This is a genomic window from Nitratireductor sp. StC3, assembly GCF_003015025.1.
In the GTDB taxonomy this organism is placed as follows: Bacteria; Pseudomonadota; Alphaproteobacteria; order Rhizobiales; family Rhizobiaceae; genus Mangrovimarina; species Mangrovimarina alexandrii.
Genome location: NZ_PYBP01000003.1, coordinates 395,444 through 479,008, shown reverse-complemented (window position 1 = coordinate 479,008; position 83,565 = coordinate 395,444). Strand labels below are relative to the sequence as shown.

77 protein-coding genes and 1 tRNA gene (1 of these 78 running past the window's edge) are annotated in these 83,565 nt (G+C 66.4%); 29 read left to right on the top strand and 49 right to left on the bottom strand.

Going from position 1 to position 83,565, the window contains the following annotated elements; translation table 11 throughout:
- Positions 1 to 142, top strand: a 142-nt coding sequence (locus C7T96_RS09390) for a transposase (protein ID WP_146149156.1), incomplete at its 5' end; no start/stop codon positions are given.
- Between the two features lie 387 nt (positions 143 to 529).
- Here the strand turns inward: C7T96_RS09390 and C7T96_RS09385 are convergent.
- A tRNA-Val gene (locus C7T96_RS09385) sits at positions 530 to 604 on the bottom strand.
- A 75-nt stretch (positions 605 to 679) separates the two neighbouring features.
- Entirely contained in the window at positions 680 to 1,042 is a 363-nt protein-coding gene (locus tag C7T96_RS09380) for a response regulator (RefSeq protein WP_106570922.1), read from the bottom strand.
- A gap of 191 nt (positions 1,043 to 1,233) precedes the next feature.
- Between C7T96_RS09380 and C7T96_RS09375 the strand changes: the two genes are divergently transcribed.
- Both C7T96_RS09375 and hisN read left to right on the top strand, forming a co-directional pair.
- Complete coding sequence (locus C7T96_RS09375) at positions 1,234 to 2,175, top strand: N-formylglutamate amidohydrolase (RefSeq protein WP_106570921.1); 942 nt, start codon at positions 1,234 to 1,236, stop codon at positions 2,173 to 2,175.
- 219 nt (positions 2,176 to 2,394) lie between these two features.
- Positions 2,395 to 3,165 carry a histidinol-phosphatase gene (gene hisN / locus C7T96_RS09370; RefSeq protein ID WP_238719942.1) on the top strand — a complete coding sequence of 257 codons (771 nt, stop codon included), beginning with the start codon at positions 2,395 to 2,397 and terminating at the stop codon, positions 3,163 to 3,165.
- Between the two features lie 27 nt (positions 3,166 to 3,192).
- On the opposite strand, the gene C7T96_RS09365 is transcribed toward hisN, so the two are convergent.
- Positions 3,193 to 4,188: an alpha/beta hydrolase gene (locus tag C7T96_RS09365; protein ID WP_238719943.1), complete on the bottom strand. Its 996-nt coding sequence runs from the start codon at positions 4,186 to 4,188 to the stop codon at positions 3,193 to 3,195.
- Between the two features lie 410 nt (positions 4,189 to 4,598).
- On the opposite strand from C7T96_RS09365, the gene C7T96_RS09360 reads away from it, so the two are divergent.
- Positions 4,599 to 5,069: an Hsp20 family protein gene (locus C7T96_RS09360; RefSeq protein ID WP_106570920.1), complete on the top strand. Its 471-nt coding sequence runs from the start codon at positions 4,599 to 4,601 to the stop codon at positions 5,067 to 5,069.
- Positions 5,070 to 5,144: 75 nt separating this feature from the next.
- Here C7T96_RS09360 and C7T96_RS09355 read toward each other — a convergent pair whose 3' ends face one another.
- The 5 genes from C7T96_RS09355 to C7T96_RS09335 all read right to left on the bottom strand — a co-directional run bounded on the left by C7T96_RS09355 (position 5,145) and on the right by C7T96_RS09335 (position 9,092).
- The gene (locus C7T96_RS09355; RefSeq protein ID WP_245414106.1) at positions 5,145 to 5,744 is read right to left on the bottom strand and encodes a DoxX family protein; all 600 of its coding nucleotides are present in this window, start codon (positions 5,742 to 5,744) and stop codon (positions 5,145 to 5,147) included.
- 32 nt (positions 5,745 to 5,776) lie between these two features.
- Entirely contained in the window at positions 5,777 to 6,565 is a 789-nt protein-coding gene (locus C7T96_RS09350) for a DNA-binding domain-containing protein (protein WP_106570919.1), read from the bottom strand.
- Positions 6,549 to 7,457 carry a DUF692 domain-containing protein gene (locus C7T96_RS09345; protein ID WP_106570975.1) on the bottom strand — a complete coding sequence of 303 codons (909 nt, stop codon included), beginning with the start codon at positions 7,455 to 7,457 and terminating at the stop codon, positions 6,549 to 6,551. Before C7T96_RS09345 ends, C7T96_RS09350 begins: the two co-directional genes overlap by 17 nt.
- 123 nt (positions 7,458 to 7,580) lie before the next feature.
- Positions 7,581 to 7,883 (bottom strand): DUF2282 domain-containing protein, encoded by a 303-nt coding sequence (locus C7T96_RS09340; RefSeq protein ID WP_106570918.1) that lies wholly within the window; start codon positions 7,881 to 7,883, stop codon positions 7,581 to 7,583.
- A 159-nt stretch (positions 7,884 to 8,042) separates the two neighbouring features.
- Positions 8,043 to 9,092 (bottom strand): low specificity L-threonine aldolase, encoded by a 1,050-nt coding sequence (locus C7T96_RS09335; RefSeq protein ID WP_106570917.1) that lies wholly within the window; start codon positions 9,090 to 9,092, stop codon positions 8,043 to 8,045.
- 504 nt (positions 9,093 to 9,596) lie between these two features.
- On the opposite strand from C7T96_RS09335, the gene gltB reads away from it, so the two are divergent.
- Both gltB and C7T96_RS09325 read left to right on the top strand, forming a co-directional pair.
- Entirely contained in the window at positions 9,597 to 14,330 is a 4,734-nt protein-coding gene (gene gltB, locus C7T96_RS09330) for a glutamate synthase large subunit (RefSeq protein WP_106570916.1), read from the top strand.
- A gap of 69 nt (positions 14,331 to 14,399) precedes the next feature.
- Complete coding sequence (locus C7T96_RS09325) at positions 14,400 to 15,854, top strand: glutamate synthase subunit beta (RefSeq protein WP_106570915.1); 1,455 nt, start codon at positions 14,400 to 14,402, stop codon at positions 15,852 to 15,854.
- Between the two features lie 203 nt (positions 15,855 to 16,057).
- Here C7T96_RS09325 and C7T96_RS09320 read toward each other — a convergent pair whose 3' ends face one another.
- Both C7T96_RS09320 and C7T96_RS09315 read right to left on the bottom strand, forming a co-directional pair.
- Complete coding sequence (locus C7T96_RS09320) at positions 16,058 to 17,290, bottom strand: DUF459 domain-containing protein (protein WP_106570914.1); 1,233 nt, start codon at positions 17,288 to 17,290, stop codon at positions 16,058 to 16,060.
- Positions 17,291 to 17,305: 15 nt separating this feature from the next.
- The gene (locus C7T96_RS09315) at positions 17,306 to 18,523 is read right to left on the bottom strand and encodes a lytic murein transglycosylase (RefSeq protein ID WP_106570974.1); all 1,218 of its coding nucleotides are present in this window, start codon (positions 18,521 to 18,523) and stop codon (positions 17,306 to 17,308) included.
- A 181-nt stretch (positions 18,524 to 18,704) separates the two neighbouring features.
- On the opposite strand from C7T96_RS09315, the gene galU reads away from it, so the two are divergent.
- Positions 18,705 to 19,610 (top strand): UTP--glucose-1-phosphate uridylyltransferase GalU, encoded by a 906-nt coding sequence (gene galU / locus C7T96_RS09310; RefSeq protein ID WP_106570913.1) that lies wholly within the window; start codon positions 18,705 to 18,707, stop codon positions 19,608 to 19,610.
- Between the two features lie 25 nt (positions 19,611 to 19,635).
- Here the strand turns inward: galU and C7T96_RS09305 are convergent, their stop codons facing one another.
- The gene (locus C7T96_RS09305) at positions 19,636 to 21,375 is read right to left on the bottom strand and encodes an outer membrane beta-barrel protein (RefSeq protein ID WP_106570912.1); all 1,740 of its coding nucleotides are present in this window, start codon (positions 21,373 to 21,375) and stop codon (positions 19,636 to 19,638) included.
- A 178-nt stretch (positions 21,376 to 21,553) separates the two neighbouring features.
- Here C7T96_RS09305 and C7T96_RS09300 point away from each other — a divergent pair, with 178 nt between their 5' ends.
- Positions 21,554 to 22,552, top strand: coding sequence for a KpsF/GutQ family sugar-phosphate isomerase (locus C7T96_RS09300; protein ID WP_106570911.1), 999 nt, complete (start codon positions 21,554 to 21,556; stop codon positions 22,550 to 22,552).
- Positions 22,553 to 22,588: 36 nt separating this feature from the next.
- Here the strand turns inward: C7T96_RS09300 and C7T96_RS09295 are convergent, their stop codons facing one another.
- From C7T96_RS09295 to C7T96_RS09260, 8 genes are all read right to left on the bottom strand, one after another.
- On the bottom strand, positions 22,589 to 23,047 hold the full coding sequence (locus C7T96_RS09295; RefSeq protein WP_106570910.1) for an NfeD family protein: 459 nt from the start codon (positions 23,045 to 23,047) through the stop codon (positions 22,589 to 22,591).
- Between the two features lie 22 nt (positions 23,048 to 23,069).
- Complete coding sequence (locus C7T96_RS09290; RefSeq protein ID WP_106570909.1) at positions 23,070 to 24,020, bottom strand: SPFH domain-containing protein; 951 nt, start codon at positions 24,018 to 24,020, stop codon at positions 23,070 to 23,072.
- A 118-nt stretch (positions 24,021 to 24,138) separates the two neighbouring features.
- The gene (locus tag C7T96_RS09285) at positions 24,139 to 25,161 is read right to left on the bottom strand and encodes an alpha/beta fold hydrolase (protein ID WP_106570908.1); all 1,023 of its coding nucleotides are present in this window, start codon (positions 25,159 to 25,161) and stop codon (positions 24,139 to 24,141) included.
- 20 nt (positions 25,162 to 25,181) lie between these two features.
- Complete coding sequence (gene hemH, locus C7T96_RS09280) at positions 25,182 to 26,246, bottom strand: ferrochelatase (protein WP_106570907.1); 1,065 nt, start codon at positions 26,244 to 26,246, stop codon at positions 25,182 to 25,184.
- A 155-nt stretch (positions 26,247 to 26,401) separates the two neighbouring features.
- Positions 26,402 to 28,552 carry a 5'-nucleotidase C-terminal domain-containing protein gene (locus C7T96_RS09275; RefSeq protein WP_106570906.1) on the bottom strand — a complete coding sequence of 717 codons (2,151 nt, stop codon included), beginning with the start codon at positions 28,550 to 28,552 and terminating at the stop codon, positions 26,402 to 26,404.
- Between the two features lie 157 nt (positions 28,553 to 28,709).
- Complete coding sequence (locus tag C7T96_RS09270; RefSeq protein ID WP_106570905.1) at positions 28,710 to 29,963, bottom strand: AMP-binding protein; 1,254 nt, start codon at positions 29,961 to 29,963, stop codon at positions 28,710 to 28,712.
- A 143-nt stretch (positions 29,964 to 30,106) separates the two neighbouring features.
- Entirely contained in the window at positions 30,107 to 30,490 is a 384-nt protein-coding gene (locus C7T96_RS09265) for a hypothetical protein (RefSeq protein ID WP_106570904.1), read from the bottom strand.
- A 107-nt stretch (positions 30,491 to 30,597) separates the two neighbouring features.
- Entirely contained in the window at positions 30,598 to 32,043 is a 1,446-nt protein-coding gene (locus C7T96_RS09260; RefSeq protein ID WP_106570903.1) for a homospermidine synthase, read from the bottom strand.
- 210 nt (positions 32,044 to 32,253) lie between these two features.
- Here C7T96_RS09260 and ilvD point away from each other — a divergent pair, with 210 nt between their 5' ends.
- Positions 32,254 to 34,098 (top strand): dihydroxy-acid dehydratase, encoded by a 1,845-nt coding sequence (gene ilvD, locus C7T96_RS09255; RefSeq protein WP_106570902.1) that lies wholly within the window; start codon positions 32,254 to 32,256, stop codon positions 34,096 to 34,098.
- Positions 34,099 to 34,200: 102 nt separating this feature from the next.
- Here the strand turns inward: ilvD and C7T96_RS09250 are convergent, their stop codons facing one another.
- Together C7T96_RS09250 and C7T96_RS09245 are read right to left on the bottom strand one after the other, a co-directional pair.
- A complete protein-coding gene (locus C7T96_RS09250) occupies positions 34,201 to 35,127 on the bottom strand; it encodes a DUF3445 domain-containing protein (RefSeq protein WP_106570901.1) in 927 nt (308 codons plus the stop codon).
- Between the two features lie 4 nt (positions 35,128 to 35,131).
- Positions 35,132 to 36,973 carry a M3 family oligoendopeptidase gene (locus tag C7T96_RS09245; protein WP_106570900.1) on the bottom strand — a complete coding sequence of 614 codons (1,842 nt, stop codon included), beginning with the start codon at positions 36,971 to 36,973 and terminating at the stop codon, positions 35,132 to 35,134.
- 143 nt (positions 36,974 to 37,116) lie between these two features.
- On the opposite strand from C7T96_RS09245, the gene C7T96_RS09240 reads away from it, so the two are divergent.
- Positions 37,117 to 38,631, top strand: a complete 1,515-nt coding sequence (locus C7T96_RS09240) for a sigma-54 dependent transcriptional regulator (RefSeq protein WP_106570899.1) — start codon at positions 37,117 to 37,119, stop codon at positions 38,629 to 38,631.
- Positions 38,632 to 38,924: 293 nt separating this feature from the next.
- Complete coding sequence (locus C7T96_RS09235) at positions 38,925 to 40,667, top strand: DUF882 domain-containing protein (protein ID WP_106570973.1); 1,743 nt, start codon at positions 38,925 to 38,927, stop codon at positions 40,665 to 40,667.
- Positions 40,668 to 40,869: 202 nt separating this feature from the next.
- Here the strand turns inward: C7T96_RS09235 and C7T96_RS09230 are convergent, their stop codons facing one another.
- Both C7T96_RS09230 and C7T96_RS09225 read right to left on the bottom strand, forming a co-directional pair.
- Positions 40,870 to 41,511, bottom strand: a complete 642-nt coding sequence (locus C7T96_RS09230; RefSeq protein ID WP_106570898.1) for a 2-dehydro-3-deoxy-phosphogluconate aldolase — start codon at positions 41,509 to 41,511, stop codon at positions 40,870 to 40,872.
- Between the two features lie 84 nt (positions 41,512 to 41,595).
- A complete protein-coding gene (locus tag C7T96_RS09225) occupies positions 41,596 to 42,504 on the bottom strand; it encodes an N-acetylmuramidase domain-containing protein (protein ID WP_106570897.1) in 909 nt (302 codons plus the stop codon).
- A 176-nt stretch (positions 42,505 to 42,680) separates the two neighbouring features.
- Between C7T96_RS09225 and C7T96_RS09220 the strand changes: the two genes are divergently transcribed.
- From C7T96_RS09220 to C7T96_RS09205, 4 genes are all read left to right on the top strand, one after another.
- The gene (locus tag C7T96_RS09220) at positions 42,681 to 43,628 is read left to right on the top strand and encodes a rhodanese-related sulfurtransferase (protein WP_106570896.1); all 948 of its coding nucleotides are present in this window, start codon (positions 42,681 to 42,683) and stop codon (positions 43,626 to 43,628) included.
- Between the two features lie 71 nt (positions 43,629 to 43,699).
- Complete coding sequence (locus tag C7T96_RS09215; protein WP_106570895.1) at positions 43,700 to 44,455, top strand: tellurite resistance TerB family protein; 756 nt, start codon at positions 43,700 to 43,702, stop codon at positions 44,453 to 44,455.
- A 232-nt stretch (positions 44,456 to 44,687) separates the two neighbouring features.
- Positions 44,688 to 45,443 carry an SDR family oxidoreductase gene (locus tag C7T96_RS09210; RefSeq protein WP_106570894.1) on the top strand — a complete coding sequence of 252 codons (756 nt, stop codon included), beginning with the start codon at positions 44,688 to 44,690 and terminating at the stop codon, positions 45,441 to 45,443.
- A gap of 161 nt (positions 45,444 to 45,604) precedes the next feature.
- Positions 45,605 to 47,383 carry an SLC13 family permease gene (locus C7T96_RS09205; protein WP_106570893.1) on the top strand — a complete coding sequence of 593 codons (1,779 nt, stop codon included), beginning with the start codon at positions 45,605 to 45,607 and terminating at the stop codon, positions 47,381 to 47,383.
- 19 nt (positions 47,384 to 47,402) lie between these two features.
- Here the strand turns inward: C7T96_RS09205 and C7T96_RS09200 are convergent, their stop codons facing one another.
- Together C7T96_RS09200 and C7T96_RS09195 are read right to left on the bottom strand one after the other, a co-directional pair.
- A complete protein-coding gene (locus tag C7T96_RS09200) occupies positions 47,403 to 47,777 on the bottom strand; it encodes a YciI family protein (RefSeq protein WP_106570892.1) in 375 nt (124 codons plus the stop codon).
- 63 nt (positions 47,778 to 47,840) lie between these two features.
- On the bottom strand, positions 47,841 to 49,010 hold the full coding sequence (locus tag C7T96_RS09195; RefSeq protein WP_106570891.1) for a pyridoxal phosphate-dependent aminotransferase: 1,170 nt from the start codon (positions 49,008 to 49,010) through the stop codon (positions 47,841 to 47,843).
- An 83-nt stretch (positions 49,011 to 49,093) separates the two neighbouring features.
- Here C7T96_RS09195 and C7T96_RS09190 point away from each other — a divergent pair, with 83 nt between their 5' ends.
- From C7T96_RS09190 to denD, 5 genes are read left to right on the top strand one after another with little or no spacing between them, the layout of a single operon-like run.
- The gene (locus C7T96_RS09190) at positions 49,094 to 49,780 is read left to right on the top strand and encodes a GNAT family protein (protein WP_106570890.1); all 687 of its coding nucleotides are present in this window, start codon (positions 49,094 to 49,096) and stop codon (positions 49,778 to 49,780) included.
- A gap of 10 nt (positions 49,781 to 49,790) precedes the next feature.
- Complete coding sequence (locus C7T96_RS09185; RefSeq protein ID WP_106570889.1) at positions 49,791 to 50,735, top strand: cation diffusion facilitator family transporter; 945 nt, start codon at positions 49,791 to 49,793, stop codon at positions 50,733 to 50,735.
- A gap of 12 nt (positions 50,736 to 50,747) precedes the next feature.
- Positions 50,748 to 51,506: an SDR family oxidoreductase gene (locus C7T96_RS09180; RefSeq protein ID WP_106570888.1), complete on the top strand. Its 759-nt coding sequence runs from the start codon at positions 50,748 to 50,750 to the stop codon at positions 51,504 to 51,506.
- Positions 51,506 to 51,706: a hypothetical protein gene (locus C7T96_RS09175; protein WP_106570887.1), complete on the top strand. Its 201-nt coding sequence runs from the start codon at positions 51,506 to 51,508 to the stop codon at positions 51,704 to 51,706. The genes C7T96_RS09180 and C7T96_RS09175 overlap by 1 nt, the downstream gene beginning before the upstream one ends.
- Positions 51,707 to 51,708: 2 nt before the next feature.
- Positions 51,709 to 52,680: a D-erythronate dehydrogenase gene (gene denD / locus C7T96_RS09170; protein ID WP_106570886.1), complete on the top strand. Its 972-nt coding sequence runs from the start codon at positions 51,709 to 51,711 to the stop codon at positions 52,678 to 52,680.
- Between the two features lie 9 nt (positions 52,681 to 52,689).
- Here the strand turns inward: denD and C7T96_RS09165 are convergent, their stop codons facing one another.
- The 4 genes from C7T96_RS09165 to C7T96_RS09150 form a co-directional block, all read right to left on the bottom strand.
- A complete protein-coding gene (locus C7T96_RS09165; protein ID WP_106570885.1) occupies positions 52,690 to 53,769 on the bottom strand; it encodes a nickel/cobalt transporter in 1,080 nt (359 codons plus the stop codon).
- Positions 53,770 to 53,777: 8 nt separating this feature from the next.
- On the bottom strand, positions 53,778 to 54,431 hold the full coding sequence (locus C7T96_RS09160) for a DUF1007 family protein (protein ID WP_238719945.1): 654 nt from the start codon (positions 54,429 to 54,431) through the stop codon (positions 53,778 to 53,780).
- 89 nt (positions 54,432 to 54,520) lie between these two features.
- A complete protein-coding gene (locus C7T96_RS09155; RefSeq protein WP_106570883.1) occupies positions 54,521 to 55,420 on the bottom strand; it encodes a LysR family transcriptional regulator in 900 nt (299 codons plus the stop codon).
- Between the two features lie 3 nt (positions 55,421 to 55,423).
- Positions 55,424 to 56,629, bottom strand: a complete 1,206-nt coding sequence (locus C7T96_RS09150; protein ID WP_106570882.1) for an amidase — start codon at positions 56,627 to 56,629, stop codon at positions 55,424 to 55,426.
- A 548-nt stretch (positions 56,630 to 57,177) separates the two neighbouring features.
- Here C7T96_RS09150 and odc2 point away from each other — a divergent pair.
- Both odc2 and C7T96_RS09140 read left to right on the top strand, forming a co-directional pair.
- Positions 57,178 to 58,311, top strand: a complete 1,134-nt coding sequence (gene odc2 / locus C7T96_RS09145) for an ornithine/lysine decarboxylase (RefSeq protein ID WP_106570881.1) — start codon at positions 57,178 to 57,180, stop codon at positions 58,309 to 58,311.
- 95 nt (positions 58,312 to 58,406) lie between these two features.
- Complete coding sequence (locus C7T96_RS09140) at positions 58,407 to 59,024, top strand: N-acetyltransferase (protein ID WP_245414105.1); 618 nt, start codon at positions 58,407 to 58,409, stop codon at positions 59,022 to 59,024.
- Between the two features lie 103 nt (positions 59,025 to 59,127).
- Here the strand turns inward: C7T96_RS09140 and C7T96_RS09135 are convergent, their stop codons facing one another.
- Positions 59,128 to 59,409 (bottom strand): SCP2 sterol-binding domain-containing protein, encoded by a 282-nt coding sequence (locus C7T96_RS09135; RefSeq protein ID WP_106570880.1) that lies wholly within the window; start codon positions 59,407 to 59,409, stop codon positions 59,128 to 59,130.
- A gap of 143 nt (positions 59,410 to 59,552) precedes the next feature.
- Between C7T96_RS09135 and C7T96_RS09130 the strand changes: the two genes are divergently transcribed.
- The 6 genes from C7T96_RS09130 (at position 59,553) to C7T96_RS09105 (ending at position 67,099) form a co-directional block, all read left to right on the top strand.
- A complete protein-coding gene (locus tag C7T96_RS09130; RefSeq protein WP_106570879.1) occupies positions 59,553 to 60,428 on the top strand; it encodes an SDR family oxidoreductase in 876 nt (291 codons plus the stop codon).
- Positions 60,428 to 62,038, top strand: a complete 1,611-nt coding sequence (locus C7T96_RS09125) for a carboxyl transferase domain-containing protein (RefSeq protein ID WP_106570878.1) — start codon at positions 60,428 to 60,430, stop codon at positions 62,036 to 62,038. Before C7T96_RS09130 ends, C7T96_RS09125 begins: the two co-directional genes overlap by 1 nt.
- Positions 62,039 to 62,069: 31 nt before the next feature.
- Entirely contained in the window at positions 62,070 to 63,236 is a 1,167-nt protein-coding gene (locus tag C7T96_RS09120) for an acyl-CoA dehydrogenase family protein (RefSeq protein WP_106570877.1), read from the top strand.
- An 81-nt stretch (positions 63,237 to 63,317) separates the two neighbouring features.
- A complete protein-coding gene (locus tag C7T96_RS09115) occupies positions 63,318 to 65,303 on the top strand; it encodes a biotin carboxylase N-terminal domain-containing protein (protein WP_106570971.1) in 1,986 nt (661 codons plus the stop codon).
- A 115-nt stretch (positions 65,304 to 65,418) separates the two neighbouring features.
- Positions 65,419 to 66,663: a thiolase family protein gene (locus tag C7T96_RS09110; protein ID WP_106570876.1), complete on the top strand. Its 1,245-nt coding sequence runs from the start codon at positions 65,419 to 65,421 to the stop codon at positions 66,661 to 66,663.
- 13 nt (positions 66,664 to 66,676) lie between these two features.
- Positions 66,677 to 67,099 (top strand): thioesterase family protein, encoded by a 423-nt coding sequence (locus C7T96_RS09105; RefSeq protein ID WP_106570875.1) that lies wholly within the window; start codon positions 66,677 to 66,679, stop codon positions 67,097 to 67,099.
- Between the two features lie 23 nt (positions 67,100 to 67,122).
- Here C7T96_RS09105 and C7T96_RS09100 read toward each other — a convergent pair whose 3' ends face one another.
- Positions 67,123 to 67,638: a MarR family winged helix-turn-helix transcriptional regulator gene (locus C7T96_RS09100; protein ID WP_238719947.1), complete on the bottom strand. Its 516-nt coding sequence runs from the start codon at positions 67,636 to 67,638 to the stop codon at positions 67,123 to 67,125.
- A gap of 246 nt (positions 67,639 to 67,884) precedes the next feature.
- Here C7T96_RS09100 and C7T96_RS09095 point away from each other — a divergent pair, with 246 nt between their 5' ends.
- Positions 67,885 to 68,688, top strand: a complete 804-nt coding sequence (locus C7T96_RS09095; RefSeq protein WP_245414104.1) for a crotonase/enoyl-CoA hydratase family protein — start codon at positions 67,885 to 67,887, stop codon at positions 68,686 to 68,688.
- A gap of 30 nt (positions 68,689 to 68,718) precedes the next feature.
- Here the strand turns inward: C7T96_RS09095 and C7T96_RS09090 are convergent, their stop codons facing one another.
- The 18 genes from C7T96_RS09090 to C7T96_RS09005 form a co-directional block, all read right to left on the bottom strand.
- Positions 68,719 to 69,687, bottom strand: coding sequence for a fumarylacetoacetate hydrolase family protein (locus C7T96_RS09090; RefSeq protein WP_106570874.1), 969 nt, complete (start codon positions 69,685 to 69,687; stop codon positions 68,719 to 68,721).
- A 52-nt stretch (positions 69,688 to 69,739) separates the two neighbouring features.
- Positions 69,740 to 70,243: a hypothetical protein gene (locus C7T96_RS09085; protein WP_106570873.1), complete on the bottom strand. Its 504-nt coding sequence runs from the start codon at positions 70,241 to 70,243 to the stop codon at positions 69,740 to 69,742.
- Positions 70,240 to 70,644, bottom strand: coding sequence for a hypothetical protein (locus C7T96_RS09080; RefSeq protein ID WP_106570968.1), 405 nt, complete (start codon positions 70,642 to 70,644; stop codon positions 70,240 to 70,242). Before C7T96_RS09080 ends, C7T96_RS09085 begins: the two co-directional genes overlap by 4 nt.
- A gap of 35 nt (positions 70,645 to 70,679) precedes the next feature.
- On the bottom strand, positions 70,680 to 71,237 hold the full coding sequence (locus C7T96_RS09075) for a rod-binding protein (protein WP_106570967.1): 558 nt from the start codon (positions 71,235 to 71,237) through the stop codon (positions 70,680 to 70,682).
- A 60-nt stretch (positions 71,238 to 71,297) separates the two neighbouring features.
- On the bottom strand, positions 71,298 to 71,690 hold the full coding sequence (locus tag C7T96_RS09070) for a hypothetical protein (protein WP_106570872.1): 393 nt from the start codon (positions 71,688 to 71,690) through the stop codon (positions 71,298 to 71,300).
- Between the two features lie 2 nt (positions 71,691 to 71,692).
- Positions 71,693 to 72,436, bottom strand: a complete 744-nt coding sequence (fliR, locus tag C7T96_RS09065; RefSeq protein WP_106570966.1) for a flagellar biosynthetic protein FliR — start codon at positions 72,434 to 72,436, stop codon at positions 71,693 to 71,695.
- Entirely contained in the window at positions 72,436 to 74,532 is a 2,097-nt protein-coding gene (gene flhA / locus C7T96_RS09060) for a flagellar biosynthesis protein FlhA (RefSeq protein WP_106570871.1), read from the bottom strand. The genes fliR and flhA overlap by 1 nt, the downstream gene beginning before the upstream one ends.
- A gap of 116 nt (positions 74,533 to 74,648) precedes the next feature.
- A complete protein-coding gene (locus C7T96_RS09055) occupies positions 74,649 to 76,253 on the bottom strand; it encodes a serine hydrolase (protein WP_106570870.1) in 1,605 nt (534 codons plus the stop codon).
- A 121-nt stretch (positions 76,254 to 76,374) separates the two neighbouring features.
- On the bottom strand, positions 76,375 to 76,641 hold the full coding sequence (gene fliQ / locus C7T96_RS09050; RefSeq protein WP_106570869.1) for a flagellar biosynthesis protein FliQ: 267 nt from the start codon (positions 76,639 to 76,641) through the stop codon (positions 76,375 to 76,377).
- Positions 76,642 to 76,691: 50 nt separating this feature from the next.
- Positions 76,692 to 77,090 (bottom strand): flagellar hook assembly protein FlgD, encoded by a 399-nt coding sequence (flgD, locus tag C7T96_RS09045; RefSeq protein ID WP_106570868.1) that lies wholly within the window; start codon positions 77,088 to 77,090, stop codon positions 76,692 to 76,694.
- Positions 77,087 to 77,533: a flagellar biosynthesis repressor FlbT gene (gene flbT / locus C7T96_RS09040; RefSeq protein ID WP_106570867.1), complete on the bottom strand. Its 447-nt coding sequence runs from the start codon at positions 77,531 to 77,533 to the stop codon at positions 77,087 to 77,089. Before flbT ends, flgD begins: the two co-directional genes overlap by 4 nt.
- Entirely contained in the window at positions 77,530 to 77,877 is a 348-nt protein-coding gene (gene flaF, locus C7T96_RS09035) for a flagellar biosynthesis regulator FlaF (RefSeq protein WP_106570866.1), read from the bottom strand. Before flaF ends, flbT begins: the two co-directional genes overlap by 4 nt.
- A gap of 39 nt (positions 77,878 to 77,916) precedes the next feature.
- A complete protein-coding gene (locus C7T96_RS09030; RefSeq protein WP_106570865.1) occupies positions 77,917 to 78,969 on the bottom strand; it encodes a flagellar hook-associated family protein in 1,053 nt (350 codons plus the stop codon).
- 7 nt (positions 78,970 to 78,976) lie between these two features.
- The gene (gene flgK, locus C7T96_RS09025) at positions 78,977 to 80,428 is read right to left on the bottom strand and encodes a flagellar hook-associated protein FlgK (protein WP_106570864.1); all 1,452 of its coding nucleotides are present in this window, start codon (positions 80,426 to 80,428) and stop codon (positions 78,977 to 78,979) included.
- 32 nt (positions 80,429 to 80,460) lie between these two features.
- On the bottom strand, positions 80,461 to 81,720 hold the full coding sequence (locus tag C7T96_RS09020; RefSeq protein ID WP_106570863.1) for a flagellar hook protein FlgE: 1,260 nt from the start codon (positions 81,718 to 81,720) through the stop codon (positions 80,461 to 80,463).
- Positions 81,721 to 81,863: 143 nt separating this feature from the next.
- Positions 81,864 to 82,532: a response regulator transcription factor gene (locus C7T96_RS09015; RefSeq protein WP_106570862.1), complete on the bottom strand. Its 669-nt coding sequence runs from the start codon at positions 82,530 to 82,532 to the stop codon at positions 81,864 to 81,866.
- A 190-nt stretch (positions 82,533 to 82,722) separates the two neighbouring features.
- A complete protein-coding gene (locus C7T96_RS09010; RefSeq protein WP_238719949.1) occupies positions 82,723 to 83,280 on the bottom strand; it encodes a lytic transglycosylase domain-containing protein in 558 nt (185 codons plus the stop codon).
- Positions 83,225 to 83,565, bottom strand: partial view of a flagellar hook-length control protein FliK gene (locus C7T96_RS09005; protein WP_106570860.1) — the 3' end only. Its footprint extends 904 nt past the window's final position; only the last 341 of its 1,245 coding nucleotides appear in the window; its start codon lies off the right edge, out of view; the stop codon is at positions 83,225 to 83,227. The genes C7T96_RS09010 and C7T96_RS09005 overlap by 56 nt, the downstream gene beginning before the upstream one ends.

Here is an 83,565-nt window from a genome sequence, read left to right as displayed (position 1 = left end):
CCTCTACCGCCAACGGCACAAAGTCGAAAACCTCTTTGCCAAACTCAAGGACTGGCGGCGTATCGCAACACGCTATGACCGGTGTGCCCACACCTTCTTCTCCGCCATCTGCATCGCAGCCACTGTCATCTTCTGGCTTTGATCAATGAGTCCTGAGCCTAGCTGCGAGATTTCAAAAAAGGTTGTCCACGCGGACATTGGCCCGGCCAGTGGGGATAAAGGCGCCGCCGATCCTGCCAAGCGACTAGTGTTAAGCCGTCGGTCGGCGGAGGGTTCGTGACGGTCATTGGCGGGGCGTGGCCAGATCGCGCGGCGGGCAGGGGCTCGGTTTGGATCTGGGGGTGAGACGGCGGTTTTTCGAGCGTCGTCGGTTGCGCGGCCCCGGACGGGCGGTGGCGCCCCGCGCAGGCGCGGTCGGGTGGCCGTGGATGTTGGACCCGCCGTCCCCTGTTTTCCTGCAAGTGAGGGTCTTCGGGTGATAGAGGGAGGAAGGAAGACGGCTGTAAACTGTTGATTTTCTTGAGGCTGATGGTGGGCGTGACAGGGATTGAACCTGTGACCCCTACGATGTCAACGTAGTGCTCTCCCGCTGAGCTACACGCCCATCAGCGCCGCGCATAGACCACACAAATCATGCCGGCGTCAATGCCGAAAATCCACCGTCCGGCGGCGGCCCTTGTCAGGCCGCTTTCAGCATCTTTTCGACCTCGCTGACGAGCTCGCGCAGATGGAACGGCTTCGACAAAACCTTGGCGTCCTTGGGGGCTTTCGAATCGGGATTGAGCGCGACCGCGGCGAAGCCGGTGATGAACATCACCTTCAGGTCGGGATCGATCTCGGTGGCGCGGCGCGCGAGTTCGATGCCGTCCATCTCCGGCATGACGATGTCGGTCAGCAAAAGCGAGAACGGCTCCTCGCGCAGCCGTTCATAGGCGCTGGCGCCATTGTCGAAATCGATGACGTCGTAACCGGCCCGTTCCAGCGCCTTGACCAGGAAGCGGCGCATGTCGTTGTCGTCTTCGGCAAGTAGGATTCTCGTCATGGATTCCCGTCCGCATTCCAGAACAGAGTCGGCCGCCGTGCCGCCCGTTAACCAAATCAGATATATGCGTAGGGTAAGGTAAACATCAAGTGAACCGTGGTCGCGTCCGGCCGCCCGCGCGCCATTTCGCCTTGCCGCCGGGGTCGCAGGGCATCCGGCATGCGATTGGTTCTGGACAGGCCGGAGATCGGATGGCACTTTCGCGGCATGACCAGAGCCTGCCCGCGGTGGATCCGTCCTTGATGAGCGTCGCCGACGATTTCGCCGGCGCCGCGCCCTTCCAGACGCGGCGTCCCTCTCACCAGAGCGTCCCCTTCATCTTCAATTCGCCGCATAGCGGGCGCAGCTATCCCGAACGGTTCCTGGCGCTGTCCAGGCTCGACCGTCAGGCGATCCGCCGCTCGGAGGATTGTTATGTCGATGAGCTGTTCGCCGCCGCGGTCAGCTTCGGCGCGCCGCTGCTTTGCGCCAATTTCCCGCGCGCCTATCTCGACGTCAACCGCGAACCGTGGGAACTCGACCCGCGGATGTTTTCGGAAACCCTGCCGGCCTATGCCAATATCCGCTCGCCGCGCGTGGCGGGCGGGCTCGGCACGGTGCCCAGGATCGTCGGCGAGGGCCAGGAGATCTATGCCGGCAAATTGCCCTTTGGCGAGGCGCGGCAGCGGGTCGAGACGTTCTACAAACCCTACCATGCCTGTCTTGGGCGGCTGCTCAGCGAGACGCAGGCCGCCTTCGGGCTCGCCGTGCTGATCGACTGCCACTCCATGCCGGCCAGCATCCGGGTCGGCGAGGCCGGGCTGCGGCCCGACTTCATCATCGGCGATCGCTTCAACACCTCCGCTTCCGCGGCACTCAGCGAGGCGGCGATCGGCATCCTGGTTTCGCTCGGCTACACCGTCGCCCACAACAAGCCTTACGCGGGCGGTTTCATCACCGAACATTACGGCCGGCCGGCGCGAGGGCTGCATGCCTTGCAGATCGAGGTCAATCGCGGGCTTTACATGAACGAGCGCAGCTATCGCAAATCGAGCGGTTTTCTGCCGCTGGCCGACGATATGGCCCGGTTCGTGGAGCGTTTGATCGCGGCGGCCGGCTTCGGCAGGCCGCCAATGCCCCTGGCGGCGGAATAAGGCCGGATAGACACAAAAAAAGACCGCATCGCGAAGACGACACGGTCCAAGTCTAGGGAGGAAACGCCCAAAGGGCATGAACGGACAAACCGTTCATCAAAATCGTATTGTGCAATGCACAAAAGTCAAGTGTCGACGGTGGAAAACCCGAATTTCACCGTTTGGCAGACCGAGAATGCCATTTATATGTGGCAAATCTGCAACAAAATGAGGTTCCACATGGCAACGGCGGAGTTATTGCGCCGAATCGCGGCTGCGGCCGCCGAGCAAACGCTGCCGCGGTTTCGCGGCGCGGGCGCGGTCGCCAACAAGCAGGCGGCCGGCTTCGATCCGGTCACGGAAGCCGACCGCGAGGCCGAGCGTGCGATCCGCGACATCATCCGGGCGGAATTTCCCGATGACGGCATTGTCGGCGAGGAACACGGGGTGGAGAACCCCGACGCGCGCCGTGTGTGGGTGATCGACCCGATCGACGGCACGCGCGCCTTCATTTCCGGCGTTCCGCTGTGGGGAACGCTGGTCGGCCTGCTGGAGGACGGCAAGGCAGTGGCCGGGTTGATGTCGCAGCCCTTCATCGGCGAGCTTTATTACGCGACCGGGCAGGGGGCGTTCTACGAGGGCCCGGGTGGCGCGCGGCCGCTGGCCACGCGTGCGACGACGTCGCTTGCCGAGGCAAGCTTGTTCACGACCACGCCGGCGCTGTTTCAGGGCGCGCTGCGCGCCCGCTACGATCGCCTGGAGGCCGCCGTGCGGCTGCCGCGCTACGGCACGGATTGCTATGCCTTCGCGATGGTGGCGGCCGGCCATGCCGACATCGCGGTGGAGGCCGGGCTGCAATCCTACGATATTGCCGGCCTGGTGGCGCTGATCGAACGGGCGGGCGGGGTGGTGAGCACCTGGCAGGGCGAACGGCCGGAAGCCGGTGGCGACATCGTCGCGGCGGCGACGCCGGCGCTGCATCGCGCGGTGCTCGATCTCGTCGGCGATTGACCCGGCGGGACCGGCCGCGCGCGGCCGTCAGCTGAGCGCGGCGTCGGTGCCGGGCACGAAGGCGGAAAAGGCGGCCAGGAACTGTTCGCGATAAATGTCGGCTTCCTGCAGCAATTCGTGGCGCGCGCCGTCGATCGTCAACAGCGAGGCCGCCCGCAGCCCGGTCGCGTAGTGCTCGATGGCGCGGGTCGACACCACCCTGTCCGCACCGGCGGCGACGAACAGCGTCGGCACCTGGATACGGGCGGCGAAGGCGGGGTCCGTCACCTTTTCGATGGCGCGGCAGGCCGCGCGCACCCAGCCGGCGGTCGGCCCGCCGAGCGCCAGATGCGGGAAATGCTGGTAAAGCGCGATGTTGCGCTGGTAGCGGGCGAAATCCGTGGTCAGCTTGTTGGTGGCGAACGGTGGCGGGACCGCGGGTCGACGGCCCCAGCCCAGATAGATCGTGCCCAGACCGAGCGCGTAAAGCAGCGAGCTGATCCGGCGCAGGCCGGTCACCGAGGCGTTTTGACCCTCGAAGGCGAGGAGCGGCGCCGACAGCACCATGCGCCGGACCCGGTTGGTCAGGGTCGGTGCGGCGAGCAGCGCCACCAGCGCGCCGGTCGAATGGGCGAGAATGTAGAACGGGCCGCGACAGTCGGGCAGCGCGATGTCGGTGAAGAACTGGTCTAGATCGGCCGCGTAGTCGTCGAAACTATCGACATGGCCGCGCTGCGGATCGCGCGTGAGGCGTTCGGAACCGCCCTGGCCGCGCCAGTCCATGACCGCGGAGCCGAGCCCGAGCTTGGCCAGATCGCCGATGGTCTCGAAATATTTTTCGATACATTCGTTGCGGCCCGACAGAATGATCACCGTGCCCTTCAGGGGACGGGCCTGCGCAGGAAAGAGCGCGTAGCGCAGTCGTTTGCCGTCCCGGCTGTCGAAATAGCCCGCGCGCGCCCGTTCCGGGACGGGGTTGTCCGGGATTTCGTGAAGCACGGCCGTGTCTTTGTCTTCGACCGGCATGTCGGCGCGCAGGTTCATGGTTCGGTGATACGGAGCGACTTGGGCAAAAGCAAAGAAAATCAGAAGTCGTCGCGGGCAAGGGACTGTCGAAAGGTCAAGGCCGGAGGCGCTGGCAGCGACCTCCGGCCTCTGTCGATCCGGGAGGAAGGGACGTTACACCCGGACCGAGCTGGTGCGAGGCGGCGTTGCGCCCCGATCTGTTGAGAAAACACTAGCGCGGCGAAGATGAACTCGGGCCGAAACCACGGTTCATGTCCGGTTCAGGAAGAAAACCGGGCGCCGGCGTCCCTCTTGAACAGCGTTTTTGCCCTTCCCAAATAAGGTCTGCGGCCGCCGCACGATCGGGGTCGCTGGCTTCACGGAAATGCCGGTTCGGATTTTCGGAAAACGCCAAACGCAAACCTTGTTGCTCAACAGGAGAACACACCATGCGTCACGTTGATTTTTCGCCGCTCTATCGCTCGACCGTCGGTTTCGACCGTCTCTTCACGATGCTCGATTCGCTGGCCCAGCCCGACAACGGCCAGACCTATCCCCCCTACAATATCGAGCGCACCGGTGAGGACGCCTACCGGATCTCGATGGCGGTGGCCGGTTTCGCCGACACCGACATTGCGATCGAGGCGCACCGCAACGTCCTGACCGTCAAGGGCGAAAAGACCGAGAGCGATGGCGAGCAGGATGCCGAACTGCTTTATCGCGGCATCGCCTCGCGCGCCTTCGAGCGCCGCTTCCAGCTTGCCGACCATGTCGAGGTGACCGGCGCCGAACTCAAGAACGGCCTGCTGCATATCGACCTGAAGCGCAATATTCCCGAGGAGATGAAACCGCGCAAGATCGCGATCTCCGCGGCCAATGGCGCCGGCTCGAAGCAGATCGAGGCCGACGTCGCCCGATAAGGCGCGTCGTTCGACGCGTGTCGAAACGATCCGTGGCGGCGCCGCCTGCGCCGCCACTTTTTTGCATGGGCCTGGCTAACCCTCTCGGTGGCGCGTGAACAGGTGGTCCAGCGACAGCCTGCCCGCGCCGTGGACGACGATGATGGCGAGAACGAACACCCATAAAAGCCGCTGATCCCAGATGATCGCGTCGGGCATGCGGTCGAACATCGCGCCGACCGATCTGGTGTCGAGCCCGTGCTGGGTGACGTCGACATAACTCTGCACGATGACGAAAAAAATCATGCCGAGGGCGGCAAGCCTGCTGAACAAGCCAACGACGATCAAAAGCGGCAGGACGAATTCCGTCCAGGTGCCGAGATACACGATGACGTCATAAGGCCAGGCGAGCGCGGTTTCGTCATAGCCGCGGGCTTCCATCACCTTGGGCAGGATCGACACATAGGCTCCCGACGAGGGGCTGAGAAAGCCGAAAATCCCGTCGGAGAACTTTCCCCAGGACGAATTGAGGTAATAAAGCAAAAGCACGCTGGCGAAGACGACGCGGGCCGCAAGGCCCGTGAACCATCCGGCCAGTGCCGCTTGGAGGCCGGAAAAGAACGTGTCATGCAGGCGCATCGCCGCGCCGAGCGGCCCGACCGGCTTGCTTGTACGCTCATCGCTGTCGTCATCCATGATGCCGTTCCATTTGCTGGCTCCGGGCGATGTCATGCGGCGGGAACAAAGATATCGGCGAACGCGCCAGCTTCCATCATGCCGGCAATATTGGCGCCGAGGTCGAAACGTGGCTCGGCCTCGCTCGCCTTTGCGGCCGCCTCGCCGAGCGGCTTTCCGGCACAAAGCAGCGTCAGGAACGCCGCGCCGCCGGGCGGCAGCCTGCGCACGAAAACCTCCAGCGCCGGTCGGGTGACGAGCGCGTCCTCGCCGTCGCGCTCCAGGATCTTGCCGACCGGACCGCTGGCCCGGTTGGCGGCAAAGATCGTCACGGCCGGATAGGCGGAGCGCACAATCCGCATGGCGGGGTGCGGTTCGAAGCGCAGTGCCGGCAGGGCATCGTGTGGAACGCTCGCCAGCTTTGCGGGCGCCAGCGGGGCGCGGTCGGCGGCATGGTAGGCGTCGAGCCAGGCCCGTTCGATGCGGGCGACGTCGCCCAGCCAGGGTAGAGGGCGCGTATGGTCGAAACCGTCTATGAAGGCGGCGAAGCTGTGGCCGTAATCGAACAGCAGCGGCGAGCGGGGCGGTTCGCGGCGCACGTAGAGGCGCGCCATGTCGCGAAAGAAGGCCTCCCCGACAATGCGCTTTACGGCGGGAAACGTGTCGGCGAGCGCGTCGATGAGGGAGACGGTGACGTTGTTGCGATAGACGTTGTAGCGGACATCGCCGGCCTTGGCGCCCGGTCCGGCGACGCCGGGCGGCGTCGGCCTGTCGGGGTCGAGAAGCGGTGCCGCGAACGGGCCGGCGAAGGCCGCGCCGGAGGGATTATTCGGCTGCGGCATGGTGGACGTCCCGCGCGCTGGCGGCGGCATGGCGATCGAGAACGGCCTGGGCGGCGTCGGCCTCGGCCTTGAGCACGGGCCAGTCGGGAATGTCGCCGTCCCATTCGACCAGCGTCGGGATCGTTCCGGCGCGTTCGACGACGATGTCATAGAGCTTCCAGACCGCGTCTGAGACGGGGCCGTCATGGCTGTCGATCAGCAGCGGCTCGCCCTCGTCGTCGCTCTGCTCGCGATGGCCGGCGAGATGGATCTCGCCGACATGCTCGAGCGGGAAGTCGGCCAGATAGTCGAGCGCCGAAAACCCGTGATTGGTTGCGGACACGAAAACGTTGTTGATGTCGAGCAGCAGGCCGCAACCGGTGCGCTTGACGATTTCGCGGATGAACCCGGTCTCGTCGTAGTCGGAGGCCGCGAACGCCAGATAGGTCGAGGGATTTTCCAGCAGCAGCCGGCGCCCGATCGCGGCCTGCACCTGGTCGATGTGCTCGCACACATGGCGCAGCGTGTTGTCGGTATAGGGCAGCGGCAGGAGGTCGTTGTAGAAAACATCGTCGTGGGTCGACCAGGCGAGATGTTCCGACACGATCGCCGGCTCGTAGCGCTCGACCAGCGCTTTGAAGCGGGCGAGGTGGGCCGCGTCGAGCGGTTGCGGCGCGCCGATCGACATGCACACGCCATGCAGCAGGACCGGATAGTCTTGCCTGATGCGGGCCAGAGCCGCATGCGGCGGGCCGCCGGCGCCCATGTAGTTTTCCGCGTGGACCTCGAAAAAGCCGACCTGGTCGCGCCCGGCAAGGATCGCGTCGAGATGGGTGTGTTTCAGGCTGGCGCCGGCGCGGCCGGACACGGGGCGCGCCGGAAAGCGACCGTTTGCGTTGTCGGCATGCGGCATGGCGGAGCCTTTCAAAACGGCGGGGATGCGAACACGATGGCGTTTCGGCGACGCGCCATCGTGTTCGAAATGCGGGTCCGGCAAACCTTCTTTGGGCTGCCGGAACCTGTCACTGGCCGGTTCTTAGGACGGCAGGTCGCGCTCGAGCGGCTCAAGCGAGCCCATGCGGTCGCCCGGCAGTTCCATCGTCGCGCAGGTGCCGGCATCGACCAGCTTCCAGGAATTGCCCTGATAGTCGACGCTCGAGGTGCCCTTGCAGGTGGTGCCGGGGCCGGCGGCGCAATCGTTCTGGCCGGCCATGGCGACGCCGTAGCATTTTTCCTTCTCCTGGGCCTGGGCCGCGGTGGTGGTCATGGCACCGGCGGCAACGGCGCCCGCCACGGCGCTGGCCAGATAAGCGGCGCCGATCATGGTTTTGGTCGACATGGTGTTCTCCTCTCGGTTTCAAGAATTCCGGCCGGCTCAAGCCGGCAAGACACCATTTCAAATGCGCCGCTCACATGGAAATAAAGCCGGCGAGAGCGATCATCACGCCGCACTGACGAGAGTGTTACCGATCGGTAATGTCGAAATCGTCGTGCCGGTTCATGCGATCAGGCCCGCGAAACGGTCGACTTCTTCGGCGGTTGTGGCAAAACCGGTGACGAAGCGGCAAATCCGCTCGTCCGCGGCCATGCTGCCCTGGAACCCCTCGGGCGCGTTCCAGTCGTAAAAGGCGACGCCGGCGCCCGTCAGTTGCTCGGCGGTGGCACCGGCCATGATGACGAAGACCTCGTTGGCCTGCGGCTCCCAGGCGAGCCGGGCCGTGCTGGAGCGTTTGACGCTTGCGGCCAGGCGGGCGGCCATGGCGTTGGCGTGGCGGGCATTGTCCAGCCATAGATCATCATCGAAATAGGCCTGGAACTGGGCCGCCACGAACCGCGATTTCGACAGCAATTGCGCGGCGCGCTTGTGCAGGAAGGCAAATTCGCCGGCCTGTGCGGGATCGAACAGCACCACCGCTTCCGCGCACCAGCAGCCGTTCTTGGTGCCGCCGAAGGACAACAGGTCGACGCCGCGCTTCCAGGTCATCTCGGCCGGTGACAGGTCGAGCGACACCAGCGCGTTGGTGAAGCGGGCGCCGTCCATATGCACGGCCAGCCCGTGCCGCCTGGCGATCGCCGCGATGGCGTCGAGCTCGTCGGGCGTGTGGACGGTGCCGATCTCGCTCGCCTGGGTCACGGACACCGCGACCGGTCGCCCGGCATGCAGGAATTCCGGCGGGTAGCGCCGGATCGCGTCTTCCAGCGCCTGTGGGTCGATGCGGCCGAGCGGGCCGCCGACCCGGGCAAGGCGGGTGCCGCCGGTCAGATATTCGGTGGCGCCGGCCTCGTCCTCGACCAGATGCGCCTCGGCATGGCAGAAGGCGACGCCGCCGGGGCGGGAAACGCTGGCCAGCGACAGCGCGTTGGCCGCCGTTCCGGTGGAGACGAAGAAGACGGCCACGTCCCTGTCGAAAATCTCGCAGAAGCGGCGGCGGACCTGGCGGTCGAGGTCGCTGTCGCCATAGGCGCGTGCGTGGCCGCCGGCGTGGTCGGCGAGCGCCTGGGCGATGGCCGGATGGGCGCCGGCCCAGTTGTCAGAAGCAAAGATCATCGCTGTGTCCGAAATGAGCTGAAGGAAGGCCGGACTGTGCCCGTTTTCGTCACCGGGCTTCAAGAGGCTTGACGAGGCTCGCGCGCCAGGCCGACGGCTGGCCGGCTCTGCGCGGCGGCGCGCCCGGTCGATGCGGCGCGATCAGACACGATCGACAGCTTTTTGAAACTAAATTTTCCCATAAGCTCTCCGGGGATAATTTTGTTGCGATTTCATGCGAAAAAGATCGCGATCCGGTCTTGTGTGCGGTATTCAATTCTGCCATTGTGGAATTAGGACAGTACTGCTGTCTTATTTATCCGGGAAATTCGGGCCGGGGCTGGCGTGGGACGCCGGCTCTGGCGTGTGCGCCGGACAACAGCGACCTGGGATGCTCGCGGTCTGTGAAGCCGAGCCCGACAGGTCACCCTCGTGGAGCGATGTGCACGAGGTGGACGTGCTGATAAAATGGGCGTCCGCGATATCAAGGCACCCCGCAATCAGGGGGTATATGGAGGAAGGACGATGACGGATTCGACGCCATCAGCGACGACGCAGCCCTGCCTGGCCGCCGGGCGCGATGCGCGTGCCGCCAAACGTGCCGTTTTGCCGATTCCCGGCGGGTTGCCGGACGCGCGCGGGCTTTACGATCCGCGCAACGAACACGATTCGTGCGGCGTCGGCTTCATCGCCGACATGAAGAACCGCAAGTCGCACCAGATCGTGCTCGACGGGCTCGCCATGCTCGAAAACCTGACCCATCGCGGCGCGGTCGGCGCCGATCCGCTGATGGGCGACGGCGCGGGCGTGCTGGTCCAGATTCCGGACCGGTTCTTCCGTGAGGAGATGGCCGAAAAGGGCATCGAGCTGCCGCCGCCGGGCCATTATGCGGTCGGCCACATCTTCATGCCGCGCGACCGCGACCTGCGCGCCCATATCGAGCAGGTGTTCGCCGAGGTGACGCAGGCCGAGGGCCAGCCGCTGATCGGCTTCCGCGACGTGCCGGTGGACAATTCCTCGCTGTCGAAGGCGCCGCATATCGCGGCCTCGGAGCCGGTGCATCTGCAGGTCTTCATCGGCCGCAATCCGGCGATCGAATCCGACGAGGACTACGAGCGGCGCCTCTATATCCTGCGCAAGGTGGTGTCGGCGCGCATTTTCGAGGAAACCGGCGGGCGCGACAACGGCTCCTACACCGTGTCGCTGTCCTCGCGCACGATCGTCTACAAGGGCATGTTCCTCGCCTACCAGGTCGGCGCCTACTACAAGGACCTGCTCGACCCGCGCTTCGAATCGGCGCTGATCCTGGTGCACCAGCGCTTTTCGACCAACACGTTCCCGTCGTGGAAGCTGGCCCATCCCTACCGGATGGTCGCTCATAATGGCGAGATCAACACGCTGCGCGGCAATGTCAACTGGATGGCGGCGCGCCAGGCCTCGGTCGATTCGGAGCTGTTCGGCAACGACATCTCCAAGCTGTGGCCGATCTCCTACGAGGGCCAATCCGACACGGCCTGTTTCGACAATGCGCTCGAATTCCTGTGGCAGGGCGGCTATTCGCTCGCCCACGCCATGATGATGCTGATCCCGGAAGCCTGGGCCGGCAACAAGCTGATGGGCGAGGACCGCAAGGCGTTCTACGAATACCACGCCGCGCTGATGGAGCCGTGGGACGGTCCGGCCGCGGTCGCCTTCACCGACGGGCGCCAGATCGGCGCCACGCTCGACCGCAACGGCCTGCGCCCGGCGCGCTATATCGTCACCGACGACGAGCGCGTGATCATGGCCTCGGAGGCCGGCGTGCTGCCGGTGGACGAGGCCAAGATCGTCAAGAAATGGCGTTTGCAACCCGGCCGGATGCTGCTGATCGACCTGGAAAAGGGGCGCATCGTCTCCGATGAGGAGATCAAGTCGGAGATCGCCGGCAAGCATCCTTATCGCCAATGGCTCGATTCCACCCAGCTCATCCTGGAAGAGCTGAAGCCAGTGGAACCGCGCGAACTGCGCCGCGACGTGTCGCTGCTCGATCGCCAGCAGGCGTTCGGCTACACGCAGGAAGATCTCAAGCTGCTGATGGCGCCGATGGCCACCACCGGTCAGGAGGCGATCGGGTCGATGGGCACCGACACGCCGATCGCCGCCATGTCGGGCCGCACCAAACTGCTTTACGAATATTTCAAGCAGAATTTCGCGCAGGTCACCAATCCGCCGATCGACCCGATCCGCGAGGAACTGGTGATGAGCCTGGTCTCCTTCATCGGACCGCGCCCGAACATTTTCGATCTGGTCGGCTCGTCGCGCAAGAAGCGCCTTGAGGTGCGCCAGCCGATCCTGACCAATGCCGATCTCGAAAAAATCCGCTCCATCGGCCACACAGAGGATCGCTTCGACACAAAGACGATCGACATCACCTATTCCGCCACCGAGGGCGCGGAGGGCATGGAGGCGGCGGTCGAGCGCCTGTGCGAGCGCGCGGAGGCGGCCGTAGCCGGCGGCTACAACATCATCGTGCTTTCCGACCGCCAGATCGGCCCGGACAGGATCGACATTCCCACGCTGCTGGCAACCGCGGCGGTGCATCATCACCTCATCCGCAAGGGTCTGCGCACGGCCGTGGGGCTGGTGGTCGAATCGGGCGAGCCGCGCGAGGTGCATCATTTCTGCTGCCTGGCGGGCTACGGCGCCGAGGCGATCAACCCCTATCTCGCCTTCGACACGCTGGTGGAAATGCACCGACGCGGCGAGTTCCCGCCCGAGGTCGACGCGCAGGAAATCGTCACGCGCTACATCAAGTCGATCGGCAAGGGCATTTTGAAGGTCATGTCCAAGATGGGCATCTCGACCTACCAGTCCTATTGCGGCGCGCAGATCTTCGACGCGGTCGGGCTGAAGAACGCGTTCGTGGAGCGCTATTTCACCGGCACGGCGACCACGATCGAGGGTGTCGGGCTCGAGGAGGTGGCGGCCGAGACGGTCAAGCGCCACGTCGCCGCCTTCAGCGACGACCCGGTGCTGCGCAACGCGCTCGATGTCGGCGGCGAATATATGTACCGCATCCGCGGCGAGGAGCATGTGTGGACGCCGGACGCGGTGGCGAGCCTGCAGCATGCGGTGCGCAAGGGCTCGTTCGACACCTACAAGGACTTCGCCGAGCAGATCGACGCGGCTTCCGGGCGCTCCAAGACCATTCGCGGGCTGTTTCACATCCGCACTGCGGCGGAGATGGGACGCAAGCCCGTGCCGCTCGAAGAGGTCGAGCCGGTCGCCGAGATCGTGAAGCGGTTTTCGACCGGGGCGATGTCTTTCGGATCGATCAGCCGCGAGGCGCATACGACGCTGGCGCGGGCGATGAACGCGCTCGGCGGCAAGTCGAACACCGGCGAGGGCGGCGAGGAGCCGGACCGCTACATGCCGCTGCCCGACGGCGCCGCCAACCCCGAACGCTCGGCGATCAAGCAGGTCGCGTCCGGCCGCTTCGGCGTGACGACCGAATATCTGGTCAATGCCGACATGGTTCAGATCAAGGTCGCCCAGGGCGCCAAGCCCGGCGAGGGCGGACAATTGCCCGGCCACAAGGTCGACGCCACCATCGCCAAGGTGCGCCATTCGACGCCAGGCGTCGGGCTGATCTCGCCACCGCCGCACCACGACATCTATTCGATCGAGGATTTGGCCCAGCTGATCTTCGATTTGAAGAACGTCAATCCGGCCGCCGATATCTCGGTCAAGCTGGTGTCGGAGGTCGGGGTCGGCACGGTGGCGGCCGGCGTGGCCAAGGCGCGCGCCGACCACATCACCATTGCCGGCTATGACGGCGGCACGGGCGCCTCGCCGCTGACCTCGCTGAAACATGCCGGCAGCCCATGGGAGATGGGGCTGGCCGAAACCCACCAGACGCTGGTGCTGAACGGATTGCGCTCGCGCATCGCGCTTCAGGTCGACGGCGGCCTGCGCACCGGGCGCGACGTGATCGTCGGCGCGCTTCTGGGGGCGGACGAGTTCGGCTTTTCGACCGCGCCGCTGATCGCGGCCGGCTGCATCATGATGCGCAAGTGCCATCTCAATACCTGCCCGGTCGGCGTGGCGACCCAGGACCCGGTGCTGCGCAAGCGCTTCAAGGGCACGCCGGAACATGTCATCAACTATTTCTTCTACGTGGCCGAGGAAGTGCGGACCCTGTTGGCGGCGATGGGCTACCGCGCGCTCAACGAGATCATCGGCGACACCGACCTGATCGAGAAGCGGCCGCTGATCGAGCACTGGAAGGCGCGCGGCCTCGATTTCAGCCGCGTCTTCCACAAGCCGGCGGCGCCGAAGGAGGCGACCTACTGGACCCAGCGCCAGCAGCATCCGATCGACGACATCGTCGACCGCAAGCTGATCGCCGAGGCCGCGCCGGCGCTCGAGCGCAAGGAGAAGGTGTCGATCGAGATGCCGATCCGCAATGTCGACCGCTCGGCCGGCGCCATGCTGTCGGGCGAGGTCGCCAAGCGCCACGGCCACAAAGGGCTGAAGCACGACACGATTTCGGTGCGCTTCACCGGCACGGCCGGGCAGTCCTTCGGTGCGTTCCTGGCCCGCGGCGTGGCGTTCGAACTCAACGGCGACGGCAACGATTATGTCGGCAAGGGCCTGTCGGGCGGCCGCATCGTCATCCGCCCGCCGGAGGGCGCGCGGATCGTGCCGGAAAACTCGATCATCGTCGGCAATACGGTGCTTTACGGCGCGATCGAGGGCGAATGCTATTTCCGCGGCGTCGCCGGCGAACGGTTCGCGGTGCGCAATTCGGGGGCTGCGGCGGTGGTCGAGGGTGTCGGCGACCATGGCTGCGAATACATGACCGGCGGCGTCGTCGTCGTCATTGGCCAGACCGGGCGCAATTTCGCGGCCGGCATGTCGGGGGGCGTCGCCTATGTGCTCGACGAGGTCGGCGATTTCGCCGAACGCTGCAACATGGCCATGGTCGAGCTCGAGCCGGTGCCGGAAGAAGACGACATGCTGGAGAAACTGCACCACCATGGCGGCGATCTCGCCCACAAGGGCCGTGTCGACGTCTCCGGCGACATGACCCGGCACGACGAGGAGCGGCTGGTGCAGCTGATTTCCAATCATATGCACTACACCGGCTCGACGCGGGCCAAGGAGATCCTCGACAATTGGGCCGACTACCGGCCGAAATTCCGCAAGGTGATGCCGGTCGAGTATCGCCGCGCGCTCATCGAGATGGAGCGCATGCGCATGGGACTCGCGGCGGAGTAGGCAGGAACACGGACACCGTGCCGGCGCCGGGGCTTAAGCTCCGCGCCGCGGTGCCTTGGAGAGCGACATATGGGCAAGGTAACAGGTTTTCTCGAGATCGACCGGCAGGTGCACAAATACCAGCCGGCTTCCGACCGCATCCGGCATTTCCGCGAGTTCACGCTGCCGATGTCGGAAAAGGAAGTCGAGAAACAGGCCGCGCGCTGCATGGACTGCGGCATTCCCTATTGCCACGGGCCGACGGGCTGTCCGGTTCACAACCAGATCCCGGACTGGAACGACCTCGTCTATAATGGCGACTGGGACACGGCGATCCGCAATCTGCACTCGACCAACAATTTTCCCGAATGGACCGGGCGTATCTGCCCGGCGCCGTGCGAGGAAGCGTGCACGCTCAATCTCGAGGACATTCCCGTCGCCATCAAGACGATCGAGCACGCGATTGCCGACAAGGCCTGGGAGACGGGCTATATGCGGCCCTATCCGGCCGAGCACAAGACCGGCAAGAAAGTCGCCATCATCGGTTCGGGCCCGGCCGGTATGGCGGCAGCCCAGCAACTCGGCCGGGTGGGCCACGACGTGCATGTTTATGAGCGCGAGAGCCGGCCGGGCGGCCTGATGCGCTATGGCATTCCGGACTTCAAGATCGAAAAACACCATGTCGACCGGCGCGTCAGCCAGATGGAGGGCGAGGGGGTGACGTTCTTCTGCGGCGTCAATGTCGGCGTCGACAAGACCGTCGACGAACTGCTGGCGACCTACGACGCCGTGCTTTATTGCGGCGGATCGGAAAAGCCGCGCCCGGCCGGTATTCCCGGCAGCGAACTGGGCGGCGTGCACGACGCCATGCCCTATCTGGTTCAGCAGAACCGGCGCGTGGCGGGCGAGGACATCCAGTCGTCGGCCTGGCCGTCGGCGCCGATCCTGGCCGGGGGCAAGCACGTCGTCGTCGTCGGCGGCGGCGACACGGCGTCGGACTGCGTGGGCACGGCGTTTCGCCAGGGTGCGGTGCGCGTGACCCAGCTCGACATCCGTCCGCAGCCGCCGGAGAGGGAAGACAAGCTGGCGGTGTGGCCTTATTGGGCGACCAAGATGCGCACCTCGTCCAGCCAGGCCGAAGGGGCCGAGCGCGAGTTCCAGGTCGCGACGCTGGAGTTCGTCGGCGAGGACGGGGTTCTGACCGGGGTCAAATGCGCCGCGGTCGATGAGGCGCGCAAGCCGATCGCCGGGACGGAGTTCCTGATCCGCGCCGATCTGGCCTTCGTCGCAATCGGCTTTTCCGGCCCGATCGAGGGCGGCATCATGCAGGAACTGGCGGGCAAGGTGGCGACCGTTGTGGACGGCCGCCGCTCGACGAATGTCGAAGCCAACGACCGCGACTATCGCACCAGTCTCGACCGCTTCTTCGCCGCCGGCGACGTGCGGCGCGGGCAGTCGCTGGTCGTGTGGGCTATTCGTGAGGGTCGCCAGGCCGCGCATGCGATCGACGCCTTCCTGATGGGATCGACGGTGCTGCCGCGGTAATCCGTCAAAATTCAAGCCGGCCTGCGGAAACGGCACCTGCTGGGTGGTTTTGGCCGGTCCGGCGGCAACGGTTCGGAGCCGTCAGAGCCTTTCGGGGCGGGCCAAAGCGTTTCCTGGCGAAGTGGACGCCGGTTCGCCGTTCGCAAACGCGTTAAAACAATAAGGTAGAGCCGGTCTGCGATGCCGTGAAGAGCAGAGCGACTCTAACGGGCCGGCACGATCGCCGACGTTTCGTTGCGGTCCGCGCCGGGAGCGGGCGCAACGGCTGCCGCCGGCTGGACGCGGATCGAAAAATCGTCGACCCGTCCGGGACGGGGCTCGGGCGTCTTTCCCTCGATGGCAAGCTTTTCGGACAGGGTCACGGCCTCGCCTTCCTTAGGGTCGAGGCTGGCGCCCATCAGGTCGTCGGCGCCGTCCAGTTCGGGATCGCCGAGCGCGATTGGGGGCGTGCGTTCGACCGTGGGCTGGCCCGCCGCCGGCGGGCCGATCAGTTCGGGCACGCCGAGTTCGGGAAAGACGGTGGAGCGGCCGTCACCCAATATGCGCTGCAACGGCTTTTCGGCGTAAAAGGCGATCTTGCGGCGTCCGGCCCGGGTGAAATTGATCCCGTCGTTGGCGCGCAGCCTGACCGCCTGTCCGTTAATGTCCGGGCCGGTGGCGGCATAGGCGCCGTTTTCGTCGACGAAACCTTCCCAGATATCGACAAAGGTGCCGCCGATGGTTTCCACCGCGTTGCGCTGCAGGTCGTTGAAGGCCAGCATGTCGGAGCTCATCGAGGAGAATTTGAACGCCGGCAGGCCGACCCAGACCAAGGGGATGTTGCGCTCGGCGAAACTCTGCGCCAAGGCTGCGGCGCGGGCGGCGTATTCCGCCGTCCATTTTTCTGAGCGCACGCTTTCGCGGCTTCCATCGACGCGCATTTGCTGGCGATCGTTCGAGCCGATCATGACAACGCCGACGGCCGGTTTCGCGTCGTCCAGGATCGGACCGATCTCGACGGGCCAGTTGTAGAAATCGTCGCGCACGAAACCCGACGAGCCGTTCGACTTGTCGACGATGCGTACGGTCGGATCCTCGGCGAAGACGGTTGTCAGCCCTTCCGCCAGACCGCCGGCGAGAAAGTCGCCGACAACGATGACGACACGGGCGTTTTCGGCCTTTTCAACCACCTCGACGGCCGGCCGCGACGGCGCGGCGGAGTGTCGTGGCGCCGTGGTGCGCCGGGGCGCGCTGCGCTTTTTAACCTGCGGAACCTGCCGACGTTCGGGCTGGCGGGCGCGTTCGCGTCCGCCGCGAAACAGGAATTCCAGCAGCGAGCGTGGCCGCTCCTGCGCATAGGCCACGCCGGCGACGTCGACGACGACGGTCGCCAGGGCAAGCAGCACGATCGCCAGGAGACGTGTGCCGCGCAGTCGTGTCGAAGCCCGCTGGTGCATCAAGCTTCCTTCGCCTCAGCGCCGCAGCCGGTTGAGCACTTCCATGCTCGGATGGCCGTCGACCGGCATCCCGACCCGCTTCTGATAGGTTTCGATGGCGCCGCGCGACCCGGAGCCGATCTTGCCGTCGATCGGACCGTCGTAGAGCCCGACCGCACCGAGGCGCTTCTGCAGTTCCTGTTTTTCGGCGAAACTCAATTTGGTGAAGGGCCGGTTCCAGTCGCGTTCCAACCCGCCATAACCGGCGATCTCGTCGGCGAGCAGACCGACGGCGAGCGCGTATTTGTCGGCATTGTTGTAGCGCTTCAGGATGAAGAAATTGCGCGTCATCAGGAAGGCCGGCCCGGCGCGGCCGTCGAGTACTTTCAGCTCGGCCTTCTCGGACGGGCGCGGGAAGGGTTTGCCGTTGGTGCGCGTTACGCCGATCGACTGCCATTGCGCCAGCGACATCGATCCGGCGGGAAATTTCCGGCCCGGCGGCAGGCTGACCTCGTACCCCCAGGTCTTGCCGCTCTGCCAGCCGTTCTTGCGCAAGAGATTCGCCGCCGTCGCCAAGGCATCGGGGATGGAGTTCCAGATGTCGCGACGGCCGTTGCCGTCAATGTCGACCGCATAGGCCTGGTAGCTGGTTGGGATGAACTGGGTGTGGCCCATCGCGCCGGCCCAGGACCCGGTCAGGTGGGAGACGTCGATGTCGCCCGATTGCAGGATCTTCAGGGCGGCGAGGAGCTGTGTGCGCGCGAATTTGGCGCGCCGCTTGTCCGCATAGGCCAATGTCGACAGCGAGCGCACCACATTGCGCATCACGCGGTCGTTTTTGAGGATCTCGCCGTAATTCGATTCCATCGACCAGATCGCCAGAAGGATATGGCGGTCGACGCCGAAGCGCGATTCGATGCGGTCGAGCCAGTTCTTCCATTTGCGCGCCATCTGGCGGCCCTCGGAGATGGAATGCTCGTGGACGCGGTTGTCGAAATAGTCCCACACCGGGGCGGTGAATTCCGGCTGATAGCGCGCCTTCTCCAGCACTTCGGGGTCGGGCGCGGTCACGCCGCGGAAGGCGCGGTCGAGCGTGGATTTGGAAATGCCGTTCTTCTGGGCGGTGCTGCGGAAGCCCGCCACCCAGCGCTCGAACTTGGCATCGGCCAGAGCCGGGGCGGTCAGCAGGGCGAACGCGACCGCGGCACCGGCGAAAAGGCTGGTCGCGCGTGCGACGACTGATTTTGCAAACATCATCTGATCCGTTTGTTGTCTCGGGATGATCTTTCGCGGGTTGCGGTTAGAAAAGGGTTTACCATAGTGTGAATCAACGAGACATAGGGCGGTGCAACCGCACCGACCGCCTCTCCTGTTGGATATTTTTTAATTCCGGCGTGAAGATGTCAGGGCCGGAAGCGAAAGTGTGGTTGCAGCGATGAAGAAAGTCAGAAAAGCGGTTTTTCCGGTCGCCGGGCTCGGCACCCGGTTCCTGCCGGCGACCAAGGCGGTGCCCAAGGAGATGCTGACCGTCGTCGACAAGCCCGTCATCCAATACGTCGTCGACGAGGCGCGCGAGGCCGGCATCGAACACCTGGTTTTCGTCACCGGGCGCAACAAGGGCGTGATCGAGGATCATTTCGATATCCAGGTCGAGCTCTACGATACGCTTGCCCAGCGCGGCAAGGACGCCCAGCTTGCGCGGCTGCAGCGCATGCAGCCCGGACCCGGCGAAACCAGCTTCACGCGTCAGCAGGAGCCGCTGGGGCTGGGCCATGCGGTGTGGTGCGCCCGCTCGATCATCGGCGACGAGCCGTTCGCGCTTCTCCTGCCCGACATGATCATGCAGTCGAAGCGGTCGTGCCTGACCGAAATGGTCGATCTCTACGCCCGCACCGGCCAGAACGTTGTGGCGGTTCAGGAATGCGACCCGGCCGAGACGCATAAATACGGCATCGTTGAAAAGGGTGAGGCGGCCGGCACCGGTTTCGAGATCACCGGCATGGTGGAAAAGCCGGCCCCGGGCACGGCGCCGTCCAATTTCTACATCAACGGGCGCTACATCCTGCAACCGGAGATATTCGACATTCTGGCCGAACAGAAGCAGGGCGCCGGCGGCGAGATCCAGTTGACCGATGCCATGCTGACGCTGATGGAGCGCCAGTCCTTCTATGGCTACCACTATAGGGGCCGGACCTTCGATTGCGGCTCGCCGGAAGGGTTTGTGGCGGCCAATGTCGCCTTCGCGCTGTGGCGTCCCGATATCCAGCCGGTCGTCTCGGAGGAACTGTCGCGGCTGATGGCGGAAATCGAGCCGGTCGAGCGCCGGGCCAGCAAGCGCTGACGCGCCCGCCTTCGGCAGGCATGGTTCAGCGCTGCAGCCGAAGGCCCAGATAGACGCTGCTTGCCTGCCAGTCGCGATTGGGCAGCGTGCTGGTGAAGGTTTCGTGGCGCAGGCGCCCATTGATACCGGCATAGCGGTTGAACCACCAGGTCGCGCCGGCTTCCGCGCGCAGCGCGCGCTCGGTGTCGCTGGTGCCGACATAATCGCGCCAGTCGGCGCCGATCGAGGCTTCCAGAAGCAGGTTGGCGCGTGCCTCGCGCGACAGGGCAAGCCCGCCCGAGTACAGGATCGAGCCGCTCTCGCCGGCGCTGGTCGTGCCTTCGACGGTCGTCGAGCCGGTGAGCGTGACGGTGGTGCCGCGCACCGGCGACCAGGCGAGGCGGGCATCGACGGCGGGACCGGCAACGGGTGCCAGGCGCGTGTCGTCGAAGGTCTCGCGCAGCCAGCCGGCGGAGATTTCGCCGGACAGCTTTTCGCCGAAGTCGAAGGCCGCGCCGCCGCGCACGGCCAGGCGATCGGCGGACCGGGCAAAGCCGCTCGAGTCAATTTCAAGATCGTAGAAACGACGCCCGATCTCGGTCTCCACGAATGGCACGAGCGCGGGCGCGATCTCGTAACCGACCCGCAAGGCCACCGAGGCCAGGGTCGCGTTGCGTTCTTCCTGCGACAGGGTCCCGCCGCCCGACAATTCGGCGTCGGAATAGAATTCGCGGTCGAGGAGCCCGGTCGCCGACAGGCGCAGCTTGCCGATATCCTTGCGCAGGCCGAGCGTTCCGGTCAGGCCGTGCTGGAGCGGCTGCGAGGCGGTGCCGACGATCACCACCGGCGAGGACGCGGTCTCCGGGCGCAGCGTGTAGGCAAAGCCCGCCGTCGCCGCGTAGCCGCTGCCGAGATCGAGATCGAGCGCGGCGTCGAGGCCGCCCTGGGCCTGGGAATAGTCCGCGCCGGACACCGATTTCAGGAATGTGCCGTAGAGGCTGGCGCGGGCGGCGTGGCGCGACCAGTCGGACACGGCGTTGAGGCGAAGCTGGGTCTCCGAGAGCCAGCCTTCCTCGCCGCCGGGGCTGGAATCGACATTGCTTGTCCAGCGCACGCCCTGATCGAGCGTGGCGGTGACGTCGAACGTGCCGAGCCGCAGGCCGAGCGGCGCATAGGGCGCCTCCTCGGTTTCCAGGTCGCGGGTCTCGATCGCCTCGACACGGCCGTTGAGGACCTCGGCCGAAGTGTTGGCGTCCTGATCGAGACTGTCGAGGGTCGGCGCGCGTACCGAAGCGGTGGTTTCGACGATGTCTTCGTCCGCCGCCTCGTTCGCGCCTCGTGCGGCCGTGCCAGTTGCCCGGTCTTGCGTGCGCTCGGCCGCGCCGTCCGGTTGCGCCTGGCGCCGGTTCTGGCGCGCCATGGATGGCCGTCCGGCGGGCCGCGGCGCGTCGGCGAAGGGATCGTCGTCCTCGTTTGAATCGGCGAAAATGCTGCGCCCGCGCCCGTCCGGGTCCGCGTCGTCTTCGGTGTCGCCGGGAAGCGCGCCTTCGCTGACGGGAACATAGGTTTGTGGCGCCGTGTCGCTCTCGCCCGGGCGGGCCTCGTCGCCTGGACGGATGCCGCCTGACGACAGCAGGCTGCGGTTGACGGTTTCCTCCGACACCTCGCCACGCAGCCCGCTCTCCTGACCGAGAACGGAGACTGTCGAGACGCCGGTGCTGAGGATGACGGCGAGAATGCCGGTGGCTGCCCCTCGCAAGAGCGGGACGCCGGTTTTTTCCCGCATGCTTTTCGGCGTCCTCGTCATGTCCTGGTGCGTGCGCGCGTGGTGGAACTTTACCGAACCGTAAATCGGGATGGTTAACGCTTGGTTGAGAGGTGCTTTCCGGTGCCGTCCGCGCCGCGTGTCGCGGGGCGTCAAATGGCGTTGGACACGGCATGGCGAAGCGGCTAAACGAAGCGCCATGCAGGGCATTCCAGAAAAGAAGCAGCCGGATCGCGTGGCTGCGATCGCGTCCGCGGTGCGCACGGTGTCGACCGGTCAGTCCGGTATGGCCGCGCTGGCCGAGGCGCTCGACAACGGGCTTTCGGAACCGTTCGCGGATGCGGTGGCGCTGCTGTCGGCGATTCGCGGCCGCGTGATCGCGACAGGCGTCGGCAAAAGCCATCATATCGGCTCGAAACTGGCCGCGACGCTGTCATCCACGGGAACGCCGGCCTTCTTCGTCCATCCGGCGGAGGCCAATCACGGCGATCTCGGCATGATCACCCGCGACGACGCCGTCATCGCCATGTCCTGGTCGGGCGAGAGTTCCGAACTGAAGGGGATCGTCTCCTATTCGAAACGCTTCGCGATTCCGCTGATCGCGATCACGTCCGGCGAGGATTCCACCCTGGCGCGGGAGGCCGACATCGTTTTGTGCCTGCCCAAGGCGGCGGAAGCCTGCCCGCACGGGCTGGCGCCGACGACGTCGACATTGCTGCAACTGGCGATCGGCGACGCGCTGGCGGTGGCGTTGCTGGAAGCGCGCGGTTTCACGCCGGACAATTTCAAGACCTTCCATCCCGGCGGCAAGCTCGGCGCCAACCTGACCCAGGTGCGCGAGATCATGCATGGCGGCGACGAACTGCCGCTGGTGGGACCGGGAACCCGCATGCCCGAAGCGGTGATGATGCTGGCGCAAAAACGCTTCGGCTGCGTGTGCGTCATCGATGCCGGCGGCCGGCTGGCGGGCATCTTCACCGACGGCGACCTGGCGCGCAGCCTCGACCGCAACCTCGCCGATCTCGCGGTCGAGGACCTGATGACCCGCGAGCCCAAGACGATCGGTCCATCCACGCTCGCCGGCGCGGCCATGGCCGTGCTCAACGAGCATCACATCAGCGCCCTGGTCGTTGTCGACGAGGGCAGGCCGGTCGGGATCGTCCATTTCCACGATTTGCTGGCGCTCGGCGCGGCGTGAAGCGCCGGCACGGTTGCGGCGACAGCCTCTGCGCTGTCAGATAATTTCGACGACCAGATCGCCGTTGTCGACCGCGATCACGCGTACGCGTGTTCCCGCCGCCGCGTCCGGACCCGTCACGCGCCAATAGGTGTCGCCGATGCGGATACGGCCGCGGCTGTCGCGAATCGCCTCGTCCAGCGTGGCGGTGCGTCCGACGAGTTGCTGGGCGCGCTGGTTGAGGAGCGGCTGGTCGCTTGGCGTCTGACGGTTGTGGACGAAGCGATAGCCGCCATAGGCGGCGACCAGTGACAGGGCGAGGAACACCAGCGTCTGTAGCTGCCAGTCCCAGAACCGGGCGTCCCACAAGGCGATCGACAACAGGCCGGTGGCGAGCGCCGCCAGGCCGATCCAGACAAGAAAGACGCCGGGAACCAGGATCTCGGCCGCCAGCAGGGCAAAGCCGAGCACGATCCAGCTCCACGGGCCGAGTTCGACGAAGACGCTTGCGATCATGCCAGGTTTTCCCGTGCCGGGCTCATGACTCGTCCGGGGTGACGACGGGCGGCCGCGCCGGGGTGCGGCGGGTGAGCGGCACCGCATCCTCGCCGAACACTTCCTTGGCGATCGCGCCGATGCCGCCCAGCGAGCCGATCAGTGACGAAGCCTCGAACGGCATCAGGACGACCTTGTTGTTGTTGGCCGCGCCGATCTTGGCCAGCGCCTCGGTGTATTTCTGGGCGACGAAATAGTTGATCGCCTGCACGCCGCCCTGGGCGATCGCCTCGGAAACCGACTGGGTGGCGCGCGCCTCGGCCTCGGCGAGGCGTTCGCGGGCTTCGGCGTCGCGGAACGCGGCCTCCTTGCGGCCTTCCGCCTCCAGTACCTGGGCCTGTTTCAAGCCCTCGGCTTCCAGGATCTGGGCGCGCTTGTTGCGCTCGGCCATCATCTGGCGGGCCATCGACTCGACCAGGTTTTCGGGCGGGTTGATGTCCTTGATCTCGACCCGGGTCATCTTCACGCCCCAGGGATTGGCGGCCTCGTCGACGACGCGCAGCAGGCGTTCGTTGATGGCGTCGCGATTCGACAACAGCTCGTCGAGGTCCATCGATCCCATGACGGAACGGATATTGGTCATGGTCAGGTTCAGGATCGCGTTTTCCAGGCCCGACACCTGATAGGCGGCCTGGGCTGCGTTGAGCACCTGGTAGAAGGCGACGCCGTCCACGGCAACGATGGCGTTGTCGCGGGTGATCACCTCCTGGGTCGGCACGTCGAGCACCTGCTCCATCATGTTCAGCTTGGCGCCGACGCGGTCGATGAACGGCACGATGATGTTGAGGCCGGGCGACAGGGTGCGGGTGTAACGGCCGAAGCGCTCGACGGTGAAATTGTTTCCCTGCGGGACCGTCTTGATGCCGACGAAGATGAGCAGCAGCACGAGAACGACGAGGACCGGAATGAGAATGTCGAGACCGGTAATTGGCATGCGTAAGTCCTCCGCTGGCCATGTCGATTGGGACGCCGGCGCTGGGCCGGCGCTCCTGTCAGCGGAAAGACTTAGACCGTTTTGTGGCCGGATGGAAACAGTTGTGCCGGCCGTCCGGTCACGAACCCGCCGGGACGCGTTCGGTCAGCCAGGCCTCGATGGCGTTCACTGTTGCCTCGGCATCCACCAGGCCGAGATGATTGACGCCGGCCAGGATGCGATAGGAGCCGCTGCTTGTGTGCGGCCCGATCGTCGACTCGTACTTGTCGGCGATGAATGCCTCGTCCCGGTCGCCCGCGAGCAGCAAAAACGGCCGGTCGAGCCGCGCGAGATCGCCAGTGTAGTCGGGACGCGGCGCGAAGGAGACATTCATGCGGTAGGTGTAGCGTGTTGTGGCGGTGTTGCCGAGCGGGCCGTCGAGCACGGATCGCGGCATGGCGAAGCTGATTACCGGCAGATGGTTGAAGGCGGTGATGCCGAGCGTGTTGATAAGGCCGAGCGCGACGATGCGCCCGGTCGCCGGGCGCGCCCAGCCGCCCGACGCGGGCCGCGTGGTCGGCGCATCATATTTCAGAAAGGGCGCGAGCAGCAGGAAGGCGTCCGCCTCGCCGCCATAACGCCCGCCGGCAAAACGCACGACCAGCCCGCCGCCCGACGAATGGCCGCCGAGCACGAGCCGTCCGGGCTCGCCGCCGTTCTTCAGGTGGGCGATCAGGTCGAAAAGGTCTTCCTCGAGCTGGCCGATATGGTCGACGTCGCCGCGCCGGACCGGGTCCGGCCCATGTCCGCGCAGGTCGGGCACGATCACGGTTCCAAGTCCGTTCGCGGCGAGCGCCGTGGCAAGCGCATGAAACTGCATGCCGTGCCAGCCCGAGCCGTGGACGAGAATGATCGTGCGCGCGGCACTGCCATTGGCTGCGGCATAGCGCCGGTAGGAGAGCACGGTCGCGTCGCGGGCGCGATAATCCTGCCGGTCGGGGAGAGTGGACAGGTTCGTCGCGATTGCGGCGGCGAAATCGAGCCCGGTCCCGGCGTCCGGCCGCGGGCGTTCGGGTGGACGACTGAAGGCGACGAGGCCGGCGAGGATCGCGACGCCGGCGGCCAGCGCGACGAGAGCGGACGGAACGAGCCTGGAAGACATGCCGGTTGTCTCCTGCGCCGTCAGATCCAGCCGGACACTTCGCGCCGCACGAGCGTTTCGATCACCGCCATGCCTTCGGCGCTGTCGTTGAGGCAGGGAATATGGGTGAAATTCTCTCCGCCCGCCTCATGGAATATCTCGCCTGCCTCGCCGGCGATCTCCTCGAGCGTTTCCAGGCAGTCGGAGACGAAGCCCGGATTGAAGACCGCGATCGATTTCACGCCCTCGCGCGCCAGCTTCTCGACGGTCTTGTCGGTATAGGGCTGCAGCCATTCCTCCGGGCCGAAGCGCGACTGGAAACAGGTTATCAGCCGCTTCTCGTCCCAGCCGAGCCGTTCGCGCAGCAGCCGCGTCGTCTTCTGGCAATGGCAGTGATAGGGATCGCCGGCACGGAAATAGCTTTGCGGAATGCCGTGATAGGAGGCGATCACCGTCTCGGGCTCGAAATCGAGCGTTGCGAGATGGGTTTCGATCGACCGCGCAAGCGCCTCGATATAAACCGGCTCGTCGTGATAGGCCGGCACGGTACGGGTCGCCGGCATCCAGCGCTTTTTCATCAGCGCCTTGAAAAACGCGTCGTTGACCGTCGCCGTCGTGGTCGCCGAATATTGCGGGTAGAGCGGGAACATGACGATGCGGTCGCAGCCGGCGTCCGTCAGCCTGTCGAGCACGGTTTCGATCGCCGGCTGCCCGTAGCGCATCGCCCAGTCGACGACGACCTCGTCGTGGCCCTGCAACGCGTGCGCCAGCTTTTCGGCCTGGGCGCGGCTGAAGGTGCGCAGCGGCGATTCGTTGCGCTCGCGGTTCCAGATCTTGTCATAGGCGGCGCCGGATTTTTTCGGGCGCGTGTTGAGCACGATGCCATAGAGGATCGGATACCAGATCGCGCGCGGCCATTCGATCACCCGCCTGTCGGACAGGAACTCGCGAAGATAGCGGCGCATCGAGGTGAAGTCGGTGCCGTCGGGCGTGCCCAGATTGACCAGCATGACGCCGACCTTCGGCGGCGCGACGCGCGGATGGCCGGAAGGCAACGGGCCGGTCTTCCTGGTTTGGTTGTCGGCAAGGGCCGGAGTGAACGTCATGAAGCAGTCCTCGTGCGAAGGAGGCACATAGCGGCCGGAGGCGCGGGATCAAGCGTGAAACCTGCTCTATACCAAGGTGCGGCCAACAAAAAACAAAACCCGCTCCCGATGGCGGGAGCGGGGCAATTGGTCGCGAGATCGAGGCCGAAGCGGCTTCAGTTGGCGGCCGGAACCTTGAGCGGGCTGCCGATCGGCAGCAGGTCGGGGTTGTAATCCGGGTTGGCCGCCTGCAGCTTGGTCCACATCCGCGGGTCGCCGTAGAATTCACGCGCGAGCTCCCAATAATTGTCGCCGCGCGCGATCATGTGGGTCTTGTCCTCCATCGCCATATCGCCGTTGGCGGGCTTGTCGGCGGGAAGGGTGGTCTCCTCGGCGGTTTTCATCTCCGCCTCCTCGGCCATTTTTTCCTCTTCGGCCTTCTTCATTGCGGCCTCTTCGGCGGCCTTGGCTTCCTCGGCGGCTTTCATTTCCGCCTCCTCAGCCATTTTTTCTTCCTCGGCCTTCTTCATGGCCGCCTCTTCGGCGGCCTTGTCGGCCGCCTCGTCGGCGGGCACTTCCGGCGCCTTGGTCGTCAAGGTGTTCGACATCGCCGGCAATTCCGGGGTTTCCACCACCGGCTCGCTCGCGGGCGCGGCTTCGGCAGCCATGTCCTCCTTGGGTTCCTCGGCCGCCGCGGGTTCTTCAGCGGCTGCCATCGCCTCGACCTTGGTGATGCGTCCCTCGATCACCGGCTGATAGGGACGGTTTTCGACCAGATAGTCGGCGACCACCTGCTCCAGGCCGGGGCCGTAGTCGTAAGCGTTCTCGGCGTTTGTCTTGAACAGCGCGTAGCCGTCGCCGCCATTGCGCATGAAATTGTTGCTGACGACGCCGTAGGTCTTGTCCGGGTCGATCGGCACCCAGCTGCCGCCTTCGTCGACCTCGACCGACTGGACGCGTCCCTCGTTCGGAGCGACAGAGGGATCGAAGCTGAAGCGCAGGCCGGCGACTTGGGCGAAACGGCCGCCGCCGTCCTCGATCTGGCTGACACCGTTTTCGAGCGAGGCGACGATGTCGGCGCCCTTCAGCTGGAAGGTGGCGAGCGTGTTCTGGAACGGCAGGACGGCCAGAACCTCGCCCATCGTGACCTCGCCGGCGTCGATGGAGGCGCGCAGCCCGCCGCCGTTCTGGATGGCGACCTGAATGCCCTGGTTCTTGACCCGGTCGAGCATGGCGTCGGCGACGAGATTGCCCATCTCGCATTCCTGCGCCCGACAGGTTTCGCGGCTGCCGTCGATGGGCGCGTTGGTTTCGGCGACCACCTTGCTCTTGAGTTCCTCGATCGGCGCGCCGAGCTCCTGGATACGTGCCAGAACGGCCTCGTCCGGCGTGACGGCGGCGTCGAGCAGCAACGGGTCGCCGCTGGCCGAGGTCACGACGCCATTGTCGTCGAAGACGACCTGGAACTCGCCGAGATATTTCGAATAGGAGGCGGCCTGCACCACCGGAACGGCATAACCGTCCGGATTGTCGACCATGGTCGGGTAGGGACCGGCCGCGCCGTCGTCCTTGTTCGACAGCAGCGTGTGACTGTGACCGCCGACCACCACGTCGACGCCGGGGATCTTGGCGATCGCGGCCAGGTCGCGCGGATAACCGACATGGGTCAGCGCGACGATCTTGTCGATGCCTTGCGCCTTGACCGCCTCGACCGCGGCGGTGATCGTGGCGATGTCCTCCTCGATGGAGACGTTGTCGCCCGGCGAGGACAATTCGGCGGTATCGTTGGCGACCGCGCCGACCACGGCGATCCGCTCGCCACCGCGCTCGAAGATCGTGAACGGCTCGATGCGCCCGGCCAGTTTCGAGGCGTCGGTCACCTTCACATTGGTGCTCAGCACCGGGAAGTCGGCAATGTCGAGGAAGGTCGTGAGGCCGTCCTCGCCGTCGTCGAATTCATGATTGCCGACGGCCATGGCGTCGGTGCCCATCAGATTGAGGAACTCCGCTTCGACCGCGCCTTTGTAGGTGGTGTAAAACAAGGAGCCCTGGAAATTGTCGCCGGCATTGAGAAACAAGAGGTTCTGGCCGTCGAGCGCGGCGCGCCGGTCGCGCACCGCGGTGACGAGGCGCGCGGCGCCGCCGAAACACTTGCTTTCGGTCTCGTCGTCGGCCGAGCAGGTCGAATCGTATTTGTTGATCGACTCGATCCGGCTGTGCCAGTCGTTGATATGCAGGATGGTGAGCGTGTAGTCGGCAAACGAGGCCGATGCCGACAGGGCCAGTATCGAGGCCGAGGCGGCAGCGAGCGCGGCGAGTTTCTTCATGACCATTCTCCCGTTAACCCCCGGCCGGCTTGCGGCGCGGCCGGGTTCGAACAACCCAGTTCAGAACTAGCGCGCTTTATTGTCAAAATTATCGCGCCTGGTTGCAGGCCATGTTCACACCGAGGCCGGTCCGATGCAAGCGTTTCGACGGCAGGGCTCAGGCCGAATAGTCGCGTTCGTCGGCGATGACACGGCCGTCATTGGGCAGCAGGCCGGCCCGAACGGCGCTCACCGTGCCGCCGAGCTTGGTCGTTTCGCGCAGCGTCGCCGTGATCGCGCCGACATCCGGGGCGACGTCGCCGGCCGGCTCGATCTGGAGTTCCATCGCGTCGCGATCGCCGTCGCGGCGCACCACGAGGCGCGCGCGCGCGATTTCGGGGTGGCGGCGCACGATGTCGGCGACCTGCTTGGGGTCGACGAACATGCCCTTGACCTTGGTGCGCTGGTCGGCGCGGCCCATCCAGCCCTTGATGCGCGTTCCCGTGCGCCCGCAGGCCGACGCGCCGAGCAGGATTGCCGACAGGTCGCCGGTGCCGAGCCGCACCAGCGGATAGATCGGGTTGAAGCCGGTCACGACCACCTCGCCGACCTCGCCGGCCTCGACCGGGTCGCCGGTGCCCGGACGCACGATCTCCACGATCAGGTTCTCGTTGACGATCATGCCGGGCAGCGGCTTGCCGTCCGCGTCGACGGCCTCGTAGGCGATGACGCCGAATTCGGCGGTGGCGTAGCATTGCAGGACTTCGATGCCGCGCTCGGCATATTCGGCGCGCAGGGAGGGAAACAGAGCGCCGCCCGAGACCAGCCCGTGGCGAAAGCAGGACAGGTCCTTTTGCAACTCGCGTGCCTTGTCGAGCATGACCTTCAAAAAGTCGGGCGTGCCGCAATAGACAGTGGGTTTCAGCGCCGCCGCCGCCTCGACCTGCATTTCGGTGTTGCCGGTGCCGGCGGGAAACAGCATGCAGCCGAGCGCCCGCGCCCCGGCGTCCAGAATGAAACCGCCGGGCGTCATATGATAGGCGAAGGCGTTGTGGACGATCGCACCGGGGCGGATGCCGGCGGCGAAGAAGGCGCGCGCGCCCTGGCCGGGATCGATGCCTTGTCCCTGCGGTTCCCAGATCGGCCCCGGCGACATGAAGATGCGCTGTCCGGCCAGCGCCCGGGCATCGACAAAGCCGCCGAAGGGCGGGTTTTGGCGCTGCATGTCCAGCAGTTCGGCCTTGCGCAGCACCGGCAGTCTGGCCAGTGCCTCGCGCGAGGTCACCGTTTCGGGGGCGACGCCGTCCAGCCAGCGCGCCAAGCCTGGCGCCGCCGCGACCGCGTCTGCGAGAAATCGCGGCAGGCGCCGAAACAGATCCCGCTCGCGCTCGGCCGGGTCACGAACCTCCAGATCGTCGAAATAGGCGCTCATCGGCGTCCTCCTCCCCCTTTTTGAGGCGTTATCGCAGGAGGGCGCTCGGCCACGCAAGGCGTGGCAATACACTTGAAAAAATAGTTTCGATCCGCGTCAGGCCCGGGCGAACGAAACCCGTCCGGCCGGGCAGCCGCCTTGCGTCATGCCGGCAGGCGTCGCGTGAGCACGAAGGTGGAGCCCGAGGCGCTGGTGCAATTGAGCTGGTCGGTCGTGACCTGGCGGCAGTTGAAGCTGATCTCGGCCGGCAGGCCGCGGCGTTTTCTGGCCAAGGACACGCCGGACATGGTGATCTGGTCGGCGCCGCTGGAGAAATAGCGGCCTTCCGAAAGCCGTTCGCCGGTATCGAGCGCCACGGTCTGGAACGAACCGCCCGACAGGGTCGAGACCCCGCCGGTCGCGTCGATCCACGTCCCCTGAAAACCGGTCGGACGGGGCGCCGCGGTGCCGCCGCCGGGGCCCTGCGTTTGACAGCCGGCCAAAATGGCCAAGCCGGCCGCAGCCAGGATCAGGGGGGACTTCTTCATCGTGGCGCTCCTCTCATCGTCACCGCCTGTCTTGCCGCGTCAGGCCGGCAAAAGCAAGGCGACAATGCGACGGGCGGGGCCGTCGGCACCGGCCGGCCACCTTGCGATCACCTGACGAGAATATTGCGGAACTGCCAGGGATCCTTGGCGTCGAGGTCTTCCGCGAACAGGCCGGGCCGGCCGTCGAGCGGCGTCCAGTCGGTGTAGTGGCCTTCGACCGGGCCGAGATAGGGTCTTTGCACCTCCAGGCAACGCGCGAAGTCCATCTCGTCGGTTTCCACGATGCCGGCGCGCGGGTTTTCGAGCGCCCAGACCATGCCGGCCAGCACGGCTGACGTCACCTGCAGGCCGGTCGCGTTCTGATAGGGCGCCAGCTTGCGGGTCTCATCGAGCGAAAGCCGCGAGCCGAACCAATAGGCGTTCTTCCTGTGGCCGTAGAGCAGCACGCCGAGCTCGTCGACGCCGTCGACCAGTTCGTTTTCGTCGAGCACGTGCTGGACCGGCTGGGCCTTGCCGGCGGCGCCGAACATCTCATGCAGCGACAGCACCGCGTCGTTGCAGGGGTGGTAGGCGTAGTGGCAGGTCGGCCGATAGGCGAGCTTGCCCTTGCCATCGCGCAGGGTGAAGAAATCGGCGATCGAGATCGCCTCGTTATGCGTGACCAGAAAGCCGTATTGCGCGCCCGGCGTCGGGCACCAGGTGCGCACGCGGGTGTTGGCGCCGGGCTGTTCCAGGTAGATCGCCGCCCGGTTGCCCTTTTTGTGGCTCCTGGCGTTCTTGGGTTTCCACTTCTCGTGCGTACCCCAGCCGAGCTCGGCCGGCTGCAGCCCCTCCGAGACGAAACCCTCCACCGACCAGGTGTTCCAGAACACGCCCATCGGTTTCGGGTTTTTGGCGCGCTGCGTGTCGCGCTCGGCGATGTGAATGCCCTTCACGCCGGCCTTTTTCATCAATTTCGCCCAGCCGCGGCGGTCGTCGGCACCGGGCCGCGTGTAGGCGAGCCCCAGATCGTCGGCGAGGTTGACCAGCGCCTGCTTGACGAACCACGAGACCATGCCGGGATTGGCGCCGCAGCACGACAGGGCGGTGGTGCCGCCGGGATGCTTGCGCTTTTCGCGGCGCACCGTCTCGCGCAGCGCGTAATTGGTGCGCGAGGCGTTGTCGGCCTTGTCGTCGAAATAGAAGCCGAGCCAGGGCTCCACGACGGTGTCGACGTAAAGCACGCCGAGCTTGCGGCACAATTTCATCAGGTCGAGCGAGGAGGTGTCGACCGACAGGTTGACGCAAAAGCCCTGGCCGTCTCCGGCGCTCAGATAGGGTGTCAGCAGTTCCTTGTAGTTGTCCTTGGTCACATGCGCCTGGACGAAGGCGATGCCGCGTTCGTCGAGCAGCGCGCGGTCGTCGTCGCGCGGATCGATCACCACCATGCGCGATTTGTCGAAGCGGAAATGGCGTTCGATCAGCGGCAGCGAGCCGCGGCCGATGGAACCGAAACCGATCATGACGATCGGTCCGGTGATGTCGCCGTGGATGGGCCAGTCCCTGTCGGCCATGCGGACAGGCTCCTTTCCGATTGCCAGTTGTTCCGGTTCGCGGCTAAATCACAAAGCCCTGTCACAATAAAGCGAAAACGCGCCGAAGGGCGAGCGCGGGTTTCGAAGCCGCGAAAAGGACGCTATGTGATAGGGACGAACAAAGCGGCTCCGTCGGTCCCGCCCCCAGGGACCGCACGGCCCGCAGGCCCACAACCGCAGGACAGTCTCATGCCAGCCTATCGTTCCCGCACAACCACTCATGGCCGCAACATGGCCGGCGCCCGCGGTCTGTGGCGCGCCACGGGCATGAAGGACGGCGATTTCGGCAAGCCGATCATCGCGGTCGTCAACTCCTTCACCCAGTTCGTGCCCGGTCACGTGCACCTGAAGGACCTCGGCCAGCTCGTCGCGCGCGAGATCGAGAGCGCCGGCGGTGTGGCCAAGGAGTTCAACACGATCGCCGTCGACGACGGCATCGCGATGGGCCATGACGGCATGCTCTATTCGCTGCCGTCGCGCGAGATCATCGCCGATTCCGTTGAATACATGGTCAACGCGCATTGCGCGGATGCCATGGTGTGCATTTCCAATTGCGACAAGATCACGCCCGGCATGCTGATGGCGGCCATGCGGCTGAACATCCCGTGCGTGTTCGTTTCGGGCGGCCCGATGGAGGCCGGCAAGGTCGTCCTCAACGACAAGACCATGGCGCTCGACCTCGCCGACGCGATGGTCGCGGCCGCCGACGACAGCGTTTCGGACCAGGACGTGCAGGCCATTGAGCGCTCGGCGTGCCCGACCTGCGGCTCGTGCTCGGGCATGTTCACCGCCAATTCGATGAACTGCCTGACCGAGGCGCTCGGCCTGTCCTTGCCCGGCAACGGCTCCACGCTCGCCACCCATGCCGACCGCAAGCGCCTGTTCGTGGAGGCCGGCCATCTGATCGTCGATCTCGCGCGCCGCTATTACGAGCAGGACGACGAGACGGCGCTGCCGCGCACCATCGCCTGCAAGGAGGCCTTCGAAAACGCCATGACGCTCGATGTCGCCATGGGCGGGTCCACCAACACGGTGCTGCATATCCTGGCTGCCGCGCTGGAAGGCGAGATCGATTTCGACCTTGACGACATCGACGCCCTGTCGCGCCGGGTGCCGGTGCTGTGCAAGGTCGCGCCGAGCAAGAGCGACGTCCATATGGAGGACGTGCACCGGGCCGGCGGCATCATGGCGATCCTGGGCGAGCTCGATCGGGCGGGACTGCTCAAGACCGACCTGCCGACGGTGCATTCGGTTTCGCTTGCCGACGCGCTGGACCGCTGGGACGTGGTGCGCACCGAGGCCGAAACCGTGCGCGATTTCTACCGCGCCGCGCCGGGCGGGGTGCCGACCCAAACCGCCTTCAGCCAGGATCGCCGCTGGGACGAACTCGACCTGGATCGCGAAAGCGGCGCCATCCGCTCGGCCGAACATTCGTTCTCCAAGGATGGCGGTCTGGCGGTCTTGAAGGGCAATATCGCGCTCGAAGGCTGCGTCGTGAAGACCGCCGGCGTCGACGAGTCGATCCTGACTTTCTCCGGGCCGGCGGTGATCTTCGAAAGCCAGGACGCGGCGGTGAAGGGCATCCTCTCCAACGAGGTCAAGCCTGGCGACGTGGTGGTGATCCGCTACGAGGGGCCGCGCGGCGGACCCGGCATGCAGGAAATGCTCTATCCGACCAGCTATCTGAAGTCGAAGGGGCTCGGCAAGGTCTGCGCGCTCATCACCGACGGGCGCTTTTCCGGTGCCACGTCCGGCCTTTCGATCGGCCATGCCTCGCCGGAAGCCGCCGAGGGCGGTGCGATCGCGCTGGTGGAGGCCGGCGACACGATCGAGATCGACATTCCCAATCGCACGGTCAATGTCGCCGTCCCGGACGAGGAACTGGGGCGTCGCCGTGCGGCGATGGAGGCCAGGGGCGCGGAGGCCTGGAAGCCGGCCGCACCGCGCAAGCGCAAGGTGACCACCGCGCTCAAGGCCTATGCCGCGCTGACGACTAGCGCCTCCAAGGGGGCGGTCCGGCACGTGCCGGACTGATCCCCGAAGGCCGCTTCGGTACTTTGAAAGGCAGCCCTCCGGTCCGCCGGGGGCATCAGGCGGGGTGACCTGGCATGCGTGTGAAGGCGGTCGGCGTGTGCGTCAGGCCGCCGCCAGCTTCTGGAGCGCCGCGACCAGCCGCTCGCGGTCGGCGGCAAGCCCCTTGTAGGCCAGTTGCGCGGCATCGAGCGCGGCGAGCTGGGCGGCAAGCGAGCCCGCCAGGGCGGCGCGGTCGGGATGCGCGGCCAGGATGCGCATCGGATCGAGAAAGATGCGGATCGTGAACAGGATGTCGCCGGAGACGGGCAGTTTTCGCAGCGTCTGGCGTTCGACGCGGATGAAACTGCGCAGCAGCGGGTCGTCGCCGGTTGAGTGCGCTGCTTCGCGCTCGCGCCGTGCGTCGCGCGTGGTCTTCGACAGTGGCTTGTGGAGGTCGTCGTCGTCCTGAAGCGACCAGTTCAGCCGCTCGACCGGCTGCTCGACCTTGAGATTGTCGAAAATGCGGTTGATCAGCCCGGCCGTGCGCGTCCCGCGCCCGAAACCGGGAACGGTGGCGTGAATGTCCTCGATCGGCCGGCCGAACTTTTCCGTCAGCGTCCACGATGAGGGAAAGCACAGCGACGCCGCGGCGAGCCGCCATCCGGCCTCGCCCTTGCGCATCAGGACGAGATCTTCCTGGACCAGGAGCGAGGCGGTCTTAAGGGGCGGGGCGTCGGTATCGCTCTCGCGCTCCATGGCCGCGAGCGCCGCCTCCCATTGCCGCGTTCCGGGAAACAGTGCCGGAAAGCCGGCGGCAAGCCCGTCGCGCACCAGAGCGAGCACCTCGTGCTGGGCGGCGCGGGTTTCGGGCTCTTCGGCAAAGACCGTGGCGGGCGCCGTGTCGAACAGCCGGCGCTTTTCGGCGAGATAGGCCTCGTAGTCGCCGTCGATCTCGAGCCAGCGGACGAGATCGAGCGGCTTCAGGCCGATGGTGAACGGTGTCGCCGTGCCGTCGTAGGGAGTGTGGGCGGGCTGCGCGCGGCGGCTCACCCGGTCAGCCTTCCATGGCCTCGAGCTCGTCGATCAGCCCTTCGATCACCGACAGGCCCTTGTCCCAGAAGGCCGGGTCGGCCGCGTCGAGCCCGAAAGGGGCGAGCAGTTCGGAATGATGCTTGGTGCCGCCAGCCTTCAGCATGTCGAAATATTTCTCCTGAAAGCCGCTTTCGGCGTTCTGGTAGACGGCGAACAGCGAGTTCACCAGACAGTCGCCGAAGGCGTAGGCGTAGACGTAGAACGGCGCATGGATGAAATGCGGGATATAGCTCCAGAACACCTCGTAGCCCTCGCGCAGCCGGATCGCGGGACCGAGGCTTTCGCGCTGCACCTCGAGCCAGAACTCGCCGAGCCGGTCCGAGGTTAGCTCGCCCTTGCGGCGTTCGGCATGGACCCTGCGCTCGAAGGCATAGAAGGCGATCTGGCGCACGACCGTGTTGATCATGTCCTCGACCTTCTGGGCGAGCATGGCCTTGCGTTCGCGCCGGTCGGTGGTCTTGTCCAGCAGCGAGCGGAACGTGAGCATCTCGCCGAACACCGACGCCGTCTCGGCGAGCGTCAGCGGGGTCGAGGCCATCAGCGCCCCCTGCCGGCCGGCCAGGACCTGGTGGACGCCGTGCCCGAGTTCGTGGGCGAGCGTCATGACGTCGCGCGGCTTGCCCATATAGTTCAAAAGCACGTAGGGATGAACGGAGGGAACGGTCGGATGCGCGAAGGCGCCCGGCGCCTTGCCCGGGCGTACCGGCGCGTCGATCCAGCGTTTGTCGAAGAACCGGGCGGCGATATCGGCCATTTCCGGCGCGAAACCGCGATAGGCCGAAAGCACGGTGTCCTTCGCCTCATCCCAGCCGATCACGGCCTGCGGCGCTTCGGGCAGGGGCGCGTTGCGGTCCCAGTGGTTGAGCGCGTCCACGCCCAGCCAGCGCGCCTTGAGCGTGTAATAGCGGTGCGACAATCGCGGATAGGCGGCCTCGACCGCGGCCGCGAGCGCGTCCACCACCTCGCGTTCGACGCGATTGGCCAGGTGGCGCGAATCGGCGATGTCCTCAAAACCGCGCCAGCGGTCGGAAATCTCCTTGTCCTTGGCCAGCGTGTTGGTGATTAGCGTGAAGACCCGCAGATTGGCCTGAAACGTCTTGGCCAGCGCATCGGCGGCGGCCTTGCGCTTGGCCCCGTCGGGATCCTGCAGCAGGTTCAGCGTCGGCTCGAGCGGCAGTTCCTCGCCCTCGACCGTAAACCGCAGCGCGGTCATGGTCTCGTCGAACAGCCGGTTCCAGGCGCCGCGTCCGGTGACCGATTTTTCGTGGAAAAGCTGCTCGATCCGGTCTTCGAGCTGAAAGGGCTTGTCCTTTCTCAGGTCGACGATCCAGGGCCGGTAATGCCCGAAGGCGGGCGCGGCATCGAGCGCGGCGTTGATGGCGTCCTCGTCGATCGTGTTGAGCTCGAGCGGAAAGAACAGCAGATGGGCGCTGGCGTCGGTCATGCGCTCCTGGATGTCGCCGTAAAGCTTGGCCCGTTTCGGATCGCTGGTGTCGCCGGCATAGATCAGGCTGGCGTAGGAGACGATGCGCCCGATCAGCTCCTCGAGCGCCTCGTAGGTTTCCATCGCCGCGCCCAGCCGCGATTCCTGCTTCTTGTCGGCCTCGGCGGCGAGCTTGCCGCGCCAGTCGGCCTCGAAAGCCTGCGCGTCGGCCTTGGCGCGTTCGAGATCGTGCGCCAGTTCCTTGGAGTCCATCGCCGGGTAGAGGTCGGCGAGGTTCCATTCGGGCAGGTCGCCCAGTCGCGTCGTGGCCTCGGGTCGCGCGGAGGTCGCGGTGGTCTGCGTCGCGGTCGGAGCGCTCATGCCTTGATCCTTACGGGCTGGTTCGGCGTCTGCGGTCGGGGAAAGGATTTGTTCACCGGCTTTGTTGAGCCCCTATTTAGATGGGTGTGCCAGTATGATCCAGTGACCAATTTCCAGCGAGGACGGCTTTGTCCAGCGCCACCATGACAGACACCATCCTGATCGTCGATGACGATCCCGTGCAAAGGCGGCTTCTGGAAGCCGCGGTGAGCCGAGCCGGCCACGCCTGCGTCACCGTCGACGGCGGCAAGGCGGCGATGGCGCACCTGACCGGACCCAAGGGGCAGGGAACCGGAGGGGTCATCCTCGACCTGGCCATGCCCGACATGGACGGGCTCGCCGTGCTTGCGGCCATGCGGGCGGTCGGCATCGATCTGCCGGTGATCGTCCAGACCGCCCAGGCCGGCATCGAGACGGTGGTCTCGGCGATGCGTGCCGGCGCGTTCGACTTCGTCGTCAAGCCGGTGTCGCCGGACCGGCTTCGCGTCGCGATCGCCAACGCGCTCAAGGTCAAGGCGCTGGGGGGGAACGAGCGCGTCTCGCGCCCGGCCCATATCGAGACGCTGGCGATCAAGGATCTCGTCACCCGCAGCCCGTCGATGGACCGGGTCGTGCGGCTGGCGGAAAAGGCGGCCGCCTCCAGCATCCCGATCCTGATCGAAGGCGAGTCGGGCGTCGGCAAAGAGGTGATCGCGCGCGCGATCCGTGGCGCCAGTCCGCGCCGTTCGAAACCCTTCGTGACGGTGAATTGCGGCGCGATCCCCGAAAATCTGGTCGAAAGCATCCTGTTCGGTCATGAGAAGGGCTCCTTCACCGGTGCCCAGGACAAACATGCCGGCAAGTTCGTCGAGGCCAGCGGCGGCACGCTGTTTCTCGACGAGATCGGCGACCTGCCGCTCGACGTCCAGGTCAAGTTGCTGCGCGCGGTCCAGGAAGGCGAAGTCGACCCGGTCGGCGGGCGGGCGGCGGTCAAGGTCGATATCCGCCTGATCTCGGCCACCCATCGCGATCTGCTGCAGCGCGTCAAGGACGGTTTCTTTCGCGAGGATCTCTTCTACCGGCTCAACGTCTTCCCGATCTACGTGCCGCCGCTGCGCGACCGGCGCGAGGATCTGGACGACCTGGTGAGCCTGTTCATCAACCGTTTCAGCGGCGCGGAGACCGGTGGCCGCGTCACCGGCATCTCGGGCGAGGCGATGGCGGTTCTGAAAGCCTATGACTGGCCCGGAAATATCCGCCAGCTCGAAAACGCGATCTTTCGCGCGGTGGTGCTGAGCGAAGGGGCAACGCTGACCTCGGAGGAATTTCCGCAGATCCGCGCGCAGGTCGGCACGATCGATCCGGTCAAGGAACGCGGGCTCTATCTGGAAAGCCCGCCCAGCCTGGAGGTCGATCCGGCGCGCGCCGACCTGGTGATCGGGATCGACGCCAAAGACCGGGCGGGAGCCGGCACGCTCGCGCTTTTCGACGAGCGCGGCAATGTGCGCTCGCTCGCCGTGATCGAGCGCGAGGCGATCGCGTTTGCCATCGAGCATTATTCCGGACAAATGAGCGAGGTCGCCAGACGGCTGGGGATCGGGCGGTCGACACTCTATCGCAAGCTCAAGGAATATGGCATCGATCCCGACGCAGGACGCGGCGAACATGCGGCCGGTTGAGGCCGCCCGATCGGCAAGGCGCGATAAATCTTTGGTTTACCTTGACCTCGGTCAAGGGGGCTTTGCCGGATTTCTGCCATCGTCTCACCGCATTTGATCTTCAATAAGCGTCGATTAACCATTAGGGATGATAGTGCGGACGCACCGGAATGCGTCTGTCGGTCTTCCGGGGACACTTCAAAGCCACAAGGCCTCTTGATTTGAACGACCAGACTTCTTCCATCGGCGGATGGCGAACGAGCGCGCTTTTCCGTCCCGTCCACATGGCGGTTTTGCTGCTGGCGGCATGCGTCATGCTGACGACGGCCGAGGCGCGCGCGGAAACGCGCACGTTGAAGCTCTATTTCATCCATACCAAGGAACGCGCCGAGATCACCTATAAGCGCAATGGGCGCTACCTGTCCTCGGGGCTGAACAAGATCAACCGCTTCCTGCGCGACTGGCGGCGCAACGAGCCGACGAAGATGGATCCCCGCCTGCTCGACATCGTCTGGGAAGCCTACCAGAAGGTCGGTGGGCGCGACTATATCCACGTCGTGTCGGGCTATCGTTCACCGTCCACCAACTCCATGCTGCGCAAGCGCGGCCGCGGCGTCGCCAAGAAAAGCCAGCATATGCTCGGCAAGGCGCTGGATTTCTATATTCCCGGCGTGCCGCTGAAAAAGCTGCGCAATGCCGGCTTGCATACGGGTGGCGGCGGGGTCGGCTATTATCCGCGCTCCGGGTCTCCGTTCGTCCATTTCGACACCGGCAGCGTCCGGCACTGGCCGCGCATGAGCCGGCGCGAACTGGCGTCCGTGTTCCCCAACGGCAAGACCCTGCACGTGCCGACCGACGGCAAGCCGCTGCCCGGATACAATCAGGCGCTCGCCGCCTACAAGTCACGCAAGAGCGGCGGCGGCACCGTTCAGGTCGCACGCAGCGATGACAGGGATACGGGGTCCGCGACCAAGTCTTCCGGCGGCGGCCTTCTGGCCAATCTGTTCGGCGGCGGGGCCGACGAGGAAGAAGACAACAACGCGATCTCGCAGGAGCCGATGCGGCGCGGACAGACCGTCCCCAGGGCGGCGCCCAAGCCCAGGCCCGCGGGCGAACTGCCGGGCGTCGCGGTGGCTTCCGCGCCGGCGCCGAAGGCCGAGGAACCGCCCCGGGTCGACACGCCTGAGACGATCCTGGCCGCCTTGCCCGAGCGCAGCGTGCCGCTGCCGGCTTTCGCGCCCAGGCCGAAGGCGGATGTGGGAACAGGGCTCGCGCTCGCAGCCGAAGACAGCGCCAACGAAACCGAAACGGGCCAGGAGACCGTGCTCGCCTACGGCGTGCCGCTGCCGGCGACCCGACCGGGCGCCCGCGAGGCGATCGCGCTTGCCGCGGCCGGAAACGAGCCGGCCGGCGCCGCGGACGCAGCCGCCGAAATCCGCAAATCGGCGATCGCCGGCATTATCGAAAAGTCGCGCCGTCTGGTGGCCGACGACGAAAGGAGGGATGCCGAACAGCGCGAGATCGTGCTGGCCGCCTTCGCTCCGGTTCCCGAATTCCGGCCCGGCGACGGCCCGGTCAAGGAAATCGTCGCCGCCCTGCCGCGCCCGCGCCCGAACGACCGGCTGCGCGAGGAAATCACCGGCGCCACCGGCACCGCCCCGACGAAGGGCGGACGGCTCGCCGCGCCGAAGGACACGCAGCGCGCCCTGCTTCTGGCCAGCACCGGCTATCGCGACGCCGAGGCGGTGATCGACACGCGGGTGAAGACCACCGACAAGGGCGCTAAGCCCGGCCCCTCGGACGCGAAGGGCGACCGCAGGTCGGTGACGTTGCCGGTCGAGGAGATCAAGGCGCGCTGGGCGCTGGAGACCGCCGGTCGGGCGACGCGTTCGATCGCCAGCGCCAAGACGCCGTCATTGGCGCACAACGCGATCCGCATCGCGCCGACGCAGGTCTACACGGGCGGTTTCGAAACCGCGCCCGCTGAACCCGATCCGGCACGGTTCTCCGGCAATGCGGTGACCTTCCTGTCGGTGGCGCGCTTCGAAAGCGAGTAGCGCGGCCGCCGGCGCACATGCGCTCTGCCGCCTTGGCCGGGGCGTCTTTGCCCGAACTCGTTCGACTGTCGGCATGTCCTGTTCCGGCAGGGCGCACGCCCTCCAGGCTGCGAAAGACCGGAGGGTCAAACGATTCCTGCGAAAGATGACGGCGCCAGACGGCAACGCGTGCGCCCCGCGGCGCCTTGCCGATCCGGTTTTCTCAGGCTTTTGACAGCGCGGCCGCATCGCGCGCCAACGCCTCGATCCCGTCCCAGTCTCCCGCTTGCAGGAGCGTATCGGGCACGATCCACGAGCCCCCCACGCAGATCACGTTCGGCAAGGACAAATAGGCCGGCGCGTTGGCGGGCGTCACGCCGCCTGTCGGGCAAAAGCGGGTGCTGGCGAGCGGCGCCGACAGGGCTTTGAGAAAGGCGGTGCCACCCGATTGCTCGGCGGGAAAGAATTTTAGGATCGAATAGCCTTCCTCGGTCGCGGCCATGATCTCGCTCGGCGTCGTTGCGCCCGGCAAGAGCGGCACGTCGGTGGAGCGTGCGGCATCGAGCAGTTCCTGGGTCGTGCCGGGACTGACGATGAAACGGGCGCCGGCGCGCACGGCCTGGTCGAACTGGCGCGCGTTGAGGATCGTGCCGGCGCCGACCACCGCCTCGGGCACCTCGGCGGCGGCGATGCGGATCGCGTCGATCGCCTCGCGGGTGCGCAAGGTGATCTCAATCGCCGGCAGGCCGCCCTTGGCCAGGGCTCGCGCCAGCGGCGCGGCGTCGGCGGCGCGGTCGATCTTCAGGACGGGGATCACCGGCTGACCGGCGAGGATGGGCAGGAGCTTGTCGGTTTTTTGGGGCATGGTCGCGGCGGCGCCTTTCGTGAACCGTTCTGGAGGCGGGTATAGCCGATCGTCCCTGTAATCAGAAGCCGCGCGTGCCCGAAATCACCAGTGCGACAGCGCGCGCCGCAGGGCCGCGAGCAGCCGCTGCCAGATCAGGCTTTTGTTCGCCTCCTGCGCATCGTCGGCGAGGGCCCGCCATGTCTTCGGCCCGGCTATGCCGTCGGCCCGCAGGCCGTTGCGGCGCTGGAAGGCGCGCAGCGCCCGCTCGGTCGCCGGCCCGAATACGCCGTCCTGGTCGACGGCGTGACCCGCAGCCGTCAGGCGTGCCTGCAGGCTGCGCACGCGCGCGCCGGTCGCGCCGCGGGTGACCGGCACCGTGGCGGCACCGGCGTCGATAGCGGAAGCCGGCGCTGCCGCGGCGGTGCCCACCGCTTGGTATCTGGCGACGGCGCGGGCGATCTTGCGGTCATAGCCATATTTGCGATAGCCGGGCCCGTTATACCCCCTGGCGAAGGCGGCCCAGTCGCGGCGCCTGAGCGCGGCCGTCAAACCTGCCTTTTCGATGTAACGCAGCATGATCGCGATCTGACCCGCGACGCCGGAGCGGGCCTCCTCCACCATCGCTTCCACGCTTGCGTAGCCGAGCCAGCTCCAGTGCGCGCCCATGACTTGGCCGATGCCCCAGGACACCGATTCCAGCGCCGCCTTGCGATCGATGGCGCAGGCCCGGTCCAGCAACGCCCAGCGCGCGGCCTGGGTGCGCGGGTTGGCGACGCGGCCGGGCTCGGGCGAGGCGAGGCCGGCGGCGCGCGCCCGGGCGCGTTGCGCGCCCTTGAGGCGACGGTCGAAATAATGGCCCTCGAAACGGATCACCGGTTCGCGCCGGCCGGCGACCGAGGCGAAGGGTTTGCCGGCGCTTTCGACGTCGGCGACGGCGAGCAGCACTGCCGGTGCGAGGGCGTGGCGCGCCGCCGCGGCGCTGATCGACTGGATAATTTCCGGGCTGAACATGGTGGCAACCTCCGCAATCAATACCGGCGATGATGCGGGCAGGACTGCGCAGGTGGATCGAAAACCGGGCCGGCGTCGCCGGTCCCGGCGGTGCGCTTGTGCCGAAGGGGCTGAAACGGCGCGGGTTTTTCGGGCCGCTTGCGCTTTCGCCGCCAAGCGGATAGGCGACATCCACCATGAATTCGCCCACGGTTCCGGATCCCGTCAAGATCGCCGCGCTCTATGGCTTTCGCCGGCTGGCGCGACCCGAGGCGCTGCGCCGGCCATTGGCTGCGCTGTGTGAGAGCCAGGGCATCAGGGGCACGCTGATCCTGGCGTCGGAGGGCATTAACGGCACCGTCGCCGGCCCGGATGCCGGGATCGACACGCTGCTTGCCTATCTGGAGCGGGAGGCGGGGCTCGGCGATCTCGAGCTCAAGTTCAGCCGCGCCGCCACGATGCCGTTCCTGCGCATGAAGGTGCGGCTGAAACGCGAAATCGTCACCATGGGCGTCGACGGGGTCGATCCGGTGGCGGAGGCGGGAACCTATGTCGAGCCGGCGCAATGGAACCGTCTGATCGACGATCCCGATACGGTGGTGATCGACACCCGCAACGATTACGAGGTGAGGCTGGGCAGCTTCGCGCATGCGCTCGATCCGCAAACCCGGCGTTTTCGTGACTTTCCGGCTTGGGCCGAGGCGCATCGCGAGGCCTTTCGCGGCCGCAAGGTGGCGATGTTCTGCACCGGCGGCATCCGCTGCGAGAAGGCGACCGCCTACATGAAATCGATCGGCGTCGAGGAGGTCTTCCACCTCAAGGGCGGAATCTTGAAATATCTGGAGGAAATACCGGCCGAGACGAGCCGCTGGCGCGGCGAGTGTTTCGTCTTCGACGAGCGGGTTTCGGTCGGGCACGGGCTCATGCGGGGCGAGGCCTCGCTGTGCCGGGCCTGCCGCCACCCGTTGACGGGCCGGGACAGGGCTTCGCCGCATTTCGTCGAGGGCGTGTCGTGTCCGCATTGCGCCGGCGCGCGCTCGGCCGCCGACCGCGCCCGTTATGCCGAGCGCCAACGCCAGGTCGACCTTGCCGCGCGCCGCGGCCTGGCCCCGCATCTCGGGCAGCGGACGGACGGTCATGACTGACGCCCGTCATTGCAATGTCACGGCCGCGATCCTAGCTAAAGCATGCCCGAACGCCCAATCGCGGAGGTTTTATGTTCGATCCCAAGAAGCTGCTCGATGATCTGCTCGGCTCGAAAGTTCCGGGCACGGACTCAACACTCCGCGACAAGGCGGGCCAGGCGACGCAATTGGCCAAGGACAACCCGCTGGCAACCGGCGCGCTGGTCGCGGTGCTGCTGGGCACCGGCACCGGACGCGCGGTCACCGGCACCGCGCTGAAGGTCGGCGGCCTCGCCGCCGTTGCCGGTCTCGCCTACAAGGCCTATCAGAACTATCGCGCCGGCGACGCGCCGGGTTCCGACCCGGCCGCGGCCGAACCCGAGCTTCTGGCGCCACCGTCCGACAGCGAGTTCCGGCCGGAAAGCGCTCCGCAGGGCGAAACCGAGTTTGCACTCACCCTGGTGCGCGCGATGATCGCGGCCGCCCGTGCCGACGGCCATATCGACGATGAGGAGCGCGGCAAGATTGCCGACCGGCTCACGCTGTCCGGCATCGGCGCGGAAGCCGAATCGTTCCTGGTTTCGGAGCTGGAACGGCCGGTCGACCTCGATGCGCTGGTCGCTGAGGCCCGCACCGAGGCGCAGCGGGTGGAACTCTACACCGCGTCGCGGCTGGCGATCGAGCCGCATACCCGCGCCGAGCGCGGTTATCTCGACATGCTGGCCGGGCGGTTGAAGCTGCCCGACGCGCTGGTCGACCATATCGAGGCGACGGTCGCCTCGGCCAAGGAGCCGGTTCCCGCGCAGCCCGCGCCGGGCGATGCGCCGTCCGGCAGGTCGCCCTGGTAGCCTGCCCGCACCGGCTTTTTCGCCGTGCGGAGCCCGGAGACGGCGCCGCGCGGCGGGTGCGTGTTAAGGTTTCGTTAACCAGTTGAGCGCATGCTTGGTCCAGTCGGATCAGCTTTCCTCCTCCCAAGCATGGTCCAGATCGGGCGGCCGCGAATGGCCGCCCTTCCTTATTCCCAGACAGCTTGCGCATTGCGCCATCCTCTGCCAAGTGCATCGGGTCGGAGGAACGCATATGGATGCAAGCAGGGTCGCGATCGTCACCGGAGCGGGAACGGGAATCGGCCGGGCTGCCGCCGCCGCGCTGTCGGGCGACGGCTGGCACACGGTCTATGTCGGGCGGCGCGGGGCGCTGCTCGACGAGGCGATCGCCGCAGCCGGGCGCACGCGCGGCGAGGCGCTTGCGTTTCCCGCCGATATCACTGATCCCGCGGCGGTGGACGATCTGTTCGAGCAGGTCGCGGCCCGGTTCGGACGGGTCGATCTCCTGTTCAACAATGCCGGCATGTTCTCCAAGAGCCAGACGATCGACGAAACGCCGGTCGATCTGTGGAAGGCGGTCGTCGAGGTCAATCTGACCGGCGCCTTCCTGTGCGCGCGGGCCGCCTTCAGGCAGATGCGCCACCAGGCCCCGATGGGCGGGCGCATCATCAATAACGGTTCGATTTCCGCGCACGCGCCCCGGCCTGGCTCGGTGCCCTACACGGCGACCAAGCACGCCATCACCGGTCTGACGCGCACGCTGGCGCTCGACGGGCGCCCCTTCGACATCGCCTGCGGGCAGATCGATATCGGCAACGCGCTGACCGACATGGCCGCGCCGATGGCCGACGGCGTGCCGCAGGCCGATGGCCGGATCGCGCCCGAGGCGGTGATGGATGTCGACAATGTCGCCCGCTCGGTGCTGCACATGGCCAATCTGCCGCTCGATGCCAATGTGCTGTTCATGACCGTGATGGCGACGAAGATGCCCTTCGTCGGTCGCGGTTGAGAAAAACCGTTCCGCAGGCCTCGCCATCTTCAACGGAATTGCTTGGACACGGCCGGCTTTGCACGTTTCGATAGGACGGGATAGCGCGTGAGGGCGCGCGGCGCCGCCCGCGCCGAGAGACCGCCCCGGACGGGGAGCGAGAGCGAGGACAGACCTTAACCATGGCAGCGATCATCGACGGCTATCAAGGCTATGTCGCGCTTGCGGTTCTGGCCGTTCTGCTGGTGTTCTTCATCATCGAGCGCTATCCGCCGGAGGTAACGGCAGTGGCCGGCGCGGCGGCTTTTCTGCTGCTCGGGCTGACGCCTGCCGAGGAGGCCACGAAGGTCTTTTCCAACGCGGCGCCGCTGACGATCGCGGCCATGTTCGTACTGTCGGGGGCGCTGGTGCGCACCGGCGTTCTGGAAATGGTCGCCGACAGGGTGATCGGCCAGGCGGCGCGCCGCCCGGCGACCGCGATCGGCGTGCTTTTGTTCGGCGCGGTCGCGGCCTCGGCCTTCATGAACAACACCCCGGTGGTGCTGATCCTGATTCCGATCGTGTTCCGGCTCGCCCGATCGCTCGACGTCGCCGCGACCCGTCTTTTGATCCCGGTTTCCTATGCCGCCATTCTCGGCGGCACCTGTACGCTGATCGGCACGTCGACCAACATTCTCGTCGACGGCGTGGCGCGCGAGTCGGGGCTGGCGCCGTTCTCGATCTTCGAGATGACACCGGTCGGCCTGGTGGCGGCGCTGACCGGCACGGTCGTCATGCTCGTCCTCGGCCGCTTTCTCTTGCCCGACCGGCGCGTCGGCGGCGAAACCTCGCCGGCCGGACAGACCGAGTTCCTGTCCGAGGTCACGGTGCGGGCCGAGGGCCGCTACACACAGCAGAAGATCGGGCAACTGGCCGATTTCAAGCGCTCCGGACTGCGCATATTGGGTCTGCGCAGCGGCAACGACATCACCCGCGAGAACATCCAGGAGCGGACCATGAAACGCGGCGATTCGCTGATTGTGGCGGCGACCGCGGCCGAGATCCTGACACTCAACGAGCAGGCCGAGCTGCGTGTGGGCATGCGCCGCGGGCAGGAGCGCAGCGGCGAACGGGTCGCGGTGGAGGCGGTGGTGGCGCCGCATCGCGGCACGGCCGGCGGCCGCATCGCCGACCTGTCGCTCGGCCGGCGCTACGGCGTGCGCGTGCTCGGCGCGCACCGGCACCGCCATATTCCCGGTTCCGACCTGGAAAGCGTCATGTTGCGCCCGGCCGACAAGCTGCTTCTGGAAGGTCCGCCGGCCAATTTCGATGCGCTGACCGAGGACGCGGCGCTGGTTTCGGTGACGCGGCCGAGCGGCCGCCCCTATCGGCGCGGCAAGGCGCCGGTCGCCGTGCTGGCGCTCGCCGCCGTGGTGCTGCTGGCCGCCTTCCAGGTCATGGACATAGCGATCCTGGCGATGCTCGCCGTTGCGGCAATCCTGGTGCTGCGCTGCATCGACAGCGACGAGGCGTGGGGGTCGATCGACGGATCGATCCTGGTGCTGATCTTTTCCATGCTGATCGTCGGGGCCGGACTGGAGAAATCCGGCGGGGTCATGCTGATCGTCTCGGCGCTGACGCCGCTGCTTGAGGCCTCCCCGCCGCTGGTCACGCTGGCCGCGATCTATATTCTGACCTCGATCTTCACCGAACTGGTCAGCAACAACGCCGTGGCGGTGCTGATGGCGCCGATCGCGATCGGGCTCGCCGCCCAGCTCGGCATCGACGCGCGCCCCTTCCTGATCGCGGTGATGATCGGCGCCAGCGCCAGTTTCGCCACCCCGATCGGCTATCAGACCAACACGCTGGTCTATGGTGCGGGCAATTACCGTTTCGCCGATTTCCTCAAGATCGGCGTGCCGATGAATTTGTCGATCGCCGCCACCACCTGTCTGGCGATTTGGTATCTCTACGATCTGTGAGCCTCGCGGCGGGCCGCCTTCAGCCGTCTTGCACGGCCGCGCCGGGCAGGTAGAGCGTGATCGGACGGATCTCGTAGACGGCCGACCTGTTGACGCGCTGCAGGTCGCGGGCGGCCGCGACCGCGGCGTCCAGCGTGTCGCATTCCAGCACGTAGAAGCCGAGCAACTGCTCCTTGGTCTCGGCGAAGGGACCGTCGATTACCATCGGTTCGCCGGGCCCGCGCAGGGTGACGGCGGTGCCGGTCCCATCGAGCCGGGCCGCCGGCCCGAGCCGGTTTTGCCGGTCGATCTTGTCGTGAACCCTCATCAGGCCCGCCATCAGCGCGGCGTCCTCGTCGGGCGACAGCGCGGAAACGGCCTGTTCTTCGTGATAGGCGAGTATGGCGTAGAGCATGCTTCCTCCCGATTGCCCCACGCGCCCGGCGGTGAGGGCGGTGTTGATCCCGGCTGTTGTGGATCAGCGGGTCAAGAACGCCTCCATACGCTCGATCGCGCGCAGGATGTTTTCTTCCGAATTGGCGTAGGACAGGCGCAGATAGCCTTCGCCGAGCACGCCGAAATCCGGCCCGCCGATCGTCGCCACGCCGGCCTCGTCGAGAAGCGCGGCCGCCATTTTCTTGGCCGGCAAGCCGGTGTCGCGCACGTTCGGATAGGCATAGAAAGCGCCCTTTGGCGTCACGCAGGAGATGCCGGGCAGGCCGTTCAGCCCTTCCACGATCACTTTGCGGCGGCGATCGAAGGCGCGCAGCATGGTCTCGACCTCGTCCTGCGGCCCGTCAATCGCCGCGATGCCGGCATATTGGCTCGGCGCGTTGACGCAGGACCAGCAATTGACGGCGAGCTTGCGCACCTTGTCGTAGAGCCGCTCCGGCCAGATCGACCAGCCCATGCGCCAGCCGGTCATGGCCCAGGTCTTGGACCAGCCGTTGAGCACGATCAGCCGGTCGCGGATTTCGGCAAAGCCGAGCAGCGAAGAGTGCCGCTCGCCGTCATAGGTCATCACGTCGTAGATCTCGTCCGACAGCAGGGCGACATCGGGAAACGCGGCAAGGCCGGCGACCAGTTTTTCGATCTCGGCGCGCGGCGTGACGCCGCCGGTCGGATTGGCGGGCGAGTTGAGCACCAAAAGCCTGGTTCGCGGCGTGATCAGCGCCAGCGTTTCCTCGGCGGAGAAGGCGAAGCCGTTTTCCTCGCGCATCGGCACGGGAACGGGCGTGGCGCCGGTGAACTCGATCATCGAGCGGTAGATCGGAAAACCGGGATCGGGATAGAGGATGTCCGCACCCGGTTCGCCGAACATCAGGATCGCCGCGAACATGGTCGGCTTGCCGCCCGGCATGATCATCACAGACTCAGGCGAAACCTCGACGCCGGTGGTGGCCAGCGTGCGGCGCACGACGGCCTCGCGGGTGGCGATCAGGCCGTTGGCGGGGGTGTAGCCGTGATGGCCGTCGCGCAGCGCCTTGACGGCGGCCTCGACGATGTGGGCGGGCGTGCTGAAATCGGGCTGGCCGATGCCCAGATTGATGATGTCGCGCCCCTGTTCGGCAAGCTTGGTGGCCCGCGCGAGCACGGCGAAGGCGTTTTCCTCGCCGATGCGGTCGAAGGCCGGAATCGTGTGGAGCATGCGGCGTATCCTTGTGGTCCTTTCCGTTCTGCGCGACTTTTGTGAGCCTCCGGCGGCAAAAGTCAAACGGCAGGAGCATTGAGGTGGGTGAGGAGCTTGCAAACTGGACCGGGCGGCCGCGGCCGCACCATACGGCCATGGAAGGGCGTTTCGTGCGGCTCGAACCGCTCGACCCGGCACGCCACGGCGACGGGCTCTATGCGGCCTCGACCGTTGCCGATGCGCCGGAGCGGTTCCGGTGGCTGCCCGAGTTTCCGCCGGCAAGCCGGGCCGACTTCCAGCCCTGGCTCGACAAGGCGGCGGCGAGCGCGGACCCGTTGTTCTTCGCCGTCATCGACCGCCGCAGCGGGACGGTGTGCGGACGCCAGACGTTGATGCGCATCGACGCGGCGAACGGGGTGATCGAGATCGGCAACATCTATTGGGGGCCGGCGATCGCGCGCACGCCGGCCGCCACCGAGGCGCTCTATCTGTTCGCCGCCCATGCGTTCGACGCGCTCGGTTATCGGCGCTTCGAATGGAAATGCAACGACCGCAACGCGCCGTCCAAGCGCGCGGCGGAACGGTTCGGGTTTTCGTTCGAAGGGGTTTTCCGCCAGCATATGGTCGTGAAGGGCGAAAACCGCGACACGGCATGGTATGCGATGATCGACTCGGAATGGCCGGCGCTGAAACGGGCCTTCGAGGCCTGGCTCGACCCGGCCAATTTCGACGGTGAAGGACGACAGCGGCGCCGGCTCGAGGCATGCCGCGACGCGATCAAGGAGTAGGTCTTCGGTCATGGGGCACGACCACAGCCACGATCACAGCCACGATCACAGTCACGATCACGGGCACGACCATGGCTCCGGCAACAAGACGCGCATGCTGATCGCCGCGCTCCTGACCGGCGGTTTCATGATCGTGGAGGCGGCCGGCGGACTTTTGACCGGGTCGCTGGCGCTGCTGGCCGATGCGGGCCACATGCTGACCGATACGGTCGCGCTGTCGCTCGGCTGGTATGCCTTCCATCTCGCCGAACGCCGCGCCAACGAGCGCCTGACCTACGGCTACGACCGCATCAAGACGCTGGTTGCCTACACCAACGGCCTGACGGTGTTCGTGATCGCGTTGTGGATCGTCTACGAGGCGTGGGAGCGGTTTTCGACGCCGTCGCCGGTGCTGGGCGGTCCGATGCTTGTCGTCGGCCTTGCCGGCCTGCTGGTCAATATTGTCGCCTTCTTCGTCCTGCACGGTGGGTCGCGCGACGACCTCAACATGCGCGGCGCCATTCTCCACGTGCTGGGCGACCTTCTCGGCTCCGTCGCCGCGATCGCCGCCGCGCTCATCATTCTGGCCACGGGCTGGTATCCGATCGACCCGATCCTGTCGGTGTTGGTGGCGGTGCTGCTTTTCCGCAGCGCCTGGGCGCTGATCCGCGATTCGGGCCATGTGCTTCTGGAAGGCGCGCCAACGCGCCTCGACCGCGACGCCATCGCGCGCGATCTGGAAACCCATGTCGCCGGCGTGCGCGACATCCATCACATGCATGTGTGGTCGATGGACGGCCGCCGCACCATGGCGACCCTGCATGCCAGTCTGGACGGCGGGATGGCGGCCGGCGAGGCGATCGCGCGCATCAAGGCGCGGCTTTCGGACGTGCACGGCATCGGCCACACCACCGTTGAGCCCGAATATGGCGATTGCGCCGACCAACGCAACGATCACACGAACCATTCGCATTGAAGAGAGGTGAACATGGCCGGCAGGCTGAAGGGCAAGATCGCGGTCGTCACCGCGGCGGGGCAGGGGATCGGGCGCGCGATCGCCGAAGCGTTCGTCGCCGAGGGCGCGACGGTCTACGCGTCCGATCTGGCGCGTGACAAGCTGGACGATCTGCGGCGGGTCAAACGGGCCAGGCTCGACGTCCGTTCGACGCGGGCGGTGGAAAAATACGCCGAAAAGGTCGGCGATATCGACATTTTGGTCAATGTCGCCGGTTTCGTGCATCACGGCACCGTGCTCGACTGCTCTGAGAAGGACTGGGACTTCTCCTTCGACCTCAACGTCAAATCCATGCACCGCATGATCGCGGCTTTCCTGCCCGGCATGCTCCGGCGCGCCGGGGAGACCGGGAACTCGGCCTCGATCATCAATCTGTCCTCCGGCGCCTCGTCGCTGAAGGGCGCTCCCAACCGCTACGCCTATGGCGCGACCAAGGCGGCGGTGATCGGCCTGACCAAGTCGGTCGCGGTCGATTTCATCCGCCAGGGTGTGCGTTGCAACGCGATCTGCCCCGGCACGGTGCGTTCACCGTCCTGGGAGGCGCGGGTGGAGGAACTCGGCCAATCCGTCGGGGGGACCGACAAGGCGATGGAAATGTTCGTGTCGCGCCAGCCGATGGGCCGGGTCGGCGAAGCCGCCGAAATCGCCGCGCTCGCGCTTTATCTGGCCGCCGACGAATCGGCCTTCACCACCGGCACGGCGATCCCGGTCGATGGCGGGTGGACGCTGTGATGGACGCCCGGACCCGCAACGCGGCGATCGCGGCCGCGATCATCCTGGTCGGCTTTGGCCTGGTCGCCTTCTACATGCCCACGATCATGCTCGCGGTCGGCGAGAGCTCGCCGCTTGCCGCCGGGGCCATCGCGGTGGCCTTCGTGGTGGCGTTCTTTCTGGTGTTCTGGCTGCGCGGCCGCGCGCAGCGACGCAAATGAGCATGCGGGTCCTGGTGACGGGCGCGGCCGGGATGATCGGACGCAAGCTCGTCGCCCGGCTCGCGCGCGACGGGGGGCTCAACGGCAGGCGGCTCGCCGCGCTCGACCTGCACGACATCGTCGGCGCCGACGCGCCGGCGATGAACGGGGCCACGGTCTCGACCCATATCGGCGACCTTGCCGCGCCCGGAGAGGCCGACAGGCTGGTCGCGGCGAAACCGGACGTGGTGTTTCATCTCGCCGGCGTCGTGTCGGCGGAGGCCGAAGCCGATTTCGACAAGGGTTATCGGGTCAATCTTGACGGCACGCGCGCCCTGTTCGAGGCGATCCGCCATGCCGGCCATGCGCCGCGGCTGGTGTTTTCTTCCTCGATCGCGGTGTTCGGGGCGCCGTTTCCCGACACGATCCCCGACGATTTCCACCCCACGCCGCTGACCTCCTACGGTACCCAGAAACTGATCGGCGAGGCGCTGCTGGCCGACTATTCGCGCCGCGGCTTTCTCGACGGGATCGGGCTTCGCCTGCCGACCATCTGCGTCAGGCCGGGCAAGCCTAACAAGGCGGCGTCCTCGTTCTTTTCGGCGATCATTCGCGAACCGCTCGCCGGCCGCGAGACGGTGCTGCCGGTGCCGCGCTCGGTGCTGCACACCCATGCCAGCCCGCGCGCGGCGGTGGGTTTCCTGCTACACGCGGCCGGGCTCGACGGCGAGGCGGTCGGGCCGCGGCGCAACCTCACCATGCCGGGCGTCGCCTGCACGGTCGGCGAACAGATCGACGCGCTCGAGCGTATCGCCGGGACAAAGGCGGTTGGGCTGATCCGCGAGCGGCGCGACGAGACGGTCTGGGCGATCGTGCGCAATTGGCCGACGCGGTTTACGGCCGAACGAGCCCGCGCGCTCGGGTTCAGGGCCGAGACCGGCTTCGACGAGATCGTCAGGGCGCATATCGAGGACGAGCGCGGCGGCACGCTCTGACCGCCGTTGCTACGCCTGCAGGCTCGCTGTGAGCAACGTGAGGCCGATCAGGAAGACGAAGGCGGCGCCGCCGATCTCGATCGCGGCGTGGATGCGATTGCCCAGACGGCCGTCGCCGGCAAGCGCCACGGCCCAGTTCTTGGCGACGACGGCCAGCGTGGCGAGCACCGAGACGGTGATCGCGGTGCCGAGCGCCATGGCGAGCACGGAGACGATGCCGCCGAGCCACAGGCCGTTGAGGAAGGAAAAGGTCAGGACGATCAGCGCGCCCGAACAGGGCCGCAGGCCGACGGCCGCCACCGCCGACCAGGCGGTGCGCCAGGTGAAACGGTCGCCGGAGATAAGTTGAGGGTCCGGCGCATGGGCATGGCCGCAACTGGCGCAGGCGGCGCCGGGAGCGTGGTCATGATGGTGATGGTGCCCGTCGCCGTGGTTATGGGCGTGATCGTGTGCGTGAGCGCCGTGATGATGATGATGATGATGGTCGTGGTCGGTCGCGATCGCCGCCGAAAGATTCTGCACCGGACCGCCGAAAAGCCGCGTGCGCAGCCGCGGACCGGCTTTCTGCCACAGGAGCCAGGCACCGAACAGCGTGATTAGAGCGTAGCTGGCCACTTCCAGGAACCAGGTCGCGCCGGTCATCGAGATCGCGGTGCCGCGCAGGACCAAGAACACCGCGCCGATCAGCAGGATGGCGCTCAGTGCCTGGAGGAAGGCCGAGACGAAGGAGAGCATCACGCCGCGTTTGAGCGCCACCTCGTTGGCCAGCATGTAGGACGAGATCACCGCCTTGCCATGGCCCGGTCCGGCGGCGTGAAAGATGCCGTAGGCGAAGGAGAGCCCGACGAGCAGCCAAAGCTTGCCGCTATCCTCGCGCATCGCCTTCAACGCGCCGGTGAGCGCGCGGTAGAAGGCCTGCTGCTGGGTGTTGACCCAGTTGACCAGGCCGCCGAAAAGCCCGGTTTGCGGCAGCATTGCCTCGTTGGTGCCGATGCCGAGCGAGCTCTGGGCATGGCCGGGTTCGACCGCCAGCAGAAGGGTTCCGGCGGCCAGGACGGCCAGTGCGGGGATCGTGCGTGCTTTGGTCATGGCCGGCCTCAACCCTGTGCGGGGCAGGAGATTTCGAGCCGGGTCGCGAACAGCTTGCTCATGTCGTTGCCGGTCGGGTCGTTGAAGAAGGCCTCGGTCAGCGAGGACTGGTTTTGGGCGATCGCCTCGTCCGGATCGGGCCGCACCACCTGGCGCTCGCAGCCCGAAGGCAGGCCTTCGACCGCCATATAGGCATCCTCGATGAAATCGATCGCGGTATAGAAGGTCGGGTCGTAGACACCGAAATCCACCGTGCCGTCGAGTTCCAGCCTGTCCTTGGGCTGGGATTCGAACAGGATGATGAGCTGATTGTCCTCGAAATTGACCATCAGCCGGTCCGGCGCCTTCATGGCGACCGGCTTGCCGTTGGCCGACACGATCTGGAAATAGTCGAACTCGCCGATCGAATCGTAGACCACGCTCGAGACCTCCTCGAGTTCGTCGGGGCCCAGTTTCAGATCGCCGTTCTTGTCGAATTCCACCAGTACGGTGCTGGAGAACAGGTCGTCGAAGCGCCACAAATGCCGCAGCGCGGTGACGGACTTGTCGGCGCCGATCACTACGTCGAGCCGTGCCTCGGCGAAAACATGCGGGTGGGCGCCGGCCGGTCCGGCTGTGCTGGCGGCCACGGCCACGAGAGCGGTGAGGATCGAATGTCGCATGGTCGGCCGCATGGACTACCTGCCGGATGGGAAGATGGAATCGTGCCGCAGCATGACCACAAAGCGGGCAAAATTGGGACCGTCCCGTTTCATGGCGCACGTTCGTCCTTGAACCATTGCACGAGGAAGTCGACGAAGACACGAACCTTGGCCGGCAGATAGCGGCGATGCGGATAGACGGCGAAAATGCCGGCATCCGTCGGCATGCGTTCGTCGAACAGCGTCGTCAGCCGTCCGGCCTCGATCTCGGGGGCGGCGATGAAGTCGGGCAGGATGGCGAAACCGAGACCGGCCAGCGCCGCCGCGCGCGCGGCAAGCGGGCTGTTGACCTCGATCGGGCCGGAAACCGGCACGGTGATCGTCTCGCCGTCGTCGCCCATGAACGGCCAGTTGGAAAGCCAGCGCCCATTGGTGTCGATGATGCAGGGCAGGTCCGCCAGTTCCTGCGGCCGCCTGGGTGCGCCGCTTTTTTTAATGAGGCCGGGCGTGGCGCAGACCTTGACCGTGAACGGGGCGATGCGGCGCGCGATCAGCGAGGAATTTTCAAGCCGGGCGATGCGGATGGCGAGATCGAAGCCCTCCTCGACCAGATCGACGAAGCGGTCGTCGAGATTGATGTCGAGCACGATATCGGGATGGGCGGCGGCGAAGTCGATCAGCGACTGGCCGATCGGCGCGTCGGCGAAGGTGCGCGGCGCCGACAGCTTGATGCGGCCCTTCACGTCGCCGGAGGATTCGCGCACCGAATCGGCCAGGCTGTCGATCTCGCGGATGATTTCGGAAGCGCGGCGAAAATAAGTATGGCCGGCTTCCGTCAGCGAGAACTGGCGCGTCGTACGGTTGAGCAGCAGCGCACCGAGATCATCCTCCAGCTCGCGGACATATTTCGACAGCAGCGCCTTGGAACGGCCGATCTTGCGCGCGGCGGCGGAAAACCCTTCCGCCTCGACCACCGAGATGAAGGCGCGCATCCGGGTGAGTGTGTCCATGGCTCAGCCTTTCCCGGCGTGGCCGAGGATCGTTCGCGCAATCCCGATCAGCGCCCGGTCGCTGCCGGCAGGTCCGAGCAGGGAAATTCCGAACGGCGCGCCATCGACCCGGCCGAGCGGCAGGGTGATTTGCGGAAATCCGGTGAGGCCCGACAGGCACAACAGGCCGAGCGCTCGCTCGCGATAGGCTTGCAAGGCCTCGAAGGGCGCGTCCGCGCGCGGCGCGGCCCCGGGCACGGTCGGCAGGACCAGCAGGCCGTTTCTCCCGAGCATGGCGGCAAGCGCCTCGCGCAGCGTGTTGCGCCGGCCGGTCTCGGCCGCCGCCGCGTCGGGGCCGATGCCGCGGCCGAAATCGAAGCGCTCGCGCACGCCCGGGCCGAGATGACGGTCCTTCGCCGACAGCCAATGGCCATGCGCGGCCCAGGCCTCGTGAGCCTGCAACCTGCGAAACGCCCAGTAGAGATCGTCGACGGCGAACGGCAAGGCGGGCGCGGTTTCCGCCTCGCCCAGCACCGCGGCGACGATCGCCGCCATGCGCCGGTACTCATCGGCCTCCGCCGGTCCCAGAACGAGATCGTCAAGCACGGCCAGGCGCATGGGACGCAAAGCCGGTTCGTCCTTAGGCCCGTCGGTCGCGTCGCCAAGCAGCAGCTCGCCGACCTTGGCGTAAGTGTCGATGTCCTTGGCGAACCAGCCGAACGTGTCGAAGGACGGCGCCAGCGGCATCGCGCCGTCGAGCGAGATCGCGCCGTGGGTGGTGCGCAGGCCGATCAGGCCGCAAAAGCTCGCCGGCGCGCGGACCGAGCCGCCGGTATCGGAACCGGTGGCGATGTCGGCCAGGCCGGCGGCGACGGCGGCGGCCGATCCCGAGGACGAGCCCCCGGTCACGCGCTCGGGTGCTGCCGGGTTCACCGGAGGGGCGAAATGCGCGTTCTGGCCCATCAGCGAGAAGGCGAGTTCGTCGGTCTGGGTCTTGCCGACGAAACGGGCGCCGGCCGTCAAAAGACGCTCGACCGCCGGTGCCGAGCGTTCGGCGATGCCGGCCTCGGCCTCGCGGTCGGGGTTGCCGCAGCCGGTCTTCATGCCGGCGACGTCGAAAATATCCTTGACGGCGAGTGTCAGGCCCGAAAGCGGGCCGGACGCGACCTCGCCGAGATCGGGGGCGGGATAGTCGAGCAGGGCGTTGTGGGGCGGAAGTGTATGGGTCATCGTTCGCAATCAGTTTACGGTTCGGGCAAGAATGTTCGACACGCGAAAAATTGCAAGTCCGGATCGATTTTTCATTGATTGTGACGAACGTCGCGCCTATATCCGCGCCTGCCCAAAGTCGCACGTGCCTGTGGGTGTCCGCCGGTCCTCGAAATGGCGAGGAAGCCGGTACGGTACCTGGACCTAACCACTCCAGTCGATCTCGCGGCCCAACCGCAGATCGAGGACATCTTGAAGCAACGACGGTGCGGGCCTTTCTGGTGTCTGCCGGTTGTCCATAAACCGGGGTTACTGAAGAGGCACACCTTCATTGCCGGCAGTGCGGAACGGGTCTCCCAATCCAAAGCTGAGGCAGACAAAGCGAATCTTCGCCCCAAAGGCGCAGGTTCATCGCCGCGTGAAACGCGTTTCGAGCTCCGGTCATTTCCACCGTCCGGATCCCGCCGCGCATTTTCGCGCCCTTTGTCCACCGCGGGGCCGGACGCCGTGTGCGCCGATGCCCGCGACCCTTGAGCCTGGCGGGTCGAACCGCCTGTTGGAGAGACCCGATGGCAACGCAGCGCATCCTCGATTTCCTCGCCACCCGCCGTCCCGACGGCCCCTGCCTGATCGTCGATCTCGACGTCGTGCGCGACAATTACCGCGCCTTCGAGAAGGCGCTGCCGGAAAGCCGCATCTTCTATGCCGTCAAGGCCAATCCGGCGCCGGAGATCCTGCGCCTGCTCGCCTCGCTCGGCTCGTCCTTCGACACGGCTTCGGTGGCCGAGATCGAGATGGCGCTGGAGGCCGGCGCGACGTCCGACCGCATCTCCTACGGCAACACGATCAAGAAGGAGCGCGACATCGCGCGCGCCTACGACCTCGGCATCCGGCTGTTCGCCGTCGACTGCGTGGAAGAGGTTGACAAGATCGCCCGCGTTGCGCCCGGCAGCCGCGTCTTCTGCCGCGTGCTGACCGACGGCGAGGGCGCCGAATGGCCGCTCAGCCGCAAGTTCGGTTGCGTGCCGGCGATGGCCGTCGACGTGTTGCGCCACGCCGCGGCGCTGGGCCTCGACGCTCATGGCGTGTCGTTCCATGTCGGCTCGCAGCAGACCGACTTGTCGGCCTGGGACAAGGCGCTGGGCGACGCCAAGGCGGTGTTCGCGACGCTCGCCGACGAGGGCATCGTCTTGAAGATGGTCAATATGGGCGGCGGTTTCCCGACCCGCTACCTGAAGGACGTCCCGGCCGCCCAGGCCTACGGCCAGGCGATCTTCGAGGCGCTGTCGCGCCATTTCGGCAACCGTCTGCCCGAGACCATCATCGAGCCCGGCCGCGGCATGGTCGGCAATGCCGGCGTCATCAAGTCGGAGGTCGTCTTGATCTCGAAGAAGGCGGACAACGACAATGTGCGCTGGGTCTATCTCGACATCGGCAAGTTCGGCGGCCTGGCCGAGACGATGGACGAGGCGATCCGCTACCCGATCGTGACGGCGCGAGACGGCGACCAGGCCGCGCCCTGCGTGCTCGCCGGCCCGACCTGCGATTCGGCCGACGTGATGTACGAGAAGACGCCCTATCCGCTGCCGCTGTCGCTGACCATCGGCGACGAGGTGCTGATCGAGGGCACCGGCGCCTACACGACGACCTATGCCTCGGTCGCCTTCAACGGCTTCGAGCCGCTGCGATCCTACGTGATCTGACGGTTCGCAAGACCGTCGGATCATCCGGCGGCGGGCGTTTTTGCCCGCCCCGGCCCGCTCGTGGACACGTGTCTCCGCTTGGGAAGGATCTGGAGATGGACCAGCACGAATTTTTTCCGTTGATGGCGCTCGTGCCGCCTTTGCCCGCTGCGCCGGGCACGGGGGCAGGCGCCACGACGATCACGCTTGAGACCGACGCCGACGCGCTCGCACGCGAGGCGCTGCTCGACCGGGCGATGGGGCCCGGCCGCACACGCAAATCCTCCGAAAGACTGCGCCGCGGCCGCCTGCCGGCCGCCGGCCTGGCGTTTGCGGCGCGCGACGGCGCGGGCCGGCTGGTCGGTACGGTGCGGCTGTGGAACGTGGCGGCGGCACGGTCGCCGTCGCCTTCCGGCTTGTTGCTGCTCGGCCCGCTGGCGGTCGATCCCTCGCTCAAGGGCGCGGGCGTCGGCGCGGCGCTGATGCGCCACGCGATCGGGGAGGCTGGCCGCCTCGGCCATGGCGCGATCCTGCTCGTCGGCGACCCGGATTATTATCGGCGTTTCGGCTTCAGCGCCGACAAGACCGACGCGCTCGCCATGCCCGGCCCCTACGAAAAACACCGGCTCCTTGCACTGGAACTGCGGCCGGCTGCGCTCGACGGCGCAAGCGGCGTGCTGGGCGCGTGCGGGAAAAGGAGCCCGCGGAGCCGCGCACGCGGGATGGCGGCCTAGACCACGTCCCGCGAACTCGCATCCGGTCGCTCGGCGGCATGCAGCCAGCAAAAAGCCCGGCGCTAAGCGCCGGGCGATCGTCGCGGCAAGGCAGGTCTTCGGATCAGAGCACCTGGCTCAAGGCCATCGCCGCCGACATGTCGCCGTCGACCTTCATCTTGCCCTGCATAAAGGCGGCGGTCGGGTTGAGTTCGCCGGCGACCAGCGACTCGAAATCGTCCTTGGACATGGAAATCGTGCAGTCCGCCTCGCCTCCGCCGGTCGAGACGCTGGTGCCGTCGATCATGATGGCGCCGGCCTCGCCGAGGTCGAACTTCACCGATTTGTCGAATCCGGAATCGGCGAGGCGCTCGCCGATTTTTGCTGCGATCGAATCAAGGCTCATGGGCTTTCTCCTCGTGGCGGCGCGCGCCTTTGTGGCGATGTCGGTTCGTCCCGCCGGCAAGGCGACGGGCAGGCCGGTGATAGCAGTCGATTGACGTTTACGTCAACGTTGACTAGCGTCGTCGTCGCGGGAGGAGGCGCGCGATGGGCTATCGAAGCATTTTGCGGGACGACTGCTTTGCCGGCGAGGTCCATCTCGTCACCGGCGGCGGGTCGGGCATCGGCCGCTGCATCGCGCATGAACTGGCAGCGCTCGGCGCCCATGTCGTCATCACCGGCCGCAAGCCGGACAAGCTCGAGGCGGTTGTCGCCGAGATCACGCAGGATGGCGGCAGCGCCGAGGCGCGGGCCTTCGACATTCGCGACGAAGAGGCGGTGAAACAGGCACTGGCCGGCGTCGTGGAACGCCACGGCCGGCTTCACGGGCTGGTCAACAATGCCGGCGGGCAGTTTCCCGCGCCGCTGGAGGCGATCTCCAAGCGTGGTTTCGAGGCGGTGGTCGCCAACAATCTGACCGGCGGTTTCCTGATGATGCGCGAGGCGTTTTGCCAGTCGATGCGCAAGCATGGCGGCGCGGTCGTCAACATGGCCGCCGATATGTGGCGCGGCATGCCGGGCATGGGGCATTCGGGCGCGGCGCGGGCGGGCATGGTCAATCTGACCAAGACGGCGGCCTATGAGTGGGGCCGGCACGGCGTGCGGGTCAACGCCATCGCGCCGGGCTGGATCGCCTCGTCGGGCATGGACACCTATGAGGGCATGACCAGAGCGCTGATCCCGCATCTGAAGGATCACGTGCCGATCGGGCGCATCGGGGTCGAGGCCGAAGTGTCGTCGGTGGTGTGTTTCCTGCTGTCGCAGGCGGCGTCCTTCGTCACCGGCGTCACCGTGCCGATCGACGGCGGCGCGCCGCTCGGCAGCCCGCTCTACCCGGTGCAGGCGAAGAGCCGGATCGCCGCCTTCGACGGGTTTCACCGCGCCGTGACGCCCGCGGCCCTTGCCGGGGAGGATGCGGGCTGATGCCGGCGCTGATGTCCGCGCTTGATGTCCGCTCGCAGGATTTTGCGGCCAATGCCGAGGCTATGGCCGAAAAGCTCGACGCGGTGCGGGCGCTCGAGCAGCGCGTGCGCGACAATTCGGCGGCGCGCCGGGCGCGGTTCGAGGCGCGCGGTCAGATCCTGCCGCGCGAGCGTGTCGAGCGGCTGCTCGATCGCGGCCAGCCCTTTATCGAGCTGTGCACGCTCGCCGGCTACAAGATGCACGACGACGACGGCGGCAAGACCATCATGGGCGGCGGCACCATCGCCGGCATCGGCGTGGTGGCCGGCCGGCGGTGCATCGTCTCGGCCTCCGATTCCGGCATCAAGGGCGGCACGGTCCCGCCGATCGGGCTGAAGAAGGCGTTGCGCCTGCACGAGATCGCTTTCGAAAACCGGCTGCCGCTGATCTATCTGGTCGAAAGCGGCGGCGCCAACCTGCTTTACCAGGCCGAGATGTTCGTGGAAGGCGGACGCTCCTTCGCCAACCAGGCCCGGCTGTCGGCCGCCGGCATTCCGCAGATTGCCATCGTGCACGGATCCTCGACGGCGGGCGGCGCCTATCTGCCGGGACTGTCCGACTATGTCGTTCTGGTGCGCGGACGCTCGAAGATCTTTCTGGCCGGCCCGCCGCTGGTCAAGGCGGCGATCGGCGAGGAGGCGGACGACGAGGCGCTGGGCGGCGCCGACCTGCACGGCACGGTCACCGGGCTCGGCGAATATGTCGCCGAGGACGACGTTCAGGCGATCGCCTATGGCCGCGAGATCATGAAGACGATCGGCTGGGACGCCGTCGGGCCCGCGCGGCCGGCCGCGCCGCCGCTTTACGACGCCGAGGAACTGATGGGCATCGTGCCGCTCGATGACAAGGCGCCCTTCGACATGAAGGAGGTGATCGCGCGCATCGTCGACGGGTCGGACTTTCTGGAATTCAAGCAGGCCCATTCGCCCGACACGATCTGCGGTCATGCCACGGTCGAGGGGCATCGCGTCGGCATTCTCGCCAATAACGGCCCGATCATGCCGACCGGGTCGCTCAAGGCGGCGCAGTTCATCCAGCTCTGCGATCAGGCCGGCACGCCGCTGGTCTTTTTGCAGAACACCACCGGCTACATGGTCGGCTCGCGGGCCGAGCGCGACGGCGCGATCAAGCACGGCTCGAAAATGATCCAGGCGGTCGCCAATGCGCGGGTGGCGAAATTCACCTTCATTCTCGGCGGCTCCTATGGCGCCGGCAATTACGGCATGTGCGGGCGGGGGTTCTCGCCGCGTTTCATCTTTTCGTGGCCCTCGGCGCGCACCGCGGTGATGGGCGGCGCGCAGGCGGCCAAGGTGATGGAGATCGTCAGCCGCGGCAAGGCGGCCGCTTCCGGCGCGCAGCCCGACGAGGAGCAGCTTGCGAAGATGAGCGCCGGCATACGCGCCGGCGTCGAGGCGCAGTCGACGGCTCTCTTCGCCACCGCCAGGCTGTGGGACGACGGCATCATCGACCCGCGCGACACCCGGCGCGTGCTGGGGCTCTGTCTTCAGATCGCGGCGGAAGGCGCTGGGCGCGAACTCAGGCCCAACGCGTTCGGCGTGGCACGGGGATGAGCGTCCAGGCACACAGGAAGGAATGACAGCGATGCAGTTCACCCCCGAGCACGACAATCTGCGCCGTACCGTGGCCAGGTTCGTCGACACCGAGATCAATCCCCATGTCGACGACTGGGAGGCGGCGGAGGAATTTCCCTCGCACGATCTCTTCAAGAAGCTCGGTGATCTCGGCCTGCTCGGCATCAAATACGATCCCGACTATGGCGGACTGGGTCTCGATTTTTCCTATTCGATGGTGATGGCCGAAGAACTCGGCCTGTGCGCGGCCGGCGGCGTACCGATGGCGATCGGGGTGCATACCGACATGTGCACGCCGGCACTCAACCGGTTCGGGTCCGATCACGTCAAGAAGATGTTTCTCGCCCCCTCGATCGCCGGCGACGTGGTCGGCTGTCTCGGCGTGTCGGAACCCGGCGGCGGCTCGGATGTCGCCGCCGTCAAGACGACCGCACGCGCGGACGGCGACGATTTCGTCATTTCCGGCACCAAGATGTGGATCACCAACGGCATGAAGGCCGACTGGTGCTGCCTGCTCGCCAACACGTCGGACGGCCCGGCGCACAAGAACAAGTCGCTGATCGCGGTGCCGATGGATGCCAAAGGCATCTCGCGCCAGAAGATCAGGAAGATCGGCATGAATTCGTCCGATACCGCGCAACTGTTCTTCGACGAGGTGCGGGTGCCGCGGCGCAACATCATCGGCCAGGAGGGTATGGGCTTCACCATGCAGATGCTGCAGTTCCAGGAGGAGCGGCTTTATTCGGCGGCGAGCTCGCTCAAGGGCTTCGACCGGCTGATCGACCTGACGATCGACTACGCCGGCGCGCGCACGACCTTCGGCAAACCGGTGCTCGACAACCAGGTGGTGCATTTCCGGCTCGCCGAACTCAGGACGGAGGTCGAGGCTTTAAGGGCGCTGACCTGGAGCGCGATCGAGCAATATGTCGCCGGCCGCGACGTGACCCGGCTCGCCTCGATGGCCAAGCTCAAGACCGGGCGCCTGGCGCGCGAACTCACCGATTCCTGCCTGCAATATTGGGGCGGCATGGGGTATACGCTCGACAATCCGGTCAGCCGCGCCTTTCGCGACACGCGCCTGGTGTCGATCGGGGCCGGCGCCGACGAAATCATGCTTGGCATCATCTGCAAGCTGGAAGGCACGCTGCCGGGCACGAGCAACAAGGCGCGCGGGTAGTCGCATGGCCTTACGAGGATTTGACCCGATGTCGCCGTTCGGCAATTGCCGCTCCCGCCCGTGCTCATGGAAGGCGGCGGCGTGATTGCGCGCCTGCTGATCGCCAATCGCGGCGAGATCGCCTGCCGCATCGCCGCCACCGCGCGCCGGATGGGCATCGCCACGGTGGCGGTCTATTCCGATGCCGACCGCGCGGCGTTGCATGTGCGCCAGGCCGACGAGGCGGTGCGCATCGGCGGGGCACAGGCTTCGTTGTCCTATCTCGACGGCGACGCGGTGATCGCCGCCGCGCGGGCGACGGGAGCCGAGGCGATCCACCCCGGCTACGGTTTCCTGTCGGAAAACGCCGATTTCGCCGAAGCCTGCCAGGCGGCGGGACTGGTCTTCGTCGGCCCCCCGCCCGACGCGATCCGCGTCATGGGCGACAAGGCCGGGGCGAAGGCGGTGATGGTCGAGGCCGGCGTGCCGGTGGTGCCGGGTTACGACGGGGCCGACCAGTCGGCCGAACGGCTGGCCGCGGCGGCGCGCGAGATCGGTTTTCCCGTCCTGATCAAGGCGGCGGCCGGCGGCGGCGGGCGTGGCATGCGCAGGGTCGATCGGGCCGAGGCGTTCGAGGCGTCGCTGGAAAGCGCGCGGCGCGAGGCCGAGGCGGCGTTCGGCGACGGGCGCGTGCTGCTCGAAAAGCTCGTCACCGAGGCCCGCCATGTCGAGGTGCAGGTGTTCGCCGACGCGCATGGCAATGTCGTGCACATGGGCGAGCGCGATTGTTCGGCGCAGCGCCGGCATCAGAAGATCGTGGAGGAAACGCCGTCGCCCTTCGTCGATGCGGCGATGGGCGCGGCGATGGCGGTGGACGCGATCGCGGCGGCCAGGGCCGTAAACTATGTCGGGGCGGGCACGGTCGAGTTTATCGTCGGCGCCGACCGCCAGCATCATTTCCTGGAGATGAACACCCGGCTCCAGGTCGAACACCCGGTCACGGAAATGGTGACCGGCATCGACCTGGTGGAATGGCAGTTGCGGGTGGCGGCGGGCGAGCCGTTGCCGTTGCGCGAGGAGGATATCGACTTTTTTGGCCATGCCATCGAGGCCAGGCTCTACGCGGAGGACCCGGCCGACGGGTTCCGCCCGCAGACGGGCGAAATCCTGTTCTGGCAGCCGCAGGTCAAGACTGGCGAGACGGGTATCCGGATCGACAGCGGCGTCGCGGCGGGCGACCGGGTCTCGCCGCATTACGACCCGATGATCGCCAAGCTGGTCGCGCATGGTCGCAACCGCGACGAGGCGATCGACAGGCTGGTGCGGGCCCTCAGGGCGCGGCCGCTGTTCGGCCTGACGACCAATCGCGGTTTCTTGATCGACCTGCTGGAGGGGGCCGAGTTCAGGCAGAGCGGCGTCACCACCGGTTTCATCGACGACCTGCTCGACAGCGGACGCGAGGCGATGGGTGCGCAAGCCTTGCAGAACTGGCACTTCGCGCTCGCCGGCGCCGTTCTTGCGCTTAACGTCGACGGCGACTGGTTCCGCTCCAGCGGTATCGCGGCCTGCCCGTTGACGCTGACATGCGGCGGCGACACCCGCCATGTTGTGGCCGAGATCGCGCGTGGCCTCGTCTCGGCGATCCGTGTCGATGGCGATGCGGCGGCGCTGACGGAGATCGCGTTGCACGGCCAGGAGGTGCGCTACGTCTATGCCGGCACGCCGGCGCGGGCGATCTTTTCGCTCGTCGGCCGGACGCTGTGGCTCGACGTGGACGGGCACAGTCTGGCGTTCCGCGAAACCGATCCGCTGGCCGCCCGGCCGCCGGTCGCGGACGCTTCGCGCGTGACGGCGCCGGTCACCGGGCTTTTGCGCTCGCTCGCCGTTGTCGCGGGCGATTCCGTCGAGCCCGGCGATACGCTGGCCGTGATCGAGGCGATGAAGATGGAGACCGCGCTTGCGGCCACGGTCGCCGGCACGGTGCGGGCGGTCCATCGCGGCGAAGGCGAGCAGGTCGGCGCCGGAGACCTGCTGATCGAACTCGATCCGGGCCCACAAGACCCGACGGACGGCGATCGGCCCGGTTGAGTCCGGCGCTATTTTGTTATAGTCAATAACATTAATCGCCGGCGGCGACGGGCGCGGCCTGTGCGGCCCGGCGGCCGGCGGCGTTCACGATGATGCATAAGAGGCTGCAACCGACATGACCGACACTCCGCAGGGCTTGCGTTTCAGCTTCGACGACGCCTGGCTGCTCGACGGCACGCGCACGCCGTTCGTCGACTATACCGGCGCGCTGTCGGCGATCTCGCCGATCGATCTCGGCATCAAGGCCGCGCGGGCCGTGCTCGACAAGACCGGGTTCGACCCGGCCGATATCGGCACCACCATCGCCGGCTCGATGGCCCAGGCCTCGTTCGACGCCTACATGACGCCGCGCCATATCGGGCTTTATGCCGGGGTGCCGGTGGAGCGGCCGGCGCATCTGGTGCAGCGCATTTGCGGCACCGGCATCGAGGTGGTGCTGCAGGCAGCCGAGCTGGTCGAGCGCCGGCGGGTGGAGGCGGCGCTGTGCGTGGGCACCGAATCGATGAGCCGCAATCCGGTCGCCGCCTATACGCACCGTTCCGGGTTCCGCATGGGTCAGGTCGAGTTCAAGGATTTCCTGTGGGAGGCGCTGCTCGATCCGGCCTGCTCGTGCACCATGGGCGACACGGCCGAAAATCTGGCGCGCGAGTACAACATCACGCGCGAGGAGGTGGACCGCTACGCCGAACGTTCCTTCGCCCGCGCGCTCGCCGCGCAGGCGGATGGGTTCTTGGCCGGCGAGATCACGCCGGTGGTCAGCGAGAGTTTTGCCGTCGACGGTTTCAACCAGCGCGGCATCCGGCTGCCGCGCAAGATCGAGACGGTCGACACCGACAGCCATATCCGCCCGTCGTCCTACGACATGCTGTCTGGAATCAGGCCGGCTTTCGGCGGGGTCCAGACGGGCGGCAATTCCTCCGCGATCGTCGACGGTGCGGCCGCCGCCATCGTCGCCAGCAAGGCGTGCGCCAGCGGACGCAAACCGCTTGCCCGCATCGTCGCCGGCGCGACGGTCGGCGTGCCGCCGCACATTATGGGCATCGGCCCTGCGCCGGCGATCCGGGCGCTGCTCGATGAGGCCGGGCTCGGCCTCGACGCGATCGACCGCATCGAGATCAACGAGGCCTTCGGCGCCCAGACGATCGCCTGCGCGCGCGAGCTCGGCCTCGACGAGGACAAGCTCAACGTCAATGGCGGCGCGATCGCCATCGGCCATCCGCTGGGCGCGACCGGTCTGCGCATCACCACCACGGTGGCGCGCGAGTTACGCCGCGCCGGCCTGCGTTACGGCATCGCGGCGGCCTGTATCGGCGGCGGGCAGGGGATCGCGGTTCTGGTCGAAAACCCGGACGCGGGCTGACGGAGCGGCGGCCATGCTCGTTCACCGCCGCGAGGTCGAGATCGAATGGGGCGATTGCGACGCCGCCGGCATCGTCTTCTACCCGCGCTATTTCGCCATGTTCGACGCCTCCACCGCCTATCTGTTCGAAAAGGCGCTGGGCATGAAGAAAATCGCCTGGACGAAGGCCTACGGCATTGTCGGCATTCCGATGGTCGACACCGGGGCGCGCTTCATCCTGCCCTCGCGTTATGGCGACGTGATCGTCATCGAAAGCCGGGTCGGCGACCTGCGCCGCTCGAGCTTCGACGTCCGCCACCGCGTGTTCAAGGGCGAAGAGCTCGCCATCGAGGCGCGCGAGACCCGGGTGTGGGCCGAAAAGCACCCCGACGATCCCGATCGCATACGCGGCAAGACCATCCCCGAAGAGGTGATCGCCGCGCTGTCGGCCGGATAGCGCTGCCCGTCCCGGTCCGGGGCCTATTGCCCCGCAGGTTCGATCAGGCGGTCGAGCAGGTCGATCAGGCGGTCGCGCTCGCGCGCGCCGCCCAGGCGCTCGATCAGGCGGTTTTCGTGCTCGGCCCAGACGACGGCCATCCTGCGCACGAATCTCTCGCCTTCCGGGGTCAGATGCAGGGAATGCGAACGCCGATCCGTGTCGGCCTTGCGGCGTTCGGCCAGGCCGCGCTTTTCGAGCCCGTCCATCAGCGCGACGAAATTGGCGCGCTTGATGCCGAGCATCTCGGCGATCTCGGACTGTTTCAGCCCCGGCGTGTTGGCGATGATGGTCAGGACCGAAAACTCGGCCGGGCGCAGTTTCAGTTTCGAAAACGTGCCGATGAAATCCTGAAAGACATGCAACTGGGCGCGGCGCAGCTTGTAGCCGATAATGGTCGACATCGCCGGCATGGCGGTGCCGGCCTGCGTTACAGGCCGGGCGTCGGCCGGGCCGTCGCGCCCATCGCTCGGGCCTGTCTTCTTGGAATCAACGCTCACTGTGCCTGCCGACCGCTCCCCTGTATCCGGTTCGTCGCCGCGTTGTCGCCGCGGGTGGCCTTGTCCGTTTTTGCCCGGCGAACACTGGCGGTGTCCGGTCCCCCGGCAATTTTGTTCGCACGAAGGGCGAAGCCGGGTCAACTGCCTGTTCGGTCCGCCGCATCGCCTTGTGTCGCGTATTAATGTTATGATATAAAACATTTTTTGACCTGTCCAACACGGTTGCACACCGGGAGACGCGACGGAATGAATGCCCCCAACGGCGCGGCCATGCGCGACGACGATGCCGCCGCGCCCTTGCGCATCACGATCGACGGGCCGATCGCCTTCCTCGCCTTCAACCGGCCGGAAAAGCGCAACGCGATCAGCGACGCCTTGCTGGACCGGCTGAAGCGCTTTTTCGCCGCGCCGCCCGAAGCGGTGCGGGTGGCGGTTCTGCACGGGCTGGGCGGACATTTTTCGGCCGGGCTGGACCTCTCCGAACAGGTCGCGCGCGAGCCGGCCGAGGTGATGCGGCATTCGCGCGGCTGGCACCAGGTCATGGATGAGATCCAGTTCGGCGGTCTGCCCGTGGTGTCGGTGCTCAACGGCGCGGTGATCGGCGGCGGGCTCGAGATCGCCGCCTCGACCCATGTGCGCATTGCCGAGCCTTCGGCCCGGTTTCAATTGCCGGAAGGCAAAAGGGGGATTTTTGTCGGCGGCGGCGCGACCGTGCGGATCGGGCGCATCCTGGGCGCCGACAGGCTGACGGAAATGATGCTGACCGGGCGTTCCTACGATGCCGAGACGGGACACCGCCTCGGTCTCGCGCACTATCTGGTCGGCGACGGCGAGGGGATCGCCAAGGCTCGTGAACTCGCCACCGAGATCGCCGCCAACGCGCCGCTGGTCAACTATCTGGTCATCCAGGCGGTTTCGCGCATCGACGATATGGGGCGCGGCGACGGTCTGTTTGCCGAAAGCCTCAGTGCGGCGCTGTCGCAGACCGGTACCGATGCCAGGGAGGGTCTGCGGGCGTTTCTGGAAAAGCGCGATCCCCGTTTCAGATAGCGTCCGGAAAGCGCCGCGCGGCCGAAGCTTTTAGCCTTGCGCGCGCACGGTGTTGCGCAGCACGCCGAGCCCCTCGACCTCCAGTTCGACGACGTCGCCGTCGGTTAGGAAACGATCCAGTTCCAGCCCGCAGCCGTTGCCCATCGTGCCGGAACCGAAGAATTCGCCGGCATGCAGGGTTTCGTCGCGCGAGACGTGGGCGATCATGTCCTCGAAGGTGAACAACATGTCGGCCGACGAGCCGCGTCCCCAGACCTCGCCGTTCACCCGCGCTTCCATGGCGAGCTTGTAGGGATCGGCGAGTTCGTCCGGCGTGACGATCCACGGGCCGATCGCGTTGCCGTAGTCGAAACTCTTGCCCTTGGTCGGGCCGAGCATGGTCTGCATCTCGGCAAGCTGCGTGTCGCGGGCGGAAAAGTCGTTGTAGATCGTGTAGCCGAAAATATGGGAGCCGGCGTCGCCGACGGCGATATCGCGGCCGGGCCTGGCGATGACGATGCCGAATTCGCATTCGAAATCCATCATCCGGCTGTAGCGCGGCCAGGCAACCACGGTGTCGGGTCCGATGACCGAAAAGCGGTTGGTCAGATAATAGGCCGGCTGGGCGCTGTAGATGTCGGGCACCGCGTCGAGCGGCTTGGCTGCCGCTGCCGCCGCCTCGTCGCCGCGTGCCATGGCCGCAAGCCGCCGCATGCCGCGCGGTGCCTGTTTGATGTGGCCGGGAAAGACGGAAAAGTCGCGCATCTGCCGTGGCACGGGGAGCGGTGCGAGCAACCGCAACTGCGCCAGCGGAGAGGAATGGCGGGCGACCAGCGCCGGGTCGGCGGCCATCTCGCGGGCGTGGCCGAGCGCGGCCTCGCCGGCGTCGATCAGGTCGAGCATGGTCGCGAAGGCGGGATCGTTGCCCGAGGCCCGGGTCAGGTCGAAGACGGTCTGCGTGTCGGTATCCACGTGGCCGATCCGGCGCGTGGTCTGCTGCTCGAAAGTGACGAGTTTCATGCGTCGCGATCCTTTCTGGCCACAGTGACGTCGCGGCGGATCGTGTCCGGGCTCAACGCAGGACCGGCCGGTTCTCGCCGCCGTTGGCGTCGCGCCGGCGCAGCGCGTTGTCGCGGATGTCGCTCTTGGTCAGATAGTCGAGCTGCTGGACGAGCACTTCCTCGACCAGCTTGTCGCCGACGCGCTCGTTGATACTGTCGCGCAGGCCGTTGCGCAGTGCGACGATGTCGAGCGTGTCGGTTTGCGAAAAATCGATCTGCGGATTGGAAAACAGATAGGTGTAGAGTTGGTCGACGAGCAGCGTGTCGAGCGGCAGCTCGAGTTTCTTCAGCTTCTCGGGCTCGACCGTATAGACAAGCCGGGTCAGGAAATAGCCGCGCACCTCGCCCTTCTGGATGACCGGCACCGACACGATCTCGGTCTTGTAGTATTCCAGGCCCTCGAGATAGGCGCGCTCGCCGGCGTCGCCCTTGTCGCCGGTCGCCGAGAAGGCAAAGAAGATCGAGCCGATCGTGACGGCGACGATCCATAGCGCGCCGATGACGAACTTGATCATGGGCGACCGCCGGCGCCGAAGGCCCTGGTGGAATAGGTGCCGTCGTCCTCCGAGCGCTCGATCGCGTCCTGCAGCAGCCTGGCGACCTCATTGACCGCGCTCAGATGAGCCTTGATCGCGGATTCGTTGTCGGCAAGTTTGGCGCGCAGGCGCGCGATGTCCGGGCGATGGGCTTCGAGCGTGTCGGCGCCCACGTCGCGCACGGCACGGTTCAGGTCGTAGAGATGGCGGCTCTTGCGTGCGTTGGAGGCCTTGAGATCGAAATTGACGTCGGTGCGGATAGCGGCCGTCTCGGCCTCGATCGCTTCCTCGATGCGGGCGATGATGGTGCCGAGCGAGCCGGAGCGCGGGCTGGGCCCGGACGGCGCGCCGGCGCGCGTGCTCGGGACGGATGTGTAGATGTCCTGTTCGCTCACTGTCGCGCAAGCTCCCTGTCTCAGCGTCCGGACCGTTCGGCCAGACCCGTGAGGTCGGCCTCGTTCTCGAAGCTGCGCACGATCGTGCGCTGGATTTCGTCGATCAACGCCACCGACAGCAGATCCTGCGTGTCGGCGACGCGTTTTTCCTGTGTATCGGCGGCGACGCCGGCCACCGCGACGCGCTTGTCGTCATCCATGTAGAAATCGCCCAGAACCCGCTCGGCGATGCCGATGCCGCCGCGCTTGGCCATCTCGCTGGAGAGCTCCTGCGCCAGAAACGTCTTCCACATCTCGCCGGCCAGGCCTTCGCCGTAAACGTTTTGGGCGTCCTCGGGCAGCATGCTTTGCACGAAGGTCTGCAGCACCATGGCCTCGAAGTCGCGGAAGGCCTCGGGCGCTCTGGTGCCGACGGCGTCGGCGGGCCTGCCGCGCAGGTCGGGCGCGCCGCCTGCCTCGAACTCGGCCATCACCGACCTTGCCGCGGCCGCCAGGCGCGTGCGCGCGGCGGCGAGGTCGGTCTGGTCGACGGCGCGGGCGACATCGAGAACGATGTCGCTGGGGGGCGAAATGGCCAAGGCGATCCTCTTCTCGAAATTCCGTTCCATCCGTTGTCGCAGACAGAGCTTGCCGCAACCTTACTTGCTGTCGGGCGCGCGCCCGAGCATGCGCTCGACGCTTTCCAGCCCGTCGCGCTCCTCGCGGGCGCGTTCTTCCTGCCGGAAGGCGATTTGCCGATCGCGGTCGAGCAGTCGGCAGCGCGCGGTTTCGACGGCGATTTTGGCCGCTTCGGTTTCCGCCGCGCTCAAGGCGTGATCGCGATCCTGAAAGGCGCGGGCGATGCTGCGCTCGTAAAGTTCGGGAAACAGCGCCGCCAGCGAGTCCGGGGCGTCCTTGCGCGCGGCGACCTCGCTTGCCCTGGCCTCGGCCTCGTGCGCGGCGCGCAGATGGCCGGCGCGCTGGGTTTCGTGCAGCGCCTTCAACTGGTTCTGGACCTTGAGAAGCCGGGCCAGGCGTTGACTTTTTTCCATCGCTAGCGACCGATCGTGATCGGCACGAACCCGTCCGCGAACAGGCGCAGCAACGGTCCGATGCCGAGATAAAGAAGCAGGATGCCGCCGGCCAGCACGAAGGGCAGCGAGATGAAGTAGATCGGAATCTGGGGCGTGAGCTTGTTCACGAAGCCGATGGCGAGATTGACGATGATGCCGTAGGCGATGAACGGGCTGCCGAGCTGGATCATGACCAGGAACGCCTCGGCCAGCACGTCGACCATGTCGGTGAGCGCGGAGCGGGGATTGAACAGCAGGTTCGGCGGGGCGACCTCGTAGGAATTGACCAGGGCCTTGATGATTTCGTGGTGGAAATTGAAGATGAACAGCAAAAGCAGCGCCGAAAGCGTGATCAGATTGGTCACGGCGGCCTGCGGTTCGGCCTCCTCGATGCCGGAGGCCACCATATTGCCGTAACCCGACAGCATGGCGATGGCCGACCCGACGAATTGCAGCGCGAGAATGTAGAGCCGGGTCACCAGCCCGATCAGCGCGCCGGTCAAAAGTTCCGACACGATCAGTTGGGCCAGGACGTCCGGCGCGCGGCTGGCGTAGGGAAGCAGGCTGTCCCAAAGATGGATCAGAAGCGCGAAGGTCGCCGCGATCGCGACGAACAGCCGGATCTGCATGGGCACGCGCACGCTCGACAGGCCGGGCATGAGCATGAAACAGGCGCCTATGCGGCAAAAGGCCAGAAACGCCGTGATGACGATCTGGTCGGTGATCACGACAGCGAGCCGAGCACCTTGATCTCGACGCCCTTGGCGATCTCGACATGCGACAGGACGGGCAGCGTCGAGAACAGGCGTTCGATGATCATGCGCACATAGGGCCGGGCGTCGGGCGCGGTGACCAGCGCGAAGCGCTCGCCGGCGTCGAAATGCTGGCGGATCACCTTGCTCGCCTCCTGGCCGAATTCCTCCAGCAGGCGGGGGTCGATGTCGAATTCGCGCACCTCGCCCTTCTGGTCGCGCTTGAGCGCCTGGTGGAAGGCGAGATCCCAGCGATTGCCGAGCCGCAGCACCTTCAGCGTCCCGGCTTCGGACAGGTCGCCGCAGATCTGCTGCGACATGCGGATGCGCACGTGTTCGACGATCTGTTCGGTGCGCCGCACATGCGGGGCGATCTCGGCGATCGCCTCGATGATCAGATGCAGATTGCGGATCGAGACGCGCTCGGCCAGCAGCAGCTTCAACACCGCCTGCAAGCCCGGATAGGAGATGTGGCTGGTGCAGATTTCCTCGGCCAGCTTCTTGTATTCCGGATCGAGGCGCTCGATCAGCGTCTTCATGTCCTTGTAGGACAGGAGCTGCGGCAGGTTGTTGCGGATCACCTCGGAGAGATGGGTGAGCAAGACCGAGAGATTGTCGGCGACCGCGAAATTGTCGCGCTTCAACTCTTCGGAGAAGGTTTCGGGCACGGAATAGGCGCGCATGCCGAAGGCCGGCTCGCGCACCTCCTCGCCGGGCATGTCCGGTGGCTCGTTGCCGCCCAGAAGCACCATCACCTCGCCGACGCGCATCTGGTATTCCGCCACCACCGTGCCGTGGATCTTGATCTGGTAGCTCTTCGGCGGGATGGCGAAATCGTCGGTCAGGCGCACTTCCGGCACGACGAAGCCGTAGTCGAGGGCGAATTTCTTGCGCATCTTGCCCATGCGGAAGGCGAGTTCCTGATGCGAGGCGAGCATGCGGGCGGAAAGCTGCTTGCCGATCAGGAGCTCGATTTCCGGCGTCCTCAGCGACGATTTGATCGAGTTCTTGTCCTCCGCCTCGATCGCTTGCTGACGCTGCTTCTCGTCCTCGGCCTCGGCCGCGGCGCGACGGTTCTGGCGCAGCGGTATCGCGTAGCCGATGCCGGCCATCACCAGCGCCAGCCCGACAAAGGGCAGGAAGGGAAGGCCGGGCAGAAAAGCCAGAACCGCCAGCAGCAGCGCCGCCACCTGCAGGGCGCGCGGATAGGCGGTGAGCTGGCCGAAGACGGCCTGGTTGGCGGATCCGCGCGTGCCGCCCTTGGAGACCAGCAGGCCGGCGGCCAGCGAGACGATCAGCGCCGGAATCTGGGTGACGAGGCCGTCGCCGACCGACAGCTTGACGAACACGTCGGCGGCCTGGCCGAGATTCATGTCGTGGCGGCCATAGCCGATCGCCACGCCGCCGACGATGTTGACGCCGGTGATGATCAGGCCGGCGATCGCGTCGCCGCGAACGAATTTCGAGGCGCCGTCCATGGAGCCGAAAAACGAGCTTTCCTCCTCGAGCTCGCGCCGGCGCGCCTGGGCTTCCTTGTCGTTGATCATGCCGGCGGAAAGGTCGGCGTCGATCGACATCTGCTTGCCGGGAATGGCGTCGAGGGTGAAACGGGCGCCGACCTCCGCGATGCGGGTGGCGCCCTTGGTGATGACGATGAAGTTCACCACGATCAGGATCAGGAACACGATCAGGCCGATGACGAAATCGCCGGCCATGACCAGGTTGGAAAACCCGCCGATCACGTAGCCGGCCGCGTTGGTGCCCTCGTTGCCGTGGGCGAGGATGACGCGTGTGGTGGCGATGTTGAGCGCCAGCCGCAGCATGGTGGCGATCAGCAGGATCGTCGGGAAGGAGGAGAAATCGAGCGGCCGCTGGATCCACAGCGCCACCATCAGGATCAGGACGGAGATGGCGATCGAAAACGCCAGCCCGATATCGATCATGAAGGAGGGGATCGGCAGGAACAGGACCGACAGGATGGTGATGATGCCGATCGCGAAGAAGACGTCGCGGCCGTTGCGGGCGGAGGCCGCCGGGACGGGCGTGTATGTGGTCGGGCCTGCCGCCATGTCTGTTTGCTATCTCCGCGCCTGATTTGAAGGTCGCAGACTAGGACCCCAAGCTTGCGCGAGGATGAGTTTTGCGGCGCGGCCGGCCGCCGGCGCGACCGCCGGCCGCGTAGGGTCTACCGCTCAGTCGCAACCCGCGTGAAGACGCCGTCGCGATAGGCGTCGAGATGTTCGATGCGCACCGCGCTCGCCGCGCCGTCCGCCATGTCGAACGTGACCTTGGACACAGAACCCTTCGGCTGGTTCTCGTTGAAGGGTTCGACGATGAAACTGTCTCCCTCCCACGGCGTCATCGCAAAGGCGATGCCGGCGGGGCCGACGGCAAGCTGCAGGCGGCCGTCGTCGACGGTGATGGTGGCCGCTCCGTAATAGGCGTTCTCGTATGTGCCCCGATAGGCTTCCAGCGGCTGCGCCGGGCGTGCGCCGGCGGGCGCCTTGCGGCCGGCGAGTTCGCCCGCCGGTGCCGTCAGCGGCGCCAGGCGTGTCCGATAGCCGTCGAACCAGTCGCGGCCGACCTCGCCGAATTCGACCATGTCGGCGAAGCTGGCCGCGATCGCCTCGGCTGCGCCGACGGGCGGTGCGTTGGTCAGCACCACGATGCCGAGATCGAGGCCGGGGATCAGCGTGACGGCGGTGGCCGCGCCCAGCGCGAAGGCGCCCGAGTGGCTGAAGACGACGCGGCCGCTGGCGCGCACGCCGACATTGAAGCCGAAGCCGTATTGGCCGGCGCGCGCGTCGAGCGCATGCGGCGGCGAGGGCAGGATCTGCGGGCTGACGGCCGGCGCCAGCGCGGCGGGCGCGATGATCTCGCGGCCGTCGAACGTGCCGCCGCCGAGGACCATGGTCATCCATCTGGCCATGTCGTTGGCGCTCGAGCTGACCCCGCCGGCCGGGGATTGCGCGTCCGGCTGGCGCAGGTCCGCGACCTCGTACCCGTCGGGGCCGGGGATGTGCGAGGCGGCGCGGTTGACGCGGGCGCGATAGTCGCCGTGGCGCGAACTGGTCGCCGTCATGCCCAACGGGCGGTAGATCGCCTGCGCCGAGAGCTCTTCCCAGGACTTGCCGGCAGCCGCGGCCACGGCTTCGGCCGCCGCCGTCAGGCCGAAATTGGTGTAGGCGTAGCTGTCGCGGAAGGCGGCCTGCGTCAGCAGATGGAGGCGCTCCAGGATCGCCTTGCGGCCATAACCGATGTCTTCCAGATCGTCGCCGGCATGGTCGGGCAGGCCTGCGCGATGCGCGTAAAGGTCGCCGATCGTGACATGTGCCGATACCCAGGGATCGGCCAGCCGGAACCAGGGCAGGTGCGTCTGGACGGGCGTGTCCCAGCCGACCACGCCGCGCGCGACCTGATGCGCGACGACGGTGGCGCCGATCGGCTTGGACAGCGAGGCCAGCAGGAACACCGTGTCGGCGTCGACCGGCCCGCCCTCGGCGCGCGAGCGCACCCCGAACCCCTTGGCGTAAACGGTCTCGCCTGCGTGCACCACCGCGATCGCCAGACCGGGAACGGCCGAGCGGCGCAGAATGTCGGCGGCCAGGTCGTCAAGCCCGGCTATGGCGGCGTCGATCTCGGTCCGGGTGGTCTCGATCGCGACCTCCTGGGCGGGCGAGGGCGCGGGCCGGGCGCCCGCCGCGTCGTCGTGTTCGGCCTGTGCGGGCGCCGACAGGAGCGTGAGCGCGGTGGCGAGGCCCGCCGCGCGGATCGCGATGGTTTTGAGCATCAACACGAATTTCCTTTCTGTCGAACGGCAGACGCCGCAATGGGCAAGGGTGCGGGCCCGCAAGCGGGGCAGGCTCAGCGTTACGCGCCGTGTCGGCCCTGGCGGGCGGATCGCGGCGCGATCAGAACCCGCCCTGGATGCGCTGGAAGATGACGTTGGTGAAGGAAGAGATCTGCGCCCCCACGAACGGCCCGGAAAAGGCGACGGCAAGCAGGATGGCGATGATCTTCGGGACGAAGGTGAGCGTGATTTCCTGGATCTGCGTCAGCGCCTGGATCAGGGCGATCGAGACGCCGACGAGCATGGCCACGATCACGGCCGGGCCGGATGCCATCAGCACGGTCCAGATGGCGAATTGGACGATATCGAGAGCGTCGGCTTCGTTCATGGGTTTTCGAATCCGCCGGCCGAAAGGGAACGTCGGGCCAAGGCGCCACCCTAGCTGACGGTCATGCCCGCTTCGACCGGAAATTCGGTTCCGTCCGCCAAGACGGCGATCAGACCGGCGCTGCCGATGCGCACTTCGGCGACCTGGCCGGAGACCGCGCCGTCGGCCGAGGTGACGGTGCGTCCGATAATGGCGTCGGCCTGACCGAGCAGCGACATCTGCATGAGCTGGTCGATCTTGCTGTTGGTCTGCACGGTCTGCTCGACCTGCGAGAATGTCGCCAGTTGGGCGATATAGTCGGTGGATTCCATCGGCTTGGTCGGGTCCTGGTTCTTCATCTGCGTGACCAGCAGCTTCAGGAAGGAATCATAGTCGACCGTGTTGGAGCGTTTGGCGTCGGATTGCGGCGTCGTGGCCGGCGGTGCGGATGTCGCGCTGGTTACGGTCATGATGCAAGCGCCTCCAGCGCCAGGTTTTCGATCGGTTTGTGGGCGGTATCGCTTTCGGCCAGAATGGCCGCCTCGAGCGGAAACAGGCCGCGCAGCATTTTCAGCGCCTCGTAAGTGTGTTCCTCGGCGACCAGCCTGTCGATCTGTTTCAGCGTCGCGCGGATCTGTTCGCTGGTGAAGCTGGCCAGAAGCAGCGGCAGCGACCGGCGGAACATGTCGCGCGCATCGTTCGAATCCTTCGGATTCATCAAGATGACCTGGATGATGAAATAGAGCTGGCGCAGCGGCGTGGACGCGTTCTCGGGCAGCATGACATGGGTTTCGAGCAGAAACTGCACGTCGTTGAGGAACTCGATCGAGGTCTTGCGGTCGACCTTCACCACCGCGCCGTTGATGTAGATCTTCTCGTTGGCCTTGAGCGATATCCGCAGCTTGCCCTTCATTGGATGCCGTCCCTGATGATCTGGGAGACTTCGATCAGCCCGTCGAAATTCTCGGCTTCGCCCTGGCGAATCGCTTCGGCCTCGCGCAGCAGCCACAGGCCGATCGAAATCAGATTGGCACGCAACTCGGAGGGCAGGCCGTTTTCGGGACTGCCGAGATCCTCCACGAAAGCCGTCCACAGCCGGTTGAGGAAATGGACCGCCTCGACCGCCTGCATCGAGCCGGCGCCCGCGTCACGCGCGGCGATCAGTAGGTCGATCGATCGGGTCAGCAATTGCCGTTCGCGGTCCTTCGCATCCGCGGCCGAGTCGGATTGGATGTCGGCGTATGAAAACTGATACATCTTCTTTCCGTGTTCACTTTCTGCCGTCGTGGCGCCGGATTAGGACAACAGCCTCGTCAGACTCAGTTGCTGGATGCGCGCGGTCAGCGCGTAGGAGGTTTCGATCTGGCTGATCAGCGCGTTGACGCGCGTGGCCGCCTCGAACGGGTCCACGCCCTGCATGTCGTTCAGGAAGCCGTTGAAGATATCGACCTGCATGGACAGGTGCTCGCTGGCGCTCTTGATGCGCTGTTCGGTGAAGCCGGTGGCGGCCTGCACCTGGGCGATGTCGCCCATCGCCTCGGTGACCAGGTAGGTTGCGGTCTCGGCGACGGCCACCAGAGCGCCTTCGTTCAAAGCGCTCGAATAGAGATCGTCGACAATCGTGGCGGCCATGGCGAGTTTGCGTATGCCGTCGATATTGGCGCTGACGGACGTCTCCACGGTTTCGTTGAGCGCGATACGCGTCGATATCCCCTGATCGGTGGCGCTCGACCAGTTGGCCTCCCAGCCCGCGCCGAGAAATTCCGCTGCGGCGGGCCCGTCCAGGAAGGCCTTGATGGCGGGGCCGTCGAGAGCGGTGGCGGCGGGATCGTCCTGGGCAAAGCCGAAATGCGCCAGGAACGCCGCGTCGAAGGCGGTCTTGGCGGCCGAGGGCGGATCGGCGCGATAGTCCGCGAGCGGCAGCACGTCGGTATTGACGCCGGCGAACAGATGCTCGCCGTTGAAACTGGAATTGACGATCCCGGTCAGCGCTTCGCCCATGACCACACCCGCCTGCCGGGTGGTGGCCGGATTGGAATCGCCCGAGACGGCCGCGGTCAGCGCGGACAGGAAGGTCGACCCCGCTTCCGAAATCCGGCTCAGCGAATCCTGGGTCGCGGCGAGACGCGACGACACCAGCGTGTTGGAGCTGACGATCGATTCGAGCCGACCGACGTCCCGCGCCAGCGACACCGCCTGTCCGGTGCGGATGCCGAGCGCCAGGCCGACATCGGCGACCTTGCCCGACTGGGCCTCCTTCTGGCCGCTCACGAGTTCACTTTGCATCCGCAGCAAAGAGTGCCTGAGCGCCTGGGAAATTGCCTGGGAGGAGACGTAGGAAACTTTCACGGCTGCCTCACACCACGTCCAACAGGGTCGCCATCATCTGGTCGACGGTGCGGATCAACCGGGCCGACGCCTCGTAGGCGTGTTCGAGATCGAGCAGAAGCGACATCTCGACGTCGATATTGACGCCGGTTTCGTTCGACAGCGCTTCGGCGGTCCTCACTTTCAGGGCGCTTGTCGTCATTTCGGCATTCGAGGCGGTCTGGCGACTTGCCTCGATCCAGCCGATCGCGCCGCTGGCGAATTCCGTGACGCTGACATTGGTGGCGAGCCCGGCGGCGGGATCGAAGGCGATCGGGTCGCCGAGCCGGTCGCCGTAGTCGATCAGAAGGTCGGCGTAGGAGGCGCCGCCCGGATTGGCGACATAGGCGGCTCCGTTGGCGCCGCCGTCGCGCAACAGGGCCGGGTTGCCGCCGACGTCGGAATCGAACGCCGGATTGAGGGAGATCGAATAGGCCAGCCCCGTGGTGGTTGTCCCTGCCGGCGGCAGGGCCGGGCCGCCGGCCCATGTGAACAGCCCGGCAAGCGGGGGCGCGCCCGCGCCGGTGCGGTCGGTCTCGGCGAATGCGGCGATGGCGCCGCGCGCGATCTCGTCGAGCTGCGTCTGCAAGGTCGTGGCGACGTCGTCGCGCAGGGCGACGACGCTGGCAAGCCGTCCCGAAACCGCGCCGTTCTTGTCGGGCCGCAACGGAACGCCGTCTATGTAGACGGATTTGCCGCTGATGCCCGGCGCGAAGGCGGTGGTGCTCTCGAAAGACACGGCGCGCGGCCTGGTCTCGAACAAGGTGGCGCCGTCGGCGGTGGTGATGACCATGTCGTCGTTGGCGCGCGAGAAGGTCGAGACGGGAATATGGTCGGATATCTGCTTGAGGATCGCATCGCGCTGATCGAGCGCGTCGGAGGTGTCGCGCCCGGTCGCGCGGGCGGCGATCACCGATTTGTTGGCAATCTCGAAATCGGCGAGCAGGCTGTTGAGGTCGTTGACCGCGAGCCCGATTTCCACATCCATATTGGTGCGGAACGTCTGGATCTGGGCGCTGCCATTGTTGAGCGAATGGACGAACTGACGCGCGGCGTCGAGCGCCCCCTCGGCTACGGTGGCGCTCGACGGGCTGGTCGCATAGAGCTGCAGGGCTTCCTGAAGCTTGCCGAGCGCGGTTGCGGGAGAGGCGGCATTGTCGGCGCCGTTGACCGAAATCGCGAGCGTGTCGAGGCCGGCAAGCAACTGCTTTTGTGCTTCCCAGGACGAGGAGGCGGCCAGGTTCTGCCGGAAAAGGGCCTCGGCCGCCGCGCGCCGGATCTCGGCGACGCGAACGCCGGGCGCGTCGCTCGACAGAACGGCGGAGCGGCGAGAATAGTCGGGATTGGAGGCATTGGTGACGTTTTGCGAGACGATGCTGGTCCGCCGCGCCGTCGTCAGCAGCGCGTTCTGCGCGATCCCGAGAGCAGTCGTCAGCGACATTCCAAAGCTCTTTCCGACAAAGACACGCCAGACTACCTCTTAAGGTTAACCAAAATGTCCATCAGCTCGGAGCCGGTCTGGAAAACCTTGGAATTGGCGGTGTAGCTGCGCTGCGATTCGATCATCGCGGTCAGTTCCTCGCCGATATCGACATTGGAGGCTTCCAGCGCGCCCGAGCGCACCGCCCCGAAGCCGCCTTCGCCGGCGAAGCCGAGAAAGACGTCGCCCGAGGAGGTGCTCTGGCTGTAGACATTGCCGCTCTCGACATTCAGCCGGTCGGGGCTGCGGACATTGGCGAGCGGGATCCGGTAGAGCTCCTGCAGCGTGCCGTTTTCGTACTGGGCGTAGACCGTGCCGTCGCCGTCGATCTTGACTTCCTTCATGGCGCTGGCCGCGCTGCCATTGACGTTGGAGTCGCCGGGAATGTAGCCGGCCGACAACTGGCTGAGCGTGGAAAAGTCGAGGTCGAGCGTTTCTCCGCCCGGGATCGGGATCTGGATATCGTCGGCGCTGGCGGTGGCAAGCTGGCCGGTCGTGCCGTCGAAGGTGAGCGTCTCGGTCGCCAGCGGACCCGTGGCATAGGGGAAGCCGGTCGTCGGGGCGCCGTCGGCCTGATTGTAGACGGCCACCTCCCATTCGTTCGCCGCCGTCTTGGTGAAATAGATGTCGAGCAGGACCTCGCCGCCGAGGCTGTCATAGGTGACCATCGAGGTCTTGTTGGTGAATGTCGCGCCCGGCGCGTTGGTGGAGGGGAGGTCTGCGGCGGGCACGACCGCGGCGCCGGCCGGCAGGTTGGCCGAGAAACGCCCGAACGTGCTCGGAATGGCGGTCAGCGCCTGCTGAAGAACCTGGATCGGCTCGAGCCCGGCGAAGGAATTGCTGACCGGGGTCGGCGTGCCGTTTTCGAAACTGTAGCCCATCAGGTAGAAGCCGGCCGCGTTGACCAGACGGCCCTCGTCGTCGGGCACGAAGGAGCCGGCGCGCGTCAGGAAGGGTTGGCCGGCGGTATCCTGCACCACGAAGAAGCCGTTGCCGTAAAGGGCAAGGTCGGTTGCCGACGGCGTGTACTGGATGACGCCCTGGCGCGAGACGGCCGAGCGGACGTTCGACACCACGCCGCCGGAGGAATAGCTGCCTTCACCGCTGGCGATCACCAGGGTGGAGAACTCCGTCATCGATTTCTTATAGCCGTTGGTGTTGGCGTTGGCGATGTTGTCGGCGACCGTGCCGAGCCGGTTGGATTGGCCCTGCATTCCGGATACGCCGGTCCGCATCATCCCGTAAAGGCTCATTGCAACTTCTCCTCGTGGTCAGCACCGCTTCCTGACAGGCTATCGTTCCTGACTTGCGCGAAACTGTCTTGGGCACAAAGGCCTGGCCAAGGTCGGTGCCGGGGGCTGCCTTTGCCGCCGTGCGGCGGCCGGGGCCGACCCGGTCACACGTTCAGCCGATATCCGAGGAAACGCTTTGAATCGATCGGATCGGTGCCGATCCGCTCTCGCAATTTCTTGCGCAGCTTGCTGACATGGCTTTCGACGACGTTTTCCTCGACCTCGTCGTCGAAAATTCCGTAAATCGCGTTGAAAAGCTGGGTTTTCGTCACCCGCCGCCCGCGATTGCTGGCAAGATATTCGAGAATGCGTCGCTCACGGCGCGGCAATGGCAACGGCGTGCCGTCGATCTCGGGATCCTTGCCGTTGGTGTAGATGCGCAGCTTGCCGATCTCGGTGTGGGCCGCCTCGTCCTGCGCCCGCCGGCGGATCGCCGCGATCCGAGCCAGGATTTCGCGAATATGCACGGGCTTGCGAACGACGTCGTCGACGCCGAGCTCGAACAGCCGCAACGTGTTTTCCAACGAATGATGATCGCTGAGCGCGATCACCGGAGCCCCGCTGCGTTCGCGCAAGGCCCGTGGTGAGACAGGATGGCTGTCGCATTCGCCGATCAGGAACGCGCCGACCGCCTTGAGGTCGTCCTCGGCCGCCGTCGATACCCATTCGCCGAACTCGCTGGCGCAAAAGCCAGCGCTGGGGACACCTTCTCTACCGAAAAGCGAAGAATATCCCTCTTTTACTCGATCACGCTCATCCACAATCACAATCATCGGCCCGCCCTCCGAATCAGTTTCATGGTTCGCCGGACAAAGGCGTAACCGGTGGCGGGAATCACCGGCAACTGTGATTTCTTGTATGTATCAATTTGGGATTCTGGTGCCGCGCTTCACAGGCTTGTCCACAGTTTGTCCACAGAGGCGGCCGGCGTTTGCGGTGCCGGAATTCTGCAGTGTCATGCACTTATTGATTGCAGAATGCGCGTGCGTTTGCGGTCCAGCGGCCGAACCCGGTTGCAACCATGTTTTGGATCACGCGACACACATAGCGCTTTTGCGCGGGGTCATTGTCGGGACCGGCATGATACCGCGCCACGGCCATCGACCAGCTCGTGTGGCGCTTTTTCAGCCTGGCCAGAAACCGGGCGGCGTAGTCGACATTGCGGCGCGGGTCGAGCATGTCCGCCACGCCGGAGAAGCGGTCGCGATGATAATAATGGTTGATCTGCATGCAGCCGAGATCGATCAGCGTGGCGCCCTCCGATCGCGCCTTGGTGAAGGCACGGATCGCCGTCGCCTTGTCATGGGCGAAGACAGCCCGCCCCTCGATGTTCAGCGCAAAGGGTTGAAGGCTTCCCTTGCGTCCGGTTTCCGTCAGGCCCACAGCATATAGTATGCCGGCGGGCACGCCGTATTTTTCGGCCGCGCGCAGGATCTCGCCCTCGCAGGGGTTCGCCGCCGCCGGTTCAGATGTAAATGCCGCCAGAAGCAGAACCGGAATCGCCAGTGCGCGCATCCGCATTCGAGCCACCTTCTTGCCTGTCGTGCCTTGACTGATCGCCCGTCTGGGAGCGGTTTTCGTTTTGCTCGCGCGCGCCGGGCGAAAATCCTGGCGAGCCGTTGCCGTCGCGTGCCGAAAGGCCGGCCTGCGCCGTCTGGGCGGAGGCGGGCTGCTGGACGATCGAGACGTCGTCGACCTTGAAGCCGAGGCCGCGCAAAGAGGTCGTCAGGGCGTCGCGCTCGGCCGAAAGCCGCTGAAACGCCTCGGCATTGTCGACGCGAATTTCTACCGTAAGTTGTTCTCCCT

What these genes read in the sequence shown, in the direction of transcription:
- flhA (WP_106570871.1), bottom strand. Translation starts at nt 74,532, where the DNA reads ATGGCGGCAGGCCCGACCACATACACGCCCGTCCCGGCGGCCTCCGCC.
- C7T96_RS09345 (WP_106570975.1), bottom strand. Translation starts at nt 7,457, where the DNA reads ATGCCGCATGCCGACAACGCAAACGGTCGCTTTCCGGCGCGCCCCGTG.
- C7T96_RS09180 (WP_106570888.1), top strand. Translation starts at nt 50,748, where the DNA reads ATGGCCGGCAGGCTGAAGGGCAAGATCGCGGTCGTCACCGCGGCGGGG.
- C7T96_RS09375 (WP_106570921.1), top strand. Translation starts at nt 1,234, where the DNA reads ATGGCACTTTCGCGGCATGACCAGAGCCTGCCCGCGGTGGATCCGTCC.
- denD (WP_106570886.1), top strand. Translation starts at nt 51,709, where the DNA reads ATGCGGGTCCTGGTGACGGGCGCGGCCGGGATGATCGGACGCAAGCTC.
- C7T96_RS09140 (WP_245414105.1), top strand. Translation starts at nt 58,407, where the DNA reads ATGGACCAGCACGAATTTTTTCCGTTGATGGCGCTCGTGCCGCCTTTG.
- C7T96_RS09090 (WP_106570874.1), bottom strand. Translation starts at nt 69,687, where the DNA reads ATGAAACTCGTCACTTTCGAGCAGCAGACCACGCGCCGGATCGGCCAC.
- fliQ (WP_106570869.1), bottom strand. Translation starts at nt 76,641, where the DNA reads ATGAACGAAGCCGACGCTCTCGATATCGTCCAATTCGCCATCTGGACC.
- flgK (WP_106570864.1), bottom strand. Translation starts at nt 80,428, where the DNA reads ATGTCGCTGACGACTGCTCTCGGGATCGCGCAGAACGCGCTGCTGACG.
- C7T96_RS09010 (WP_238719949.1), bottom strand. Translation starts at nt 83,280, where the DNA reads ATGCGGATGCGCGCACTGGCGATTCCGGTTCTGCTTCTGGCGGCATTT.
- C7T96_RS09265 (WP_106570904.1), bottom strand. Translation starts at nt 30,490, where the DNA reads ATGAAGAAGTCCCCCCTGATCCTGGCTGCGGCCGGCTTGGCCATTTTG.
- C7T96_RS09215 (WP_106570895.1), top strand. Translation starts at nt 43,700, where the DNA reads ATGTTCGATCCCAAGAAGCTGCTCGATGATCTGCTCGGCTCGAAAGTT.
- C7T96_RS09315 (WP_106570974.1), bottom strand. Translation starts at nt 18,523, where the DNA reads ATGTTTGCAAAATCAGTCGTCGCACGCGCGACCAGCCTTTTCGCCGGT.
- C7T96_RS09195 (WP_106570891.1), bottom strand. Translation starts at nt 49,010, where the DNA reads ATGCTCCACACGATTCCGGCCTTCGACCGCATCGGCGAGGAAAACGCC.
- C7T96_RS09290 (WP_106570909.1), bottom strand. Translation starts at nt 24,020, where the DNA reads ATGCCAATTACCGGTCTCGACATTCTCATTCCGGTCCTCGTCGTTCTC.
- C7T96_RS09055 (WP_106570870.1), bottom strand. Translation starts at nt 76,253, where the DNA reads ATGCTCAAAACCATCGCGATCCGCGCGGCGGGCCTCGCCACCGCGCTC.
- C7T96_RS09270 (WP_106570905.1), bottom strand. Translation starts at nt 29,963, where the DNA reads ATGAGCGCCTATTTCGACGATCTGGAGGTTCGTGACCCGGCCGAGCGC.
- C7T96_RS09020 (WP_106570863.1), bottom strand. Translation starts at nt 81,720, where the DNA reads ATGAGCCTTTACGGGATGATGCGGACCGGCGTATCCGGAATGCAGGGC.
- C7T96_RS09200 (WP_106570892.1), bottom strand. Translation starts at nt 47,777, where the DNA reads ATGCTCTACGCCATACTCGCCTATCACGAAGAACAGGCCGTTTCCGCG.
- C7T96_RS09285 (WP_106570908.1), bottom strand. Translation starts at nt 25,161, where the DNA reads ATGTCTTCCAGGCTCGTTCCGTCCGCTCTCGTCGCGCTGGCCGCCGGC.
- C7T96_RS09120 (WP_106570877.1), top strand. Translation starts at nt 62,070, where the DNA reads ATGCAGTTCACCCCCGAGCACGACAATCTGCGCCGTACCGTGGCCAGG.
- C7T96_RS09150 (WP_106570882.1), bottom strand. Translation starts at nt 56,629, where the DNA reads ATGACCCATACACTTCCGCCCCACAACGCCCTGCTCGACTATCCCGCC.
- C7T96_RS09175 (WP_106570887.1), top strand. Translation starts at nt 51,506, where the DNA reads ATGGACGCCCGGACCCGCAACGCGGCGATCGCGGCCGCGATCATCCTG.
- C7T96_RS09300 (WP_106570911.1), top strand. Translation starts at nt 21,554, where the DNA reads ATGCAGGGCATTCCAGAAAAGAAGCAGCCGGATCGCGTGGCTGCGATC.
- gltB (WP_106570916.1), top strand. Translation starts at nt 9,597, where the DNA reads ATGACGGATTCGACGCCATCAGCGACGACGCAGCCCTGCCTGGCCGCC.
- C7T96_RS09235 (WP_106570973.1), top strand. Translation starts at nt 38,925, where the DNA reads ATGCTGACGACGGCCGAGGCGCGCGCGGAAACGCGCACGTTGAAGCTC.
- C7T96_RS09340 (WP_106570918.1), bottom strand. Translation starts at nt 7,883, where the DNA reads ATGTCGACCAAAACCATGATCGGCGCCGCTTATCTGGCCAGCGCCGTG.
- C7T96_RS09205 (WP_106570893.1), top strand. Translation starts at nt 45,605, where the DNA reads ATGGCAGCGATCATCGACGGCTATCAAGGCTATGTCGCGCTTGCGGTT.
- C7T96_RS09325 (WP_106570915.1), top strand. Translation starts at nt 14,400, where the DNA reads ATGGGCAAGGTAACAGGTTTTCTCGAGATCGACCGGCAGGTGCACAAA.
- C7T96_RS09105 (WP_106570875.1), top strand. Translation starts at nt 66,677, where the DNA reads ATGCTCGTTCACCGCCGCGAGGTCGAGATCGAATGGGGCGATTGCGAC.
- C7T96_RS09240 (WP_106570899.1), top strand. Translation starts at nt 37,117, where the DNA reads ATGACAGACACCATCCTGATCGTCGATGACGATCCCGTGCAAAGGCGG.
- C7T96_RS09360 (WP_106570920.1), top strand. Translation starts at nt 4,599, where the DNA reads ATGCGTCACGTTGATTTTTCGCCGCTCTATCGCTCGACCGTCGGTTTC.
- C7T96_RS09210 (WP_106570894.1), top strand. Translation starts at nt 44,688, where the DNA reads ATGGATGCAAGCAGGGTCGCGATCGTCACCGGAGCGGGAACGGGAATC.
- C7T96_RS09380 (WP_106570922.1), bottom strand. Translation starts at nt 1,042, where the DNA reads ATGACGAGAATCCTACTTGCCGAAGACGACAACGACATGCGCCGCTTC.
- C7T96_RS09015 (WP_106570862.1), bottom strand. Translation starts at nt 82,532, where the DNA reads ATGATTGTGATTGTGGATGAGCGTGATCGAGTAAAAGAGGGATATTCT.
- C7T96_RS09095 (WP_245414104.1), top strand. Translation starts at nt 67,885, where the DNA reads ATGAATGCCCCCAACGGCGCGGCCATGCGCGACGACGATGCCGCCGCG.
- C7T96_RS09125 (WP_106570878.1), top strand. Translation starts at nt 60,428, where the DNA reads ATGCCGGCGCTGATGTCCGCGCTTGATGTCCGCTCGCAGGATTTTGCG.
- C7T96_RS09275 (WP_106570906.1), bottom strand. Translation starts at nt 28,552, where the DNA reads ATGAAGAAACTCGCCGCGCTCGCTGCCGCCTCGGCCTCGATACTGGCC.
- flgD (WP_106570868.1), bottom strand. Translation starts at nt 77,090, where the DNA reads ATGACCGTAACCAGCGCGACATCCGCACCGCCGGCCACGACGCCGCAA.
- flaF (WP_106570866.1), bottom strand. Translation starts at nt 77,877, where the DNA reads ATGTATCAGTTTTCATACGCCGACATCCAATCCGACTCGGCCGCGGAT.
- C7T96_RS09070 (WP_106570872.1), bottom strand. Translation starts at nt 71,690, where the DNA reads ATGGAAAAAAGTCAACGCCTGGCCCGGCTTCTCAAGGTCCAGAACCAG.
- C7T96_RS09365 (WP_238719943.1), bottom strand. Translation starts at nt 4,188, where the DNA reads ATGAACCTGCGCGCCGACATGCCGGTCGAAGACAAAGACACGGCCGTG.
- C7T96_RS09135 (WP_106570880.1), bottom strand. Translation starts at nt 59,409, where the DNA reads ATGAGCCTTGATTCGATCGCAGCAAAAATCGGCGAGCGCCTCGCCGAT.
- C7T96_RS09335 (WP_106570917.1), bottom strand. Translation starts at nt 9,092, where the DNA reads ATGATCTTTGCTTCTGACAACTGGGCCGGCGCCCATCCGGCCATCGCC.
- hemH (WP_106570907.1), bottom strand. Translation starts at nt 26,246, where the DNA reads ATGACGTTCACTCCGGCCCTTGCCGACAACCAAACCAGGAAGACCGGC.
- C7T96_RS09320 (WP_106570914.1), bottom strand. Translation starts at nt 17,290, where the DNA reads ATGCACCAGCGGGCTTCGACACGACTGCGCGGCACACGTCTCCTGGCG.
- flbT (WP_106570867.1), bottom strand. Translation starts at nt 77,533, where the DNA reads ATGAAGGGCAAGCTGCGGATATCGCTCAAGGCCAACGAGAAGATCTAC.
- galU (WP_106570913.1), top strand. Translation starts at nt 18,705, where the DNA reads ATGAAGAAAGTCAGAAAAGCGGTTTTTCCGGTCGCCGGGCTCGGCACC.
- ilvD (WP_106570902.1), top strand. Translation starts at nt 32,254, where the DNA reads ATGCCAGCCTATCGTTCCCGCACAACCACTCATGGCCGCAACATGGCC.
- C7T96_RS09085 (WP_106570873.1), bottom strand. Translation starts at nt 70,243, where the DNA reads ATGATCAAGTTCGTCATCGGCGCGCTATGGATCGTCGCCGTCACGATC.
- C7T96_RS09130 (WP_106570879.1), top strand. Translation starts at nt 59,553, where the DNA reads ATGGGCTATCGAAGCATTTTGCGGGACGACTGCTTTGCCGGCGAGGTC.
- hisN (WP_238719942.1), top strand. Translation starts at nt 2,395, where the DNA reads ATGGCAACGGCGGAGTTATTGCGCCGAATCGCGGCTGCGGCCGCCGAG.
- C7T96_RS09165 (WP_106570885.1), bottom strand. Translation starts at nt 53,769, where the DNA reads ATGACCAAAGCACGCACGATCCCCGCACTGGCCGTCCTGGCCGCCGGA.
- C7T96_RS09305 (WP_106570912.1), bottom strand. Translation starts at nt 21,375, where the DNA reads ATGCGGGAAAAAACCGGCGTCCCGCTCTTGCGAGGGGCAGCCACCGGC.
- C7T96_RS09110 (WP_106570876.1), top strand. Translation starts at nt 65,419, where the DNA reads ATGACCGACACTCCGCAGGGCTTGCGTTTCAGCTTCGACGACGCCTGG.
- C7T96_RS09220 (WP_106570896.1), top strand. Translation starts at nt 42,681, where the DNA reads ATGAATTCGCCCACGGTTCCGGATCCCGTCAAGATCGCCGCGCTCTAT.
- C7T96_RS09185 (WP_106570889.1), top strand. Translation starts at nt 49,791, where the DNA reads ATGGGGCACGACCACAGCCACGATCACAGCCACGATCACAGTCACGAT.
- C7T96_RS09225 (WP_106570897.1), bottom strand. Translation starts at nt 42,504, where the DNA reads ATGTTCAGCCCGGAAATTATCCAGTCGATCAGCGCCGCGGCGGCGCGC.
- C7T96_RS09350 (WP_106570919.1), bottom strand. Translation starts at nt 6,565, where the DNA reads ATGCCGCAGCCGAATAATCCCTCCGGCGCGGCCTTCGCCGGCCCGTTC.
- C7T96_RS09260 (WP_106570903.1), bottom strand. Translation starts at nt 32,043, where the DNA reads ATGGCCGACAGGGACTGGCCCATCCACGGCGACATCACCGGACCGATC.
- C7T96_RS09155 (WP_106570883.1), bottom strand. Translation starts at nt 55,420, where the DNA reads ATGGACACACTCACCCGGATGCGCGCCTTCATCTCGGTGGTCGAGGCG.
- C7T96_RS09355 (WP_245414106.1), bottom strand. Translation starts at nt 5,744, where the DNA reads ATGGATGACGACAGCGATGAGCGTACAAGCAAGCCGGTCGGGCCGCTC.
- C7T96_RS09160 (WP_238719945.1), bottom strand. Translation starts at nt 54,431, where the DNA reads ATGCGACATTCGATCCTCACCGCTCTCGTGGCCGTGGCCGCCAGCACA.
- C7T96_RS09245 (WP_106570900.1), bottom strand. Translation starts at nt 36,973, where the DNA reads ATGAGCGCTCCGACCGCGACGCAGACCACCGCGACCTCCGCGCGACCC.
- C7T96_RS09295 (WP_106570910.1), bottom strand. Translation starts at nt 23,047, where the DNA reads ATGATCGCAAGCGTCTTCGTCGAACTCGGCCCGTGGAGCTGGATCGTG.
- odc2 (WP_106570881.1), top strand. Translation starts at nt 57,178, where the DNA reads ATGGCAACGCAGCGCATCCTCGATTTCCTCGCCACCCGCCGTCCCGAC.
- C7T96_RS09230 (WP_106570898.1), bottom strand. Translation starts at nt 41,511, where the DNA reads ATGCCCCAAAAAACCGACAAGCTCCTGCCCATCCTCGCCGGTCAGCCG.